This window comes from Streptomyces sp. NPDC058198, from assembly GCF_042882605.1.
Lineage (GTDB): Bacteria > Actinomycetota > Actinomycetes > Streptomycetales > Streptomycetaceae > Streptomyces.
In genome coordinates this window covers 99,650-213,571 of sequence record NZ_JBHVVP010000005.1, presented here as the reverse complement: position 1 = coordinate 213,571, position 113,922 = coordinate 99,650, and the positions used below count along the sequence as shown (strand labels likewise).

The 113,922-nt window shown below is 70.2% G+C and carries 97 protein-coding genes, 1 tRNA gene and 3 pseudogenes (2 of these 101 only partly in view); 49 read left to right on the top strand and 52 right to left on the bottom strand.

The features are described from left to right. On the top strand, positions 1-8 hold the 3' portion of the coding sequence (locus tag ACFVWW_RS19905) for a dihydrodipicolinate synthase family protein (RefSeq protein ID WP_386877597.1). Its footprint begins 1,153 nt before the window's first position; only the last 8 of its 1,161 coding nucleotides appear in the window; the start codon falls outside the window, past its left edge; its stop codon occupies positions 6-8. Between the two features lie 44 nt (positions 9-52). After that, the gene (locus tag ACFVWW_RS19900) at positions 53-844 is read left to right on the top strand and encodes a sugar phosphate isomerase/epimerase family protein (protein ID WP_386877729.1); all 792 of its coding nucleotides are present in this window, start codon (positions 53-55) and stop codon (positions 842-844) included. Positions 845-868: 24 nt separating this feature from the next. On the opposite strand, the pseudogene ACFVWW_RS19895 reads toward ACFVWW_RS19900, so the two are convergent. Beyond that, positions 869-1,084 (bottom strand): annotated as a pseudogene (locus tag ACFVWW_RS19895) (helix-turn-helix domain-containing protein); the annotation flags it as partial. A 47-nt stretch (positions 1,085-1,131) separates the two neighbouring features. Between ACFVWW_RS19895 and ACFVWW_RS19890 the strand changes: the two are divergent. From ACFVWW_RS19890 to ACFVWW_RS19880, 3 genes and pseudogenes are all read left to right on the top strand, one after another. Further along, positions 1,132-1,380 (top strand): annotated as a pseudogene (locus ACFVWW_RS19890) (MFS transporter); the annotation flags it as partial. 280 nt (positions 1,381-1,660) lie between these two features. Further along, the gene (locus tag ACFVWW_RS19885) at positions 1,661-3,868 is read left to right on the top strand and encodes an ATP-dependent RecD-like DNA helicase (protein ID WP_384191842.1); all 2,208 of its coding nucleotides are present in this window, start codon (positions 1,661-1,663) and stop codon (positions 3,866-3,868) included. Between the two features lie 247 nt (positions 3,869-4,115). Beyond that, positions 4,116-5,414: a citrate synthase gene (locus ACFVWW_RS19880; protein WP_384191839.1), complete on the top strand. Its 1,299-nt coding sequence runs from the start codon at positions 4,116-4,118 to the stop codon at positions 5,412-5,414. Between the two features lie 504 nt (positions 5,415-5,918). On the opposite strand, the gene ACFVWW_RS19875 is transcribed toward ACFVWW_RS19880, so the two are convergent. Continuing rightward, a complete protein-coding gene (locus ACFVWW_RS19875) occupies positions 5,919-6,230 on the bottom strand; it encodes a heavy-metal-associated domain-containing protein (RefSeq protein ID WP_386877596.1) in 312 nt (103 codons plus the stop codon). A gap of 148 nt (positions 6,231-6,378) precedes the next feature. Beyond that, positions 6,379-7,107, bottom strand: a complete 729-nt coding sequence (locus ACFVWW_RS19870) for a TetR family transcriptional regulator (RefSeq protein WP_386877595.1) — start codon at positions 7,105-7,107, stop codon at positions 6,379-6,381. 144 nt (positions 7,108-7,251) lie between these two features. Here ACFVWW_RS19870 and ACFVWW_RS19865 point away from each other — a divergent pair, with 144 nt between their 5' ends. Further along, positions 7,252-9,495 carry an MMPL family transporter gene (locus ACFVWW_RS19865; protein ID WP_386877594.1) on the top strand — a complete coding sequence of 748 codons (2,244 nt, stop codon included), beginning with the start codon at positions 7,252-7,254 and terminating at the stop codon, positions 9,493-9,495. Between the two features lie 144 nt (positions 9,496-9,639). On the opposite strand, the gene ACFVWW_RS19860 is transcribed toward ACFVWW_RS19865, so the two are convergent. Together ACFVWW_RS19860 and ACFVWW_RS19855 are read right to left on the bottom strand one after the other, a co-directional pair. Beyond that, the gene (locus ACFVWW_RS19860) at positions 9,640-9,837 is read right to left on the bottom strand and encodes a helix-turn-helix transcriptional regulator (protein ID WP_384191829.1); all 198 of its coding nucleotides are present in this window, start codon (positions 9,835-9,837) and stop codon (positions 9,640-9,642) included. Positions 9,838-10,107: 270 nt separating this feature from the next. Continuing rightward, positions 10,108-11,019, bottom strand: a complete 912-nt coding sequence (locus ACFVWW_RS19855) for a sugar phosphate isomerase/epimerase family protein (RefSeq protein ID WP_384333134.1) — start codon at positions 11,017-11,019, stop codon at positions 10,108-10,110. 128 nt (positions 11,020-11,147) lie between these two features. On the opposite strand from ACFVWW_RS19855, the gene iolC reads away from it, so the two are divergent. The 9 genes from iolC to ACFVWW_RS19810 all read left to right on the top strand — a co-directional run bounded on the left by iolC (position 11,148) and on the right by ACFVWW_RS19810 (position 22,214). Continuing rightward, on the top strand, positions 11,148-12,245 hold the full coding sequence (iolC, locus tag ACFVWW_RS19850; RefSeq protein WP_386877593.1) for a 5-dehydro-2-deoxygluconokinase: 1,098 nt from the start codon (positions 11,148-11,150) through the stop codon (positions 12,243-12,245). Next, positions 12,242-13,123: a deoxyribose-phosphate aldolase gene (locus tag ACFVWW_RS19845; protein ID WP_384191819.1), complete on the top strand. Its 882-nt coding sequence runs from the start codon at positions 12,242-12,244 to the stop codon at positions 13,121-13,123. Before iolC ends, ACFVWW_RS19845 begins: the two co-directional genes overlap by 4 nt. 16 nt (positions 13,124-13,139) lie before the next feature. Further along, the gene (iolB, locus tag ACFVWW_RS19840) at positions 13,140-14,066 is read left to right on the top strand and encodes a 5-deoxy-glucuronate isomerase (RefSeq protein ID WP_384191816.1); all 927 of its coding nucleotides are present in this window, start codon (positions 13,140-13,142) and stop codon (positions 14,064-14,066) included. Further along, a complete protein-coding gene (gene iolD / locus ACFVWW_RS19835) occupies positions 14,063-15,940 on the top strand; it encodes a 3D-(3,5/4)-trihydroxycyclohexane-1,2-dione acylhydrolase (decyclizing) (protein WP_386877592.1) in 1,878 nt (625 codons plus the stop codon). The genes iolB and iolD overlap by 4 nt, the downstream gene beginning before the upstream one ends. Before the next feature lie 11 nt (positions 15,941-15,951). Further along, positions 15,952-17,451, top strand: coding sequence for a CoA-acylating methylmalonate-semialdehyde dehydrogenase (gene mmsA / locus ACFVWW_RS19830; protein WP_384191811.1), 1,500 nt, complete (start codon positions 15,952-15,954; stop codon positions 17,449-17,451). Positions 17,452-17,863: 412 nt separating this feature from the next. Beyond that, entirely contained in the window at positions 17,864-19,705 is a 1,842-nt protein-coding gene (asnB, locus tag ACFVWW_RS19825) for an asparagine synthase (glutamine-hydrolyzing) (RefSeq protein ID WP_386877591.1), read from the top strand. 42 nt (positions 19,706-19,747) lie between these two features. Then, on the top strand, positions 19,748-20,350 hold the full coding sequence (locus tag ACFVWW_RS19820; RefSeq protein WP_386877590.1) for a DUF4291 domain-containing protein: 603 nt from the start codon (positions 19,748-19,750) through the stop codon (positions 20,348-20,350). 922 nt (positions 20,351-21,272) lie between these two features. Continuing rightward, the gene (locus tag ACFVWW_RS19815) at positions 21,273-21,980 is read left to right on the top strand and encodes a hypothetical protein (RefSeq protein ID WP_386877589.1); all 708 of its coding nucleotides are present in this window, start codon (positions 21,273-21,275) and stop codon (positions 21,978-21,980) included. A 42-nt stretch (positions 21,981-22,022) separates the two neighbouring features. After that, complete coding sequence (locus ACFVWW_RS19810; protein WP_386877588.1) at positions 22,023-22,214, top strand: hypothetical protein; 192 nt, start codon at positions 22,023-22,025, stop codon at positions 22,212-22,214. 168 nt (positions 22,215-22,382) lie between these two features. On the opposite strand, the gene ACFVWW_RS19805 is transcribed toward ACFVWW_RS19810, so the two are convergent. Then, on the bottom strand, positions 22,383-23,489 hold the full coding sequence (locus tag ACFVWW_RS19805) for a hypothetical protein (protein ID WP_384333104.1): 1,107 nt from the start codon (positions 23,487-23,489) through the stop codon (positions 22,383-22,385). Between the two features lie 624 nt (positions 23,490-24,113). Beyond that, positions 24,114-24,548, bottom strand: coding sequence for a GNAT family N-acetyltransferase (locus tag ACFVWW_RS19800; protein ID WP_384191794.1), 435 nt, complete (start codon positions 24,546-24,548; stop codon positions 24,114-24,116). Between the two features lie 133 nt (positions 24,549-24,681). Between ACFVWW_RS19800 and ACFVWW_RS19795 the strand changes: the two genes are divergently transcribed. After that, positions 24,682-27,312 (top strand): alpha/beta fold hydrolase, encoded by a 2,631-nt coding sequence (locus ACFVWW_RS19795; protein WP_386877587.1) that lies wholly within the window; start codon positions 24,682-24,684, stop codon positions 27,310-27,312. After that, entirely contained in the window at positions 27,309-28,166 is an 858-nt protein-coding gene (locus ACFVWW_RS19790) for an ABC transporter permease (RefSeq protein WP_384191788.1), read from the top strand. The genes ACFVWW_RS19795 and ACFVWW_RS19790 overlap by 4 nt, the downstream gene beginning before the upstream one ends. 31 nt (positions 28,167-28,197) lie before the next feature. On the opposite strand, the gene ACFVWW_RS19785 is transcribed toward ACFVWW_RS19790, so the two are convergent. After that, positions 28,198-28,980 (bottom strand): DNA-binding response regulator, encoded by a 783-nt coding sequence (locus tag ACFVWW_RS19785; RefSeq protein WP_384191785.1) that lies wholly within the window; start codon positions 28,978-28,980, stop codon positions 28,198-28,200. Positions 28,981-29,195: 215 nt separating this feature from the next. Here ACFVWW_RS19785 and ACFVWW_RS19780 point away from each other — a divergent pair, with 215 nt between their 5' ends. Beyond that, positions 29,196-29,528, top strand: coding sequence for a hypothetical protein (locus ACFVWW_RS19780; RefSeq protein ID WP_384191782.1), 333 nt, complete (start codon positions 29,196-29,198; stop codon positions 29,526-29,528). A 140-nt stretch (positions 29,529-29,668) separates the two neighbouring features. Further along, the gene (locus tag ACFVWW_RS19775) at positions 29,669-30,130 is read left to right on the top strand and encodes a DUF1772 domain-containing protein (protein ID WP_384191778.1); all 462 of its coding nucleotides are present in this window, start codon (positions 29,669-29,671) and stop codon (positions 30,128-30,130) included. A gap of 120 nt (positions 30,131-30,250) precedes the next feature. On the opposite strand, the gene ACFVWW_RS19770 is transcribed toward ACFVWW_RS19775, so the two are convergent. From ACFVWW_RS19770 to ACFVWW_RS19760, 3 genes are all read right to left on the bottom strand, one after another. Then, positions 30,251-31,705, bottom strand: coding sequence for a multicopper oxidase family protein (locus ACFVWW_RS19770; protein WP_386877586.1), 1,455 nt, complete (start codon positions 31,703-31,705; stop codon positions 30,251-30,253). A 436-nt stretch (positions 31,706-32,141) separates the two neighbouring features. Then, positions 32,142-32,804, bottom strand: a complete 663-nt coding sequence (locus ACFVWW_RS19765; protein ID WP_386877585.1) for a DUF6624 domain-containing protein — start codon at positions 32,802-32,804, stop codon at positions 32,142-32,144. 21 nt (positions 32,805-32,825) lie between these two features. Beyond that, a complete protein-coding gene (locus tag ACFVWW_RS19760) occupies positions 32,826-33,338 on the bottom strand; it encodes an ATP-binding protein (protein WP_384191770.1) in 513 nt (170 codons plus the stop codon). 201 nt (positions 33,339-33,539) lie between these two features. On the opposite strand from ACFVWW_RS19760, the gene ACFVWW_RS19755 reads away from it, so the two are divergent. From ACFVWW_RS19755 to ACFVWW_RS19745, 3 genes are all read left to right on the top strand, one after another. Continuing rightward, a complete protein-coding gene (locus ACFVWW_RS19755) occupies positions 33,540-34,400 on the top strand; it encodes a helix-turn-helix domain-containing protein (RefSeq protein WP_384191768.1) in 861 nt (286 codons plus the stop codon). After that, the gene (locus tag ACFVWW_RS19750; RefSeq protein ID WP_384191764.1) at positions 34,400-34,633 is read left to right on the top strand and encodes a DUF397 domain-containing protein; all 234 of its coding nucleotides are present in this window, start codon (positions 34,400-34,402) and stop codon (positions 34,631-34,633) included. Before ACFVWW_RS19755 ends, ACFVWW_RS19750 begins: the two co-directional genes overlap by 1 nt. Positions 34,634-34,779: 146 nt before the next feature. Next, positions 34,780-35,598, top strand: a complete 819-nt coding sequence (locus ACFVWW_RS19745) for an SAM-dependent methyltransferase (protein WP_386877584.1) — start codon at positions 34,780-34,782, stop codon at positions 35,596-35,598. On the opposite strand, the gene ACFVWW_RS19740 is transcribed toward ACFVWW_RS19745, so the two are convergent. The 4 genes from ACFVWW_RS19740 to ACFVWW_RS19725 all read right to left on the bottom strand — a co-directional run bounded on the left by ACFVWW_RS19740 (position 35,571) and on the right by ACFVWW_RS19725 (position 39,168). Continuing rightward, positions 35,571-36,440, bottom strand: a complete 870-nt coding sequence (locus ACFVWW_RS19740; protein ID WP_386877583.1) for an NUDIX hydrolase — start codon at positions 36,438-36,440, stop codon at positions 35,571-35,573. The genes ACFVWW_RS19745 and ACFVWW_RS19740 overlap by 28 nt on opposite strands. Further along, positions 36,437-37,366, bottom strand: coding sequence for a phosphotransferase enzyme family protein (locus ACFVWW_RS19735; protein ID WP_386877582.1), 930 nt, complete (start codon positions 37,364-37,366; stop codon positions 36,437-36,439). The genes ACFVWW_RS19740 and ACFVWW_RS19735 overlap by 4 nt, the downstream gene beginning before the upstream one ends. A 674-nt stretch (positions 37,367-38,040) precedes the next feature. Next, on the bottom strand, positions 38,041-38,211 hold the full coding sequence (locus tag ACFVWW_RS19730) for a hydrophobic protein (RefSeq protein ID WP_384188329.1): 171 nt from the start codon (positions 38,209-38,211) through the stop codon (positions 38,041-38,043). 156 nt (positions 38,212-38,367) lie between these two features. After that, positions 38,368-39,168, bottom strand: coding sequence for an ArsR/SmtB family transcription factor (locus ACFVWW_RS19725; RefSeq protein ID WP_386877728.1), 801 nt, complete (start codon positions 39,166-39,168; stop codon positions 38,368-38,370). A 551-nt stretch (positions 39,169-39,719) separates the two neighbouring features. On the opposite strand from ACFVWW_RS19725, the gene ACFVWW_RS19720 reads away from it, so the two are divergent. Further along, positions 39,720-40,469 (top strand): IPT/TIG domain-containing protein, encoded by a 750-nt coding sequence (locus tag ACFVWW_RS19720; protein WP_384188327.1) that lies wholly within the window; start codon positions 39,720-39,722, stop codon positions 40,467-40,469. Between the two features lie 165 nt (positions 40,470-40,634). Here ACFVWW_RS19720 and ACFVWW_RS19715 read toward each other — a convergent pair whose 3' ends face one another. Both ACFVWW_RS19715 and ACFVWW_RS19710 read right to left on the bottom strand, forming a co-directional pair. Further along, the gene (locus ACFVWW_RS19715) at positions 40,635-42,440 is read right to left on the bottom strand and encodes a TerD family protein (RefSeq protein ID WP_386877581.1); all 1,806 of its coding nucleotides are present in this window, start codon (positions 42,438-42,440) and stop codon (positions 40,635-40,637) included. A gap of 178 nt (positions 42,441-42,618) precedes the next feature. Further along, positions 42,619-42,691 (bottom strand) — tRNA-Arg (locus ACFVWW_RS19710). Between the two features lie 327 nt (positions 42,692-43,018). Here ACFVWW_RS19710 and ACFVWW_RS19705 point away from each other — a divergent pair. The 4 genes from ACFVWW_RS19705 (at position 43,019) to ACFVWW_RS19690 (ending at position 48,959) form a co-directional block, all read left to right on the top strand. After that, positions 43,019-44,608 carry a dynamin family protein gene (locus ACFVWW_RS19705; RefSeq protein WP_384188337.1) on the top strand — a complete coding sequence of 530 codons (1,590 nt, stop codon included), beginning with the start codon at positions 43,019-43,021 and terminating at the stop codon, positions 44,606-44,608. A gap of 182 nt (positions 44,609-44,790) precedes the next feature. Beyond that, entirely contained in the window at positions 44,791-46,674 is a 1,884-nt protein-coding gene (locus ACFVWW_RS19700) for a GTPase (RefSeq protein WP_386877727.1), read from the top strand. Positions 46,675-46,810: 136 nt separating this feature from the next. Further along, entirely contained in the window at positions 46,811-47,293 is a 483-nt protein-coding gene (locus ACFVWW_RS19695; RefSeq protein WP_386877580.1) for a single-stranded DNA-binding protein, read from the top strand. A gap of 250 nt (positions 47,294-47,543) precedes the next feature. Beyond that, positions 47,544-48,959 carry an LAETG motif-containing sortase-dependent surface protein gene (locus ACFVWW_RS19690; protein WP_386877579.1) on the top strand — a complete coding sequence of 472 codons (1,416 nt, stop codon included), beginning with the start codon at positions 47,544-47,546 and terminating at the stop codon, positions 48,957-48,959. Between the two features lie 111 nt (positions 48,960-49,070). Here ACFVWW_RS19690 and ACFVWW_RS19685 read toward each other — a convergent pair whose 3' ends face one another. Then, entirely contained in the window at positions 49,071-49,493 is a 423-nt protein-coding gene (locus ACFVWW_RS19685) for a hypothetical protein (RefSeq protein WP_386877578.1), read from the bottom strand. A 230-nt stretch (positions 49,494-49,723) separates the two neighbouring features. Here ACFVWW_RS19685 and ettA point away from each other — a divergent pair, with 230 nt between their 5' ends. Genes ettA through ACFVWW_RS19670 form a run of 3 tightly spaced genes read left to right on the top strand, consistent with a single transcriptional unit; the run spans position 49,724 to position 52,510 of the window. Next, on the top strand, positions 49,724-51,388 hold the full coding sequence (gene ettA, locus ACFVWW_RS19680; protein WP_384188320.1) for an energy-dependent translational throttle protein EttA: 1,665 nt from the start codon (positions 49,724-49,726) through the stop codon (positions 51,386-51,388). Position 51,389: 1 nt separating this feature from the next. Continuing rightward, positions 51,390-51,818, top strand: a complete 429-nt coding sequence (locus tag ACFVWW_RS19675; RefSeq protein WP_384188319.1) for an acyl-CoA thioesterase — start codon at positions 51,390-51,392, stop codon at positions 51,816-51,818. Beyond that, positions 51,815-52,510, top strand: coding sequence for a hypothetical protein (locus ACFVWW_RS19670; RefSeq protein ID WP_386877577.1), 696 nt, complete (start codon positions 51,815-51,817; stop codon positions 52,508-52,510). Before ACFVWW_RS19675 ends, ACFVWW_RS19670 begins: the two co-directional genes overlap by 4 nt. Positions 52,511-52,566: 56 nt before the next feature. Here the strand turns inward: ACFVWW_RS19670 and ACFVWW_RS19665 are convergent, their stop codons facing one another. Next, the gene (locus ACFVWW_RS19665) at positions 52,567-52,971 is read right to left on the bottom strand and encodes a globin (protein WP_384188315.1); all 405 of its coding nucleotides are present in this window, start codon (positions 52,969-52,971) and stop codon (positions 52,567-52,569) included. A gap of 148 nt (positions 52,972-53,119) precedes the next feature. Between ACFVWW_RS19665 and ACFVWW_RS19660 the strand changes: the two genes are divergently transcribed. After that, positions 53,120-54,142, top strand: a complete 1,023-nt coding sequence (locus ACFVWW_RS19660; RefSeq protein WP_386877576.1) for a methyltransferase domain-containing protein — start codon at positions 53,120-53,122, stop codon at positions 54,140-54,142. On the opposite strand, the gene ACFVWW_RS19655 is transcribed toward ACFVWW_RS19660, so the two are convergent. The 14 genes from ACFVWW_RS19655 to ACFVWW_RS19590 form a co-directional block, all read right to left on the bottom strand. Then, the gene (locus ACFVWW_RS19655; RefSeq protein ID WP_386877575.1) at positions 54,123-55,274 is read right to left on the bottom strand and encodes an FHA domain-containing protein; all 1,152 of its coding nucleotides are present in this window, start codon (positions 55,272-55,274) and stop codon (positions 54,123-54,125) included. The two genes, ACFVWW_RS19660 and ACFVWW_RS19655, sit on opposite strands and share 20 nt — an antisense overlap. Before the next feature lie 49 nt (positions 55,275-55,323). Then, entirely contained in the window at positions 55,324-56,682 is a 1,359-nt protein-coding gene (locus tag ACFVWW_RS19650) for a VWA domain-containing protein (RefSeq protein WP_384188310.1), read from the bottom strand. A 94-nt stretch (positions 56,683-56,776) separates the two neighbouring features. After that, on the bottom strand, positions 56,777-58,255 hold the full coding sequence (locus tag ACFVWW_RS19645; RefSeq protein WP_384333069.1) for a protein phosphatase 2C domain-containing protein: 1,479 nt from the start codon (positions 58,253-58,255) through the stop codon (positions 56,777-56,779). A 3-nt stretch (positions 58,256-58,258) separates the two neighbouring features. After that, positions 58,259-61,006 carry a tetratricopeptide repeat protein gene (locus ACFVWW_RS19640; protein ID WP_386877574.1) on the bottom strand — a complete coding sequence of 916 codons (2,748 nt, stop codon included), beginning with the start codon at positions 61,004-61,006 and terminating at the stop codon, positions 58,259-58,261. A gap of 52 nt (positions 61,007-61,058) precedes the next feature. Further along, a complete protein-coding gene (locus tag ACFVWW_RS19635) occupies positions 61,059-62,390 on the bottom strand; it encodes a hypothetical protein (RefSeq protein ID WP_386877573.1) in 1,332 nt (443 codons plus the stop codon). 114 nt (positions 62,391-62,504) lie between these two features. Then, on the bottom strand, positions 62,505-63,551 hold the full coding sequence (locus tag ACFVWW_RS19630) for a glutamate ABC transporter substrate-binding protein (RefSeq protein WP_384333060.1): 1,047 nt from the start codon (positions 63,549-63,551) through the stop codon (positions 62,505-62,507). A 20-nt stretch (positions 63,552-63,571) separates the two neighbouring features. Continuing rightward, positions 63,572-64,975: a hypothetical protein gene (locus ACFVWW_RS19625; RefSeq protein ID WP_384188302.1), complete on the bottom strand. Its 1,404-nt coding sequence runs from the start codon at positions 64,973-64,975 to the stop codon at positions 63,572-63,574. Positions 64,976-65,272: 297 nt separating this feature from the next. Further along, positions 65,273-66,283, bottom strand: a complete 1,011-nt coding sequence (locus ACFVWW_RS19620; RefSeq protein WP_386877572.1) for an N-acetylglucosamine kinase — start codon at positions 66,281-66,283, stop codon at positions 65,273-65,275. Continuing rightward, positions 66,274-67,539 (bottom strand): 6-phospho-beta-glucosidase, encoded by a 1,266-nt coding sequence (locus ACFVWW_RS19615; RefSeq protein ID WP_384188298.1) that lies wholly within the window; start codon positions 67,537-67,539, stop codon positions 66,274-66,276. Before ACFVWW_RS19615 ends, ACFVWW_RS19620 begins: the two co-directional genes overlap by 10 nt. A 5-nt stretch (positions 67,540-67,544) precedes the next feature. Further along, positions 67,545-68,447, bottom strand: a complete 903-nt coding sequence (locus ACFVWW_RS19610) for a carbohydrate ABC transporter permease (RefSeq protein WP_386877571.1) — start codon at positions 68,445-68,447, stop codon at positions 67,545-67,547. Position 68,448: 1 nt separating this feature from the next. Next, positions 68,449-69,447: a carbohydrate ABC transporter permease gene (locus tag ACFVWW_RS19605; protein WP_386877570.1), complete on the bottom strand. Its 999-nt coding sequence runs from the start codon at positions 69,445-69,447 to the stop codon at positions 68,449-68,451. Positions 69,448-69,458: 11 nt separating this feature from the next. After that, positions 69,459-70,799 carry an ABC transporter substrate-binding protein gene (locus tag ACFVWW_RS19600; protein ID WP_386877569.1) on the bottom strand — a complete coding sequence of 447 codons (1,341 nt, stop codon included), beginning with the start codon at positions 70,797-70,799 and terminating at the stop codon, positions 69,459-69,461. Between the two features lie 147 nt (positions 70,800-70,946). Beyond that, positions 70,947-72,065, bottom strand: coding sequence for an ROK family protein (locus tag ACFVWW_RS19595; RefSeq protein ID WP_386877726.1), 1,119 nt, complete (start codon positions 72,063-72,065; stop codon positions 70,947-70,949). A gap of 285 nt (positions 72,066-72,350) precedes the next feature. Beyond that, positions 72,351-73,415, bottom strand: coding sequence for a mechanosensitive ion channel family protein (locus ACFVWW_RS19590; protein ID WP_386877568.1), 1,065 nt, complete (start codon positions 73,413-73,415; stop codon positions 72,351-72,353). 267 nt (positions 73,416-73,682) lie between these two features. On the opposite strand from ACFVWW_RS19590, the gene ACFVWW_RS19585 reads away from it, so the two are divergent. Continuing rightward, the gene (locus ACFVWW_RS19585) at positions 73,683-74,219 is read left to right on the top strand and encodes an HNH endonuclease (protein WP_384188289.1); all 537 of its coding nucleotides are present in this window, start codon (positions 73,683-73,685) and stop codon (positions 74,217-74,219) included. Positions 74,220-74,325: 106 nt separating this feature from the next. Here the strand turns inward: ACFVWW_RS19585 and ACFVWW_RS19580 are convergent, their stop codons facing one another. Continuing rightward, positions 74,326-77,355 carry a beta-N-acetylglucosaminidase domain-containing protein gene (locus ACFVWW_RS19580; protein WP_386877567.1) on the bottom strand — a complete coding sequence of 1,010 codons (3,030 nt, stop codon included), beginning with the start codon at positions 77,353-77,355 and terminating at the stop codon, positions 74,326-74,328. 279 nt (positions 77,356-77,634) lie between these two features. Here ACFVWW_RS19580 and ACFVWW_RS19575 point away from each other — a divergent pair, with 279 nt between their 5' ends. From ACFVWW_RS19575 to ACFVWW_RS19565, 3 genes are read left to right on the top strand one after another with little or no spacing between them, the layout of a single operon-like run. Next, complete coding sequence (locus ACFVWW_RS19575; protein ID WP_386877566.1) at positions 77,635-77,868, top strand: hypothetical protein; 234 nt, start codon at positions 77,635-77,637, stop codon at positions 77,866-77,868. Then, complete coding sequence (malQ, locus tag ACFVWW_RS19570; protein WP_386877565.1) at positions 77,869-80,073, top strand: 4-alpha-glucanotransferase; 2,205 nt, start codon at positions 77,869-77,871, stop codon at positions 80,071-80,073. It abuts the gene before it with no gap. 20 nt (positions 80,074-80,093) lie between these two features. Beyond that, the gene (locus ACFVWW_RS19565; protein WP_384188283.1) at positions 80,094-80,324 is read left to right on the top strand and encodes a hypothetical protein; all 231 of its coding nucleotides are present in this window, start codon (positions 80,094-80,096) and stop codon (positions 80,322-80,324) included. Positions 80,325-81,157: 833 nt separating this feature from the next. Here ACFVWW_RS19565 and pepN (ACFVWW_RS19560) read toward each other — a convergent pair. After that, a complete protein-coding gene (gene pepN / locus ACFVWW_RS19560) occupies positions 81,158-83,725 on the bottom strand; it encodes an aminopeptidase N (protein ID WP_386877564.1) in 2,568 nt (855 codons plus the stop codon). A 147-nt stretch (positions 83,726-83,872) separates the two neighbouring features. Here pepN (ACFVWW_RS19560) and ACFVWW_RS19555 point away from each other — a divergent pair, with 147 nt between their 5' ends. Beyond that, positions 83,873-84,391 carry a DUF1203 domain-containing protein gene (locus tag ACFVWW_RS19555; protein WP_386877563.1) on the top strand — a complete coding sequence of 173 codons (519 nt, stop codon included), beginning with the start codon at positions 83,873-83,875 and terminating at the stop codon, positions 84,389-84,391. Positions 84,392-84,482: 91 nt separating this feature from the next. On the opposite strand, the gene ACFVWW_RS19550 is transcribed toward ACFVWW_RS19555, so the two are convergent. From ACFVWW_RS19550 to ACFVWW_RS19535, 4 genes are all read right to left on the bottom strand, one after another. Beyond that, positions 84,483-85,511: an aspartate-semialdehyde dehydrogenase gene (locus tag ACFVWW_RS19550; RefSeq protein WP_384333031.1), complete on the bottom strand. Its 1,029-nt coding sequence runs from the start codon at positions 85,509-85,511 to the stop codon at positions 84,483-84,485. A 171-nt stretch (positions 85,512-85,682) separates the two neighbouring features. Further along, positions 85,683-86,039: a hypothetical protein gene (locus ACFVWW_RS19545; RefSeq protein WP_386877562.1), complete on the bottom strand. Its 357-nt coding sequence runs from the start codon at positions 86,037-86,039 to the stop codon at positions 85,683-85,685. 23 nt (positions 86,040-86,062) lie between these two features. Next, complete coding sequence (locus tag ACFVWW_RS19540; protein WP_386877561.1) at positions 86,063-86,641, bottom strand: hypothetical protein; 579 nt, start codon at positions 86,639-86,641, stop codon at positions 86,063-86,065. Then, positions 86,631-87,305 carry a hypothetical protein gene (locus ACFVWW_RS19535; RefSeq protein WP_386877560.1) on the bottom strand — a complete coding sequence of 225 codons (675 nt, stop codon included), beginning with the start codon at positions 87,303-87,305 and terminating at the stop codon, positions 86,631-86,633. Before ACFVWW_RS19535 ends, ACFVWW_RS19540 begins: the two co-directional genes overlap by 11 nt. Here ACFVWW_RS19535 and ACFVWW_RS19530 point away from each other — a divergent pair. Beyond that, positions 87,304-87,474, top strand: a complete 171-nt coding sequence (locus ACFVWW_RS19530; RefSeq protein ID WP_386877559.1) for a hypothetical protein — start codon at positions 87,304-87,306, stop codon at positions 87,472-87,474. The two genes, ACFVWW_RS19535 and ACFVWW_RS19530, sit on opposite strands and share 2 nt — an antisense overlap. A 176-nt stretch (positions 87,475-87,650) precedes the next feature. Here the strand turns inward: ACFVWW_RS19530 and ACFVWW_RS19525 are convergent, their stop codons facing one another. Next, positions 87,651-90,959: a S8 family serine peptidase gene (locus ACFVWW_RS19525; RefSeq protein ID WP_386877558.1), complete on the bottom strand. Its 3,309-nt coding sequence runs from the start codon at positions 90,957-90,959 to the stop codon at positions 87,651-87,653. Positions 90,960-91,064: 105 nt separating this feature from the next. On the opposite strand from ACFVWW_RS19525, the gene ACFVWW_RS19520 reads away from it, so the two are divergent. Both ACFVWW_RS19520 and ACFVWW_RS19515 read left to right on the top strand, forming a co-directional pair. Beyond that, positions 91,065-91,247 carry a hypothetical protein gene (locus ACFVWW_RS19520; protein WP_386877557.1) on the top strand — a complete coding sequence of 61 codons (183 nt, stop codon included), beginning with the start codon at positions 91,065-91,067 and terminating at the stop codon, positions 91,245-91,247. Positions 91,248-91,260: 13 nt separating this feature from the next. Continuing rightward, positions 91,261-92,442, top strand: coding sequence for a serine hydrolase domain-containing protein (locus ACFVWW_RS19515; protein WP_386877556.1), 1,182 nt, complete (start codon positions 91,261-91,263; stop codon positions 92,440-92,442). 7 nt (positions 92,443-92,449) lie between these two features. Here ACFVWW_RS19515 and ACFVWW_RS19510 read toward each other — a convergent pair whose 3' ends face one another. Further along, positions 92,450-93,604 (bottom strand): hypothetical protein, encoded by a 1,155-nt coding sequence (locus tag ACFVWW_RS19510; RefSeq protein WP_384188268.1) that lies wholly within the window; start codon positions 93,602-93,604, stop codon positions 92,450-92,452. A gap of 134 nt (positions 93,605-93,738) precedes the next feature. Further along, complete coding sequence (gene pepN, locus ACFVWW_RS19505) at positions 93,739-96,315, bottom strand: aminopeptidase N (RefSeq protein WP_386877555.1); 2,577 nt, start codon at positions 96,313-96,315, stop codon at positions 93,739-93,741. 160 nt (positions 96,316-96,475) lie between these two features. Here pepN (ACFVWW_RS19505) and ACFVWW_RS19500 point away from each other — a divergent pair, with 160 nt between their 5' ends. Next, the gene (locus ACFVWW_RS19500; protein ID WP_384188264.1) at positions 96,476-97,108 is read left to right on the top strand and encodes a DsbA family protein; all 633 of its coding nucleotides are present in this window, start codon (positions 96,476-96,478) and stop codon (positions 97,106-97,108) included. A gap of 135 nt (positions 97,109-97,243) precedes the next feature. On the opposite strand, the gene ACFVWW_RS19495 is transcribed toward ACFVWW_RS19500, so the two are convergent. Beyond that, positions 97,244-97,885: a superoxide dismutase gene (locus ACFVWW_RS19495; RefSeq protein ID WP_386877554.1), complete on the bottom strand. Its 642-nt coding sequence runs from the start codon at positions 97,883-97,885 to the stop codon at positions 97,244-97,246. Between the two features lie 214 nt (positions 97,886-98,099). On the opposite strand from ACFVWW_RS19495, the gene ACFVWW_RS19490 reads away from it, so the two are divergent. After that, positions 98,100-98,684: a biotin transporter BioY gene (locus ACFVWW_RS19490; protein ID WP_386877553.1), complete on the top strand. Its 585-nt coding sequence runs from the start codon at positions 98,100-98,102 to the stop codon at positions 98,682-98,684. 125 nt (positions 98,685-98,809) lie between these two features. Here ACFVWW_RS19490 and ACFVWW_RS19485 read toward each other — a convergent pair whose 3' ends face one another. Beyond that, the gene (locus ACFVWW_RS19485) at positions 98,810-100,291 is read right to left on the bottom strand and encodes an amino acid permease (RefSeq protein ID WP_384188259.1); all 1,482 of its coding nucleotides are present in this window, start codon (positions 100,289-100,291) and stop codon (positions 98,810-98,812) included. A 172-nt stretch (positions 100,292-100,463) separates the two neighbouring features. Between ACFVWW_RS19485 and ACFVWW_RS19480 the strand changes: the two genes are divergently transcribed. Further along, positions 100,464-100,952, top strand: a complete 489-nt coding sequence (locus ACFVWW_RS19480; RefSeq protein ID WP_384333010.1) for a ribose-5-phosphate isomerase — start codon at positions 100,464-100,466, stop codon at positions 100,950-100,952. 73 nt (positions 100,953-101,025) lie between these two features. Further along, positions 101,026-101,835 (top strand): Fpg/Nei family DNA glycosylase, encoded by an 810-nt coding sequence (locus ACFVWW_RS19475; RefSeq protein WP_384188256.1) that lies wholly within the window; start codon positions 101,026-101,028, stop codon positions 101,833-101,835. Between the two features lie 13 nt (positions 101,836-101,848). Here ACFVWW_RS19475 and ACFVWW_RS19470 read toward each other — a convergent pair whose 3' ends face one another. Continuing rightward, positions 101,849-103,084 (bottom strand): GNAT family N-acetyltransferase, encoded by a 1,236-nt coding sequence (locus tag ACFVWW_RS19470; RefSeq protein WP_386877552.1) that lies wholly within the window; start codon positions 103,082-103,084, stop codon positions 101,849-101,851. 107 nt (positions 103,085-103,191) lie between these two features. On the opposite strand from ACFVWW_RS19470, the gene ACFVWW_RS19465 reads away from it, so the two are divergent. Together ACFVWW_RS19465 and ACFVWW_RS19460 are read left to right on the top strand one after the other, a co-directional pair. Then, positions 103,192-104,337: a PP2C family protein-serine/threonine phosphatase gene (locus ACFVWW_RS19465; RefSeq protein ID WP_384188252.1), complete on the top strand. Its 1,146-nt coding sequence runs from the start codon at positions 103,192-103,194 to the stop codon at positions 104,335-104,337. A gap of 141 nt (positions 104,338-104,478) precedes the next feature. Then, a complete protein-coding gene (locus ACFVWW_RS19460) occupies positions 104,479-105,117 on the top strand; it encodes a DUF6518 family protein (protein WP_384333001.1) in 639 nt (212 codons plus the stop codon). Positions 105,118-105,170: 53 nt separating this feature from the next. Here ACFVWW_RS19460 and ACFVWW_RS19455 read toward each other — a convergent pair whose 3' ends face one another. Then, the gene (locus ACFVWW_RS19455; RefSeq protein WP_386877551.1) at positions 105,171-105,605 is read right to left on the bottom strand and encodes a VOC family protein; all 435 of its coding nucleotides are present in this window, start codon (positions 105,603-105,605) and stop codon (positions 105,171-105,173) included. 421 nt (positions 105,606-106,026) lie between these two features. On the opposite strand from ACFVWW_RS19455, the gene ACFVWW_RS19450 reads away from it, so the two are divergent. After that, positions 106,027-107,202, top strand: a complete 1,176-nt coding sequence (locus tag ACFVWW_RS19450; RefSeq protein WP_386877550.1) for a methyltransferase domain-containing protein — start codon at positions 106,027-106,029, stop codon at positions 107,200-107,202. A 5-nt stretch (positions 107,203-107,207) separates the two neighbouring features. Here ACFVWW_RS19450 and ACFVWW_RS19445 read toward each other — a convergent pair. Both ACFVWW_RS19445 and ACFVWW_RS19440 read right to left on the bottom strand, forming a co-directional pair. After that, a pseudogene (locus ACFVWW_RS19445) lies at positions 107,208-107,405 on the bottom strand (VOC family protein); the annotation flags it as partial. Between the two features lie 75 nt (positions 107,406-107,480). Beyond that, positions 107,481-108,107, bottom strand: coding sequence for a DUF642 domain-containing protein (locus ACFVWW_RS19440; RefSeq protein ID WP_386877549.1), 627 nt, complete (start codon positions 108,105-108,107; stop codon positions 107,481-107,483). 770 nt (positions 108,108-108,877) lie between these two features. Here ACFVWW_RS19440 and ACFVWW_RS19435 point away from each other — a divergent pair. Further along, complete coding sequence (locus tag ACFVWW_RS19435; protein WP_386877725.1) at positions 108,878-109,333, top strand: GNAT family N-acetyltransferase; 456 nt, start codon at positions 108,878-108,880, stop codon at positions 109,331-109,333. Between the two features lie 475 nt (positions 109,334-109,808). Here ACFVWW_RS19435 and ACFVWW_RS19430 read toward each other — a convergent pair whose 3' ends face one another. Together ACFVWW_RS19430 and ACFVWW_RS19425 are read right to left on the bottom strand one after the other, a co-directional pair. Beyond that, a complete protein-coding gene (locus ACFVWW_RS19430; RefSeq protein WP_386877548.1) occupies positions 109,809-110,093 on the bottom strand; it encodes a DUF397 domain-containing protein in 285 nt (94 codons plus the stop codon). Beyond that, a complete protein-coding gene (locus ACFVWW_RS19425) occupies positions 110,053-110,901 on the bottom strand; it encodes a helix-turn-helix domain-containing protein (RefSeq protein ID WP_386877547.1) in 849 nt (282 codons plus the stop codon). Before ACFVWW_RS19425 ends, ACFVWW_RS19430 begins: the two co-directional genes overlap by 41 nt. Positions 110,902-111,053: 152 nt before the next feature. Here ACFVWW_RS19425 and ACFVWW_RS19420 point away from each other — a divergent pair, with 152 nt between their 5' ends. Next, a complete protein-coding gene (locus tag ACFVWW_RS19420; protein WP_384188237.1) occupies positions 111,054-111,446 on the top strand; it encodes an ATP-binding protein in 393 nt (130 codons plus the stop codon). Here ACFVWW_RS19420 and ACFVWW_RS19415 read toward each other — a convergent pair. Next, on the bottom strand, positions 111,432-112,667 hold the full coding sequence (locus ACFVWW_RS19415; RefSeq protein ID WP_386877546.1) for a cation:proton antiporter: 1,236 nt from the start codon (positions 112,665-112,667) through the stop codon (positions 111,432-111,434). The two genes, ACFVWW_RS19420 and ACFVWW_RS19415, sit on opposite strands and share 15 nt — an antisense overlap. 197 nt (positions 112,668-112,864) lie before the next feature. Here ACFVWW_RS19415 and ACFVWW_RS19410 point away from each other — a divergent pair, with 197 nt between their 5' ends. Then, positions 112,865-113,335, top strand: a complete 471-nt coding sequence (locus ACFVWW_RS19410) for an HD domain-containing protein (RefSeq protein ID WP_386877545.1) — start codon at positions 112,865-112,867, stop codon at positions 113,333-113,335. On the opposite strand, the gene ACFVWW_RS19405 is transcribed toward ACFVWW_RS19410, so the two are convergent. Further along, positions 113,262-113,922: the 3' portion of an acyltransferase family protein gene (locus tag ACFVWW_RS19405; RefSeq protein WP_386877544.1), read on the bottom strand. Its footprint extends 647 nt past the window's final position; 661 of the gene's 1,308 nt are visible here — the last part of the coding sequence; the start codon falls outside the window, past its right edge — the gene reads right to left on this strand; its stop codon occupies positions 113,262-113,264. The genes ACFVWW_RS19410 and ACFVWW_RS19405 overlap by 74 nt on opposite strands.

Genomic DNA, 113,922 nt, shown 5'->3' with positions numbered 1-113,922 from the left:
ACCAGTGACCGACCGGCCCGCGACCGACCTGGCGCGCTTCAGCATCAACCAGATGACGGTCAAGCAGCTGACCCTGCCCGAGCTGACCGAGGCCTGCGTACGTCTCGGGGTCCGGGGCGTGGGCCTGTGGCGCGAACCCGTCCAGGCGTACGGAGTCGAGGCCGCGGCCAAGCTCGTACGGGACGCCGGGCTCGCCGTCACGACGCTCTGCCGCGGCGGCTTCCTCACCGCCGTCGACCCCGGCGCGCGGGCCGAGGCACTGGCCGACAACCGCGCGGCGATCGACGAGGCGGCGGCGCTGGGCACGGACACCCTGGTCCTGGTGTCCGGCGGGCTCCCGCCGGGCAGCCGGGATCTGCACGCCGCACGCGAACGCGTCGCCGACGCGCTGGCCGACCTCGCGCCGTACGCGGCGGAGCGGGGCGTACGCCTGGCGATCGAGCCGCTGCACCCGATGTTCGCGGCGGACCGCTGTGTGGTCTCCACCCTCGACCAGGCCCTCGAACTGGCGGAACGCTTCCCCGCCGAGCAGGTCGGGGTGGTCGTCGACACGTACCACATCTGGTGGGACGACCGCGCGCCCGCCGCTGTGGCCCGCGCGGCCGGAAGGATCTTCTCGTTCCAGCTGGCCGACTGGACGACACCCCTGCCGGCCGGGGTACTGAACGGCCGGGGCCAGCTCGGGGACGGTGCGATCGATCTGCGTGCCTGGCGGGAACGGGTGGACGCGGCGGGCTACCCGGGCCCGATCGAGGTGGAGCTGTTCAACGACGAACTGTGGGCGAGGGACGGCGTGGAACTGCTCGCGGAGGTCGCGCAGCGGTATGTGAGGCACGCGCTCTAGGAGGCCGGGGGCCGCTCGTATGACTTACGACTGAGCGGCCCCGGCACTGGTGCCGGGCGCGGACGGGCCGCGGAACGTCCTGCGGTACGCGGTCAGCGTCACCCCCGTGGCCGCCTGAAGGTGGTGCCGCAGCGAAACCGCCGTACCGAAACCCGCGTTGGCCGCCACCCGGTCGACCGGAAGGTCGCTCTCCTCCAACAGCTGGCAGGCGCGCTCGACACGCCGGTGGATCAGCCATTGCGCGGGGGAGAGCCCGACCTCCTCACGGAAGTGGCGCGCTGCTGGACGTGGCGACCGTGCCGCCGGTGATCGCGCTCTGCCGGGAGTTCCACGGCGCGGACGGCGCGATCGTCTTCGGCTGGGTCAACGCCGCCCACCAGCTGGGCGCCGGGCTGATGGCCGGTCTGGGCGGCGCCGTACGGGACATCTTCGGGACGTACGACCCGGTCTGGGTGGCCTCCGGCGCGCTCTGCGCGACGGCCGCGCTGATGGCTCTGGTCGTCCGGGGGCGTCCGGCCGGGGCCGCGAGAAAATAACTCAGCGGAAGCGTGCAACCCTTCCGCGGTGACGCGAGTCGTATACGTCACCAGGGCCTTCGGGGGAACGATCCGGGGGGATTCGGAAGGCTCTGCTGGAGGGGGGAGCGCGCGGGGCCCGGTCCATCGGACCGGGCCCCTATGTCGTTTCCGGCGCACCGCCGACGGCTTTCCGACGGCGTCGGCGGTGGCGTCGGCGAAAACGGCGTCGGGCTCGGCGCGAAGCCGGAGTTGTCCACAGGGCCGCCGTGATGTCCGAGCCCGGCGGTAGCGTCGGGGCATGTCCAATCCAGCAGTGCTCGAAGCCGTTCTCGAGCGGATCACGTACGCCAACGAGGAGAACGGCTACACGGTCGCCCGGGTCGACACCGGCCGCGGCGCCGATCTCCTCACTGTGGTCGGCTCGTTGCTCGGCGCGCAGCCGGGCGAGTCACTGCGTATGGAGGGCCGCTGGGCCTCGCACCCCCAGTACGGCAAACAGTTCACGGTGGAGAACTACACCACGGTCCTGCCGGCCACGATCCAGGGCATCCGCCGCTATCTCGGCTCCGGACTGATCAAGGGCATCGGCCCCAGGATCGCCGACCGGATCGTCGAGCACTTCGGCCTCGACACCCTCGACGTCATTGAGGAGGAGCCCAAGAGACTGGTCGAGGTCCCGGGCCTCGGCCCCAAGCGGACGAAGCTCATCGCCGCCGCCTGGGAGGAGCAGAAGGCCATCAAGGAGGTCATGGTCTTCCTGCAGGGCGTGGGCGTCTCCACCTCCATCGCCGTCCGCATCTACAAGAAGTACGGCGACGCCTCGATCTCGGTCGTCAAGAACGAGCCGTACCGCCTGGCGGCCGACGTCTGGGGCATCGGCTTTCTCACCGCCGACCGCATCGCCCAGGCCGTCGGCATCCCGCACGACAGCCCTGAGCGGGTCAAGGCGGGAATCCAGTACGCCCTGTCCCAGTCCACCGACCAGGGCCACTGCTACCTGCCCGAGGAGCAGCTCATCGCGGACGCCGTGAAGCTGCTCCAGGTCGACACGGGGCTGGTCATCGAGTGCCTCGCCGAGCTGGCCGGGGACGACGAGGGGGTCGTCCGGGAGAAGGTGCCAGGACCGGACGGCGGCGAGCCGGTCACCGCGGTCTATCTGGTCCCCTTCCACCGCGCCGAGCTGTCCCTCTCCGCCCAGCTGCTGCGGCTGCTGCGCACGGGGGAGGACCGGATGCCGGCCTTCCGGGACGTGGCCTGGGACAAGGCGCTCACCTGGCTGGCCGGGCGTACGGGCGCCGAGCTGGCCCCCGAGCAGCAGCAGGCGGTCCGGCTCGCGCTCACCGAGAAGGTCGCCGTCCTGACCGGCGGTCCCGGCTGTGGAAAGTCCTTCACGGTCCGCTCGATCGTGGAGCTGGCGCGGGCCAAGAAGGCCAAGGTGGTGCTGGCGGCCCCCACCGGGCGGGCGGCCAAGCGGCTCGCCGAGCTGACCGGCGCCGAGGCGTCCACCGTGCACCGGCTGCTGGAGCTGAGACCGGGCGGGGACGCGGCGTACGACCGGGACCGGCCGCTGGACGCCGATCTGGTGGTGGTGGACGAGGCGTCGATGCTGGATCTGCTGCTGGCCAACAAGCTGGTGAAGGCGGTCGCGCCGGGCGCGCATCTACTGCTGGTGGGGGATGTGGACCAGCTCCCCTCGGTCGGGGCGGGCGAGGTGCTGCGTGATCTGCTCGCCGAGGGCGGTCCTGTGCCGAGGGTCCGGCTCACCCGGATCTTCCGGCAGGCCCAGCAGTCGGGTGTGGTCACCAACGCCCACCGCATCAACTCCGGGGTGCAGCCCATCACGCAGGGCCTCGCCGACTTCTTCCTCTTCGTCGAGGAGGAGACGGAGGACGCCGGCCGGGTCACGGTCGATGTCGCGGCCCGGCGGATTCCCGCCAGATTCGGTCTGGACCCGCGGCGGGACGTGCAGGTCCTGGCGCCGATGCACCGCGGCCCGGCGGGCGCGGGCGCGCTGAACGGCCTGCTCCAGGAGGCCATCACGCCCGCCAGGCCCGAGCTTCCCGAGAAGCGGCTGGGCGGCCGGGTCTTCCGGGTGGGGGACAAGGTCACCCAGATCCGCAACAACTACGAGAAGGGGGAGAATGGAGTCTTCAACGGCACGGTCGGGGTGGTCACCTCGCTCAACCTGGACGACCAGCGGCTGACGGTGCTGACGGACGAGGACGAAGAAGTGCCGTACGACTTCGACGAGCTGGACGAGCTGGCGCACGCGTACGCCGTGACCATCCACCGCTCCCAGGGCAGTGAGTATCCGGCCGTGGTCATTCCGGTCACCACCGGTGCCTGGATGATGCTCCAGCGGAATCTGCTGTACACGGCCGTCACGCGCGCCAAGAAGCTTGTGGTGCTGGTCGGCTCCCGCAAGGCCATAGGCCAGGCGGTCCGTACGGTTTCCGCCGGCAGACGCTTCACCGCCGTCGACCACCGGCTCACGTCCGGAGGGTGAGGGTGGCGTGCGCGGGCGGCGGATGAGGGCGCGGGGGAGCGCGGTGCTGGGCCCGGGGACGGCCGCGAAACGGCGCCGGGGACTTTCTTAACCGGGGCGAAGGGGGCAGGATGAGCAGGTTGGCGGCACTGAGTGCCGCGAATCGGCCTAATGGCCGACCCCGAGTGCACTCTCCTGAGCCAAATGGGGGATGGTAGAGACAGTCAGGGCACCTCGAAGAAGAGGCACTACGTCGGTGAGGGATGACGTGAGCGAGAAACGCGACAACGCGGTAGTACTGCGGTACGGCGACGGCGAGTACACCTACCCGGTGATCGACAGCACCGTCGGCGATACGGGCTTCGACATCGGGAAGCTCCGTTCTCAGACCGGTCTGGTGACCCTGGACAGTGGCTACGGCAATACCGCCGCCTACAAGTCCGCGATCACCTACCTCGACGGCGAGCAGGGCATCCTGCGCTACCGCGGCTATCCGATCGAACAGCTGGCCGAGCGGTCCAGCTTTGTCGAGGTGGCGTATCTGCTGATCAACGGCGAGCTGCCGACGGTCGACGAACTCGCCTCGTTCAAGAACGAGATCACGCAGCACACGCTGCTGCACGAGGACGTCAAGCGCTTCTATGACGGCTTCCCGCGCGACGCGCACCCGATGGCGATGCTGTCCTCCGTGGTGAGCGCGCTGTCCACGTTCTACCAGGACAGCCACAACCCGTTCGACGAGAAGCAGCGCCATCTCTCCACGATCCGGCTGCTCGCCAAGCTGCCGACGATCGCGGCGTACGCCTACAAGAAGTCGATCGGCCACCCCTTCGTCTACCCGCGCAACGACCTCGGGTACGTCGAGAACTTCCTGCGCATGACCTTCTCGGTGCCTGCGCAGGAGTACGTGCCGGACCCGGTCGTGGTCTCCGCGCTCGACAAGCTGCTGATCCTGCACGCGGACCACGAGCAGAACTGCTCGACCTCCACCGTGCGTCTGGTCGGCTCCTCGCAGGCGAACATGTTCGCCTCGATCTCCGCCGGCATCAGCGCCCTGTGGGGCCCGCTGCACGGGGGCGCCAACCAGTCGGTGCTGGAGATGCTCGAAGGCATCCAGGCCTCCGGCGGCGATGTCGACACCTTCATCCGCAAGGTGAAGAACAAGGAAGACGGCGTGAAGCTCATGGGCTTCGGGCACCGCGTCTACAAGAACTTCGACCCCCGGGCGAAGATCATCAAGGCGGCGGCGCACGACGTCCTCTCGGCGCTCGGCAAGTCCGACGAGCTTCTCGACATCGCGCTCAAGCTCGAAGAGCACGCGCTGGCCGACGACTACTTCGTCGAGCGCAAGCTCTACCCGAACGTGGACTTCTACACCGGTCTGATCTACCGGGCCATGGGCTTCCCGACCGAGATGTTCACCGTGCTGTTCGCCATCGGCCGGCTGCCCGGCTGGATCGCGCAGTGGCACGAGATGATCAAGGAGCCCGGTTCCCGCATCGGCCGTCCGCGCCAGATCTACACCGGCGAGGTCCTGCGCGACTTCGTCCCGGTCGAGTCCCGCTGACCCTTCGCGCACTCCGCGCCCGCAGGACTGCTTGTACGGCTCGCACAACGCCCGTACGGAGCCGAAAAGCGCCCCGCCGCCAATCCCCCCACGGGTTGACGAACGGGGCGCTTTCCATATCCCCGGAGCGGATTCCCCCCACGGGATCCGGGCCGGGCGTCTGGGCGGGCACCTGCCGTTACCAGCAGAAGCTCCTCGCGCGGTCTGACCGGGGTACGTACGGGAGGGCCGCTCAAAGCTCCCCGGTGCACGTGCCCCGGCCAATCGCTTGCCTGAGATGTCCCCCAAGACATCTCATGAACGTCCCCCAAGACGTTCTCTGGCATCGTCCTCTTAGACACGCGAGCTGCCCGGATGGTTACCCCTCAATCTATGTGATCTAGATCTCTTTGTGAAGGACTTGTGGCTCATGTGAAGGACCGCGGGCGCAAAGAATTGGTAACGGCCGCCGGACCGCCTCTGACCTGCCTCGGGATCGCCGCGGACCGCTGCGGATCGGCTCGGTCAGGCCTGGCCGGTCAGTTCGTACCCCGCCTCGTCGACGGCGGCGCGTACGGCGGTCTCGTCCAGCGGGGCCCGGGAGACGACGGTTACCTGTCCGGTGGCGGCCACGGCCTGCACCGAGGTGACGCCCTCGATCGCGGAGATCTCGCCGGAGACGGCGCCCTCGCAGTGCCCGCAGGTCATGCCGGTGACCTGGTAGACGGTGGTGACCTGGCCCACCTGGACGTCGCTCGCGCCGTCGTGGCAGGAGCCGGTGGGTGAGCAGCAGGAACCGGTGGCCTCGGCGGGCTGGGTCTTCGTCTCGGTGGTCATGGCGTTCTCCTCTTCGGGCGCTTCGGCATAAGAATCCACGATGCGCCAGGGGTCGCGAGGACGCCGCGACCGCCTGACAGCTTCAGATTATACCCCTAGGGGGTATGAAAGGAACGTCCCGGGACGCGCGTCCCGGGACGCGCGTCGCTCAGCCGGCCGGACTGTCCGCGCCGGTGCGGTCGGCGCACCGTTCCGTGTCCCCGACGAGGGGCCGCAGATAGCGGTAGATGACGGTCTTCAGCTCGGCGGTGTACGCGGCCTGCTCGGCGCCCTCGCGGCTGAGGATGAGGTCCAGGCCCGCCTTGAACACGGTGAAGACCGTGCTGGCGATCCGGGTGAGATCGGCCTGCGGCGCCGCGGGGAGGTAGCTGCCGAGTATGTCCTCCATGCGGGTGAGCATGGAGGAGTGCAGGGCGTCATGCTCCTGGGTGACCTGGCCGGGGATCTCGGAGCCGTGCATCAGGACGGCGAAGGCCGGATTCTCGCAGTTGAACTCGATCAGCGGGTCGAGGACGGCGTCCAGCAGCTGGTCCAGCGGCAGTTCGAGATGGGCCGGCAGGAACGCCTGGCCGTAGGTGTCGCGCCAGCGCCGCAGGAGCTGGTCGCCCAGCTCGACGGCGATGGCCTCCTTGTTCGGGAAGAACTGGTAGAGCGTGCCGGGAGAGACGCCGGCCTCCTTGGCGATGGAGTTGGTGCTCGCGCCGGTGTAGCCGGTGGTGCAGAAGACATGGGCCGCCGCTTCGAGGAGCTGGGCGATGCGGCGCTCGCCGCGGGCCTGGCGGCGGCGAGGTTTCGGCGCCGCCGGCGCCGGGGCGGGAGCGGAGACCGGGGTGCCGCTCTCCGTGACCTCGCCGCTGTCGCGCTTCGCGTCCGGCATATGAATCCCCCGGCTTTCCTGGATCGGTTGACAAATGCGAGAGGTCGCTCGCATTCTTAAGTTATGCGAGCGATGACTCGCGTTTGCCATTCTATGGCGATGGCCGACCCATGCCACGGGTCTCGGTGAAGGGGACACCGCACCATGTCCGAAGTCAATACTGGACCGCGCGTCGGGGGATGGACCCGGTTCGTCACCGCGCGCCCGAGGCTTTCTCTGCTGGTCGCGCTGGTGATCACGGCGCTCGCCGTGTTCGCCGGGAGCGGTGTCGCCGACCGCATGGGCAGCGGTGGCTGGGAGGATCCGGACGCCGAGTCGACGTATGCGACGAAGGCCATGGAGCGGGAGTTCCCCGCCTCCCAGCCGAATCTGCTGCTGCTCGTCGACAGCGGGCGCCTGAGCGTGGACGACCCGGCCGTGGCCGCCGAGGCCGGGCGGCTCAGCGACCGGCTCATGGCCGAGAAGGGGGTCACGGGCGTCGGGTCGTACTGGCAGACGAAGGACCCCGCGCTGCGCGCCGAGGACGGACGCGAGGCGCTGATCGCGGCGAGGATCGAGGGCGACGAGAAGACCGCCGCCGAGGTCCTGGACCGGATAGCGCCCGAATTCCGCGGAGCCCAGGGGCCGGTGGAGGTCTCGGTCGGCGGGCCCATCGCCGTGCGGCACGAGATGCAGAGCATTATCCAGGAGGATCTGCTGCGGGCCGAGCTGATCGCCCTGCCGGTCACGCTGGTGCTGCTGGTGATGGTGTTCGGCAGCGCGGTCGCCGCCCTGCTGCCCCTGGGCCCAGGGATCGTCGCCATCCTGGGGACCAACGCGGTGCTGCGCGGGATCACCGAGCTCACCGATGTCTCGGTCTTCGCGCAGAACCTCACCACGGCGCTCGGGCTCGGACTGGCCGTCGACTACGCCCTGTTCATCGTGCGCAGATTCCGCGAGGAGCTGGCCGAAGGCGCCGAGGTGCGGGACGCCGTGGGGGTCACGCTGCGCACCGCCGGGCGGACGGTGCTGTTCTCCGCGCTGACCGTGGCGGTGTCGCTGGCCGCGATGCTGGTCTTCCCGCAGTACTTCCTGCGGTCCTTCGCCTATGCCGGGATCGCGGTGGTGCTGCTGGCCGCGGCCGCCGCACTGATTCTGCTGCCGGCCGCGCTGATGCTGCTGGGCCACCGGGTCAACGCGCTGGACCTGCGGCGCCTGCTGCGCCGACGGCGTACGTCCGGTGCGGCGGACCGCTCCACGGCGGCCGGCGCCTCTGCGGAGGAGGGGGCCGGCTGGGGGCGGACGGCGGCGCTGGTGATGCGCCGGGCCCCGCTCTTCGCCTTCGCCACGACGGCCGGGCTCGTGCTGCTCGGGCTGCCGTTCCTGGGGGCCCAGTTCGGTACGGCCGACCACCGCCAGCTGCCGTCGGGCGCCGAGTCCCGCGTGGTCCAGGAGAACATACGGGACGGCTTCCCCGGCAGCCCCAGCGGCGGCCTCGAGGTGTTCGCGGAGACTGCTGCCACGCCCGCCGAGTACGCCGACTACCGCAGCCGGATATCCGGCCTTCCCGGGGTGCTGAGGGTCGACGGCCCTGTCACCTCCGGAGAGCACGCCTACTTCACCGTGCTGGCCAAGGGAGAAGCGGTCGGAGAGGACGCCCAGCGGGTCGTCCGGGAGATCCGCGCGGAACCGGCCGCGTTCGACACGTCGGTGACCGGCTCCGCCGCCGTGCTGGTCGACTCCAAGGACTCCATCGCGGACCGGCTGCCCTGGGCGGCGGCCATCATCGTGGTGGTGACCCTGCTGCTGGTCTTCCTGCTCACCGGGAGCGTGCTGATACCGGTCCAGGCGGTCGTGCTCAACGCGCTGAGTCTCACGGCGATGTTCGGCGCGGTGGTCTGGGTCTTCCAGGACGGCCATCTCTCCGGACTGCTCTCCTTCACGGCCACCGGCGATATCGAGACGACCCTGCCGGTCCTGATGTTCTGTGTCGCCTTCGGGCTCTCCATGGACTACGGCGTCTTTCTGCTCTCCCGGATCAAGGAGGAGTACGACCGCGGCGGTGACCATGAGCAGGCGGTGGCATTCGGCCTGCGGCGCACGGGAGGGCTGATCACCGCCGCCGCCTTGATCCTCGCGGTGGTCATGGTGGGCATCGGCACCTCGCGGGTGACCAACACCAAGATGCTGGGCCTCGGTATCGCGCTTGCCGTGATCATGGACGCGATGGTGGTGCGCAGTCTGCTGGTCCCCGCGGTGATGAAGCTGACGGGGAAGGCGACCTGGTGGGCCCCGGCTCCGCTGCGCCGCTTCCACGAACGGTTCGGGCTGAGCGAGGGCGAGTCGAAGTCGGCCGCCGAGGGGCACGCGGAGCCACCTGCCCGGGACCGGGACACGGTGGGCGTCTGACGGCCGACGGGCACGGCGGGCACGGCGGGCACGGCGGGCCCGGCGGGCCCGGCGAACACGGTAAACACGGCGGGGCCCCGTACCCGGATCGGTACGGAGCCCCGCTCATGGTCCCTTCGTCAACTTCCCTTCATCGCCCGGCGATCAGCCTCTGTTGCCTCTGTTGCCGGGGCGCTTGGCCACCCACGCGCGGACGGTGTCCGCGTACCAGTAGGGCTTGCCGTTCTCCACATGGTCCGGGGGTGGGAGCAGACCGTGCTTGCGGTACGAGCGGACGGTGTCCGGCTGCACCCGGATGTGCGCGGCGATCTCCTTGTACGACCAGAGCCTTTTGTCCGTCATCAGTAGCACCTCCCTGCGCCCGCCGCAGGAGCGGCCGGTGGGCCGTCGAGGGAGCTGCGGCAAAGCGCTGGTGATCACCCAGCCTGTGCCCGTTGGGCGACGGAGAGTGATGGAGAGAGCGGGGTTGTCGCCTCCCCGTGACGGAAGGCCCGCGTAATAAAGACATGTGTGACAGTAGAGGGATCTCTGTGACACAAGCGGCACATGTGACACATGTACATCAAGTCGGGCCGGTTCTCGCCGCTCCCACCCGGTCGAACGGCCCGCGCGTCAGGCTCCGCAGCTCCGCAGGAAACGACGGGTGCGCGTGGCGATCGGGAACGGCTTGTCGGGCGGACACGGGTACATGTCCTGCTCGACGATGGCGAAGAGATCGACGTCCAGCCGCTGCGCCGCCGCCAGGACCGGTTCCAGCGCGGGCACCCCGGCCGGCGGCTCGCACATCACCCCGCGCGCGACGGCCGGTCCGAACGGCACCTCGGCCGCGACGACCTCGGCGAGGATCTCCGGGTCCACCTGCTTGAGATGGAGATAGCCGATCCGTTCGCCGTAGGTCTCGATCAGCTTGACGCTGTCGCCGCCGCAGTAGGCGTAGTGCCCGGTGTCCAGGCAGAGCGAGACCAGCGCCGGGTCGGTGGCGTCGAGGAAGCGGCTGACGTTCTCCTCGCTGTCGATATGCGTGTCGGCGTGCGGGTGCACGACGATCCGCAGTCCGTAACGGTCCCGCACCTCCCGGCCCAGCCGCTCGGTCTGGGCGGTCAGATCGCGCCACTGGGCGGCGGTGAGCGTGCGGTCCTCCAGCACCTCGCCGGTCTTGTCGTCGCGCCAGAAGGACGGGATGACGACCAGATGGTCCGCGCCCATCGCCCGGGTGAGGGCGGCGATGTCCGCGACATGCGCCCAGGTCTTCTCCCAGACGGCGGGTCCGTGGTGCAGCCCGGTGAAGACGGTCCCGGCCGAGACCTTCAGCCCGCGCCGCGCGGTCTCCTCGGCCAGCCGTTCGGGATCGGTCGGGAGGTAGCCGTAGGGGCCGAGTTCGATCCACTCGTAGCCGGCCTCGGTGACCTCGTCGAGGAAGCGCTGCCAAGGGACCTGTCGCGGGTCGTCGGGAAACCACACCCCCCAGGAGTCAGGGGCCGACCCGACCCGGATGCGGTTCAGTGTGGGTACGGAAGAGCTCATACCGGTCAGCTTTCCGGCCGCCGGGAAAGAGTGTCAAGACTTCGTCCGAATGTCAGGACAAAACGTTGACAGGGCTCCAGGAGGAGCATTAAACCTGGGCATGGCCGTCGAACCGAAGGGGGACATGTATGCCTGCGCCGTACGACGTGATCACCATGGGCCGGATCGGAGTGGACCTCTATCCGCTGCGGACCGGGGTTCCGCTGGCACAGGTAGACGCCTTCGGGAAGTTCCTCGGCGGCTCCGCGACCAATGTCGCGGTGGCGGCGGCCAGGCTGGGCCGCCGCGCCGCGGTCATCACCCGTACCGGCCGGGATGCCTTCGGGGACTATCTCCACCAGGCGCTGCGCGAGTTCGAGGTCGACGACCGCTGGGTGACGGCGGTCGAGCAGTATCCGACCCCGGTCACCTTCTGCGAGATCTTCCCGCCGGACGACTTCCCGCTCTACTTCTACCGGCTTCCGAAGGCACCCGACCTGGAGATCCACGGACACGAACTGGACCTGGACGCGATCCGGTCGGCCCGGATCTTCTGGATGACCGGTACGGGCCTCTGCGCGGAGCCCAGCCGCTCGGCGACGCTGACGGCGCTGGAGGCGCGCGGCCGCTCCGGAATCACCGTCTTCGACCTCGACTGGCGGCCGATGTTCTGGCCGACGCCCTACGGCACCGACGCCCCCGCCACCGACGCAGCGTCCGCCGACGCCCCCGCCACCAACGCTCCCTCCGCCGGCTCTCCGTCCGCCGCCGACGACCCGCGCGAGCTGTACGCGCGCGCCCTGCGCCAGGCCACCGTCGCCGTCGGCAATCTCGACGAGTGCGAGGTGGCCGTAGGGGAGCGTGAGCCCGAGGCCGCCGCGCGGGCCCTGCTCGCCGCCGGCGTCGAACTGGCCGTGGTCAAACAAGGCCCCAAGGGCGTGCTCGCCCTCCATCGCGACGGCACCCGGGCCGAAGTGCCGCCCGTGCCCGTCGAGGTCGTCAACGGCCTCGGCGCCGGGGACGCGTTCGGCGGCGCCCTCTGTCACGGACTGCTCGCCGGCTGGGACCTGGAGCGCGTCATGCGGTACGCCAACGCCGCGGGCGCCATCGTCGCGGGACGCCTCGCCTGCTCCTCCGCGATGCCGTACGACACCGAAGTCGGCCAGGTCCTCGCGGGCGGCCCCTTCCCCGCGCAGGACCCCGCCGTCTCGCCCGCTCCTGTGCCGCCCGCCGGGGCCGTCTCGTGATCCCCGTCGATGTGTCCGAGCTGGTCCGACTGCGCGCGCACCACCCCGAGGCCATCGCCGAGGCCGCCGCGCGCCGCGTCCGCAGGCCCCTGCTGAGGTCCACCGGACGACTGATGATCATCGCCGCCGACCATCCGGCCCGCGGCGCCCTCGCCGTCGGGGACCGCCGCCTCGCCATGGCCAACCGCCTCGATCTGCTGAAGCGGCTCTGTCTGGCCCTCTCGCGCCCCGGCGTGGACGGCGTCCTGGCCACCGCCGACATCCTCGACGACCTGCTGCTCCTCGGCGCCCTGGAGGACCGCGTCGTCATGGGCTCGATGAACCGCGGCGGACTGGCGGGCGCCGCCTTCGAACTCGACGACCGCTTCACCGGACTCCGCCCCGAGGACCTCGCCCGCCGCGGCTTCGACGCCGGCAAGCTGCTGCTCCGTATCGACTACGAGGACCCGGGCTCCCTCGACACCCTGTACTCCGCCGCCCGCGCCATCGACGCCATGGCCGAGCACCGGCTCCCGGTCTTCGTCGAGCCATTCATATGCCACCGCGACGAGGGACGGCTCCGTACGGATCTGAGCGCGGAAGCCGTGACCCGCTCGATCGCCATCGCCTCGGGGCTGGCCGGTACCTCGGCGTACACCTGGCTGAAGGTTCCCGTTACCCAGGACCCCGACGATATGGCCAGGGTGATGGAGACCTCGACGCTCCCGGCCGTCCTGCTGGGCGGCGAGATCGGCGGCGACCAGGAGGGCGCGTACGAGAAATGGCGCAACGCGCTGCAACTGCCCACCGTCCAGGGCCTGGTGGTGGGCCGCTCGCTGCTCTATCCGGTCGACGGTGATGTGGCGGGGGCCGTCGATACCGCCGTGGGTCTGCTGTAGAGGGTAGGGACACTTCATGACAATCGATAGTGAGCCGCGTGAGCCCTACGGCCCGGACGAGCCGTACGAGCGTCATGTGCCCGCGGGCAGCAGCGCGGCGGGACCGTACGCCCTCGACATCGACCCCCGGCGGGCCGGCTGGTCCCATTCCGGTCTGCGCGTCCTGGAGCTCCCGCCCGGCGGCTCGCACACGCTGGCCACCGGGGACAGTGAGTGGATCGTGCTCCCGCTCACCGGCGGTTGTACGGTGCACACGCACGGCGAGTTTTTCGAACTGCTGGGCAGGGAAAGCGTGTTCAGCGGGGTCACCGACTTCGCGTACCTACCGCGCGACGCCCATGCACAGATCGCCTCCGGTGCGGGAGGCCGCTTCGCCCTGGCAGGAGCGAAGTGCGAGCGACGACTCCCCGCTCGCTACGGCCCCGCGCCGGAGGTTCCGGTCGAGCTGCGCGGCGCGGGCAACTGCTCCCGCCAGGTCAACAACTTCGCCGCGGCCGGCGTCTTCGAGTGCGACCGGCTCATCGCGGTCGAAGTGCTCACCCCCGGCGGCAACTGGTCGTCGTACCCCCCGCACAAACACGACGAGCACCATCCGGGCGTCGAGTCCGAGCTCGAAGAGATCTACTACTTCGAGATCGACGGCGACGGCCTCGGCTATCACCGGGTCTCGCCCTCCCGCCCCGGCGGTACGGACGTCCTCGCCGAGGTCCGTACCGGCGACACCGTCCTCATCCCCGACGGCTGGCACGGCCCGTCCATCGCCGCACCGGGACGCGACATGTACTACCTCAATGTGATGGCAGGACCCGGTGAGTCCCGGGAGTGGCTGATCCGCGACCACCCCGACCACGGCTGGATCCGGGACACCTGGCCGGCGCTCGCCGTCGACCCCCGACTGCCGCTGTACGGAACCCGATCCGGAACCGAGGAGGGCCCCCGATGACCACGCGCCGACTCACCGTCGCCCAGGCACTGGTCACCTTCCTGTCCCGGCAGTACACCGAGCGGGACGGCCGCAGGCAGCGGCTGATCGACGCCACCTGGGGCATCTTCGGCCATGGCAATGTGGCGGGCATCGGCCAGGCCCTTGTCGAGTCCGGCGGCGAGATGAGGTACTTGCAGGGACGCAACGAACAAGCCATGGTGCATGCCGCCGTCGGCTACGCCCGCCAGAGCAACCGCCTCTCCGCCCACGCTGTGACCAGCTCCATCGGCCCCGGCGCGACCAATCTCGTCACCGGCGCGGCTCTTGCCACCATCAACCGCCTGCCCGTACTGCTGCTGCCCGGGGACACCTTCGCCACCCGTCCCGCCGACCCCGTCCTCCAACAACTCGAAGTCCCCTCCGCGGGCGATGTCTCCGTCAACGACGCCCTGCGGCCCGTCTCGAAGTACTTCGACCGTGTCACCCGCCCCGAGGCGCTGATTCCGGCCGCGCTCGCCGCGATGCGGGTGCTCACCGACCCGGCCGAGACCGGAGCCGTCACCCTCGCGCTGCCGCAGGATGTGCAGGCGGAGGCGTACGACTGGCCGGAGGAGTTCTTCGCCGAGCGCGTCTGGCGTGTCCGCCGTCAGGCGCCGGATCCGGATGAACTCACCGAGGCGGTCCGGCTGGTACGGGAAGCCCGCCGCCCCCTGATCGTGGCGGGCGGCGGCGTCCACCACAGCGCGGCCGAGGAGGCGCTCGCCGCGCTCGCGGACGCCACCGGCATCCCGGTCGCCTCCACGCAGGCCGGCAAGGGCTCGCTGCGGTACGACCACCCCTGCGATGTCGGTGGCATCGGCCACACCGGCACCGCCACCGCCGATGAACTGGCCAGGACCGCCGATCTGGTCATCGGCGTCGGCACCCGCTGGTCGGACTTCTCCACCGCCTCCGCCACGCTCTTCTCGAACCCGGCCGTCCGCTTCCTCAATCTCAATGTCACCGGCTTCGACGCCCACAAGCTCGCGGCCCGCCCGCTGGTGGCGGACGCCCGTACCGCGTTGGAAGGAATCGCCGCGGGGCTCGACGGCTATCGGGTCGAGCCCGCCTACGCGGCTGAGTACGGCGAGGACAAGGAGCACTGGGAGTACCGCGTCGACGCCGCGTTCACGGGTGACGACGACGATCTCGTACGGCCCACCCAGGCACAGGTCCTCGGCGTGCTCGACGCGCTCGTCACCGACGAGGACATCGTCATCAACGCGGCCGGCTCGCTCCCCGGCGATCTGCACAAGCTGTGGCGGGCCCGCTCGCGCCACCAGTACCACGTCGAGTACGGCTACTCCTGCATGGGCTACGAGATCCCCGCCGCCATCGGTGTCATGCTCGCGGCCCCCGGGCAACCCGTCTGGGCGCTCGTCGGCGACGGTACGTATCTGATGAACCCCACCGAGATCGTCACGGCGGTCCAGGAGCGGCTGCCCCTCAAGGTCGTGATCCTCCAGAACCACGGCTATGCCTCCATCGGCGGACTCTCCGAGTCGGTCGGCGCGGAGCGGTTCGGTACGGCCTACCGCTTCCGGGCCGCCGACGGCACGTACACCGGAGCCCCGCTGCCGGTCGACCTCGCCGCCAACGCGGCCTCGCTCGGTATGCGGGTGATCCGCCCCAAGACCATTCGTGACCTGCACGAAGCCCTGGCCGAGGCGCGCGCCGCCGACACCCCCACATGTGTCTACGTGGAGACCGGAACGGCAGACACTGTGTCCGGCGTGCCCCCGGCCCAGGCATGGTGGGATGTGCCCGTGGCGGAGACCGCGACCCGTGCGTCCGCGGTCACGGCACGCGAGGAGTACGACCGCCACGCAGCAGCCCGCCGCCGCCATCTGTGAAGGAGCACGCAATGAAGACCGTCAACCACTGGATCGGTGGCAAGACCGTCGAGGGCGTGTCGGGCAACTGGGGACCGGTCACGGACCCCGCGACCGGCGCCGTCACCACGCAGGTCGCGCTGGCCTCCGCCGAAGAGGTGGACACGGCGGTCGCCGCCGCGAAGGCCGCCTACGCCACGTGGGGCACCTCGTCCCTCGCCCAGCGCACCGGCATCCTCTTCCGCTACCGCGCCCTGCTCGACGCGCGCCGCGACGACATCGCCGCGCTGATCACCGCCGAGCACGGCAAGGTGCACTCGGACGCGCTCGGCGAGGTCGCGCGCGGGCTGGAGATCGTCGAGCTGGCCTGCGGGATCACCACACAGCTCAAGGGCGAGTTGTCCACCCAGGTCTCCCAGCGGGTGGATGTGGCCGCGATCCGCCAGTCGCTGGGGGTCGTCGCGGGCATCACGCCCTTCAACTTCCCGGCGATGGTGCCGATGTGGATGTTCCCGCTGGCGGTGGCCTGCGGCAACACCTTCGTACTCAAGCCCAGCGAGAAGGACCCGTCGGCCGCGAATCTCCTGGCGGAGCTGGCCGCCGAGGCCGGCCTGCCCGACGGCGTGCTGAACGTCGTGCACGGCGACAAGGTCGCGGTGGACGCCCTCCTCGCGCACCCGGACGTGGCGGCGGTCTCCTTCGTCGGCTCCACGCCGATCGCCCGCTACATCCACACGACGGCCTCCGCCAACGGCAAGCGCGTCCAGGCGCTCGGCGGCGCCAAGAACCACATGCTCGTCCTGCCGGACGCCGACCTCGACGCCGCCGCGGACGCGGCGGTCTCAGCGGCGTACGGCTCCGCCGGTGAGCGCTGCATGGCGATCTCGGCGGTCGTGGCGGTGGGCGCGATCGGCGACGAGCTGGTCGCCAAGATCCGCGAGCGCGCCGAGAAGATCAAGATCGGTCCCGGCCAGGACCCGGCCTCCGAGATGGGCCCGCTGATCACCAAGGCCCACCGTGACAAGGTCGCCACGTATGTCACGGGCGCGGCGGCCCAGGGCGCCGAGGTCGTCCTGGACGGCACGGGCTACAGCGTCGACGGCTTCGAGGACGGGCACTGGATCGGCCTGTCCCTCCTCGACAAGGTCTCCACCGACTCCGACGCGTACCGGGACGAGATCTTCGGCCCGGTGCTGTGCGTGCTGCGTACGGAGACGTACGAGGAGGGCGTCGACCTGATCAACGCCTCGCCGTACGGCAACGGCACGGCCATCTTCACCCGCGACGGCGGCGCCGCCCGCCGCTTCCAGCTGGAGATCGAGGCTGGCATGGTCGGGGTGAACGTGCCGATCCCGGTGCCGGTGGGCTACCACTCCTTCGGCGGCTGGAAGGACTCGCTCTTCGGCGACCACCACATCTACGGCAACGACGGCGTGCACTTCTACACGCGCGGCAAGGTGGTCACCACCCGCTGGCCGGACCCGTCGGACGCCCCGGCGGGCGTGGACCTCGGGTTCCCCCGTAACCACTGACCCCTCTCCGGATCCACTGACCCCTCTCCGGCCCCCCGGCCGACCGTGGCCCGTACGGCGTCCTGCGTCCGTACGGGCCACGGCCTGTCCCGGCCCGGTGCGGATTGGGGAAGTCTTTGCCCGTGGCCTGATTGTGACGCCCGGCTGTGTCCACGGGATCACACCGGCCTTGGGGCGCCTGGGACAGGGGGCGGTCGTGGGCGGTCGCCGCGTACGACGGACGGCTGAATTCACCGGGGTCGGGCGACCGGCGGAGCGACGGCAGCGTTGACCGAGCGAGTCGTATGACACACGCTCGTAATATAGGTGCTGGATGCAACTGATCCGGCCCGGCCTGCTGTCCTGCTGTGGACTTTCTGGTCATCTCCACTCTGACCTGCGCACCGGACCGATCGGAAGCAGGAGGGCACACATGTGTGGAATCACCGGCTGGGTCTCCTTCGACCGTGATCTGCGGGACGCGTCCACGACATTGGATGCGATGACGGAGACGATGGCCTGCCGGGGCCCCGACGACCGAGGCACCTGGATCAGCGGCCCCGCGGGCCTCGGACACCGCCGACTGGCGATCATCGACCTGCCCGGCGGGCGGCAGCCGATGACTGTCGAGACACCGCAGGGCCCCCTCGCACTCGTCTACTCGGGCGAGACCTACAACTTCACCGAGCTGCGCCGGGAGCTGACCGGCCGCGGCCACCGGTTCACCACCGAATCCGACACGGAAGTCGTCCTGCGCGGATATCTGGAGTGGGGCGAGGCCGTGGCGGAACGCCTCAACGGGATGTACGCCTTCGCTCTCTGGGACGGCCGGCACCAGAAGCTCGTGATGATCCGCGACCGGATGGGCATCAAGCCCTTCTACTACTACCCGACCCCCGACGGGGTGCTGTTCGGCTCCGAGCCCAAGGCGATCCTCGCCAACCCGCTCGCCCGCGCCCGCGTCGGTCTCGACGGGCTGCGCGAACTGTTCGCCTTCGTCAAAACGCCCGGCCACGCGGTATGGGACGGCATGCACGAGGTCGAGCCCGGCACCGTCGTGACCGTGGACCGGGGCGGTCTACGCCGGCACGTCTACTGGTCCCTGAAGACGCGGCCCCACACCGACGACCAGGCGACCTCCGTGGCGAAGGTGCGCACGCTCCTCGACGACATCGTCCGGCGCCAGCTCATCTCCGACGTGCCGCTCTGCACCCTTCTCTCCGGGGGTCTCGACTCCTCCGCCATGACCGCGCTGGCCGCCCAGCAGCTGGCCGAGTCCGGCGAGAAGGTCCGCAGCTTCGCCGTCGACTTCGTCGGCCAGACGGAGAACTTCGTCGCCGACGAACTCCGCGCCACCCCGGACACCCCCTTCGTGCACGACGTCGCACGCGCCTCGGGCACCGTCCACCAGGACATCGTGCTCGACACCCACGCACTCGCCGACCCCGCGGTACGGGCCCGGGTGATCAGGGCCCGTGACCTGCCCATGGGCCTCGGCGACATGGACGCCTCGCTGTATCTGCTCTTCAAGTCCATCCGGGACCACTCGACCGTCGCGCTCTCGGGCGAGTCGGCCGACGAGGTCTTCGGCGGCTACCTCCAGTTCTTCGACGAGGAGGCCAGGCGGTCCGACATGTTCCCCTGGCTGGTGCAGTTCGCCCGGCACTTCGGCGACGACGCCGATGTGCTGCGGCCCGAGGTGCACACGGCCCTGAACATCCCCGGATTCCTCCAGGACAGCTACGCCACGGCCGTCGCCGGCATCGAACGCCTTCCTGGCGAGAGCGACTTCGAGTACCGGATGCGCAGGATCTGCTACCTGCACCTGACCCGCTTCGTCCGGCTGCTGCTCGACCGCAAGGACCGCACGAGCATGGCGGTCGGCCTGGAGGTCCGGGTGCCCTTCTGCGACCACCGGCTCGTCGAGTACGTCTACAACACCCCCTGGTCCCTGAAGTCCTTCGACGGCAGGGAGAAGAGCCTGCTGAGGGAGGCGACGGCCGACGTGCTCCCGAAGTCGGTCTACGACCGGGTGAAGAGCCCCTACCCCTCCACCCAGGACCCCAAGTACGCCATCGCCCTCCAGGAACAGGCCAAGGACCTGCTCGCCGACCCCTCCCACCGCGTCTTCGACCTGGTCGACCCGGCCACGGTCCGCCGCGCGGCGGGGCACGACACCCCACAGATCACCATGGCCTCGCGCCGCGGCCTGGAACGCACCCTGGACCTCGCGCTCTGGCTCGACCTCTACAACCCGGAGATCACACTCCCCTGATAACCGGTGGCCGGCCGCCACGAGCCACACCACCCTGGTCCCATGCCAGAACCGAAGTACCGCATCCGCGCCCTGCACACGGCGACCACGATCACCGTCTACCAGGCCTACCCCCCACCCATCGGCCTCCCCACAGCCCGCGACGGCCGCTTCCCCTCCACCTGGAAACGCGACCGGATGACCTGGATCAAGCCGTCGTTCCGCTGGATGATGTACCGCTCCGGCTGGGCCGGCAAGGAAGGGCAGGAGACCATCCTGGCCGTGGAGATCACCAGGGACGGCTTCGACTGGGCGCTGCGGAACGCCTGTCTGTCGCACTACGACCGTGCCCTACACCCCGACCAGCCCTCCTGGAAACGCGAGCTGAAACGGGCCCCGACCCGGGTCCAGTGGGATCCGGAGCGAGACCTGCACCTGAGGCCGCTGCCCTACCGCTCACTCCAGCTCGGCCTTTCAGGCGAGGCGGCGCGGCAGTACGCGGACGAGTGGACCGTCTCCGTCACCGACGTAACGCCCCTAGCGCACCGAATCCACGCCCTGGTGCGCGAGGACGACCTGCCCACCGCCACCCAACTACTCCCACAAGAACCCCCCTACCCGCCGGAAGACACCCTGCCCACCCACCTACGACCCGCAAGCCCATAAAACCGACGCATCTCACGAACAATGTCGTCCATCAGGGATCCAGTCTCGGTGGTTCCCTCGTCGTTGACTACGCTGAGCACGGGCATGCCTTGCCGACCCGCGGTGCAACGCGGGTCTACTCGGTGACCATCAATCGATCACTCGGGAAGGTACGCCCTCCGCGTTCCGCGAGGCACCCCTCCCGAGGCCGATCCACAGGTCTTGAGCATTGCTCGCAAGCAGTTACGCGTCTTGCCTTACGCTCTCCCTCATTTTGGGGCGTCTACGCCTCAGCTGGGCAAGGACTCCAGCCAGCGTGATGAACGCTACGAATATGGGGACAATCTCTTGTAGCTTCACCGAAGGAATCCGCCTGCAAAGAGAGCCAGCAACCGAACATAAGCGTGCCTTATGCGCGTCCGCTGCATGCTCAGTTGGCCGAAACTCTCACAGCGCTGTGAGTTCCCGCTGCGACTACGGGTCGGAAGTGCGTGCCCCTGATGTGCGATCGGCGGGCAACTAGCGGGAAACCACGGTGATTGGCGGACAGCGCAGATGAGAACGACCCCCGCCGATTTGCCTGGTCAGGGGCCGCTTACTTGCGCGGCGGTTGTGGGATTGTCATGCAGACGCGACCACGCACCCTCATCCAGCGGTGGCGCAGTGGCCGTCCCGCAACCGGCGAGGTCATGGATGATCTTGTCCAGTTCGGCAACTGGATCGCCATCGGTCGGATGCTCGGACCCAAGATGATGCGGGGAGAGGTCAGCTTCGCCGCCCCATACCAGCTAGTGCTATAGGTCGGCAGGCTGCCGTGCCACGGTCAATGGTGAGTCCGGGGCGACGCCTCCAGGCAGGGCTCCAGTGCCCATTGAACCCGCTCAGAGGCCTGGTTGGGTCGTGGAAGCGCGGTGCTTCCCAAGCTCAGGGCTCTCCTGGTGGGATGGTGGTGATTGATCAATTCTCGGCCAGTTTTCGTACCGGGTTTTATTTTGGTGTTGCGCGCCAGGATCAGTGCATGAGCAACTGGGGAGATCTGGCGAGCCAAGCAGCTAGCGCGCTGGTGGGGACATTGGCCGGCGGGGCCATCACTGTGCACGTGGCGCGCTGGCAAACGACAAGGACGATCGAGGCTCAATCCCAACTTGCTGTCTCACAAGAGGCTGCCAACGTGGCGCTCGCACGTAATCAGTGGACCCGACAGCGCTCCGCCGAGGCTGCTCAACGACTCTTAGAGCGCCTCGCAACGCTTTACGCATGGCTTCCCTCATTGCCGGATGTGGCGTTGGACGAGCCTCGCTTGAGCGTGCAGGCCCGCGAGCGTTGCGCGTCGGCACTCGAGTCGATCCGCCATGGCATGCAAACAGACCTTCTCTCCATAGCGGACGATCGAGTCCGTGCGCGCTTCAGGATTCTGGTGCGACTGTGTTACGACGTCGCGTGGCGGAGCATCGGTCAGCAGAACCGGGAGCGTCAGATTCGGGACGTAAGCGGGTACCTGCGCTACGTCCAACTCAGTCTGGAAGCCGTGATCGATGCCAGCCCCATGCCGGATGGCTGCGAACCTCCTGCACTTGAGCGAAACGACAGCACCGCCTGGCTGCCACCAAATGTGCCCTGGCACTGGCAAGACCCAGCCGACGGCAGCTGATTCCTGTTGACATGGTCGCCAGCAGCCAAGCACGGAGACCAAGTGGTTGCCGCGCTGGACGGTGATCTTCCCAGCGCGGAAGTGATTGGCAAGTGGGCGGTGTTCCATCTTTCAGCAGGCCATGGTCAAGCGCTGGCGACCTACTTCTCAGCATCTGGAAACCTCGCCTGCGTTGCCATCGAGGCCCGTCAGGGCCCCCAGGTCACCTTGAGCGCGCTGCGTCTCGTGGGATAGGTCCCCTCGAAGCTGGCTGACCAGTTCGGCGACTACGTGAGCGCGCGGGGATTGGACGGAGCCATCAGGTGCTCGCAGTACGGTGGCTGACTATGTTCACGAGAATGGACAGCAGATGTTCGCCACTTCGGGAGGCACGAGAGTCTGGCGCTGTTCGATTCCGGACGGCTAGAAGGGGCCGGCAGACCTGTCGTGCGTGAGGTTCTCGAGGATCGTGCGGAGCCACGGGCTGCGCACGGCTGGTAGCCGGACCAGGGTGTGCTGGAACGTTCCCCGGTCGGCCCGGAACAGGTAGTTGGGGCGCGGCGGGAGCGGGTCGTCGCGGAGGACGTCCTGGGGTAGGCCGCCCGACGCGGGAAGCGGCAAGTACGGCGAGGGAGAGACCAGCCACAGCCACACCCCCAGCGGCAGGGGCACCAGGTATGCCGAAGCAGCCGGGCCGGCGGGAGCCCAGGTCTGACCCGTCTGGGGATGGACCGGTACGAGGAGGATGTCGACGCCCGCGTCGGGGGAGGGCCGTCCCGGTCCAGCCAGGACGGCGCGCCGCGTTGGCCTGCCCGCGGGCAGCAGGGCGTCGAGCGCGCGTTGGAACACATCCGCGGTCAGACCGTCGGGGACCTTCACCGGCTGCCCTTTGGAGGCCACCAGCAGGTGGGCGAGCGCCTGGCCCGCTGCCGCCTCCCATTGCGGACTCCACGACCAGTAGTGGCTCGACCCAAACCGTCCTCCCCACGGGGCAATCGGCTCGAACGGGGGCGTGCTCTCCCCCTTCTCTGCCAGCTCCGCCCAGGCGAGCGGCGCAGCGTGGACACCGTCGACGAGGACGCGGCGCACGGCGTCTGAGCTGAGCCGCACTGCCTGCCAGAGCGAGCAGTCGTCGACCCTGGTGGCTACGGGCAGGTCGCACGCTTCGCAGGCCATGTTGGGCCCGTCGGCCCCGTCGAGGCCACAGCAGGCACCGCCTCGCTTCTCGGGGATCAGCCTGGTTCCGCGGATATCACCGGGCGCGATGACGAACGCCCCGGGCGGGCTGTCGGACAGCGCGTAGACCGGCGCGTAGATGCCGCGTGCCTCCGCCTCGCCCGGATCGATCTCGTCCCACATCCGCCACGGCCCTCCCCAGGGGTCCGGGTCCACGGCAAACGTCTCTGACTCCATGAGCACCGGAAGCTGGACCCCGTTCCCGTAACTCTGACGGGCGTGGGCCGGAAGGGAGACCTGGGACAAGGGGACGGTCAGCTCGGCATCGCACCTCGCACAAACGAAAACGAACAAAGGCCCCTCCGCATGGGAAACAGCTGGATCGTCGCAGCTCGGCGACCGTCGGCCAACGTGTTTTCTCGTCCGTGTGGGAACGGGACCTGCCATCGTCGTGGAGCGTCAACGCAGCGCGGGCGAGCGCCAGCCGCCGCCGTCTCTGACGGCGGCAAGCGGTTTACTCAGTGTTCGAATTCTCGGCGTGCTGCGGCGCCTCTCGAAGTGGCGAACATCTGCTGACCATTCTCCTGAACATAGCCAGGTGACCTCGGCACCGATGAGCTCGGCATCGTCCTCCAACAGCAACCTCAGCAGTCGGCAGGGCCTAGCACTGGCCCTCATGAGCTTCCTGGCAGCCTGAATGACCTTCAATGACCGATCTGTGTAGCGCTACGGATCAGAAGGTGGAGAGGGGGGTGGGTGCGGAGCCATTCGGTGTCCCGGGACCACACAGATCCGGGGATCCCTATCCGGCCACCCCCCTTGGCCGCCGCGTTCCCAGCGAGAACGACGAACCGGCTCATACCTGGTCCGGAAGCTAACATCCGCCACTGACAACACCCTCGCGCCAGCCGCTAACGCCCGCCCAAACGTGCCAGATGCGGCCGCTATGGCCACCGCCTCACAACTGAAGTCGGCTCGTTATGCGAGGGCTGGGGTGGCTGGGGTGGTGAAGTTCCAGGTCAGCATGGTGAATTCGCCGTCGTTCAGGGCTCCGGCCGCGCGGTAGGTGGACAGGGCCGGGGCGTTGTCCGTGTCTACGCCGACCCACATGTCGTAGCAGCCGCGCTCGCGTGCGACCGTCGCCAGTGCGTCGGTCAGTGCGCGGCCGATGCCGCGTCGGCGGTGTGGCTCGTGCACCGAGAGCTCGTACAGGCACATCTCGGTTCCCTTGTCGGGGTGGAGCATCTCGATGCCGGAGATCATTCCGGCGGGGGCGCCGTCGAGGTAGGCGATCAGCATCAGGTGGCCGGGAGCGGCGAGAAAGCGCTCCGCCCATTCGGGGCGGGCCGGGCCGTCGTAGAGGTGCTCCGCGGCGGTCAGTTCGGCGACGGTCGTCGCCCGGCGGATCTCCATGGGGGTGCCTCCTGAGCAGGGCGTGCGTACCGCGTCTGGTGTACGGCGACGCTACCCCGTACTACTCGAGGAGGCCCCCGAGTTCCGACCGGTGTCAGCGCTGCCGGGTTCCGGGGCCGTTTAGGGTTCAATCATGGAGACCCGAACCCCCCGCCGGTTGCGGCCGCGCGCGCGATGGCTCGCGGGCGCGGCCGCGGCGCTGGTGCTCGTAGGAGCCGGTACATGGACCGCCGTCGCCTCGGACGGCGCGCCCACCGTGCACCGTGAGGACCAGGTGCTGGAGATGCCGGGCGCCCGGATCGACACCTCGTACTTCACCGCGGGCAGCGGACGCAGGCCCGCCGTGCTGATCGGGCACGGCTTCGGCGGCAGCAAGAACGATGTACGGGCCCAGGCCGAGAAGCTCGCGCGCGACGGATACGCGGTGCTGACCTGGTCGGCGCGCGGCTTCGGGAAGTCCACCGGTGAGATCGGGCTGAACGATCCGGACCACGAGGTCAAGGACGTGTCCCGGATCATCGACTGGCTGGCGAAGCGGCCCGAGGTACGGCTCGACGCGGACGGCGATCCGCGCGTGGGCGTCACCGGCGCCTCGTACGGCGGGGCCGTCTCGCTGCTCGCCGCCGGATACGACAAGCGGGTCGACGCCATCGCCCCGCAGATCACGTACTGGAACCTCGCCGACGCGCTCTTTCCCAATGGAGTCTTCAAGAAGCTCTGGGCCGGGATCTTCTTCTCCACCGGCGGTGGCTGCACGACCTTCGAGAAGCAGCTGTGCGAGATGTACCAGCGGGTCGCCGTCGCCGGGAAACCCGACGCGGCCGCCCGTGAGCTGCTGGAACAGCGCAGTCCCGCCGCCGTCGGCGACCGGATCGATGTGCCGGCGCTGATCGTCCAGGGCCAGTCCGACTCGCTCTTCCCGCTCGGCCAGGCCGACGCCATGGCGAAGGCGATCAGCGGCAACGGCGCACCCGTCGACGTCGACTGGATGGCCGGCGGGCACGACGGCGGAAACCAGGAGACCGGCCGGGTCGAGAGCAGGATCTCGTCCTGGTTCGACCGCTATCTCAAGGACGACAAGGGCGCGGACACCGGGCCGGCGTTCCGCGTCAGCCGGACCGGAGGCGTGGACTCCACCGACGGCCGGCCCCTGCTGCGGGGCGCGAGCAGCGACCGCTACCCGGGGCTGGAGAGCGGCTCCACCACCGTCCCGCTCAGCGGCGGCACGCAGACCTTCGGCAACCCCGCGGGTGCCAGCCCGCCCGGGATCTCCGCCGTACCCGGCCTCGGCGGCGGGCTCTCCCAGCTGTCGACGCTCGGCGTCGGACTCTCCCTCGACTTCCCGGGGCAGAACGCGCGCTTCGACTCCCGGCCGCTCGACCGGTCGCTGCGGATCACCGGTTCGCCGACCGTCCGGGTCACGGTCACGTCCAGCAGCGGTGACGCGGTGCTCTTCGGCAAGGTGTACGACGTCGGCCCCGACGGCCGCCAGCAGGTGCTGCCCTCCCAGCTCGTCGCGCCCGTCCGGGTCGAGGACGCACGGCAGGGCAGGACCGTCGAGCTGACCATGCCCGCCGTGGACCACCAGGTGGAGGCCGGGCACCGGCTCCGGGTCGTCCTCGCCGCCACCGACCTCGCCTACGCTTCGCCGCTCGCCCCGGCCACCTACCGGGTCGCCGTGGACGGCGCGCTGACCGTACCCACCGTGCCCGCGCTCACCGCCGGGACCACCGGGCTGCCCTGGTGGACCTGGGGGCTGCCGGCCGCCGGCGTGCTGATCGCGGCCGCGCTGCTGCTCACCGCCCGGCGCCGCACCGTCGCACCGGCCCCGGACCCCGCGCTCGCCGACGTGCCGTTGCAGATCACCGATCTGTCGAAGCGCTACAGCAAGTCCGCCGACCGCTATGCCGTCCGCGATCTCTCCTTCCGGGTCGAGAAGGGGCAGGTGCTCGGTCTGCTCGGCCCGAACGGCGCCGGCAAGACCACCACCCTGCGCATGCTGATGGGGCTGATCAGCCCCGACGCCGGTGAGATCCGGGTCTTCGGGCACGCGATCCGGCCGGGCGCGCCGGTGCTCTCCCGGGTCGGTTCGTTCGTCGAGGGAGCGGGCTTCCTGCCGCATCTGTCGGGACGGGCCAACCTGGAGCTGTACTGGCAGGCCACCGGCCGACCCGCCGAGGACTCCCATATCGAGGAGGCCTTGGAGATCGCCGGGCTCGGTGACGCGCTCGCGCGGGCCGTACGCACCTACTCGCAGGGCATGCGGCAGCGGCTCGCCATCGCCCAGGCCATGCTCGGTATGCCGGATCTGTTGATCCTCGACGAACCGACGAACGGCCTCGACCCGCCACAGATCCGCGAGATGCGGGACGTGATGATCAGGTACGCGGCAGGCGGCAGGACCGTCATCGTCTCCAGCCATCTCCTCTCCGAGGTCGAGCAGTCCTGTACGCATCTGGTGGTCATGCACCGCGGGCAGCTCGTCCAGGCAGGACCGGTCGCGGAGATCACCGGCTCGGGCGACACCCTGCTCATCACCAGCGCCGAGGAGGTGCCCGAGCCCGTCGTCGAGAAGATCGCCGCGCTGGCGGGGATCAGCTCCGCCGTCCGTACGGACAACGGACTGCTCGTCCAGCTCGACGGCGCGAGCACCAGCACCCTGATCACCGAGTTGGTCCGGCTCGACGTTCCGCTGACGGGTGTCGGACCGCACCGCCGCCTGGAGGACGCGTTCCTCACTCTGATCTCAGGAGGCTCCGCATGAGCGCGCTGATCGATTCGGCGCCCGGCTACCGGGCACGGCACACCCTGCCCCTGCGGGTCGAGGCGATGCGGCAGCTGAAGCGCAGGCGGACGGTGGCGATGGGCGCCGTGCTGGGCATCCTGCCCTTCGTGCTGATCGTGGCCTTCGCGATCGGTGGAACGCCCGGGGGAGAGCCGGACGACCGGCTGAGCCTTATGGACACCGCGACCGCCTCCGGCGCCAACTTCGCCGCCACCTGTCTCTTTGTCTCGGCGGGTTTCCTGCTGGTGGTGCCCGTCGCGCTGTTCTGCGGGGACACGGTGGCCTCCGAGGCGAGCTGGTCCTCGCTGCGCTACCTTCTCGCCGCGCCCGTGCCGCGGGTCAGGCTGCTCTGGAGCAAGCTGGCGGTGGCGCTCGGGATGAGCGCGGCGGCGATGGTGCTGCTGCCGTTGGTCGCGCTGACGGCGGGCACGGCGGCCTATGGCTGGGGACCGCTCGAACTACCGACGGGCGGCTCTCTGGCCGCCGCCGACACCGTGCCGCGGCTCGCGCTGATCGTCGCGTTCATCTTTGTCTCCCAACTGGTCACCGCCGGTCTCGCTTTCTGGTTGTCGACCAAGACGGACGCCCCGCTGGGCGCGGTCGGTGGCGCGGTCGGACTGACGATCATCGGCAATGTGCTGGACGCCGTGACGGCGCTCGGCTCATGGCGGGAGTTTCTGCCCGCGCACTGGCAGTTCGCCTGGGCGGACGCGCTCCAGCCGCAGCTGGAGTGGGGCGGCATGGTGAAGGGCGCGGCGGTCTCGGTGACGTATGCCGTGGTGCTGTTCGCCCTGGCCTTCCGGGGCTTCTCCCGCAAGGACATCGTTTCGTAGAGCGGGCCTGCGAAGATCCGCCGGACAGCCCTCAGACCCACCCCCGTCGAGCCGCTTCCGCACCCGCCCGGAAGCGGCTCGTCGTGCCGAGGGCGGTGAGCAGGTCACCCACCCGGCGGCTGTACGTCCTGCTGGACATGCCCAGTCGCGTCGCCGCCGTCTCGTCGGTGAGCCCGGCCAACAGGGCCTCCAGCACGGGCCGCAGCTGCCCCGGCAGGACTCCGGGGGAGGGGACAGCGGCCGTGGGCAGCTCCTCGCCCGTCTCCCACCACATCTGGTGGGTACGGACCAGGGCCTGGACGGCCACCGGATCACGGATCAGCAGCACCCCGTGGTAGTGGAGTTGGAGATCGAGCGGGACCGCGGCGACCGCGCGGTCCACCAGGATCATCTTGAACGGGATGGAGTCCGTCTGTCTCGCCCGGCCGGGGAGCCGGCGGGGCAGTGGGTACGGAAGCCCGGCCAGCCCGTGCCGGGGCACGATCCTGCGGACGCTGACCACGGGCGGGCGCCCTCGCGCCCTGCCGCCGGCGCCCTCGCCGTCCGGCCCGGCCCGCTCACCCGCCGCGCGCACGCAGGAGCCCGCGAACTCAAGGAACTGCTCCGGAATGCCCTGGCCCAGACAGCTGCCGGGGTCGTCGAAGACGAGCAGCTCACGGCGGGCCGAGCGGACCAGGGCGGTCAGCGTCGCCATCACCTGCCGCACCCCGCGGATCGGCCGGCCGGGCGGATGGAGCGAGTCCACCACGTCCTCCCGCACCACGCCCATCGACAGCGCCGACCTGTTGAGCACAGAACCTGGAACATCCGCCACGGCTGACCACCCCCGCCATCCCCTCGGAGCCGTACGCCACTCCATGTACGCATATGACTGCACACCGTGACAAGTGCCAGTTCGGAGTGTGGCGACTCCATGCCAGTGGCTCAGTAATCGGTCTTTTCTCCCGCACGCTGGTGATCGCTCGGCATGAGACGAGTCGAGGCACCGCGAGACAACGCGAACCAACGCGAGACGAAGGGAAGACCACGATGTCCCAGCGATTGACCGGCAAGCTCCTGGCCGCCGCGGCGGCACTGCCCCTGGTCGTACTGTCCCCCGCCGTGGGATCCGTCCAGGCGGCGGACCGGGCGGGCCCCGCCGCGCTCCTCAACTGCTCGACCAGCACCGACGGCTGGACCGGCAGGGCGGATTGCACCAACTACAGCAGTCAGGTGGTCGCCTTCCGTGCGGTCGTCGTCTGCGGATGGTGGCCGGACGCCTACGGCGCCTGGATCACGCTGCGGCCGGGCGCCTCCGGATGGTCCTCGGCGACCTGCGGCGGCGGCTCCGGCGTCGGCAGTGTGGGATGGCAGGAAGGCTGACCCGCAGGCCCTTCGCGGCAGGGGAGTTGCCCCGTCATGCCGGGTAACTCCCCGGGCGCGTGACCATGAACCGGCGACGTGATCGAAATACGCTCAAGAACGGTGCCACGCTGGCCTTTTCGTGCGCCATGATGGTCGTCATGGCCACTTTGCTGCTCGCTCTCGCCGCGATCTCCACGGGTCTGTACGCGGGGTTCTTCCTGATCTTCCAGACCGGCATCATGCCCGCCCTGGCGCGGCTCACGGACGCGCAGTTCGTCCCGGCCATGCGCCGGATAAATGAGCTCGTGCCGCGCCCGGTCTTCCTGCTGACCTTCTTCGCCATCGTGGGGTTCCCGTCCGCCGCCCTCGCCGTTCCGGTCGACGGCCGCTCGGAGACTCAGCGGCTGCTCCTGGTGGCCGGACTGGTCTGCGCGATCATCAACCATCTGGTCACCATCGGGGGCAATGTCCCGCTCAACAACGCGCTGGCCGCGTCCACGTCTTCTCCCGACAGTGTGGCGCGCGCGGCCTTCGAGTCCCGCTGGAACGCCTGCCACCGGGTCCGCACCCTGTTCTCGGTGGCCGCGTTCGTCCTGGTGGTCAGCGCCACCCTGTCCTGACGGCGTCGGCCCCGGCCGGGGCAGCGGGTCGGAGTCTGTCCTTCCGGCCGGCCCGCAGCCCGACGTGCCCTGACCTTCGTCACGACGCGCGTCACACGCGTCATACCGGGTGCGTCCGGATCACACGATCTTCAGGTTGGCCATCATGCCCATCCCGCCGTGGTCGATCAGATGGCAGTGGTAGGGGAAGACCCCGCGATGGCTGTCGAAGGTGACCTGCAGTTTCACGCTCTGACCGGGCAGGAGCAGCACGGTGTCCTTGCGCCCCGCCTCCGACGCGCTCACCGGCTCCCCGTCGCGTTCGAGGACGCGGAACTGCACCAGGTGCATATGGAAGTTGTGCGGGATGAGGGTGCTGGCGTTGGTGACGGTCCACACCTCGGTGGTGCCCCAGTTGACGGTCGTGTCGATCCGGTTCGGGTCGAAGGACTTCCCGTTGATGTACCCCTGCTCGCCGGTCCCCGGCTCGTCCATGTTCAGCTCGAAGCTCCGCTGGACGGTCGGCGTACGCAGCGTCGCCAGAGTAGTCAGCGTGCCGGGCACCCTGCTCGAGTCGCGCACCCGCTCGCCGACGTCGAACCGTATTATCTGGCCGACCTCCTCGACGGGCCCCGGGCCGAGCAGGTTCTTCAGCACCAGCTGCGTGCCGGGCTTGTACTGCGAGAAGTCGATGACGACATCGGCGCGTTCGCCGGGGGAGAGCGTCAGCGTCGGCGACGGGGCCGGCTTCTCCAGCAGGCCGCCGTCGGAGCCTATCTGCGTCATCTCGCTGCCGTCGGACAGCTGCAGCACGAAGATCCGCAGATTGGATGAATTGACCAGCCGGAAGCGGTACTTGCGCGCCTTGACCTTCAGGTACGGCCACGGCCTGCCGTTCACCAGGATGGTCGTCCGGTTGAAGGCGTCGTCCATCTCGTAGACCATCTGCGCGTTCGCGTCGAACCGCGCGTCCCGCAGGACGAGCGGCACCTCGAACTCACCGGAGGGCAGCCCGAGGGCATCCTCCCTGTCGTCACCCAGCAGATAGAGGTTGGACAGCCCGCGGTACACGTGCTCGGACTCCATGTGGTGCGCGTGGTCGTGCATCCACAGCGTGGCGGCCGGCTGGGCGTTGGCGTAGGTGTACGTCCTGGTGCCGCGCGGCGCGATCGTGTCCATCATGCCGCCGTCGTCGGCGACCGGGTTGGCGCCGCCGTGCAGATGCACCGACGTCGGCATGTCCAGCGCGTTGACCTGCTTGACCACCACGGTCCGCCCCGAACGGGCCCGGATCGTCGGTCCTGGGAAGGAGCCGTTGTACGTCAGCACCTCCGTGCTGGTGCCCGGCAGGATCTCGCGGCGCGACCTGGTCATCACGACCGAGTAGTAGTCCGCGGCCGCCGTTCTGCGCACCGGCGCGAGCACCGGGGGCCGGGTGAGGGGCACACTGAACTTTGTCACGGGCCCGGCGGGCCTGGTGGCAGGACCCGGCTTGTCGCGGGCGCCGAGTGCCTGTGCCGTATAGCCGGTGGCACCGGTGACGCCGAGGGCTCCTGCGGTGAGCCCGAGCTGTATCGCATGACGACGAGAAAGCACTGGGATTCCTTTCCGGGATGCGAGGGAAAAGGGAGTCTGTCCCTGTTCCGATCGCGGGCATGCTATCCACCCGGGGCACACGCAAGAGGAAATTGGATCCGCAGTGTCATCGGTCATGACATTTATGCCGTCTGGCGTCGATTAGGAATCTAGCGTTCCTCAATGGGGCCTCTAGTAATCCCTTTCTGTTTCTTGGTAAAGCTTTTTATGAAACCCGTGCGAAGCGCCGATCCCGGGCAGTTCGACCGCCGCGGCTGCGAGCCCGGCGCGGCGCCCGGCGCGGCGGCCGGGGCGCCGGAACGGGCACCGGAGCCGCCGTCACCGGCCCGCACCCCTGTGTCCTTCCCGGCCCCCCGCAGCCTCCCCCGACCGGGCCCGTTGACCGGCAGACCCCTGTACTGCCGGCCGGAACCCGTCGTCTCTTACGCCGAGGCTCTTACGCCGAGGCGCGGTTCATCCGGCGCAACCGCAGCTCCCGCAGCGCCTGTTGCTCGTCGGCCATGGTGCGCAGGCCGACCGCCCGCCGCCGGTCGTCGACACCCTCGGGGTCGACGACCGGATAGGGACGTCCCAACGGCGTGTAGCGGGTTCCGTACACCTGTGGGCGTCCCATCGACACCGCGCAGCGGTCCGTGACATAGGCGCCGTGGATCGGCGGGCAGTCGCCCAGGGCGACCGCCGCGGCGATCAGGTCCCGGCATGCCAGCTGGAAGCCGAGGTCGTCCGAGTGCAGCAGGATCATCAGAGCGGCCGTCGACGCGTCCTCGCCGACCAGGGCGGCCGTCGGCCAGCCGTGCGCGGTGACGATGCGCCGCAGCGCCTCGGCGTTCTCGGCGTGGCATCTCGTCAGGAGCCGGCGCAGATGACTCGCGGGCAGTCGCTGCGCCGCCGCCGTCAGCCTGCTGTCCTCGGCGATCCGGCACAGCAGGTCCCGCGCCAGATCGCCGCTGTCGCGTTCCTCGGCCTCTTCGGCTTCCTCGGCTTCCGCTGAGGCGTTCCCGGCCAGGGTGTTCCCGGTGCGGGTGTTCTCGGTGGGGGTGTTGTCCGTGAGGGTTTTCTCAGTGGGGGCGTTGTCTGTGGGGGGAAGCGCGGCGCTCACCTCGTACGTCTCGCGTGTCTCTCAAGCGGGGAAGGGGAGCGTCGCCCATACGGTGCGGCCGACGCCGCCCTCGCGGGACACGACACCCCAGGAGTCGGCCAGGCTGTCGACCAGGAGCAGTCCGCGCCCGCTCTCCGCGTCGGAGTCGGGGCATCGGGGGCCGAGCGCCCCGTCCTGGGCGCCCTGGTCGTGCACGTCGAGCCGTACATGGTCGGTCATGACGCGCACCTCACAGCCGACCAGCGCGCCGCCCGTGTGGAGCACGGCGTTGGTGACCAGTTCGGAGATCACCAGGACGGCGACATCGCACAGATCCGCGGGCAGTCTTCGCCGCTGAAGCTCGGCTCGTACCCGGTGCCGCGCCCGGGCGACGGAATCCCGCCTGCCGGGGAGAGTGAAGAAACACTCGTGCCCGTGCGCTTGATGTTTGCGTGCCTCGTGCCCGTACGTACGGGCACGGAGGCCGGAGCCGTTTCCCTCGCCCGCTCTGCGGACCGAGGCGCACCAGACACCCCAGGGGTGCCGGGCGCGCACCTGTAACTCCTTGGCAGCCGACGGGGGTTGCTGGTGTGCACGGTGATCCGTGATATGAGCCACGCGTTCACTATGCGGGCTGGCGCTCTCAGGTCGCAACTGATCGATCTGATAATTTCAGAATGTCCACACATGCTCTCTGGCTGGGTCGTCAACCAGCTGTCAGACTGCGCGGAATGAGTAGGTGTCAGGAGGTACCACGTGAGTGAGGCCCGTACGGGAACCGCACCCACAGTCCTGCGAATAGTCCTCGGCAAGCGGCTCGGCGCACTGCGTGCGAAGGCGCGCGTGTCCCGCGAGGCGGCGGCCAAAGTCCTGGATGTGACTCCGCTGACGATTCGGCGGATGGAGAATTCCGAAGTCAGCCTCAAACTCCCCTATGTCCGGCTTCTTCTTCAGGCATATGGAGTCGCGGGGAGCGAGGCCGACGAATTCGTCCAGCTGGTCAAGGCGGCCAACAAGCCCGGCTGGTGGCACCGTTACCGTGACGCCCTGCCGGGGTGGTTCAGCGCCTATGTCAGCCTTGAGGACGAAGCCGCCCTGATCAGGACGTACGAACCCCATTATGTCCCCGGCCTGTTGCAGACCGAGGACTATGCCCGCGGGGTGCTGCGCGTGGGCGCCCACCGCAACGCGGACGAGCTGGAGCGGCGCGTCGCGCTGCGGATCAAGCGGCAGCAATTGCTCTTGAAGCCGGACGCGCCGATTCTGTGGATCCTCCTGGAGGAGGCGGTTCTGCGCAGACCCGTCGGTGACGCGGACGTCATGCGGGCGCAGATCGACCGGCTGCTCGAAGCCACTGCCATGCCGAACGTGACCTTGCAGATCATGCCGTTCGCGGTCGGCCCGCATCTCGGGGCGTTCGGGCCCTTCCATCTTTTCCGGTTCGACCTCACCGAACTGCCTGACGTCGTCTACACCGAGAACCTCACGGGCGCCGTCTATATGGACCAGCGCCCCGATGTCGCCGCCTACCTGGAAGTCCTGGACAACATGTCCGCCCGGGCGGCGCTTGTTGACGGATCGAGAGCTTTTCTCCGAGAAATACGCAAGGAGCTCTAATGCGGGACATATTCAACGGAATGCCGGCCGACGAGCTGGGAGCCGACGGCTGGGTGAAGCCGTGGAGCGGCCCCAACGGCGGCAGCTGCGTCGAGACCAAGAAGGTGGACGGCGAGCACATCGCGGTCCGTCAGTCCGCGGACCCGTCGGGTCCGGCCCTCATCTGCACCACGGAGGCCATGGCGGGCTTCGTAGAAGGCGCGAAGAACGGCCTCGCCGACTTCCTGCTGTAGCTGGCGGCAAGTGGCTGGCTGCTGTGGCGCCGGGCGCTGTGGTGCCGGCCGCTGTGGTGCCAGCTGTTGTGGTGCCGGGCGCTGTGGCGCTGGCCGCTGTGGTGCCGGCACCCACCCCCCCCACACCCAGAAATGGACGGATCAGTATGACGGACCTCGACCAGCCGTCGATCCACGAGATCGATACCAGCAAGCCCCACCCCGCGCGCATGTACGACTTCTACCTTCAGGGCAAGGACTACTACGAAGTCGACAAGGAGGCCGCGGCCAAGGTCGAGTCGGTCTTCCCGACCGCCAAGACCTGCGCGCGGACCAACCGGTTCTTCATGCACCGGGCGACCCGCTGGCTCGCCGCCGAAGCCGGCGTCCGCCAGTTCCTGGACATCGGTACGGGCATCCCCACACGCCCCAACCTCCACCAGGTCGCCCAGGAGGCCGCCCCGGAGTCCCATGTCGTCTACGTCGACAACGACCCGATCGTCCTGCGCCACGCCGAGGCCCTGATGCGCAGCTCACCCGAGGGCCGTACCGCGTACATACAGGCGGACGTCCGGGAACCGAAGACCATCATCTCGTCGGAGCAACTGCACCGGACGATCGACCTGACCCGCCCGGTCGCGCTGTCGCTCAACGCGCTGCTGCACTTCGTCCCGGACGAGTTCCGCCCGTACGAGACCGTTCAGTACCTCCTCGACGCCCTGCCCTCCGGCAGCTACCTGGTCCTCTCCCACTGCACGCAGGACTTCGCCCCGGAGATGTGGGAGAGGGTCATCGACGTCTACCACCGTGGTGGCATCCCGGCCCAGGTGCGGTCGCGGGACGACGTCCTCCGTTTCTTCGACGGACTGGAGTTCGTCGATCCCGGTCTCGCGGTGCCGCACCGCTGGCGCCCGGACGGCGAACCGCTCGACGGCGCCACCGATGCGGCGGTCTCCATCTACGCGGGGGTCGCCCGCAAGCCGTGACTCCCCGCGATGGGCAGGCGGTGCGCCGGTGGGTGGGCGATGTCGAGACCTGGCCGCCAGGCGGTCAGTACCTGCGCGGAGGGCACGAACAGCGGACTCGGCAGTTCCTCGGTGCGTGCCCAGCGCCAGTGGCTGATCAGCTCCGGCTCCGCCGCCACGGGGTCGCCCTCGTACACGGTGAGGACGGCGGCCATGGTCACGCGCGCGAAACCGGCGATCTCGTCGTGCAGCATCGCGAACACGGTCACGTCCTGCTCGTGGGCGCGAAGGCCGGTCTCCTCGCGGAGTTCGCGTACGGCCGCGGCGGCGACGGACTCGCCCGGTTCGACCTTGCCGCCGGGCAGCTCCCAGGTCCCGCCGTGGTGCAGGCCGAGCAGGACACGTCCTGCCCGGTCCCGCACGATCACGCCGACGCCGAGAGTGGCGTGAGCGGTGGGCGGCGCGGCGGCGCGCGGGCGGCTGGTGACGCGAGGGTACGAGGGGCTCTCGCGTCGCCGGGCCCGGATCAGCCGGCCGGGAGGCGGGTCTTCCGTGTCCCGGCCGCCGAGAGGATCGGTCCCGTCCGCGAGAGGAACGATCTCGTCGACGGTGAAACCCGCCTCCACGAGCAGGTCCTCCCACAGCTCCGGGGTGGGATCCCCCATCCGTACGGTGAGTTCGAGCCGCCCGCCCGGCCGCACCTCCTGAGCGAGGGTGGCCAGCAGGCGGTGCGGGTCGGTGTGGGCGGCGCGGTGGCCGGTCGCGCTCCTGAGGTCCAGGGCGCGGGGCGCAGCGCTGTCGCCGCGCCCCTCGGTGACGTTCGCGGTGTCGCTCTCGGCGGCGTACGTGCACTGCTCGCTCATACGAAGGCCCCCCTCTCCAGCCGGGCCATCGTGCGCAGCCCGCGGTCGGTGACCTCTTCGTCGCCATGGGCCGGGCCGTAGGCCAGACAGCTCGCGGCATCGAGCGCCGCCAGGCACGGCAGCGCGTAACGCTCCGCCTCGGTCAGCGGGCGGCCGTACCCCTGGAAGAACGCGGTGCGCAGCTCGCCGCGGTCCTGCCACGGGCCGCAGGCCAGCCGGACGAAATCCTGCACGGCGGGGGCGTACCGGGACCGCTCGAAGTCGATGACGGCCAGCTGCCCGGACCACAGGGCGTTGCGCTCCTGGGCGTCGCCGTGGATGTGCGCCGGCGTGAGCCGTTCGCTCAGGCCGCGTACGTGGTCGGCCGAGCGACGGACGAGCGTGCGCCAGTCTTCGGTCAGCAGGTCACCGGCGCGGGCGAGGTGTTCCTCGACGTCGGCGGCTGCGCGCTCGGCGGCCGCTTCGGCTTCCCTGCGGCCCTGCGCGGGCATTTTGTCCGTGCCGTGCAGGCGGCGCAGCAACGCGCCGAACTGCCGGTGCGCGGCCCGGTGTTCCGAGGGGGTGAGGGCGAGCTGCGAGAGGGGCGTGCCGGGTACGGCGGTCAGCAGCAGCGCCAGGTGCCTGGCGTCGCTCTCCACGAGCTGCGGGGCGCGTCCGAACCCCAGGGCGGGGACGGCGGACTGGTACCCGAAGGTCTCGCGTTCGTAGGACTTCGGACTCGGCGACTGCTTGAGGAAGAAGCGCCGGCCGTGGCTGCCGGTGACCTCCCATACCCGCGAGTTCTCGCGTGGCTGTGACGCGTCGTGTACGGCGGAGAGGGGCCCGAGGAGGCGCTCGGCCCAGGCCCGCAGCGACGGCGGGAGGATGGTGCCGTGACTGGTCTTGGTGTGACTGGTCTGGGCGTGACTGGTCTTGGTGTGACTCATGCGTCCCACCTCGGTGACGGTCGAGATGACAGGTCGGCGCGGCGGCAGACGGCGTCAACCCGGTGCGCGGCGGGCTGGAGGGGCACCCCACCGTTCTCGAACGCGGGATGTCCGGCGACGACGCCAACGGGAGCGGGAACAGGTCGCATGATTCCTCCGGAGTGCACTGCGGTTGGGGTGGGCGCCCGGACAACGGACCTGATCAAGGGCCTGTAACGGGGCACGCGGGGGGAATCATAGAACAGATGTTCGAGCCTGGAGCGGCGGCCGTGCGGGGTGGGCATGACCGGCCTTCGTGCTCCGTTCGAATCACCCGTGAGGTGGGTGGCCACTCGATCGGGGGATTGCGCGGGGGCGACGAAGGGGGCGGTGAGGCGAGGGTACGGGCTCCTGCCGGCGATACCGGTCCGGCGGCCGGTCTGGCTGGATCTCGGCGAGATTCAGCTCGATATGCATCACGTCGCCGACCGTGCCCGCTGCCCGCCTGCGGTCCGGCCCCGGCGGCCGTGAAAGAATCCCGGGACGGCCATTCCGTAACCCCGCCGTTGTCGTACCGAGATCTATTTCCCTATGGAAACTAACGGGATATCGGGCCGTCGCACACATGGGCGGGGCCCGGACGACATCGTCCGGGCCCCGCCCACATCACTGCTGTTCAGCGCTGTGCTGTGTGTCTACCACCGGTACCAGCGGCCGCGCTTGCCACCACTGGCGGCCGGACGTACCACGAATCCGAGCAGCCAGACGACCAGCACGATAATGGCGATCCACCACAGTGCCTTGAGTGCGAAACCGGCACCGAAGAGGATCAGGGCGAGCAGAAGAACGAGTATCAGGGGAACCATAGTTATCAACCTCCGAGCAGCCGTGTGCCCCCGGTAATTCCGGCTATGCGCGAGAAACACATGTGTTTTTGTTCGTTTCTCCGGCCCTTTTCGGGGCACGTCGAGAGGTTGCCCCGGCGGTTGCCCCGCCGCACTGCTCGGAACCGCCCTGCCGCCCTACGGCTCGGAGACGAACTTTCCGCCCTCCAGCACGGTCTTGAGCGCGGAAAGGATCATGATCCAGCCGCCGCTGGTGCCTTCCATCATCTTGCTGTCCGGGGCGTCGAACTCGTCATGGGTGATGGTCAGCTTGATGCCCAGCATGGGCACCTCGGCGGGCTCGATGTCGAAGGTGACCCTGGAGCGTTCCTCGCAAGCCCTCGCGAACTCCTCGTCCGAATCGAACAGGGCGCGGTGCATGGGCTGCAGCGTGTGCCAGGAGTACGAGAGCCGCTTGCCGGGCTCCGCCTCCAGGACCCGCTGGCCGAGCTCCTCGAACTCCCCGCTCGGGTCCATCTTCCAGCGGACGGGAGCGCCCACCTCCCAGGTCGACTCCGGCCCGGTGCCGCCCATATAGATCTTGATGAACTGCGGTTCGGTCAGGGCTTGATAGAGCTTTTCCGCGGTGGTCTGGATATAGGTGACGTACACGAACTCGGGCTTGCTCATGGGTGGTCCTTCCAGGGTCTGTTTCAGATGGGACAGCGCGGTCAGCCGGCCGCGTTCGTACCGGCCGATCCAGCGGTCCGCGATCTCGTGGATGGGCACGGGATTGAGGTAATGCAGCTTCTCCCGGCCCTGCCGTACGACGGCCACCAGCAGGGCCGACTCCAGTACGGCCAGGTGCTTGCTCACCGCCTGTCTGCTCATGGCCAGCCCCTCGCTCAGCTCCCGCAGGGTCTGCCCGTTGCGCGCGTTGAGCCGGTCGAGCAGCTGTCTGCGGCTCGGATCGGCGAGCGCCTTGAACACCGCGTCCATCGTCATCTCTGGCCTCACGCTCCGACCCAAGATAGGCAACCAAACGGTTGCCTGTCGAGTCCAGTGCGAGTCCGGGTCGAGTCCGGTGCGCCTGGAGCGTGCGGCTTGGTGGGGGCGTGGCGCGGTGGTACGTGCCGTACCGCAATCACTCCCGCGCTCTGCCATTCGAGTGAACCGGCGTCAAGGTCATTGCAGGCTTCTTCACTCCGATGTGTTACTGGCCACATCCAGTCCGGTGGGTGCCCTTCCCCCGGGGGATGAACAGTCGGCCTCTCCGCCGACCCGCCTGGACGCACAGCCGGCCAGGCGGCCGCGCAGCCCCAGTGGGGCTCCTCCGGTAACGACGTGAACGGTCCGCGCTCTTCGGCCCATGTTCGACGTCTGTGCCATTTCCGCAGGGATGGCCGCGGTCCCGGCTACCACGCATACCCAGATGCCAGTGGTGTGTCCGGCCAACAACGCCTCGTCGAGCAGCTTGCCCGGCTGCGCTGACTGCCCTCCGGCATCAGCTCTTCATTCCTCAGCCAACCGCGTTTCATGAAGGAGCAGTCATGCCTCTTTCCCCCAACCAGGGATCGTCCGGCGGCGGGACCACGGTCACCATCACCGGTACCAACCTCAGCGGTACCACCGCGGTGAAGTTCGGCTCCAAGCCGGCCACCGCCGTCACCAACGTCTCGCCGACGCAGGTCACGGCCGTCTCCCCGTCGGGCTCCGGCACGGTCGGCGTGACGGTGACCACCCCGGGCGGAACCAGCAACCCGATCTCGTTCTTCTACGTCGGCGCGCCCTTCAAGTCCAGCCTGAGCCCCACCTCCGGTGTCACCGCGGGCGGTGGCACCGTCACCATCACCGGCACCGGCCTGTCCACCGCCACCGCCGTGAACTTCGGCGCGGTCACCGCGACGCCGACGGTGCTCAGCGACAGTCAACTGACCGTCGTCGTACCGGCGGGCGCGGCGCCAGGACCGGTCAGCGTCAGCGTCACCACCGCGGGTGGCACGAACAACGGCTTCACCTACACCTACGTGGACGGCCCCACCATCGGCACCCTGACCCCCGACTCCGGCCCGCCCACCGGCGGAACCGCGGTGACCATCCCCGGCACCGGCCTCACCACCACCCAGTCGGTCACCTTCGACGGCATCCCCGCGCCGTTCACCGTCATCAACGACACCACCGTCTCCGCCGTCACCCCGCCCACGGGCGACGGCGAGCCGGGCCCCGCGGAGGTGGTCGTGACCACCACCGGCGGCACCGCCGCGGGCGACTTCACCTACGTCAACGGTCCCGGCATCTGATCCCACCGGGGCGCCGGGCACGTCGCCCGGCCCCCTCAACCCTCCGCGCGGCCCCCTAACCGCCGGCCCCGCCCCACAAGGGCCCTCCGAAAGGCGGGCCCTTGTGGGGCGGCTCGCAGAGCCGAGGGATCCCGCGGCGCCGGCAGGTCGTGCTTGCCGCATCGCTCAGTCCGTGATGTTGACGCCGTAGGTACGGGCGAGCGCGGCCAGGCCGTGGTCGTAGCCCTGGCCGACGGCGCGGAAGCGCCAGAGCGGGCCGCGGCGGTAGATCTCGGCGAGGAGCATGGTGCGCTCGGTGGTCGCGGCGTCCACGGTGACCTGCGCCAGTGGCGTCGCACTGCTGCCCGGTGCCGTGGTGATCTGCACCGCGCCGACATCACCGAAGGTGGGCACGCCGTCGATGGCAGCGCAGACGACCACCTTGCGGGCTGCCGGCGGCATCGCGGTGAGGTCGACGGTGATCGTCTGCTCGGTCGGTCCGTCGCTGAGGAGCCGTACGGAGCCGCTGGGGCTTTCCGGGGCGCTGTAGAAGACGAAGTCCTCGTCACAGGAGACCTGTTCGTCCTCGTCGACGATGAAGGCCACGACGTCGATCTCGCAGCTTGTCTGCTGTGCCCAGGAGGCGCTCACGTCCCAGCGGGTCTCCGCGGCCGTACCGGGAAGATCGATCACGCCGCCTCGGGGCAGGACGTGCGGGAACGGTGCGCGCTCGCTCCCGTACGAAGGTGCCGCCGAGGTGGGCGCGGTGAGCCAGTCGGCGTCGTGGGTCGGAAGGCGGAGGGAAGTGATCCGGGGCAGACGCCTGTCGCGCTCGCCGCCGGGGAGGAGCACGACGTCCGTGACGCTCGCGGAGAGGTTGACGGCCGCGGATCCGCCCAGTTCGACGACACGGGTGCGAGCTTCGGCCGCGTCCTGGTGGACACCCCCCACTACGAGGACGCGTCGCCCGGCCAGCGACGTGCCCTCGGCGGCGGGCTCATGCCGGCGCGCGGCCGGGACGGGCACCGTCACGGCAACCGGCTCCGCCAGCTCCGTCGTCGTCGGGTTCTCGTGCGGCGTGCCGGGACTCACGTCGTCCAGCAGCGTGAGGAAGGCTTGTTCGTCGAGGACCGGAACGCCCTCGGCGACAGCCCGACGGGCCTTCGACGACCCCGAGGCGGAGTCGTTGGTGACCAGAGCGCTGGTGTGCCGGCTGACCGAGCTCACCATGTTCAGCCCGGCGGCGGCGGACCGTGCGACCAACTGCGTTCGCACCGTCTCGGTGTCACCTGTGATGGCGATCTTCATACCCTGCGTGAGTGGACCGCCCGGTGCGAGCCTCCCGGGATTGCGGAACGCGCATGGCGTCTTGGGCGGTTTCGGCGCGAACCGCGGGTCCTGCCGCGGCGGACAGGCCACCAGCGGCAGCGGCAGGTCGAGGAGGGCGGCCTCCCTCAGGGTGGCGCGCAGGATCCCGGCCAGGACGCGGGTGTCGTCCAGCGCGTCGTGCGCCTTCGACTGCGCTACGCCGTAGTGGGCGGCCAGCGTCCCCAGACGCAGGTCCGCGGTCGGCGGGTCCACCCGACGGTTCAGCGCCAGGGTGCACAGCCGCCGCGACACCGGCAGACGCAGCCCCGCCCGCGCGAACTCGTGCGTCAGGAAGTCGTAGTCGAACTGGGCGTTGTGGGCCACCAGAACGCGGTCCCGTAGCAGCGCCGCGATCTGCCCCGCGACCTGCTCGAAGGTCGGTGCCCCGCGCAACCGTTCCGGAGTCAGGCCGTGTATGTGCACGGGGCCCGGATCGCAGCCCGGGTTCAGCAGGGTCGAGAACTCCCCGGTCTGCTCCCCGTCCGGGCCGAGAGTCACCACCGCGATCGATAACACCCGGTGCTGACGGGGTATGAGCCCGGAGGTCTCCACGTCGACCAGTGCCCAGTCGAAGGCGTCATCGCGCAGGTCCGACACATCCGGAGCGGTGGAGGCGAGAGTCATGACGGCAAGGATGATCCGACAATCGCCCATCTTCAACCCGAATGCCGATATGTCCTGTGATCGACCGGCGAGAGACCGTACCCGATCCGCCGAGCCTGTGGCGCCGAGCCTGGTGCGATGTCCCTGACCAGCGGAAAAGCCCTCCTTCACGGAGGGCTTCGCACCGCGCGTAGAAGAGTGCCCCCGGCAGGACTCGAACCTGCGGCCAAGTGCTTAGAAGGCACCTGCTCTATCCACTGAGCTACGGGGGCCGGTTGGTGGCCTCGGTGACCTGGAGCCCCGCTTGGGTGGTTCCGCGGCCTTGCCGGGACAAGGATAGGGCTCCGATCGCCTTGACCCGGTTGCTTCACGTGCGTGGCACGATGTGGAGGTTCAGTGAAGCGAACCGATAATCGCAGGCAGGTGCGATTCGTGCATCGCTTTTCACCCCCCGCGCCCCGGGTGTTGTGCACTCGTTATGCCGTTGCCCCACTCGTCCCGTCTGTCCTAAGTCTGCCCTGACTGTTTTATCGGCGCGCAGAGGGGGCTATACGCTTCAAAAAGGCTCCAAAATTGGGCATTCTTCGCATGTGGTGACCTTGGACGTACGGCCCCAGCTGATCGACGCACTTTCCGCACTGCGCGACCGTGTCGCTTCCGTGCGTCTTCCACTGCCTCTTCCCGGGGCGCCGCGCGCCCGGCAGACGAGGGCCGAGCTGCTCGCGCAGCTCGACGACTATCTGCTTCCCAGGCTCCGGGATCCTGAAGCACCGCTGCTCGCGGTCGTCGGCGGGTCCACCGGTGCCGGGAAGTCCACGCTCGTCAACTCCCTTGTGGGGCGGCGGGTCAGTGAGGCGGGGGTGTTGCGGCCCACCACACGGACCCCCGTACTGGTGTGCCATCCCGAGGACCACCACTGGTTCGCCGGGATGCGGGTGCTGCCGCACCTCACCCGCGTGTGGCTGCCGCAGCAGGAGGAGGACGGCAGGACGGGCGCCGGGGCCATGGAGGAGAACGCGCTCCGTATCGACACCGCCGCCTCCCTGCCCCGTGGGCTCGCGCTGCTCGACGCCCCCGACATCGATTCACTCGTGGTGGTCAACCGGCTGCTGGCCGCCGAGTTGATCTGCGCCGCCGATGTGTGGGTGATGGTGACCACCGCCTCCCGTTACGCGGACGCCGTGCCGTGGCATCTGCTGCGTACCGCCAAGCAGTACGACGCCTCGCTGGTGACCGTGCTCGACCGGGTGCCGCATCAGGTGCTCGACGAGGTGTCGCGGCAGTACGGCGCGCTGATGACCAAGGCGGGACTCGGAGACGTACCCCGGTTCACCATCCCCGAACTGCCCGAGTCGGCCGGTGGCGGGAGCGGGCTGCTGCCCACCACCGCCGTCGCGCCGCTGCTCGCCTGGCTCGCGCACCGGGTGCAGGACCCCGCGGCCCGTCAGCAGGCCGTGGTCCGTACCGCGGCGGGCGTCATCAACTCGCTGAATGTGCGGATGCCGGAGCTGGCCGGAGCGGTGGCCACGCAGTACGCCGCCGCCGTACGGCTGACGAGCGCGGTGGAGGACGCCTACGGGGCCGAGGGGGAACGGGTGCGCAGGCAGCTCCAGCGCGGCGCCGTACTCGCCGGGGACGCGCGGACCCGCTGGCGCGGCTATCCGCGGTACAGCTCGGCCCGGGAGCTGCTCGATTCGCTGACGGAGAGCCTCGGCGCGCTGCTCCAGTGCGCCGTGGCCGCCGCCGACGAGCGGGTGCAGGAGGCCTGGCAGCGCGAACCGGCGGCCGGCGCCCTCCCTGTGCCGGGCCCGGACAGGGAAGTGACGGAACGGGTCGGGATGGCCGTACGCCGCTGGCAACGGGTCCTGGAGGAACTGGCCGAGGAAGAGGTGCGGAAGCTGGACCGGAGCGCCGCGCCCGACGCCGAGACGGTGGCGGCGCTGCTCGCCGCGGCCCTGCTCGGCGGGCGGCGGGCCCGGATCGCGGGGGAGCGGCTCGCGGAGCGGATCGGGGCGCAGGGCGCGCTGCGGCTGCGTGACCGGGGCGGCGCGCTCGTGACGACGTACATCGATCGCGTACTGCACGGGGAGCGCGACCGGCGGCTGGCGCCACTCGACGCCCTCGGGGTGACCCCGGAGCCGCAGGCCGAGCTGATCGCCGCGCTGTCCGTACTGCAGAGGGAAAGGTGACCGAGGTGACCGCTGTGACGGATGAATCCGGGGAGTCCGCGAAGGCTGAGAAGCCAGGAGCGGCCGCAGCCGCCGGACAGTCCAGAAGAACCGGCAGGAGAAAGAAGTCAGGAGCGGCGGAGAGGTCAGGAGCGGCGGAGAAGTCAGGAGCGGGCGAGAAGACAGGAACCAGGCGCGACACGGTGGAGAAGGCAGGCGCGGCGGAGAGGACAGGTGCGGCGGAGAGGACAGGCACGTCGCAGGGTTCCGGCGAGTCCGGCGCCGGCTGGGACGACGGGCTGATCGCCCGGCGCGCCGACGAGAGGGGCGCCAGGGCCGACGAGAAGGCCGCCAAGGAGCGTCCTGCCTATCCGGAACGGCCGGACGGGACCGGGACCGGGACCGGCGGGCTCAGCCGGGCGGACGACCTCACCGGCGTCGAGGGCCTCACCGGCGCGCGGGACCGCTCGGCGGCCGCCCAGGACGAGACCGACGCGCACACGCCCATCGGCGGCCCGTTCGGAGGCCCGCTGCGGGTACGTCTCGACGCCCTGGGCGAGCTGGTCGGGCTGTCGCGGGCCCGGCTCGAAGGGTCCATCCTCGCCGAGGCGGGGCGCGTACTGGACGAGGCGTCCGCACGCCAGCGGTTGTCCTCCCGCCACACCGTCGTCGCCATCGCGGGAGCGACGGGCAGCGGCAAGTCGACCCTGTTCAACGCCCTCGCCGGGGTGCCGATCTCGGAGACCGGGCTGCGCAGGCCCACCACCTCCGCCCCCATCGCGTGCATGTGGTCGGACGGCGCGGCGGGGCTGCTCGACCGGCTCGCCATCCCGGGGCGGCTGCGGCGCAGGCCGCTGGCGGGCGGCGACGGCGACGATGAGCTGCACGGCCTCGTCCTCGTCGATCTCCCCGATCACGACTCGGCCGTCATCCGCCACCGCGACCAGGTGGACCGGGTCATCGCACTCGTGGACGCGGTCATCTGGGTCGTAGATCCCGAGAAGTACGCGGACGCCGCGCTCCACGAGCGCTATCTGCGGCCGCTCGCCGGGCACGCGGAGGTCACCTTCGTGGTGCTCAACCAGATCGACCGGCTGCCCGGCGAGGCCGCCCATCAAGTGCTCGACGATCTGCGCCGGCTGCTCGACGAGGACGGCATGGCCTTGGGCGAACACGGCGAGCCGGGCGCCACCGTGCTCGCGCTGTCCGCGCTCAGCGGGCAGGGCGTGGGTGAGTTGCGCGAACTGCTCGGACGGTTCGTACGGGAGCGGAACGCGCCGGCGCGCCGGCTCTCGGCCGATGTCGACGCGGCGGCCCGGCGGCTGCGGTCGGCGTATGTCGCGGAGGGGCGTACGGGACTCGGTGAGCGCTCCCGCGAGCAGTTCGCGGACCGGCTGGCCTGGGCGGTCGGCGCGGTGGCGGCGGGCGAGGCGGCGGAGCGCGAGTGGCGCAGGAACGCCGGGCGGGCCTGCGGGACGCCGTGGCTGCGGCTCTGGCGGTGGTACGAGAGCACCCGGACGCCGGGCGGCGGCACCCCGCAGGCCCCGGCCGTCGTGGAGGAGGAGCTGACGGCCAGACAGCGGGTGGAACAGGCCGTACGTACGGTGGGGGAGGAGGCGTCCGCCGGACTGCCCGCGCCCTGGGCGCACGCCGTACGCGAGGCGGCGGTACGGGGCGCGGAGGGGCTGCCCGAGGCGCTGGACGAGCTGGCGGTGACGGCGGGGACGCCGAGCGGCCGGCCGCCGCGGCCGGCCTGGTGGCCCGCCGCAGTGCTGGCGCAGGCCGCGATGACGCTGCTTCAGATCTACGGGGCGCTCTGGCTGGTGGGCCAGATCATCGGCGTACTGGAACCGGGACTGCTCCCGCCCGTGCTGGTCATGCTCGCCGGGATCATCGGCGGGCCGCTCGTGGAGTGGGCCTGCGGGGCGGCGGCCAAGGGGCCGGCGCGGCGGTACGGGCAGGACGCCGAGCGGCGGCTGCGCGAGGCGGCGGCGGGCTGCGGGCGGGCGAGGGTGCTGGACCCGGTCTCGGCGGAGCTGATGCGGTACCGGGAGGTGCGGGAGCAGTACGTGACTGTCTCGCGGTGACGGAGTAATGGCGGTCACCCGGGCGGGCGGGTGACCCGGTTTTCCACAACTGACAGGTAATCCACAGGCTCCAGCGCATTCTTTCCGTCCGGTCCAGCATGGGATCAGTCAATGCAGCCGGATGGGAGGGGCCGTTATGAACGACACCGTGGTGACGGTGGTGGGGAATGTCGCAACAGGTGTGGAATTCAGGGAGTCGGCCACGGGCGGGGTGGCGCGGTTCAGATTCGCGGTCACCGGGCGCCGCTGGGACCGGCAGAAGGAGGTCTGGGCGGACGGGCCGACGAGTTTCTACACGGTGTGGGCGTGGCGGACGCTGGGAGCGAATCTGGCCGCGTCGGTCTCCGTCGGTGAGCCGCTCGTGGTGCACGGCAGACTGCGGGTGCGGGACGAGGAAGGGGAGGGACAGCGCAGGACGTCCGTGGACATTGACGCGGTGGCGGTGGGACACGATCTGACGCGCGGGACCTCGGCGTTCAGACGCGTGGTCAGGGCGGTTCCATCCCTGACGGAACGTCACGAGAACGCGACGCAGGGCCAGATGCCGCGCCGGGCGCCGGGCCAGGGCACGATTCCGTTCGAGCGTCCGGATCCGGCGCCGGTGGGGACCTCGGTGTGAGCGGCGGCGCCGACGGCGGTGGACCGGCCCTCGACTGTGGAGATTTGTCGATATACCCAGCCGTATTCCGCGGTTGTGTCGGTTACTCGATAACGATTCCGATTCGGAACGGTTATCTGATCCTTGGGCGGGCACCGGGGCTTCCCGTCGTCCATAGGATTCCCCAGTACTCACGGGGCACTTGAGTCTGCCGGCGAGGCATACCCCCCACGCGTTCACACGCGGAAGAACCTCGCCCGAAGGGAATTCTGTGTTTTCTGCGATATCTGCGTCATCCGTACGGAGTCGAGGCGCCGCCCGTCTCGCCGCCGCGGTCCTGGTTTCGGGCCTGGTGGCGATGGGCTCCCTGGCCGGCGCCGGCGCGGCCACCGCCGATGAGGCGCCTCAGCACCAGGGCGGCGCGGCCGCCACCCTGGACGGGCTGAAGACCTACGACGGCGCCGTCCTCCACACGGACGGCAAGGACCAGCAGCTGCCCGCCGGGCTGTTCGAGATGACCGTCGACGGCGGCGGCAAGCTCAAGACGTACTGCATCGACATCCACAACCCGACGCAGGACCAGGCGAAGTACCTGGAGACCCCCTGGGACCAGACCTCGCTGGGTGCCAACGAGAACGCGGGCAAGATCCGCTGGATCCTGGAGCACTCCTACCCGCAGATCGACGACCTCGCCGCGCTGGCGGGCACCGCGGGCACCGGACCGCTCACCGAGAAGACCGCGGCGGCCGGCACCCAGGTCGCGATCTGGCGCTACTCGGACAACGCCGACGTCGACGCGAGTGACCCGCAGGCCGAGAAGCTCGCCGACTGGCTGCAGCAGAACGCGCAGGACGCCGCGGAGCCCAAGGCCTCGCTCACCCTGGAGCCCGGCGCGGTCTCCGGCAAGGCCGGCGAGAAGCTCGGTCCCGTCACCGTCCGTACCGACGCCGCGAGCGTCACGGTGACGCCGCCCGCCGACGCCGCCGCCAGCGGTGTCAAGGTCACCGACAAGGACGGCAAGGCCGTCACCACCGCGGTCAACGGCACGGAGCTGTACTTCGACGTGCCGGCCGGCGCCTCGGACGGCACCGCGTCCCTCGGTGTGCAGGCCACCACCTCCGTGCCGGTCGGCCGCGCCTTCGCCGGTGTGACCAAGAGCCAGACGCAGATCCTGGCCGGCTCCAGCGACTCCACCGTCGCCGCGACGGCCACCGCGAACTGGGCCAAGCAGGGTGCGATCCCGGCGGTCACGGCGGAGAAGAACTGCGCCAAGGGCGGCATCGACGTCACCGCCACCAACAGCGGTGACGAGCCGTTCACCTTCGATCTGAAGGGCACCGAGCACTCGGTCGCCGCCGGTGAGTCCCAGACCATCACCGTCCCGGTCGGCGAGGACGAGGCGTACGACTTCACCATCACCGGGCCCGGCGGGTTCACGCAGACCTTCAAGGGCGTCCTGGACTGCAAGACCACCGGCAGCGAGGGCCCGGCGCCCGAGCAGCCCTCCTCGCAGCCCAGCGCGGCCTCGGCCGGCGGCTCCACCGCGGGCAGCACGGGCGACCTGGCCGAGACCGGCTCCTCCAGCGCCACCCCGATGATCGCGGGCGTCGCCATCGCGCTCGTCGTGCTCGGCGGCGGAGCGGTCTTCTTCCTCCGCAAGAAGAACGCGGCGGCCACCGGAGAGTAAATGACCCCTGGCGCTGAGTGATTCGGCGCCGACCGTGGCCCCCGGTACGCGACAGCGTGCCGGGGGCCACTGGTGTGCGGCGACGGGCCGGACACGGCGCCGTCGGCCCGGTCACCGACCGCAGGAAATCTCAGCCAGCCATTCCGGGGCGTAGCACTCGTCGAACGACCACTTCTGGTCCGAGTAGCGGTCGTCCGTACTGTCGGTGTACACCTCGAGCCCGCCTTGCGGCGTCAAGCGGTAGTACTCGCGAATCGGGTCACCCTCCACGGTGGGCCGGGTCACCTTCAGTTCCGCGCTCTCGCCGCTCTTCAGGGCTCGCTGGAGGCAGCCGATCTCCCGCACCCCCTTCTTCTGCATCTCCTCACCCTGATCCAGGCTCACCGCGCCACACCGTGGAGACTCGGCTCTGGACTCCCAGCGTTCCTTGACCGGATCGTTCAGCCCGCCGCAACCGGCGGCCACCAAGACCGTGGCCACTACCGCGACGAACCGCACGCGGCCCGAAACACGGGCCCTGCTCTGACGTATCACGTCACACCCCTCCCTGGCCGTGGGACGCGACCCCGAACAAACCGGTTCCGCGCGCGCGTGCCGGACCGGGTGACAGATCACTGACGTAAGCGGTCGGCCGACGTCCAGGTCAGGGACCACGGAGCGGTACTGGTTTCCGTCGGGGGATGGACGTCAGGCAAGATGGGGTGTATCTGCCCTCACGCGGCGGAGCCGCACATTGGCCCTTCTCGATTGCCGGACGGTTTCTCTTGGCTGAGTACATCTACACGATGCGCAAGACGCGTAAGGCGCACGGCGACAAGGTCATCCTCGATGATGTGACGCTGAGCTTCCTGCCGGGCGCGAAGATCGGTGTGGTGGGTCCGAACGGCGCCGGTAAGTCCACCGTGCTGAAGATCATGGCCGGCCTGGAGCAGCCCTCCAACGGCGACGCGTTCCTGTCCCCGGGCTACACCGTCGGCATGCTCCTCCAGGAGCCGCCGCTCGACGAGTCCAAGACCGTCCTGCAGAACGTCCAGGACGGCGCGTCCGAGATCATGGGCAAGCTCAACCGCTTCAACGAAGTGGCCGAGCTGATGGCGACGGACTACTCCGACGCGCTGATGGAGGAGATGGGCAAGCTCCAGGAGGACCTCGACCACGCCAACGCGTGGGACCTGGACACCCAGCTCGAACAGGCCATGGACGCGCTCGGCTGCCCGCCCGGCGACTGGCCCGTCACCAACCTCTCCGGTGGCGAGCGCCGTCGCGTCGCGCTCTGCAAGCTGCTGCTCGAAGCCCCCGACCTGCTGCTCCTCGACGAGCCCACCAACCACCTGGACGCCGAGTCCGTGCAGTGGCTGGAGCAGCACCTCGCCAAGTACCCCGGCACCGTCGTCGCCGTCACCCACGACCGGTACTTCCTCGACAATGTCGCCGGCTGGATCCTGGAGCTCGACCGCGGCCGCGCCATCGGCTACGAGGGCAACTACTCCACGTACCTGGAGAGCAAGCAGTCGCGTCTGAAGGTCGAGGGCCAGAAGGACGCCAAGCGCGCCAAGCGGCTCAAGGAAGAGCTCGAGTGGGTCCGCTCCAACGCGAAGGGGCGGCAGGCCAAGTCCAAGGCCCGCCTGGCCCGTTACGAGGAGATGGCCGCCGAGGCCGACAAGATGCGGAAGCTGGACTTCGAGGAGATCCAGATCCCGCCGGGCCCGCGGCTCGGCAGTGTCGTCGTCGAGGTCGAGCACCTCACCAAGGCCTTCGGCGACAAGGTCCTGATCGACGACCTGTCGTTCAGCCTCCCGCGCAACGGCATCGTCGGCGTCATCGGCCCGAACGGTGCCGGCAAGACCACGCTGTTCAAGATGATCCAGGGCTTCGAGGAGCCGGACTCCGGCATCATCAAGGTCGGCGACACCGTCAAGATCAGCTATGTCGACCAGACCCGCGGGAACATCGACCCGAAGAAGACGCTGTGGGCCGTCGTCTCCGACGAGCTGGACTACATCAACGTCGGCCAGGTCGAGGTGCCCTCGCGGGCCTACGTCTCCGCCTTCGGCTTCAAGGGCCCGGACCAGCAGAAGCCGGCCGGGGTGCTCTCCGGTGGTGAGCGCAACCGCCTCAACCTGGCGCTGACCCTCAAGCAGGGCGGCAACCTGCTGCTCCTCGACGAGCCGACCAACGACCTCGACGTCGAGACCCTGTCGTCGCTGGAGAACGCGCTGCTGGAGTTCCCCGGCGCGGCCGTGGTCGTCTCCCACGACCGGTGGTTCCTGGACCGCGTCGCCACGCACATCCTGGCGTACGAGGGCGACTCCAGGTGGTTCTGGTTCGAGGGCAACTTCGACTCGTACGAGAAGAACAAGGTCGAGCGGCTCGGCGCGGACGCCGCCCGCCCGCACCGCGCCACCTACAAGAAGCTCACGCGGGGCTGACATGGGCCGCCACATCTACAGCTGCCCCCTGCGCTGGTCGGACATGGACGCCTTCGGGCACGTCAACAACGCGGTCTTCATCAGCTATCTCGAAGAGGCCCGCATCGACTTCATGTTCCGGCTCGCGCCGGGCGACGGCTCCCCGTCCTTCTCCGGCGGGTCCGTCGTGGCCCGCCACGAGATCGACTACAAGCGGCCGCTGGTCCACCGGCACGAGCCGGTGACCATCGAGTCGTGGGTGACGAAGATCAACGCCGCTTCGCTGACGATCGCGTACGAGATCAAGGACGCGGACCAGGTGTACGTACGGGCCTCGACGGTCGTCGTGCCGTACGACCTGGCGGCCGGGCGGCCGCGACGGATCACCGAGGAGGAGAAGTCCTACCTCCTGAAGTACCTGGACGCGGACGAGGGTGTTCTCGCGGCATGACCACGCCCGTGACGGCACTGGAGTTCGCCGACGCGCGGGAGGCGGCCGATCTCGGTGCCTTCCTCGCCCGGCTGATCCACTACGACCGCGCCGCCGCAGTCCGGCTCCAGGCCGGCGGCGGCGCGCTCGCCGTGTTCGGCCGGCCGGCGTCCTTCGAGGTGCTGGCCATCCGGACCGCCCGGCTGGCCGCACCGTACGAACTGGATGTCACCGTCTCCGCCGGTGAACTCCTCGAATCCATCGACGAGACCGAGGGCGCCGCGGCCGTCCCCGCGGCCGTCACCGGTCCGCCGTGGGCCGGAGTGCTGCCGCCGCGCGGCGGCTGGCAACAGGTGCCAGGACTGCCGGACGAGGACGCGATCCGGGCCGCGCTGACCGCTGCGGTCGCCGAATTCCGCTCCCGGGACGAGCAGTTGACGCCCGACAGCCGGACCCGCGCCGAACGCGACCGGATCGGCCGCGAGATATGGTCCAGGACCCTTGGCGACACCCGTCTCCCGCTGCGGGCCGTGCACGCCGCCCAGTCGCTGGGCTTCCTGCGCCCGGTCCGGGTCATGGCGGCGGCCGGCCCGGCGCCCGAGGAGCCGTTGGCGCTGCTGGCGTCCGGCGGCTGGCTCCGGCTCCGTACGCGGTACGGCTCGATCGCGGTACGCCGCGCGGGACTCGGCAGCCTCACGGTCACCCCGGCCTGAGACACACTCACCCCGGCCTGAGCGCGCGCCCGCGCGCCCGGGTCCGGGGGGCCAGGTCAGCCCGGGGTGTTGACCATCGAGGCGGCGGCATAGGTCAGGTAGTCCCACAGCTGCCGCTCGTGCGCCTCGGACAGTCCCAGCTCGTCGACCGCCACCCGCATGTGCTTCAGCCAGGCGTCGTGCGCGGCCTTGTCGACGGCGAACGGGACATGGCGCATCCGCAGCCGGGGGTGGCCGCGGTTGTCGCTGTAGGTGCGGGGACCGCCCCAGTACTGCATCAGGAAGAGCGTGAAGCGCTCCTCCGCGGGGCCCAGGTCCTCTTCCGGGTACATCGCCCGCAGCAGCGGGTCCTCCGCGACCCCCTGGTAGAAGCGGTGAACCAGGCGCCGGAAGGTTTCCTCGCCGCCGACCTGCTCGTAGAAGGTCTGCTCCTGAAGCGTGCCGTGCGGAATCTCTTTCACCCGTCCATGGTCTCAGACGCACCGGCCGAGGACCTCGGTCCTAGGTCCTGTCCGCCCCAGGACCGGGTGCCCGTGCGCCGGGTCTGTGCATCAGGGCCACCCGCCGGGCCCACTCGCTTCCGGACCGCTCACCCAGGACAGTGGAGGGATGGGCGCACACCGTGACGAGGCGTACGGGCCGGACGACGCGGCCGCGGCGCGGGCGCGCGCCGCGCTGGTGGAGGAGATCGCGGCGTCCGGGGCGCTGGACGATCCGGCCTGGCGGGCCGCGTTCGAGGAGGTGCCGCGCCATGTCTTCGTGCCGTACTACTTCGTCAGCCGTCCCGGCGGCTACGACCGGCTGTGGAGCGGCGACCCCGACGCGGCGCGGCGGCAGCGCTGGCTGAGGGGGGCGTACGCGGACGGGCCGCTCGCGACCCGGGTCCGCGACGGTGAGCTGATCTCGTCCAGCAGCCAGCCCTCCCTGATGGCCCGCATGCTGGTGGAGCTGGACGTACGGGACGGGGACCGCGTCCTGGAGATCGGCGCGGGATCCGGCTACAACGCGGCCCTGCTCGCCCACCGGCTGGGCGACCAGCGCGTCACCACCATCGATCTGGATCCGGAGATCACGGAGTCCGCCCGCACGCATCTCGCGGCGGCCGGCTACCGCCCCGCCGTCTTCACCGGCGACGGAGCGCGCGGCGTCCCGGAGCGCGCGCCGTTCGACCGGATCATCGCGACCTGCACCCTGCCGTCGGTGCCGGCCGGCTGGCTGGCGCAGTGCCGGCCGGGGGCACGGATCCTGGCGCCGCTCGCCACCGGACTGATCGCGCTACGGGTCGGCGACGGCGCACACGGACTCTGCGCGGAGGGACGCTTTCTGCACACCCCCGCGTTCTTCGTACCGCTACGGGGCGTCCCCGGGGGCGGTCCTACGGCGCGGCGGGCCCTCGGCGGACTGCCGAGGCGCACGGCCGAGAACGACCTCTTCCGCTTCCTGCTCGCGCTGACCTCGGGCAGTCTGGATCCGCACGAGGCGCTCTCCCTGTGGGAGCGCGAGCGGCGCCCGGAGCGCGAGCGGTTCGGCGTCACCGTCGCCGGAGACAGCCAGTGGGCCTGGCTGGACGACCCCTCGGGGCCGTACCTCTGGCCACTGGGCCCCGGCGGGTTCAGCCTCGGCGGATCGTGATCGTCGTCCAGGCGCCGACATGCACCCGGTCGCCGTCCTTGAGCGGGACGGGGACATAGGGCTGTATCGGGTCCTCGGCGCCGTTGAGCGTGGTGCCGTTGGTGGAGTTCTGGTCGACCACGGCCCAGCTGCCGTCCGGCTGGTGGACCAGGACCGCGTGCTGGTGCGAGACGCCCGGGTCCTCCGGCGGCACGGACAGGTCGATGTCGGGGGACTCGCCGGTGGAGTGGCGGCGGCGGCCGATGGTGACCTGGTTCCCGCCCAGCGGGAGGCGCTGCTCGGGGGAGTACGCCGGCAGATTCAGCCCGGTGGCCTCGGGGCCGCTGCGCTGCATCATCGCCATGAAGTACTCACGGTCCGGGCCGACGACCGCCGTCCAGCTCGCCGGGGTCTGGGGCTGCGGCGCCGAGGGCTGCGCGGCCTGGTGCTGCGCGGTCTGCGGGGCCGGGAACTGCGGTGTCTGGTGCGAGGAGGGCGGCGGCAGCATCCAGTCGTCGTCGCCGGTCCGCCGGGGCTGCGGCGGGGCCAGCGGGGCGGAGGACTGCTGCGGGAAGGCAGGCGGCGCCGGCGGACCCTGTTGCACGTACGGCGGCGGGGGCGGCGGGCCCTGCTGATGCGGGCCCTGCCGGTGCGCGTCGGGCCGGTGCGGGTCCTGCTGCGAGGGCCGGTCGGGCGTCAGCGGCTCGGCAGGCCGGTTCAGCTGCGAGGGCCGCGAGCTCTGGTACTCGTACGGGTCGTGCGGCCGGGGCGGCTGCTGGGCCTGGAAGCCCGGCGGCAGATTGAGCCCGTGGACGGGACCGCCCATACCGGGACCGCCGCCGGGACCGCCGGGACCGGGCTGCTGCGGAGCCAGCGGGGTGTACGACGTCGCCGTGTTCGTCAGGAAGTTCCAGCGGCACTCCTCGCAGAACGGAGCCATCGGCTCGCGCGGGGTGCGGCACTGCGGGCACAGCTCGGCCTGGGCGGTGGCGTCAGGGCCCTGGCCCTGGGGATAGCCGTAGCCGAGCGCGGGCGGCGGCGGGGGCGGCGGCGGCACGGCGCCCGTGGGAGCGCCAGGACCGGCCATGCGATGGCCGCAGACCTCGCACCAGTCGTCGGAACCCGACTGGTGTCCGTTCGGGCAGGTCGGCATGTCGGCGCTTCCCCCTCTCCTCGTCCGGCCCGCAGGCCGCTGCTCGCTGCTACTTCTTGACGCGTACGGTCTTGGTGGAGCGCGTTTCGAGGGTCATCTCGTCCGCATCGGCGACCTTCGCTTTCAGTCGCACAGTACCTGTCGCCGCGTCGACCACGTCCACCACCTTCGAAAGCAGTTTCGCCGTATCGGCGTTCCCTGACGAGGCGGCGAGCTGCACGGCGCGCCCCAGTTTCGCGGTCGCGCCGTCGAAATCGCCCGACTTACGGGCATCCAGGCCCTGTTGGATGACGTGTGCCAGTTCGGCCTGGCCCGTGTAGTGCGCGACCTGGGGGTTGATGGACGTGGAGGCCGCCATGTCGTCCGTCCACACGGCGCGGACCAGCCCCTGTGACAGCACCTGGGGAGCGCCGCCGCCCGGCGCGGGAAGTATCAGCGAGACCCGCGCGGCCAGCATCTCCTGACCGATGCCGGCCTCCGGGACCTTCACGCATACGTGGTAGTCGCGGGATTCGTCGCCCCAGGAACCGGTCGGATAATCCCCGGCCCGCGGCCCCGCCTCGGTGCGCCGGCCGGTCAGCTCCTCGACCGTGGGCGCCACTTGCTTGACGAAGCCGATCTCCACCCCGACGGGCGTCCAGAGCCGAAGTGCCACATCCGCGACCTCCTTGCCCATCGCGTTCTCCATCATCTGGGTGAAGTCCGCGGCGAGGCCCGCCGGATCGGCGACGATATCGGCGGTCCCGAGCAGCGCGGAGGCGATGCCGGTGACCTCCTTGACCTCCCAGTCCGTACCGACACCCCTGGCGTCACAGGTGAAGCGGCCCGCGCAGGTGTCGAGCGCGGCCTTCAGGTCCTCCGGGGACTCGTGCTCGTTACGGCCGTCGGTGAGCAGGATGCCGTGCCGGATGGGGACATCGGCCGTGGCCAGCAGCCGGTCGGCCAGCCGTAGCCAGGTGCCGATGGCCGTGCCGCCGCCAGCGCTGAGCCGGCGCAGCGCCTCCTTGGCCTGGGCCCTGGTCTGCGTGTCGGCGACGGCGAGCCTCCCGTTGCCCGGGAAGACCTCCTTCGCCACATGCGTACCGCCGACGATCGCGAAGGCGACGCCGTCGCGCAGGGTGTCGACGGCCGCCGCCGTGGCATCGCGCGCGTTGCGCATCTTCGTCGGCGGGTAGTCCATCGAACCCGAACAGTCGACCATGATCACCACGGCCGCGTTCGGGCTGTGGCCGGGCAGCGCCGAGGGGGTTGACGAGGATCCCGCCAGTGGCACTCCGCCGGTGGTGCCGCCCCCGGTGGACGTGACCGTGACGATCGCGTTGACCTCGCGCCCGCCCTCGGGCAGGTATTCGTTCTGGTACACGTCGACGGAGAACTGCGGCACGTTCGACTTGGAGAAGTTCGCCATCTGTATCGGCTCCTTGACGCTCCACACAGCAGAGACAAGTGAAAAAGGGGTCAGCGAAACGGGCATGGGGGGTCGAGGTCGGACAGAGTGGTGCTCACGCCGTGTTGTAGGCGGATCCTGCCCCTTGCGGCGGCACGGCGAACGGCAGTACGGCCACTGTTACGTTGTCGTGGCCCCCGCCGTCCAGCGCGTGCCCGACCAGCACCTGAGCCGCGTGCAGCGGGCGTTCCGCGGCGTCGGCAGGCAGCGCCCTGGCCATCTCGTCCGCACCCTCCGCGTAGTTCCACAGACCGTCCGTGCAGACCACCACCACTCCGGGGCGGTCCGGCTTGAAGGACGCGGTGTGCGGCTCCAGTTCGTACGCGTCGGCGCCGAGCCAGCCCGTGATGGCGTGGGCGCGCTCGTCCGCGTACGCCTCCGCCTCGTTCATCAGGCCGGCCGCGACCATCTGCGCGGCCCAGGAGTCGTCCTCGGTGAGCCGGGCGGGCGGGCCGCCGCGGTCGTCGGGCACCCAGTACGCCCGGCTGTCGCCGATCCAGCCGACGACCAGCAGGCCGCTCGCCACCACCGCGCCGACGATCGTGCACGCGGGGGCGTTCTGATGGGGGTGCGGATCGCGCGCCGTCGCGCCGCCCGGGTGGGTGGCCAGGCAGTTGACCGCCTCGGCGGCCACGACGATCGCCTCGTGCATCGCCTGCTGCGGATGCGTTCCGCGTGGCAGCGCTTCGAGCAGGGACTCGTTCGCCGAGGCGGCCGCCGCGGCCGAGGCCTCGTCGGGGCGGGTCGCCGAGGAAACTCCGTCGCAGACGATCGCGACCACGGCGGGTGAACCGTCCTGGAGGGCGGCGGAGGACACGGCGAACGCGTCCTCGTTGCGGTGGTGCCGCAGTCCGCGGTCGCTGACCGCGGCCACCGCCCCGAGCTCCTGCTCCACATGGTCACGCTCGCGCGGCTGGGCATGGCCGCAGTTCTCGCAGTAGCCGTCCGTGTCGACCCGGCCCGCGCGGCAGGCCACACACAGCTTGCTGCCCGCGTTGGACGCTTGGGCGGGATCCGTGGTGCGTGGATCGGCGCAGGGGCCGGCCGAGGCCGGATCGGACGGGACCGGGCCGGCGGTGTCCCGGGCCGAGGCGTCCCGGACCACGGAACCCGGCGCGTTAACGGCGTTCCCGGGAGCGGACGTCCCCGGAGCGGGTGTCCCAGGGGCGGACGTCTCCGGCGCCGGTGTCCCTGGCACCGGCGTCCCTGGCGCGGGCAGCTCGAAGTCGCCCGACTGCGAAGGCAGTTCCGAGCCGCCCGAGTCCACCCCCGGCAGCTCACCGGGCAGATGCACAGGCGCGTGGGCGTCCGAGCCGTCCGTTCCGGTGGCGGGGGGCCACTCCACACCGGCGACCGGGGCGCCGGGCAGCGTCTGCCCGGCGCCGGTCATGACGATGGTGGGATGGTCGTCCGGTCGTGGAGGTACGGCCGACAGGTCGTACCCGCACGCGCCGCAGAACAGGTCGCCGGACTCCAGCGGCTCCGTGCAGCCGGGGCATGTCGGCCGACCGGCCGACTGGGGCATCTGGGACATCAATCACACCCACGTCCGGGGGCGGAAACGGTTGGCCCGTTCCACCAGTTCGATCCTCTCCTCGCCGCGCTGAGCGAGCCGGGCGAGCACCCGGTACGAGCGTTCCAGTCCGAAACGCAGGCCGCGCTCGTCCAGTTCGCTGCCGAGCAGCACGGCCTGTACGGGACTGGACCCGGGACTACCGGAGAGTACCCAGTCCAGGGCCGTGCCCAGTACCTCTGTCGACAACTGTTCACGCCGTACCGCGTCCAGACCGAACTGCTGCAGCGCGGACACCTGTTGGGCGGCCGCTGTCAGATCATCGATCAGCGGCGGCTGCGCGCCGGAGCCGGGGGCCGGCGCGTGCGGGCCGCGCTGGCGCAGCCGGGCCCGTACGGCCGCGACCCGCGCCGCCGTGTAGTGGATCGACGCCTCGGGAACCGACTCCAGCGTCCGTACGGCACCGACCCGGTCACCGGCGGCCAGCTGCACCCGGGCCAGGCCGAACGCGGCGCTGACATAGCTCGGGTCGGTCGTCCAGACGAGGCGGTAATACTCTGCGGCGTTGTCCAGCTGGCCGAGCACCTCGGCGCAGACGCCCAGGGCCAGCTTCGGGGCCGGCTCGCCGGGGAACGCGTCGTAGATCGCGTCGAAGGAGAGCGCCGCGATCTCGTCGTCGCCCGCGGCGAGTGAGGCGATGCCGCGGTACCAGACGACCCGCCAGTCGTCGGGACGGCGGGCCTCCAGGGCGCTCAGCGCCTCGGCGGCCGTGGCCGGTTCACCCATCTCCAGCCGGGCCCGCAGCTCGCGCAGTCTCCGCTCCACCGAGTCGGTGGGGGCGGCGGCCAGTGCGGAGATCAGTTCGGCGGGTGCCGAGGCCATCAGACCGGCCAGGAACCCGGCGTTCGGATCGTTCGGATCGACGCGCGGTACGGGCAGCGCCAGCGCGGTCGCCCGCGCGTCGAGGGACGCGAGCAGGGGCGCGCCCGTGCCGTTCGCCGGCGCGGCCGTACCCGTGGTGCCTCCGGCGCGGGGAGCGGGGACAAAGGGCTGCGCGTGCGCGTACGGCACCGCTGCCGCGCCCGGGGAAGGGGCCGGGGCCGCCGGGTCGAGGCCGCCGGCCCCCGGAACGCCGGGCCGTGCTCCCGGCGCCGGCAGAGCGCCCGCGCCGATGCCCGGCGGCAGGGCAGGCACCGGAGGAAGGCCGTGGGGGGCCGCGGCCACCGCCTTCGTACGACGGCCGAACCTCCCGCCGCCCGGCGCCGGCTCCACGCGCACGCCCAGCCGCGAGACGTCCTCCGTCAGCTCCGCGAACAGCTCCGTGTCCGTGACCCGCAGCTCGGGGCCGAACAGGGTCGACAGCGCGGGCCGCGGCCGGCCCGTCTGCAGCGCGACGACCTCCCGCAACACGCCCGTCAGCTGCTCAGCCATCTCCTGGGCCGAGGAGAACCGCCGCGCCGGATCCGGGTCCGTCGCCCGCACCAGCAGCCGGTAGAAGGATTCGTACGTCCGGAAGACATCGATGTTGTCGGGGTCCGGGAGCGAGTCCACGAACACATTCGTATAGCCCTGGAAGTCGAAGGTCATCACCGCCAGGGTGCGGGCCACCGTGTACAGATCGGAGGCCACGGAAGGACCGGTCTCCGCGACCTCCGGCGCCTGGTACCCGACGGTGCCGTAGATCGCCGACTCGTCGTCGTCCATCCTGCGGACCGCGCCCATGTCGATGAGCTTGAGCTGATCCTCGGTCTGGATCGCGTTGTCGACCTTGAAGTCGCAGTAGAGCAGATTGCGGCTGTGCAGGTGACCGAGCGCCTCCAGCGCCTCGATGCCGTACGCGCAGGCCTGCTCGACCGGCAGCGGATCACGCTTGCCCGCACCGGTGCGCCGCTCGTTGGCGATCTCCTTCAGCGACTTGCCGCCGACGTACTCCATGACTATGTAGCCGTCCATGGAGCCGGTGCGCTGGTCGAGATGTTCCACGAAGTTGTAGATACGGACGATGTTGGAGTGCTCGATCTCCGCGAGGAAGCGGCGCTCGGAGATCGCCGCCTCCATGGCGTCCTGGTCGCCCGTGTCGAGCAGGCCCTTGAGGACCACCCAGCGGTCCGAGACGGCGCGGTCGATGGCCAGATAGACCCAGCCGAGGCCGCCGTGGGCCAGACAGCCCACGACTTCGTACTGCCCGTGCACGATGTCGCCGTCGTGCAGCTTCGGTACGAAGGAGTACGGGTGCCCGCACTTGGTGCAGAACCCTTCCGTACGGCCGGGCCGGTCGCCGCGGGCGCGGCCCACCGGCGCCCCGCAGTCGGAACGCGAGCAGTACCGCTTGCGCTCGGGCACCTCCGGGTTCGCCATCACCGCGGAGCGCGGGTCGGGACGCGGCACGTCCGGTACGGAGACCAGTCCCGCGCCCAGCCGGTTGCGCCCCGACGCGGCCGTGGAAGAACCGGAGCTGCGCACCGACACCGACCGGGAGGTCAGCCGCCCGGACAGCGCGCGCGACAGCCGGCCGGAGACCGAACGCCGTGAGGTCGACGAGCGCGAGGAGGCCCGGGAGGAAGCCCGGGATGAGGAGCGCGCGGAGTCGCTCCTGCCCGAGCCGCCGCTGCCCCTGCCGCCGCCGGTGATGCCGGTGGGCGGCGACGACAGCACGCCGTTGGGCGAGACGACGGGGGCCAGACCGCAGGTGTCGCAGTACAACTCACCGCCGCCCATGTCTTCGTACGAGCCCTCACAGCCGGGGCGCTGGCATGTGTTCGTCGCGCTCATCGGTCCCCCCGTTCGCCTTCTGTTCTCTTCGCCGCACGTCCCGTCGCCGCTCTCACGCGTCCCCCCTGCGGTCGGTGGGCTCCGGCCGGCGCGGGACCAGGATCTCCGCCGCCGCCTGCTGGTAGCGCAGCACCGCCTGCTCGGCGACGCGCAGATCGCACGGCGCGCTCCACAGCATCCTGCGGGCCGCGTCGTACCGCTCGATCAGCACCGGGTCCTCGGCCATGCCGTGCCGGGCGATCTTCGCCTTGTACGCGTCCAGCCGGCCGCGCAGCTCCGCGCGGACCGCGAGCGGCGCCGTGACCGCCGTCAAGGACTCGCGGGCGCGCAGCAGTTCGTCCTCGGCGTCGCGCTCCAGCGACTCCAGCAGCGGTGAGAGCCGGTGCCACTGGGCATGCCTGCGGTGCTCCGCCGCGGTCGAGAGCCGCTCGTGGAGCACGGTCGGCGGACCGCTGACGGCCGGTACCTCGGACGCCGCGATCTTCGCCAGCACCTCACCGCGGGCCGACCGTGCCTCGGCGAGGGTACGGTCCGCGCGCGACAGCACGTCGCGCAGCCGCATCAGCCGCTCCTCCGAGTCCTGGCGCACCGCGAGGACCGCTTCGATCTCCCGCCGTACGTCCTCCAGGGCGCGGGCCGCCCGGTCGTAGCGCTCGGTGTCGGGACGGCCGCCGCCCGGGGCCGAACTGCCGGGCGCGGGACGCCAGAAGGCCAGCGGATCGGAGACCACTTGGGCGCGCAGGGCGCTCAGCTCATGGGTGATCGACTCCAGGTCGTCGCCGGCCGGGTGCTCCCCGGGCCGTACGCCGACGGAGTGTGCCAGCGAGCGCGTGCGCTGCAGCTCCGCGGAGAGCAGATCGATCCGGGCGGGCAGCGCGGACCACACCGAGTCCGCGGCCACGACCATGTCCAGCGAGCGCGCGTACAGCCCGTTCATCCGGGACACCAGCTCCGCGAGCGTGAAGTGCTCGGAGAGCTTGGCGGGACCGGTGAGGGACGGCGGCTGGTGCTCGGCGGTGCCCGCGATGGTCACACCGCGGCCGCGCAGCGTCTCGGTCAGCTCCACCAGATCGTCGCGGTTCGGCCAGCGCCGCCTGGCGCGCGCCTCACGGGCGCCGCTCAGCGCCGCGGCGTAGTGGTCGAAGTACGTCCACAGCAGGGTGATCGACTGCTCGGCGTCGGCCCAGCGGTCCTTGGTGACCCCGGTGAGCCCGGCCCCTTCGAGGAGTCTGCGGCCCGCGTGGTCCTGCAGGGCGAGCAGCGAGGTCTCGATCGCCTCGTGCTCCGCTTCGAGGCGTGCCAGAGCTCGGTCCACCTCGTCCCGGTCCATCACCGGTCCCGGCGGACTCCCCGTCGAGTCGGGGAAGGAGCCCGTGGCGCCCATCGATCACCTCTCCGCTCTTGTCCGTACGACGCGTACGACTGACTGGAAGCACTGGAAGCTCTGAAAGGTCCAGCAGTACTGGCAGCTCTCGCAGGACCGGAAGGTCCGGCGGAACTAGCTGTTCTCCTTGTACTTGGCGCCCGGCGGTGCGGTTATTCCGGGCAGGCCCGCCTCCAGCCACTTCCGGTACGACGTCATCCAGGGACTGTTCGCCCCGCCTGCGCGATACCCCTCCAGCACCTTGTTCACCCGGCGTATCAGGTCGTCGTTGCCGAGCTTGGCGGCGACGCCGTAGTACTCGACGGTGAACGGCTCTCCTTGCAGCTCGACCGCCGGGTCCTGGGCCGCCTGGCCTGCCGCGAGGGCGTTGTCCGTCACCACCGCGTCCACCTCGCCCAGCTGGAGCCGGACCAGACAGTCGAGCTGGTTGGGCACCGTCAGCCGGTCCTCGTCGGCCGGCTGTCCGTCGTGCTTGTCCTTGAACTCCGCGCCGTACGACTGCTTCTCCAGGGCTTCGTACGCCGTCGAGCCCTCGGCGGAGCAGACCCGCTTCCCGGCGAGGGACCGGTCGTAGCCGGTGACCGTCGAGTCCCTGGGGGCCAGCACCTGCTGACCCGCCTGGAAGTAGGCGGTGGAGAAGGCGACCTGCTTGATCCGGGCGCAGTTGATCGTCATCGTCCTGACGACGAGATCCACCGTGCCGTTCTCCAGCGCCCCGACCCGCTGATTGGTGGGGATGGCGCGGAAGATGATGGCGTCCGGATCGCCGAGTATGTCCTTCGCTATGGCCCGGGCCAGATCGATGTCGAAGCCTTCCAGACTGCCGGTGGCCGGGTCGCGGTAACCCCAGCGGTAGCTGTTCTGGTCGACACCGACGATCAGCTTCCTGTTCGTACGGGCCTTGATCTTCTCTATGGTGGCGCCGTCCTCGCCGGAGGCCGGGAGGCTGGCCTCCGGTTCCGTGCACTCGTCGGCCTTGGCGGGCATGGCCGTGGCGATCCGCTGTCCTGACTCCTCCGGCCCTTCGGCGACCGAGTGCGACAGCGGCAGCAGGGTGAGGGACGCCGTCAGCACACAGGCGGCGGCCATGGCGGAGACACCGCCCCAGCCCCGGAGCCTGTCGAACGGGCGGAGCCCGCGGGACCGGCGGGGCCTGTCCATGGAAGTCATCCCTCCGCCTCTCACCGGTACTCCGAAAGCCTGCGGCCGATGCCCAGGATGGCGCCCACCGCACCGACCAGGGCCAGTACCCCGGCTCCGACCGCCAGTCCGGTCAGCGCGCCCCGGCCGTCCGAGGCGGCCCGGGTGAACTCCCGCTGCTCCTGGACGAGCGCCTTCCGCAGTGCCGTGTCCACCTGGTCGAACGACTGACCGGTGGATTCCTCGCTGCCGATGACCTTCTTCAGCGCGCCCTCGTAGTCACCGGCCTTGTCGGTCTTGCTGGCCGACGTGTGGCGCTCCCGCCACTGGGCGACCGAGGAGATCGCGTCGTCCACCGGCTTGCCGCCCGCGCTGTCGTCGGCGAGCTTCTTCGCCTCGCCGAGCGCGGTGCTGAGCTTGTCCATGCCCGTGTTGTAGTCCGTCTCGTACTTGTCGTTCTTACCGTCCGCCGTGAGGACGGCGCCCCGCGCCACCAGTGTCAGGTTCTCATTGGCACGGGCCTTGAGGGAGTTGATCCGGGCGTCGTTGAGGACCTTCAGTGATTCCTGCCCGTGTACCTGAGCGGTATTCAGCTCGGCCCGCGCGACGGTCTGCCCGACGGCCAGCCACAGCAGCAGGACCGTGGCCGAGGCGGTCGCGGCCAGCAGGCCCTGGTTGAACACCCGGTTCGTCCGGAGGTAGTTGCGCCGCTGGGCCCAGAAGAGGCCGCCGAACGCCAGCACCCCCATCACCAGGGAGACGAACGGCCAGAGCCGCGCGTCGTCGTTGTCCTGAGCGAGCCGGTCCGTCTCCGCCGCGTACAGCTTCTCGGCCGCGGGCAGCAGTTCGTTGGCCATCTGCTGGTTCGCGTACCGCAGATAGGCGCCGCCCAGCGGCAGCCCCTGCCGGTTGTTGGCGCGGGCGCGCTCGATCAGACCGGTGTAGCGGGGGAGCCCCTCGTTGAGCGTGGCGATCTGCCGGGCCGAGTCGCTGGAACTGTCCGTATTGGCCGCGGCCTTGACCAGCAGCCCGGACGCCTTCTCGATGTCGTCCCGATAGCGCTGCTGCACCTTCGGCGGCTCCTGCGCGCCCGCCAGGAAGCCGCTCGCCGCGGCCGTGTCGGCGTCGGCCAGCGAGCGGTAGATGTCCGCCGCGTCCGCGCTCAGCGGCTGACTGTGGCTCACCACGTCGTCGGCGGCGGAGAACCGGTCGGCGGCCTCCCATGCCGTCACCGCCCCGAACGCCACGACCAGCAGCGCCAGTGCGGCTCCGATGATCCTCAGCCGGCCGGGCTCGGTCATCGCCGCCGCGCGCAGCCGCTCCGTGGTCTCGGTCCACGCGCTGTGGCGCGCGGGCGGCGGAGCCGGTGGCTGTACGGGCGGTTGCGCCGGCGCGTGCGTGGGCGCCGATGGTGGCGCGGGGCGCACATTCGGCGGGTAAGTCACGTGACCTCCCCCTCGGTCATTTGACGACGGCGGCCCGCCCCCGGCGGGTGGGGGACGAGTCCCAGGCCAGCAGTATGGCCGCAGGGACCGACAACTGCACAAGGCTTGACTGGATCTTCCTCCTGTCGCGCCCGCCGCGGCCGTCCGCTCTCCCCACCATGAATACGCCACTGACCCGTGATCGGTTCCCGATCACGGGTCTTCGTACGCGTTCGGATGAGCCGTCAGACGGCGGGAGGCACCGAGCTCGGAGGCATCGGGGGTGAACGCACCGGTGTTGAACGCACCGGGGTCGGATCAGGCGTAGGACGCCCCCAGCCGGGCGTGCGCCTCGGCGCTCGCCCGTACCCGGTCCAGCCCCAGCAGAGCCGCGCCCAGCACCGGCGGCGCCGTCACGACCCGGGCGACCGCCTTCGGCGCCTTGGCCGCGAGCAGTTCCCCGATCCGGTCGTCGAGCCGCGGATGACGGGCCGCCAGCACACTGCCCCCCAGCAGCACCGGCGCCTCCTCGTCGAGCAGATCGAGCTTGCCGAGCGCGACCGTCGCCAGCGCGACGACCTCCTCGGCCAGCCGGTCCACCAGCGACCCGGCCACCGCGTCGCCCGCCGCGCTCGTCGCGAACAGCACCGGCGTCAGCTCGTGCCGGCGGAGGAACGGGATGTGCCCCAGATGCAGCGCCTCTATCAGCTCGTACATCGACGCGAGACCGAAGTGCCCCGGCAGGGTCCGCACCAGCTCCGTCGGCTCACCGCGGCCGTCCTCCGCCCGCGCCGCGAACCACAGCGCCTCCTCCGCGAGACCCGAACCGCCGCCCCAGTCACCGGAGATCCGGCCGATCGCGGGGAAGCGGGCGGTACGGCCGTCCGGCAGCATGCCCACACAGTTGATCCCCGCGCCGCAGACGACGGCGACGCCCCGCGGCTCCGCGCCGCTCGGCAGACCGGCCCGCAGGACCGCGAAGGTGTCGTTGCGTACCTCGGTGGTACGGCCCCAGCCGCGCGCCTGCACGGCCTCGGCCAGCTCCCGCTCCTCCACCGGGAGATCGGCGTTGGCGAGACAGGCCGACACATGGTCCGCGAAGTCCCGCTCCGGCAGCCCCGCGGCCGAGACGGCCTCGGCGACCGCCAGCGCCAGCGAGTCGATCGCCGCCTCGATCCCTACGACCGGCGGCTGGAAGCCGCCCCCGCGGGCCGTGCCGAGCACCGAACCGTCGGCGCCGATCACGGCCACATCGGTCTTGCTGTTCCCGGCGTCGACGGCGAGGACGCTCGCGCGCCCCGCCGCCGTACCGGCAGTGCTCACAGCCACGCGAGATGCTCCCGGTTGTGCGCGATCAGCCGGTCGGTGAGCGCGTCCGCGTCCGCGTGCTGGCCGATCAGCGGGTGCGCCAGCAGCGCCTTGAAGACGCGGTCGCGGCCGCCGTGCAGCGCGGCCTCCAGCGCCAGGTCCTCGTACGCCGTGACATGCGCGATCAGGCCCGCGTACAGCGGGTCCAGCGCGTCCACCGCGAGCGGCACCGCACCCTCCGTGCCCACCCGGGCCTGGACCTCGATCACCGCGTCGTCCGCCAGGAACGGCAGGGTGCCGTTGTTGTACGTGTTGACGACCTGGACCGGGCTGCCGCCACCGCGCAGCAGCGACGCCGCCAGATCCACCGCGGCCTCCGAGTAGAAGGCGCCGCCGCGCTTGGACAGCAGCTCCGGCTTCTCGTCCAGCGCCGGGTCGCCGTACATCGCCAGCAGTTGCTTCTCCATCTCGGCCACTTCGGCGGCCCGGGACGGCTTGGTGCCCAGCTCCCGTACGACCTCGTCGTGCGCGTAGAAGTAGCGCAGGTAGTACGAGGGCACGACCCCGAGCCGGTCGAGCACCGAACGCGGCAGACGCAGCTCGTCCGCGAGCGCGTCGCCGTGCTCGGCCAGCAGCTTGGGCAGCACGTCGACGCCGTCGGGACCACCGAGGCGCACCCCGCGCTCCCAGGTCAGGTGGTTCAGCCCCACATGCTCCAAGTACACCTCGGAGGGCGCGACCTCCAGCAGCCTCGCGAACTTGCGCTGGAAGCCGATCGCCACATTGCACAGGCCGACAGCCTTGTGGCCGGCCTGGAGCAGCGCCCGGGTCACGATGCCCACCGGGTTGGTGAAGTCGATGATCCAGGCGTCCGGGTTGGCCCGCCGGACCCGCTCCGCGATGTCGAGGACGACCGGGACCGTACGCAGCGCCTTGGCGAGACCGCCGGCGCCCGTCGTCTCCTGTCCGACGCAGCCGCACTCCAGCGGCCAGGTCTCGTCCTGGTTGCGCGCGGCCTGTCCGCCGACCCGCAGCTGGAGCAGCACCGCCGAGGCGCCCGCGACGCCCGCGTCCACGTCGGAGGTGGTGGTGATACGACCGGGGTGTCCCTGCTTGGCGAAGATCCGCCGGGCCAGCCCGCCGACCAGGTCCAGCCGGTCGGCCGCGGGGTCGATCAGTACGAGTTCCTCGATCGGCAGAGTGTCCCTCAACCGTGCGAATCCGTCGATGAGTTCGGGTGTGTAGGTGGATCCTCCGCCTACGACAGCGAGCTTCATGGTTCTCAGCCCTTTACTCCGGTGAGCGTGACGCCTTCTACGAAGGCCTTTTGTGCGAAGAAGAAGACGATGATGACCGGCGCCATGACCAGCAGCGTCGCGGCCATGGTCAGGTTCCAGTTGACCGCGTGCGCGCTCTTGAAGGATTCCAGGCCGTAGCTCAGGGTCCAGGCGCCGGGGTTCTGCGCGGCGTAGATCTGCGGTCCGAAGTAGTCGTTCCAGCAGTAGAAGAACTGGAAGAGCGCGACGGCGGCGATGCCGGGCTTGGCCATCGGGACGACGATCTTGAGCAGGGTGCGCAGCTCACCGCAGCCGTCGACCTTCGCCGACTCGATGTACTCCGAGGGAATGGTGAGCAGGAACTGCCGCAGCAGGAAGATCGAGTACGCGTCGCCGAACGCCATCGGGATGATCAGCGGCCACAGCGAGCCCGACAGGTGGAACTGCTGGGCCCAGACCAGGTACATCGGGATGATGATGACCTGCGGCGGCAGCATCATCGTCGAGATGACGAGGAGCATCGCCGTCCGGCGGCCGCGGAAGCGGAACTTGGCGAGCGCGTAGGCCACCGGCACCGACGAGCACACCGTGAAGACCGTGCCCAGGAGCGCGTACATCAGCGAGTTGCGCCACCAGGTGAGGAAGCCGGGCGTGTGGAACACCGTCGAGTAGTTCGACCAGTGCCACGAGGAGGGCCACAGCTCGCCGCTCAGCGCCTGCCCGTCACTCATCACCGAGGTGAGGAAGACGAATACGAACGGCAGGACGAAGAAGAGGGCCAGCGCGAGGGCCACGGAGTGGACGGCGATCCAGTTCAGCGCGCGCTTGCGGCGCTGTCTGGCGGCCTCGGGGCCGCTCGGACGGCTCGGCGCCGCGGTGGCCGGCGGATTCAGGGTGGTGGTGGTCATCTCAGTCCTCCGCCGGGATGAGGCCGACGCTCTTGCGCATCAGCAGCAGGGTGACGGCCATGGCGATGGCGAAGAGCACGAGCGAGAGCACGCATGCCGCACCGGTGTTGAAGTTCTGGAAGCCCAGTGAGTAGACGAGCTGCGGGACCGTCAGGGTGGAGTGGTCCGGGTAGCCGGGCTGGATCACCGTGCCGGGGCCGATGGACACGCCGGAGGCGAGCTTTCCCGCGACCAGGGCCTGGGTGTAGTACTGCATCGTCTGTACGACCCCGGTGACGACGGCGAACAGCACGATCGGGGTGATCGTCGGCCAGGTGACGTAGCGGAACTTCGACCAGGCGCCCGCGCCGTCCAGATCGGCGGCCTCGTACTGCTCCTTGGACACGTCCAGCAGCGAGGCCATGAAGATGACCATCAGATCGCCGATGCCCCACAGGGAGAGCAGCACCAGCGAGGGCTTCGACCAGCTCGGGTCGTTGAACCAGTTCGGGCCGTGGATGCCGATCCAGGCCAGCACCTCGTTGACCGGTCCCGTGGACGGGTTGAGGAGGAAGACGAAGGCGACGGTCGCGGCGACCGGCGGTGCCAGATACGGAATGTAGAAGGCGGTACGGAACAGTCCGACGCCCGACTTGATCTTTGTCACCAGCAGGCCGATGCCGAGGCCGAAGACCACGCGCAGCGCGACCATCACGACGACCAGCCACAGGGTGTTCCACAGTGCGGGGCCGAACAGCGGCATCTGTTCCAGCACGTACTTCCAGTTCCGCAGGCCCACGAAGGTGGGCGCCTTGATCTGGTTGTAGTGCATGAACGAGAAGTAGACGGTGGCGAGCAGCGGATAGGCGAAGAAGACCGAGAAGCCGACCAGCCAGGGGGACAGGAAGCCCAGGGTGCGCAGCCGCCGGCGGTTGCGCTTGCGGCGCAGCGGGGTGTTGCCGGGGGCCGGTTCGGCCCCGGCCCTGGCGGTGTCCGCCGAGGTGGAGAGTGACAGTGCCATGGCTCGGCTCCTCAGTTTTCCGACTGGAGGTTGTCGGCGTCGATCTGGTCGTCGAGTTCCTTCAGGGCCTTGTGGAGGTCGCGCGTCCTGCCCGATTCGACGGACTGCGAGAAGTCACCGAACGAGTTGATGTACTGACCGCCGTTGTTGGACGGCGGGACCGCCTGGCTGTAGGGGTTCTGCGCGATCTTGAGGAACTGCCGGAAGGACGGGTCCGAGTCCAGGTCGGGTGACTCGAGCGCGGCGAACGTGGACGGCACGTTGTGGATCGCGTTCGCGAAGCTCACCACCGAGCCGGTGTCGATCGTCAGGAACTTCATCAGCTCCCATGCCGCGTTCTGGTGCTTGCTGCTGTGCGCGATACCGGCGACGGTGCCGGTCAGATAGCCGCGGCCGTACGTGTCGGCCTGGTCGTCGGGGACCGGCAGCGGCGCCACGGCCCAGTTGAATTTCGCCTTGGCGTCGTCGAGCATCAGCCCGCGCCACTCGCCGTCCAGATGCATGGCGAGCTTGCCGGTCAGGAAGCCGTTCTGCGACGACATCTCGTCACCGAAGGTGCCGCGGAGCTTCTCCATGGCGCCGTAGCCGCCCTGCGCGTCGGAGAGGTCCTTCATCGCCGAGAAGAACTGCTCGGTCTTGGGCTCGTCGGCGAGCTGGGCCTTGCCGTCGGCGGTGAAGTACTTCGGGCCCCACTGCGCGAACATCCGGTCCGGGGCGTTCTGGTAGAGCTGGAAGTTCGGCATGAACCCGGCGCGCTTGAGCGAGCCGTCCTTGTTCCGCTCGGTCAGCTTGACCGCGTCGGCCTTCATCTCGGACATGGTGCGCGGCGGCCGGCTGATCCCGGCCGCGTCGAAGGCGTCCTTGTTGTAGTACATGCCGAACGCGTCGGCGAGCAGCGGCATCGCGCACTGGACGCCTTCGTACTGGGTGTAGTCCAGCAGGGTCTTCGGGAAGACCTTCGCCTTCTCGATCCCGCTCTTCTTCAGGAAGGGGTCGAGATCGGCCCACATGCCGGACGAGCAGTACTGGCCGACGTTGTTGGTGGTGAAGGAGGTGACCACATCGGGCGCGCCGCTGCCACCGGCGCGCAGTGCCTGGTTGATCGTCTCGTCGCCGACATTGCCGGTGGAGACGACCTTGATGTTCGGGTGGATTTTCTCGAAGCGGGCGATGTTCGCGTTGATCGCCTTCACCTCGCCGGCCGCCGACCAGCCGTGCCAGAACTTCAGCGTCACCGGCGCGGTCGGGTCGTCGGTGTTGCTGCCGGTGCTGGGATTGGCACAGCCGGCCAACAGCAGCGCGGCTGCGGCGAGCGCCGCGGACACGCAGGTGCGTATACGCCATCGCGCCATGGCGGACTTCCTTTACGGGAGGGGACGGGGGAGGGGGTCGCGAGAGGGGAAGCAAGTGGCATAAAAGGGGCATGAGTGGGTGGGTGGTGGGTCGGGAGCGGGCTTGTGGGCCGGGCGGGGAGTCAGGTGCTGGGTGGGGTGCGGGGGTCAGGTGGTGTCGAAGACCGCGTCACGGGCCTGGGTGAGGGCGGTCCGCAGCGCTCCGGTCAGGATCGGGTCGCCGTCCAGATCGCTGATCCGCAGCAGCGGCCGGGGCAGCGCGAGTCCGGTCAGCTCGGCCTCGACCCGCTCGCGCAGCGCCTCGCCGCCGGCCTCGGCCACCGCTCCCGAGAGCACGACGAGTTCGGGGTCGACCACGGCGACCACGGCGGCGAGGCCGGTGGCCAGCATGCGGGCGACCTGGTCGCGTACGGCCTCGTCGGCGAGGGCCTTGGCCAGCGGCAGGCCGCCGGCCAGATCCCGTACGGCGGGGGAGGAGACCTGGCTCTGGAAACCGCCGCCCGCGTCGGGCCCCGCCCAGTCCCGCGCGCCGCCGCGGGCGAGCGGTGCGCCGGGCAGCGGCATGTAGCCGATCTCCCCGGCGCCGCCGGTGGCGCCCCGCAGCAGGGTGCCGTTCAGCACGATCGCGGCGCCGACACCCTCGTCGAGCCAGGCGAGCACGAAATCGTCGTGGTCCTGCGCGGCGCCCTCGTACTGCTCGGCGATGGCGGCGAGGTTCACATCGTTCTCGATGAAGACCCGGGTGCCGAGCACCTGGGCCAGATCGGCCTGGAGGGTGCGGGAGTGCCAGCCCGGCAGATGCGGCGCGTACCGCAGCTGCCCCGTGTGCGGGTCGATCGCGCCCGGTGTGCCGATCACCGCGCAGTGCAGGTCCTCATGGCCGAGACCGGCCTCCCGCAGGGCGCCGTCCACGGCTTCCGAGACGAGCTGGGCGGTACGGTGGCGCACGTCCTCCGCGACGGCCTCCGCCTCGACCCGGCAGGTCCCGACCACCGTGCCGGTGATGTCGGCGACCACCGCGTCGATGCCGGTGGGCCCCGCGGAGAGCGCCACCACATGGGCGGCGGCCGGGTGCACCTCGTACAGCACGGCGTTGGGTCCTGGACGGCCGCTCTGGCTGCCGGTCGTACGGACCAGTCCCGCGGCCTCCAGCCGGGTCAGCAGCTGGGAGGCGGTGGGCTTGGAAAGGCCGGTCAGCTCGCCGATCCTGGTGCGGGTGAGCGGACCGTGGGCGATGAGCAGATCGAGCGCGGCCCGGTCGTTCATGGCCCGCAGTACCCGCGGTGTCCCCGGCGACGGAGTGGATGATCCGGTCACGGTTCGGACGCCTGCCTTTCGACTGCTCGTTCTCCCGATGACACTGTTAGGAAAGTTTCCTATCGGGTTTCGAGGAAAGTAGGCCCGCCGTCAGGAAGCCGTCAATACCCTCCGACGCACGACACCCCCGAGGCAACCAAAGCGTTACCTGCGGGGGCGTACGGGGCGGTGGAGAGGACCGTGGCTGTTACACGCCGGGTGTGCCGGCGGGTACACGCCGGGGTGCGCCGGCGGTTACTTCGAGAGGTTCTGGGGCGGGGCCAGCGGGGACGCCGCCAGGGACTGCGGAGAGGTGGGGCTCGCCAGGGCCGAGGGGGCCGAGACGCCCGCCGCCGGGTCCACCACGGGCGCCCCGTCCGTCGCGGGCAGGAGGCCGCCGACGATCCGGATGCCCGCCTCGTCGAACGCCTCCTTGATCCGCCAGCGCAGTTCGCGCTCCACGCTCAGCGCCTGACCCGGCATCGTCTTCGCCGAGAGCCGTACGGTCATCGAGTCCAGCAGGACGGAGTCCAGGCCGAGCACCTCGACCGGGCCCCACAGCTTCTCGCTCCAGGGGTCGTCCTTGGCCAGCTTCTCCGTGACCTGCGTGATGACCGCACGGACCTTGTCCAGGTCCTCGGACGGCCGGACCATCACATCCACCCCGGCGGTGGCCCAGCCCTGGCTGAGGTTGCCGATCCGCTTCACCTCGCCGTTGCGCACGTACCAGATCTCGCCGTTGTCACCGCGCAGCTTGGTGACGCGCAGGCCGACCTCGATCACCTCGCCGGAGGCCACCCCCGCGTCGATGGTGTCGCCGACGCCGTACTGGTCCTCCAGGATCATGAAGACACCGGAGAGGAAATCGGTGACGAGATTGCGCGCGCCGAAGCCCAGCGCCACCCCCGCGACCCCCGCGGAGGCCAGCAGCGGGGCCAGGTTGATGTTCAGCGCCCCCAGCATCATCAGCGCCGCCGTGCCCAGGATCAGGAACGACGTGACCGAGCGGAGCACCGAGCCGATGGCCTCGGAGCGCTGGCGGCGCCGCTCGGCGTTCACCAGCAGACCGCCGAGCGCGGTGCCCTCCACCGCCTGGACGCTGCGGTTCATCCGCTCGATCAGCTTGGTCAGGGCACGCCGGATCACATGACGCAGGACCAGCGCGATCACCATGATGAGCACGATGCGCAGGCCGACGCTCAGCCAGGTGGACCAGTTCTGCTCCACCCAGCCCGCGGCGTCGGTCGCCCGGTCCGCCGCCTCGTCGAGGGTGACGGGGTCGGACGGGGGGCCTGCGGCCGGCAGGGCGGACCAGGACACGACGGGAACCTCCGGATAGGGCAGGGCGGACCAACCACACTAACGGGGCAGTGCGCACGCTCCGGCGCTCCGTTCGGGGGAGAGACGATCCTCACGTGGGCCCCAGGCGGCCGCACAGGGCCCTGTACGCGGGGGAGAGCGCTCTGTGGTTGAAAACACTCCGAGCCCGTTACCCGGACGTGGTGGCGTTTCGACCAGGCATAAGGAGAGACTGGAGCAGATCGTCCCGGCGCGAGCCACGCGCCGCCGGCGTACAAGGAGGCATCCGTGCCGCATGTCCTGGTCCTCAACGCGTCGTACGAGCCGCTCGGCGTCGTACCGCTCCGCCGCGCGCTCGTCCTCGTCCTCGAGAACAAGGCCATCTGCCTCGAGGAATCCGGCGCCTTCATGCACAGCGCAACCCGTGTCGTTCCAGCACCCAGCGTCGTACGGCTGAAGCGCTTCGTACGGGTCCCCTACCGGGGGCCCGTTCCGCTGACCCGCCGTGCGCTCTTCGCCCGAGATGGCGGCCGCTGTATGTACTGCGGTGGCGTCGCAACCAGCGTCGACCACGTCATTCCGCGCAGCCGCGGCGGCCAGCACGTGTGGGACAACGTGGTGGCGGCCTGCCGCCGCTGCAACCACGTCAAGGCCGACCGCCATCTGCTGGAGCTGGGGTGGCGGCTCAACCACCAGCCGGCCCCGCCGTCCGGGCTCGCCTGGCGGATCATCGGAACCGGACACCGGGATCCGCGCTGGCTGCCGTATCTGCAGCCGTACGGCGCGGACGACGCGATGGCCCGGATCGACGGCATTTCCGCCTGAGGGGGCGGGGGCGTGCCCACACCCCCGGCCCCGCGTCACTCCGCATCCCGGTTGCCGTGTCACTCCGTACGCCTGGCCCGTGTCACTTCGTACGCCCGGCCCCGCGTCACTCCGCGACCGCGTACGCCTCCACCGAGAACAGCGAGTAGCCGAACCGCGTGCCCCGCGCCTCGCCCTGGATCCGCACGAACCGGGTGTCCTTCGCGTCCATCCCGATCGCCTCGCGCCCGCCCCTGCCGTCCTTGACCGCCGCCGCCGTGCGCCACGTGGTCCCGTCCGAGGAGACCTGGATGCGGTAGCGGCTCGCGTACGCGTCCTGCCAGCGCAGCACCACCTGGCCGACCCGGGCAGGCCGCGCCAGCTCCAGCTGCCACCAGGCGCCGTCCTCGACCGGCGAGGACCACCGGGTGACCGGATCGCCGTCGACCACGGCGGATGCCGGGAAGTCGGGGGTCTCGTCACCGGACGACGACGCGACGCCGGTACGGGCGAGGTCCGGGCCGCCGGTGCGCGGCGAGGCGCGGACCGTCAGCGTCCGCTCCTCCCCGGCGAAGGCGAGCGGCACCTCGTACGTCCCGGCCGGGGTGCCCGCGGGCACACTGACCTCGACGGGAACATTCGTACGAGCGCCGCGCGGCACGGTCGTCTCCTTGGGCACCGTCACCCGGATGCCCGAAGGCGCCTTCGCGGTGAGTGTGCCTCGTACCTCACCGGGCCGCTGGGCCGCCAGCCGCGCCTCGACCTTCTGCGGCTTCCCGCCGATCTGGGCGTCCGCCTCGCCCCGCGCCAGATCGAGCCGGGCCCGCGGTTCGTCGGCGAACCAGGGCACGACATGGCGTACGGACGGCGCCGACCCGCCAGGACCCGCGACCCCCGAGCCGTTGCCGGGCCAGACGATCCGTACCGCGTCGATCCGCAGCCCCCGCGCGTCCGACTGGGTCCAGCCGGACATCGAGAGCGGGCCCAGGGGGCGCCAGCCCGCGCCGGGGACATGGGCCTCGACGGTCGCGCCCGCGCCCGTGCCGGGCTCGGTCATCGTGTTCACCGCCTCGACGGGACGGGCCCGGCCGAGGCCGACGGTGTACGCCTGCGCGTCCTTGGTGACGTCCGCGCCCGCGGCGCGGTCCGCGCCCGTCCAGGTCGCCGATTCCGTGACGGCCCGGTCGAGGAAGGGATCGAGCACCCCCTTGCCGACCGTGACCTGGCTCGCCGCCGCGGCCTCGCGCAGCGGCTCCAGATCCAGTGAGGCCTGCCAGGCCGCCGCCCCGTCACCGCGTTCCTGGGCCCGCAGCATGTCGATGGCCAATTCGCCCGCCCCGCCGTAACGCGCCAGCTGATCGAGCCAGGGCCGCACCTCGTCGTCGAGCCGGCCGTCCGCGGCCCCGGCGAGCCGCCGCGGGGCCTCGCGCATCACCGTGAACGCGGCCCTGAGCCGGTCGGCGGCGGCGCTCCTGACCTTGGCGTCCGTGGTCGTACGGGACCGCCAGAACGCCTCGAACAGCGGTTTCAGATAGGCCGACTCCGACGAATCGAGGATGGAGGACGCGTCATTGCCCGCCAGCGCGGTCAGCGCCTCGCGTGCCGCGGTGTCCTCGCCCGCGAGATCGTTTATGGCGGCCCGCCAGGACTCCTGCGGCTGGTATCCACGCGGATTCCAGGCGTAGTCGGCCGCCGTGAACAGCGGGATACGGGACGCCGACGCCTGCTCCATGGCGTTGGCGAGCAGCGCGACGGAGCCGGTGGCGACGGCCGGCTCCCGGCCGGTGTACGGGCCGAGGAAGATCCGGCCCTGCTCGTAGTCGTTGACCGGGTAGTTGTCCATCGTGACCAGCGGATGCCGGAACGCGGCGCGCGCGCCCGCGAGCTCCCGGCCCGTGATGGTGCGCGGTACGACCCCGACGCCCGTCCACGCCACCTGTACGCGGCCGTCGAGCGCCCCCGCGAGCGCGTCGCGGTAGTCGGTCGAGCCGTCCTGGTAGTACTCGGTCGGCATCACGGTGAGGGGCTCGGCGCCGGCGTGCCGGTCCGCCAGATGGGCCGACACCGCGTTCGCGACCCGGGCCTGTGCCTCGGCCGCCGCCCCGGGTCCTGAACCGAAGGTGTCCGCGTCCGCCGCGCAGTGCCACTCGCTGTAGCTGACGTCCTGGAACTGGAGCTGGAAGGCGCGCACGCCCAGCGCCCACATCGCGTCGATCTTGCGGGTGAGCGCCTTCAGGTCCTTGTCCGAGGTCATGCACATGGCCTGGGCGGGGGCCACGGCCCAGGCGAGCGTCACATGGTTGCGGCGGGCGCGCTCGGCCAGCTCACGGAAGTCCGCGCGCTGCGCGGCGGGATACGGGTCGCGCCAGCGCGCCTGCCGGTACGGGTCGTCGCCGGGCGCGTACAGATAGCGGTTCTGCTTGGTGCGCCCCATGAAGTCGAGCTGCGCGAGCCGCTCCTGATGGTCCCAGGGCTGTCCGTAGAAGCCCTCGGTCGTGCCCCGTACGGCTGTGCCCGGCCAGTCGCGTACGACGACACCGGGGACGGTGGGCCGGTCCTTCGGCGTGACGATCAGCTGGCGCAGGGTCTGCGCGGCATGGAAGAGGCCGTCGGCGCCGATGCCGTCCAGGGCGATGGTGTCACGGCCGGCGACGGCGCCCACGGCGATCCGGTAGCCGCCGGGCGGGAGATCGGCGCGTTGGGGTGCGCCGAGGGCGCGCAGCGCGTTCTGTGCGCCGGTGCCGCCGGCCAGTATGACCGGCCCGGTGGCGGAGGTTGCCGAGGCGGAGGGTGCGGTCCCGGAGGGTGCCGTTCCGGAGGGTGCGGTCCCGGAGGATACGGAGGACTGGTGCACGGTACGGACTCCGGCCGCGCGCAGCAGGGCCGTCAGTTCCTGTACGGCGTACGGGTCGGCGCCCTCGCCCGCGACGACGGTCACCTCGTCCCCCAGGGAGACCGCCCGCCCGGCCGCCCGGATCGTATGCGGCCGGGGCCAGACGGCGGGGACCGCCGTGCCGCCCTCGCGGTCCGGTGTGGTGGCCGCGGGAGAACCGGGCTCATGGGGTGCGGCCAGCGCGGCCGGTGCGGCGCCGAGAAGTCCACCGATCACGGCGACGACGACGGCGGTCGCGGTCCCTCTTCTGCGCCCGAGCTGCACGTCTTGCTCCCCTCGTGCTTCCTGGTCCCGCGGAGTCTCGCCAAGCACTATCGCCAAGTGGGCTCACCGAGCGGCATTGAGCCCACCACTCGCGTGGTGAAGGTGTCAATGCGCGTGGCCTTTGTGTCGCATTTGCCCGTTGTGATAGGCAGGGACCTTCAACTGCCGCACGGGGAACGGATCGTGACTCGACGCACGTTTACAGCACGGACGCGTCTGCGGCCGCGCCCGCTGGGTAGGGCTGTTGTGTCCTGTCCCCCGTCCTTTGGAGGCGCCGTCGTGGCCGCATCCGCGCAGCTTCTGCTTTCCGCACTCTCCAAACAGGCGCAGCTCGCCCCGCTGACGAGCGAACCGCCCTTCGCCGACCTCGGTACGGGCCCCCTGACCAGCGAGCCGCCGCTCGCCGACGCCGCCCCCCTGACCAGTGAGCCCCCGCTCGCCGACGCCGCCCCGCTGACCAGCGAGCCGACCGCCCCCGGCACGGCCGGCGGCACGGAGTCCCCAGGAGTCTGAATGGGCCTGGCCAGGCTCGCCGAGCTGCACGGTGTCGCGACGTCGTACTCACCCGCCCCGGACGTCACCGTCCAGGTGCCGGACGACACGGTCGTCTCGGTGCTGGCCGCGCTGGGTGTCGACGCGTCCACCGCCCCGGCGGTGGACGACGCGCTGAGCCGCGCCGAGTCCGCCGCCGCGAGCCGCCTGCTGCCCCCGACGGTGGTGCTGTGGACCGCCGGGGACGGCGCACCCGAACTGCCGGCCCCGCTGGCCGCGCTCCCGCCCGGCACGACGCTCCGGGTCGAGACCGAACAAGGCGAGTCGTTGGACCTGCCGGCCGCGGGCCCCGCCGCGCAGGACCGGTCCGACCTGCCCGCCGAGCTGTCCGCGCCCGCGGAGCCCACCCCGCTCCCGGGGGCCGCCCCGCCCGGCAGGTACGCCCCGGCGTGGGCGCGGCTGCCCCTCGGCGTGCACCAGTTGGCCGCCCGCGCCCCCGACGGGCGCACCGCCCGGGTCACGTTCGTCGTCGCGCCCGGCCGGCTGCCGCGGCCCCCCGCCCGTACCCACGGCTTTCTCGTACAGCTCTACTCCCTGCTCTCCACCCGCTCCTGGGGCATGGGCGACCTCGGGGACCTCGCCGAGCTGGCCACCTGGTCGGGGCGGTCCCTCGGGGCCGGCTTCGTCCAGATCAACCCGTTGCATGCCGCCGTGCCGGGAACCCCCACCGACCCCTCGCCGTACCGCCCCTCCTCGCGCCGCTTCCCCGACCCGGTGCATCTGCGGATCGAGGCGGTGCCCGAGTACGCGTACGTGACCGGCCCCGACCGGGCGCGGCTGGACGCGCTCGTGGAGAAGGCCGCGGTCCTGCGCGAATCCGTCCTCGGCGAGGGCGCGCTGATCGACCGTGACGCCGTATGGGCGCTCAAGCGCGCGGCCCTGGACATCCTCGACGCGGTTCCGCTCGGCCCCGGCCGCCGCGCCGAGTACTGGGACTTCCTGGCCGAGCAGGGCCGGGCCCTGGAGGACCACGCCACCTGGTACGCCCTGGCCGAGATGTACGGCCCCCGGTGGCGCGACTGGCCGGCCGGGCTGCGCGATCCGCGCTCCGCCGAGACGGCCGCGGCCCGGCGTGAGCTGCTCGACCGCGTCGACTTCCACTCCCGGCTGGCCTGGCTGACGGACGAGCAGCTGGCCGCCGCGTCCCGGGCGGCCGGTGACGCCGGAATGCCCGTCGGGATCGTCCATGACCTCGCCGTCGGCGTGCATCCCGACGGCGCCGACGCCTGGGCGCAGCAGGACGCCTTCGCCGCCGGTATCTCGGTCGGCGCCCCGCCGGACGCCTTCAACGCGCTCGGCCAGGACTGGGGCCTGCCCCCGTGGCGCCCCGATGTCCTGGCGGCGTCCGGCTACGCCCCGTACCGCGGACTGCTCAGGGGGCTGCTGCGGCATGCCGGGGCGCTGCGGATCGACCATGTGATGGGACTGTTCCGGCTCTGGTGGGTACCGGAGGGGCAGCCGCCCACCCGGGGAACGTATGTCCGATACGACGCGGAGGCGATGCTCGCCGTACTCGCCCTGGAGGCGCACCGCACGGACACCGTCGTCATAGGGGAGGACCTGGGCACGGTCGAGCCCGGCGTCCGCGAAACGCTGGAACGGCGCGGGGTGCTCGGCACGTCCGTGCTCTGGTTCGAGCGCGACTGGCGGGGGACGGGGGCGCCGCTGGCGCCCGAGAGCTGGCGCGAGGGCTGCGTGGCCACCGCCACCACCCACGACCTTCCGTCCACCGCGGCCCGGCTGACCGGTGAGCATGTGGAGCTGCGCCACCGGCTCGGACTGCTCACCCGCCCCCTGGAGGAGGAGCAGTCGGAGGAGCACGCGGAGGTCGCCGAGTGGCTCGACTGCCTCGCGCGCCTCGGGCTGCTGCCGGGCGGGGACGGCGACGAGGAGGAGGAGATCCGCGCGGTCTACCGCTTTCTGCTGCGCACCCCGGCGCGGATGGTCGGGGTCTGGCTGCCGGACGCGGTGGGCGACCGCAGGCCGCAGAATCTGCCGGGCACCTGGGATCAGTACCCCAACTGGCGACTGCCCGTCGCGGACGCCGAGGGCCGCCCGATGACGCTGGAGGAACTGGCCGCGTCGCCCCGGCTGCACGGTCTGATGGAGGTGCTGATGGAGCCGCCCGGGCCGCGAACGGCACCCCCGCGCGCGCGGCCGGCCTAGGCGTTCGCTACGTTTGCACCGTGGACAAGAAGAACGCTCTGCGCGCCGGCGCCCTGGCGGCCGGTACGACGCTGATGATGCTGCTCATGACGTCCCCGGCGCTCGCGCTCACCCGCGACGACGGCGACGACCCGGGCCCCGGCCTGAGTGTGGCCGAGACGCTCGGCCTGTACGTGGCGGCGCCGCTGGTGCTCTTCGCGATCATCGCGGGCCTGGTGATGGCGCTCGACAAGTCTGACAAGCGGGTCTGACCCGACCCGAACGAACGCGCTCCAAGGGCGCCGCCCGGCACGACGTGCCGCGGCGGCGCCCTTGTGTGTGCGGGCGGTGTCCCTGCGGGGCTTGTTCCCCACCCCGCCCCTTCCCGTAACTGGGGGCAGGCCCCCAGCCCCCCACGCCCCGCTCCGGCGCCGCGCCGCCGGAGATGCGGAGAATCGGCCCCCCGCCGGGCCCGTGCCCCGTCCGCCACCCGGCGCACCGAGCCGACTTGGCACCCGCGCTGCCGGGGCGGGGGCCGCGCCCGCTGGGGCCGTGTAGCCGGCCCATGCGTCACGGAGCGCGCAGTGCGGCGCCGGAGGTGCGGGGGGCTCGGTCCCGTTGGGGCCCTGTGGCCGACTCGTGCGTCACGGAGCGCGCGGTACGCCGACGGGGGTCGGCCCCGTTGGGGTCGTGTGGCCCGCGCTTGCGCGGGCACGTCACGGGCCGCCCGGCCCTTCGCGCTGCGGAGCGCGCGGTGCGCCGTCGGGGGCGGGGGATCGGCCCCCGCCGGGGCCGTGCCCCGTCCGCCACCCGGCGCACCGAGCCGACTCGGCACCCGCGCTGCCAAGCGCGTGGTGCGCCGTCGGGGTGCGGGGAACCGGTCCCGCTGGGGCCGTGTAGCCAGCCCATGCTTCACGGAGTGCGCGGTGCGCCGACGGGGGTCGACCCCCGTCGGGGTCGTGTGGTCCGCGCTTACGCGGGCCGCCCGGACCCCGCGCCGCGAAGCGCGCGGTGTGCCGGCGGGGGGCCGGGGGCTTGTCCCCGGTTTCGGGAAGGGGCGGGTAGGGGAACAAGCCCCGCAGGGCCCCCACCCGCCCCCGGACCGTTACGCCGACGCGTCCGCCGCCTGGGCCTTCAGGGCGCGTTCGACGCCCGAGCGGGACTCCGAGATCAGGCGGCGCAGTGCCGCGTTCGGGCCCGCCGAGGCCAGCCACGCGTCCGTCGCGTCCAGGGTCGCCTGGGAGACCTGGAGCGCCGGGTAGAGGCCGATCGCGACCTGCTGCGCCATCTCGTGGGAGCGGGACTCCCAGACGTCCGCCACCGCCGCGAAGTACTTCTCCGCGTACGGAGCCAGCAGTTCACGCTGGTCGGTCTGGACGAAGCCGCTGATCACCGCTTCCTGGAGCGCGTTCGGGAGCTTGTCGCCCTCCACCACCGACGCCCACGCCTCCGCCTTGGCCTCCGCCGACGGACGGGCCGAGCGCGCCGCGCCCGCGTGGCGTTCGCCCGCCGCCGTCTTGTCGCGCTCGTACTCCGCCGCGATCTCCTCCTCGTCGTGCAGACCGACCGCGGCCAGCCGCTGGACGAACGCCCAGCGCAGCTCCGTGTCGACGGCGAGGCCCTCGATCGTGTCCGTACCGTCCAGCAGCCCCTGCAACAGGTCGAGCTGTTGCGGCGTACGCGCGGTCATGGCGAAGGCCCGCGCCCACGCCAGCTGGTGGTCGCTGCCCGGCTCGGCCGCCCGCAGATGCGCCAGCGTGGCGTCCGTCCAGCGGGTCAGCCCCGCCTCGCGCCACTCGGGCGCCGCGTACAGGTCGAGCGCCAGCTTCACCTGGCGGTGCAGCGACTGCACCACACCGATGTCCGACTCCTTCGTGATCCCGGACAGCACGAGCGCCAGATAGTCCCGGGTCGCCAGCTCGCCGTCGCGCGTCATGTCCCACGCCGACGCCCAGCACAGCGCGCGCGGCAGCGACTCCGTGAAGTCCCCGAGGTGCTCGGTGACGACCCGCAGCGACTCCCCGTCGAGGCGGACCTTCGCGTACGACAGGTCGTCGTCGTTGAGCAGGATCACGGCCGGCCGCGGCGTGTTCGGCGGGAACGGCACCTCGGTGCTCTCCCCGTCCACGTCCAGCTCGATCCGGTTCGTACGGACCAGCTTGCCGTTCTCGTCCAGGTCGTAGCAGCCGATCGCGATCCGGTGCGGACGCAGGACAGGCGCACCCTTCGCGCCCGCCGGCAGCGCCGGCGCCTCCTGCCGTACGGAGAACGAGGTCACATGACCCGACTCGTCCAGCTCGATCTCCGGACGCAGGATGTTGATGCCGGCCGTCTCCAGCCACGCCTTCGACCAGGTCTTCAGATCGCGCCCGGAGGTCTCCTCCAGCGCGCCCAGCAGGTCCGACAGCCGGGTGTTCCCGTACGCGTGCGCCTTGAAGTACGCCTGCACGCCCCGGAAGAACTCGTCCTGCCCGACATACGCGACCAGCTGCTTCAGCACGGACGCGCCCTTGGCGTACGTGATGCCGTCGAAGTTGACCAGCACATCGTCGAGGTCACGGATCTCGGCCATGATCGGGTGCGTAGACGGAAGCTGGTCCTGGCGGTACGCCCACGTCTTCATGGAGTTGGCGAACGTGGTCCAGGACTGCGGCCACCGGGAGCCCGGCGCGTACGCCAGGCAGGCGACCGAGGTGTACGTGGCGAACGACTCGTTCAGCCACAGGTCGTTCCACCACTCCATGGTGACCAGGTCGCCGAACCACATGTGCGCCAGCTCGTGCAGGATCGTCTCGGCCCGCGTCTCGTACGCCGCGTCCGTCACCTTCGAGCGGAAGACGTACTGGTCGCGGATGGTCACCGCGCCCGCGTTCTCCATCGCGCCCGCGTTGAACTCCGGTACGAACAGCTGGTCGTACTTCGCGAACGGGTAGTCGTAGTCGAACTTCTCCTGGAACCAGTCGAAGCCCTGCCGCGTGACCTCGAAGATCGCGTCCGAGTCGAGGTACTCCGCGAGCGACGGACGGCAGTAGATGCCGAGCGGCACCGACTGCCCGTCCTTCTCGTACGAGCTGTGCACCGAGTGGTACGGGCCGACGATCAGCGCGGTGATGTACGAGGAGATGCGCGGGGTCGGGTCGAAGCTCCAGATGTTGTCCTTGGGCTCCGGCGTCGGCGAGTTGGAGACGACGGTCCAGCCCTCGGGGGCCTTCACGGTGAACTGGAAGGTCGCCTTCAGGTCCGGCTGCTCGAAGGACGCGAAGACGCGCCGCGCGTCCGGCACCTCGAACTGCGTGTACAGATACGCCTGCTGGTCGACCGGGTCGACGAAGCGGTGCAGCCCCTCACCGGTGTTGGTGTACGCGCAGTCCGCGACGACCGTCAGCTCGTTCGGGCCCTCGAGCAGATGCGGCAGCGCGATCCGCGAGTCCCGGAAGACGGCGGCGACATCCAGCGACGTGCCGTTCAGCTCGACCTCGTGCACGGCGGGCGCCACCAGGTCGATAAAGGTCTCCGCCCCGGCCTCCGTGCTCTCGAAGCGCACCGTGGTCACGGACCGGTAGGTGCCGCCCTCCTGCGCGCCGCTGAGATCGAGGTCGATCCCGTACGAGTCAACGGTGAGGAGGCGCGCACGCTGCTGCGCCTCTTCGCGGGTCAGATTAGTGCCAGGCACCCGGGTCATCTCCTCGGTTCGTGACGTTTGGGGCCATCCTTCCACGCGCACCCCGCCCGCTGCCCGTGAGTAACCGGCGACGCCCCGCCCCACCGCGAGGTCCGGAAACCGCCGGTCACGACGGCGGCGCGGCGCGAGCCTTGAGCCATGACCAACCACATCGCACGCCCCATCACCCCCGCCGCGCTCAAGGAGCTGCGCGCCACCGACGACGCCGGCTTCACCCGTAGCCCGTTCACCGAGGCGGAGGGCGGCTCCCCGCTGCGCTGCTGTCTGCGACAGAGCCGGACGGGTGAGCTGCTGCTCCTCGTCTCGTACGCCCCGCTGCGGCGCTGGGCCGCCGAGACCTGGGCCAGGCCGGGCGCGTACGACGAGCAGGGACCGGTCTTCATCCACGCCGAGGAGTGCGAGGGCCCGGCGCCGGACGCGACGGCGGCCGGTTATCCGTACGCGAGGCCGGGCGCGCTGCGCACCGTACGGCGCTACAACGCCGAAGGACACATCCTCGGCGGCCGGCTTCTGGAGCTCCCGGAGCTTCCGGAGGACGTCGACCAGGGCTTCGACGAGGCGTTCGCGGAGGCCTTCGCCGACCCCCGGGTCGCGCTGGTGCATGTACGGGCGGTGGAGTACGGCTGCTTCCAGTTCGAGGTACGCCGCGACTTCTAGGTACGCCGCGACGTCGACGTACGCCGTGACTGACATGGCAGCGGGGCGGGACTCCCGTAAGGAATCCCGCCCCGCCGGTTGAGCGGTCGGCTCAGCCCTTCAGCTCGGCCGCGACCAGCTCCGCGATCTGGACGGCGTTGAGCGCGGCGCCCTTGCGGAGGTTGTCGTTGGAGAGGAACAGCGCGAGGCCGTTCTCCACGGTCTCGTCGTTACGGATCCGGCCCACGTACGAGGCGTCCTTGCCGGCGGCCTGGAGCGGGGTCGGGATCTCGGACAGCTCCACGCCCGGCGCGTCCTTCAGCAGCTCGTACGCGCGCGCCACGCTGATCGGACGCGTGAAACGGGCGTTGACCTGGAGCGAGTGGCCGGAGAAGACCGGCACCCGGACGCAGGTCCCGGAGACCTTGAGCTCCGGGATCTCCAGGATCTTGCGGGACTCGTTGCGGAGCTTCTGCTCCTCGTCGGTCTCGAACGAGCCGTCGTCCACGAGATTGCCCGCGAGCGGCACCACATTGAAGGCGATGGGGCGCTGGTAGACGCCGGGCTCCGGGAAGTCGACGGCTCCGCCGTCGTGGGTGAGCTTGTCGGCCTCGGCGACGACCTTCTGCGTCTGGCCGTGCAGCTCGGCGACGCCGGCGAGGCCCGAGCCCGAGACGGCCTGGTAGGTGGTGGCGACCAGCGCGGTCAGCCCGGCCTCCTCGTGCAGCGGGCGCAGTACGGGCATGGCGGCCATCGTCGTGCAGTTCGGGTTGGCGATGATGCCCTTGGGACGGTTCTTGATCGCGTGCGCGTTGACCTCGGAGACCACCAGCGGGACCTCGGGGTCACGACGCCAGGCGGAGGAGTTGTCGATCACGACGGCGCCCTGCGCGGCGACCTTCTCGGCGAGCGCCTTCGAGGTGGCGCCGCCGGCGGAGAAGAGCGCGATGTCGAGTCCGGAGTAGTCGGCCGTGGACGCGTCCTCCACCGTGACCGGGGTGCCCTGCCACTCGATGGAGGAGCCCGCGGACCGGGCGGAGGCGAAGAGCCGCAGCTCGGTGACGGGGAAGTCCCGCTCGGCCAGGATCCTGAGCATGACTGTGCCGACCTGACCGGTGGCTCCGACGATTCCGACCTTCACGGGACTCCTCCGTACGTACGTGCGGCACGCTTGCCGCTCCATGATGCGTACCAGCATGCCCGCCTTGTCCAATCCGATGTCCGAAGGACGGGACGGTTCGGACGGGACGGTTCGGACGGGACGGTTCGGACGGGATGGTTCGGACGGGACGGCTGTGCTGGGTGACGAGTCTCAGTCGCGCGAGGCCCTGACTCCTCCTATGTTGATATCGCAGGATTTTTCGATGAACTCACCTATGGCGAAGCTTGCTTCGCGGGCGTCTTCTTTGTCCTCGGCGCGGTAGTGCTCGTACCAGTCGAGAAGGGAGGTGAATTCGTCGTGGACACCTTCGGGTGCCAGCTCGCTCAGCTCCTTGAGGATGTGTCCTTTCTTGTCGTTGCTCAGGTCGTGCGAGTTCTGCAGGTCCAGCGGCATGGCCTCTTCGCAGAACTTTGCCTGGTCAGCCTTGTTCTGAAATTCATCCGCTGCTGCCAGCTGGAAGCCCGTGAAGCCGACGACGGCCGCGACGATGATCGTCGCAACGCCCACTCGCACTCTTGTGCGCGTGGACATCACGTGCCTGCCGCAATGGCGCTTATGTCATGCGAATCAAATTTGTAGTACGCGCTTCCGGTGTTACTGCGCATGCAGGAGTTGTTGTCGGTGTCGTTCGACGCGCTCCGATGGCCCAGGTCTCCCGTATGGCCGAATTCATGACAACCTATGACCAGCCAGGTCCAGTTGTCGTAACTGTTGGCCGTGTTGAACTGGATGGTGAGCACGTCGCAGGACGTGAAAAGCGCGTTCCAGTCCTTGCATCTCGTCTGGCCTGCCCAGGTGACGCCCCTGGTCGCGTAGTCGTGCACCTCGATGTCCCCGCCACCCCATGAGGTGGTGATTACGCTGCGTTCAAGCTGGCTCTTTCCCCACTCCATGGCGCTCTTGCCTTTTGCGGTCAGGGAAAATCCCTTGACTGCCTGGTTCCTGTTGTCGGGGTCAAATCCTGAGTCATCGTGACCCGCGTAAGCCGGCGAACACAACGACGACGCAAGCAGGGCGCCAGAAGCGACTGCTACGGCAGCCCACCGTCTTCTTGCCATTATCATCTCCAGTTTGGCGAACGGCTTCGGTCGGAGCGGGTCAGGAGCCATCTTCGGTTCCCAGGTCGGGCTTGGTGGCGGAGGGGAACGGGTCTACGCCCTCGGAGACCCCTGGAATGGGGCTGTCATCGATGCCCGGAACGGGGGTCTCCCCGTACCCCGACGGCGCCGGCACGGGCATGTCGGCCGCGTCCGGCCTGTCCTCCGGCGGGGTGTTCTTGTCGAAGAGGCGATTCAGGTACTGCGTCAGTCCCCAGGCGGAAAAGCTCTCCACGCTGTAGCTCAGTGCCGATCCCTCCTCGGCGGAAGACGTCAGCTCCTCGTTCGGGCCGATGTGCGCCCGCCCTTCCGTATTGATCACGCTCCAGCGATTCGTGCCTATGGGTTGCGCATAATTCAGGAAGAAGATGTACTCCTCACCGACTTCGCTCCAGGTGTAGTTATTGACCTGGTAGCCCTCACCCTCGCTGTCCCATCCCCACTCTTCTACGACAATGGGATTGGGCCACGCGGCCAGCGAACCCGGCTTTTTGAGATCGTCGGTGACCGTCAGTGTCACGTCTCTGGCCTGAGTGGTGGGAGGCTCCTCTCCCGGGTCGGTGGGCTCGTCCGCACCGGTGATGCGGCCGGGACTGACGGAGGTCACCGTGGCGCGAACCACTTTGGCGGCAGTGACGGCCATTTGACCGGCATCTTCGAATGCGACGGTCTCCATGGCATTGGCAATTCCTTCGGGCTGGGTGTCCCTGCCCCTCGGCTCGCTGTCCATCGACAGCGCCGCCCCGCTTGTCAAGGCAATTACGGCGGTCGACGAGACGGCCCAGACGGCCCATTTTCTTCGCGACATTCAGGAACTCTCCTCTGAGGGCGGGCGTGAATGCTGAGCAATTTTGGCATCAAAGGAGTAGACGCAGCAAGAATATAAAGTGAACTAAAAGGCCATCTGATGACATTTCAGTTAGTGGTGTAGGTCATGGCCAAGTAATGTTTGTGTCATTCTTTTTCCAGACAGAGAGATGCCCCGGCCCCCCTCAGTGGGGGACCGGGGCATCACTCTGGTTCAGTTGCTGGTTTTGCTGATCTGGACGCTGCCGGTGCCCGCGGCCGTGCCGCGCGCGTTCAGCAGGCGTACATCGCCGAAGAACTGCCGGCCCTCGGGGGCCGCGCTGTTCACCACGACATCGGCCGAGACCTGCGCCGACGCGCCGCTGGCGAGCTTCACCGACTTCGTGTCGTCGACCTTGATGGAGCCGAGCGACGCCGAGAAGTAGACGTCGCGGTAGTCGAACTCCGTCGTCCCGGCCGGGACCGAGTAGCCGTCCACCGTCACCGTGTACGTACCGGCGGCGGGATTGGTGAGGCTGACCGATTCCTCGGAGTCACCGTCCGCGGACTGCCCCACGGTCACGCCGTCCTTGGCGACCAGGAGGTCGAGGTCGGCGCTGATGTCCGAAGTGTTGCCGATGGCGATGTCCAGGCGCTCGACGCCCGCACCGACAACGATCGTCGAGACGAGCTTCTGCCGGTGGGCGATCGTCTGCCGTTCGATCTTGGCCGAGCCGAGCGAGCCACCGCTGAGCTTGCCGTCGATGGCGGCGGCCTCGTTGGTGACCGTCCAGGTCACCGGGGTGGGCGTACCGATCTTCGCCTCGGGCAGCGTGGTGACCGCCGGGTCGAAGCTCGCGCCGAGCAGCGACACGTCCAGCGTGTACTTGTTGTCGAGCAGCGGCGACGTACGGCGCGACTCGACCTCGATCTCCCAGACGCCGGGGGCCGGGTCCACGTACGAACGCAGGTCCGGGCGGCAGGTGTTGCTCGGGTTCGAGTAGTTCGGGTAGCAGAAGATGGTCGAGCTGTCCTCGACCGGCAGACCGTACGGGTGGATGGAGATGAACCGGGTCTGGCTGTCCTTGGCGAGTCCGCCGAGCGCCACCTCCAGGGTCTTCGCACCCTGCGGCACCGTGAGGAAGTACGACTTCGAGCTGTTGCGCTGCACCGAGTCGGACGCCGTGAAGGCGTACGACGGCTTCGCGAGCTCCTTCGAGACGACCACGGTGGCGAGGATCTGCTTGTCCACACCCTCCGTACGACGGTCGTCCGCTTCCAGGATGGCGCTGTGCACGCCGGCCGTGCGGGGCCTGGCCTGGACCGTGACGGTGACCGGCTGGTTCAGCGGCACCTTGACCTTGTCACTGCCGAGCAGCCGGAACGTGCCGTCGTTGTACTTCCAGTCCAGCCGGTGCTCCACCGCGCCCTTGGGGCCGGTGGTCCGGGTGATGGTGACGTCGTACGTCTTGCTCTTGCCGGCCTGGAGGCCGCCCTCACGGTCGTACAGACCCGTGCCGAAGCCGGGGGTCTTCAGGAACTCCTCGATCGCGGTGTCGACCGGGGCCTTGACCGCGTACTCGTGCGCGGTGGCGCCGTGCTCGATGGCCTTCCACGCGCCCACGACGTCGATCAGACCGGCGCCCTGCTCGTGCGCCTGGAGACCGGGGATCTTGTCGGCGCTGCTGGCGAGCGCCGTCCGCAGATTCGCCGGGGTGAGGTCGATGCGCTTCTGCTTGGCGGCGGAGAGGAGCAGCGCGCTCGCGCCGGTCGCCTGCGGGGAGGCCATCGAGGTGCCCTGGAGCATGGAGTAGCCGGGCGGCAGTGTGTAGCCCGCCTCGGCGACCGGGCCGCCGGGGTACCAGGTCTGGGTGCTGTTGATCGCCGCGCCGGGCGCGGTGATGGTCGGCTGGAAGCCGCCGTCCTCACGCGGGCCGCGGGCCGAGAACGGCAGCAGGCCGTACTTCGTCGTCACACCGGAGCCGTAGTTGGCGGCCCAGGTCTCCTTGGAGATGGAGGCGGCGACAGAGATGACCTTGTCCGCCACGGCGGGGTCGCTGATGGTGTTGGTGCCGGGGCCGTCGTTGCCCGCGGAGATCACCAGCTGGACACCGTAGGTGTCGATGAGCCGGGTGTAGAGCTCGGCGCGCGCGTTGTTGCCGTCGTTCAGCGCGGGCAGACCGCCGATGGACATGTTGACGATGTCGACGCCGCGGTTGGCGACCAGGTCGATCATGCCCTCGGTCAGCGCGATGTTGGTGCAGCCGCCGCTCCAGGTGCAGGCGCGGGAGGAGACCAGCTTGGCGCCGGGGGCGGCGCCGTTCATCTTGCCGCCGAACAGGCCGTTGGCGGCGGTGATGCCGGCGACGTGCGTGCCGTGCTCGCCCTCGATGACGCCGACGCTGACGTAGTCGGACTTCGCACCGGCCGCGTTGTAGACGACGTCCTTGCGGATCTCGACGACGAACGGGATGCGCTCGACGATCTCGGTCGCCGGGTTGTCCGTACCGAAGTAACCGATCTGATAGCCGTCCTTGTACGGCTTCATCGCGGTGTCGTTCGTGAAGTTGCCGTCGCTGTTCAGGTCGATCCGGACGGTGCCGCTCGCCGGGTCGTAGAGCACGCCCCAGGCGTCGGTGGTGTCGCCGTCGCGGTTCAGGTCGCCGGCCATGTCGCCGCCGGCGGTGACCCGTTCGGCGAAGGTGGTGAATTTGAACGCGCCCGCCGGGGCGGTCCAGGTCCGGCCGGCCGCCGTGAACGTCGGGCCGCTCGCGGCGCCGCTCATCTGAAGCCAGGTGCCGTCGCCGTCGGAGACCGGGTCCGTGGCCGTCACCCAGTCGGTGATCTTGCGCTCGCCAGTGGTGGTCTTCTGGAGCGCCGGGTGGCCCAGGTCGACCCCCGAGTCCAGGATGCCGATGGTGACCCCGCGGCCATCGGCCTTCGGGTGCTGCTTGACGAAGTCGACCGCACCGGTCTCGAAGGACGGGTTGTACGGGTTCTTCGCCGGGGTCCTGCTGCTCGGCGCCGGGTACTTCTCGGCGGCCGAGCCCTTCGAACCCTTGGCGTGAGCGACGGTGTCGGCCGCCGGGGTGGGGTCGTCCAGCTTGATCTCCTGCTTGAGATCGATGCCGTGGACGGAAGACAGTTTCTGGGCCGCGTTGATCGCGGCATCCGCCTTGGCGGTGGGGAGCGTGGCCCGTACGTAGCCGACCTTGTCGTACGTCTTGCCGACCGTGGCGCCCTCGATGGCGTCCAGCTGGCCGGCGACCTGCTCGGTCGCACCGGGGGCGGTGGCGACCATCATGGTGATGCTCTTCTCACCCTCGGCCTTGGCCTTGGTGAGCAGGTCGGCATCGGCGGCCCCGAGCTTGTCGGAGGACGCCTTGATGGGGGCGGGGGCGGCCGGGTCGTCTGCGGCAGTCGCGGAGAACGCGGGCACCGCACCGGAGGCGATCAGCGCGGCCACCAGGCCGGCTGCCGCCGCGACCCTGGCCACGCGTCTCGGCCCGGATATGGAGCTCTCGGATTCGGAGGTCATCAGCATCCCTGAGTTGTGAAAGAGACAGTCCGGATTTCGGTACCGGATGACCGCTCAGCTTTGCCTAAGTGGCAGGGGTTTGTGGAGGGTTGTCAGGGTCGGGATTCGGTCATGGCGGACATCCGCCAGCGCGGCTGGTGCGCCACCGAGGACCAATCGGTCGATATCCGCGAAGTCCGGCACGTGCGGGCCTTCTCGGAGCGGCGCGCGGCCGCCCATGCCGTCCGCATCACGTGGTCCGGGAGAGAACTTCGGACGCGTTACGGGCGTCTGTCCGGCGACCGCATTCGCTGACAGGGGAGTTCACATGGCAGTACGTACGACTCGCTCGGCCCGCTCGGCCCTGGTCGCGTGGACGGGAGCGCTCGCGGCGGCGGCCGTCGCGAGCACCGCGCTCGTCAGCCCCGCCCGGGCCGTCCCGGCGGGGGAAGACGGAAGAACCGGCCACCGCGCCACGCAGCGGGCGCTCGACGCCGCCGTCGAGGAGGGGGTGCCCGGGGCGATGGCCCGGGTGCGGGACCGCGACGGCGGCTGGACCGGCGCCGCCGGGGTCGCTGACCTGACCACCGGCCGCGAGCGTCTGCCCCAGGACCGCTACCGCGTCGGCTCCCTCACCAAGACCTTCGTCGCCACGGTGCTCCTCCAGCTGTCGGCCGAGGGCCGTATCGGCCTGGACGACACCGTCGACGCGTGGCTGCCCGGGGTGGTGCGCGGCAACGGCCACGACGGGCGCACGGTCACCGTCCGCCAACTGCTGAACCACACCAGCGGGATCTACAACTACACCGCGGACCAGGAATTCCGGCAGAAGGTCGCCGGCGACGGCTTCTTCGAGCACCGGTACGACACCTGGCGGCCCCAGCGGCTGGTCGCGCTCGCCATGAGCCACCGGCCCGACTTCGCCCCCGGCGCGAGCTGGAACTACTCCAACACCAACTACCTGCTCGCCGGGATGATCGTGGAGAAGGTGACCGGCCGCTCGTACGCCACGGAGATCGAGCGTCGCATCCTGCGCCCGCTGCGCCTGCGGGCCACCAGCGTGCCGGGCACCGATGCCCGGATGCCACGGCCTTCCGGCCGCGCCTACTCCACACTCCTCGACCCGGATCCGGCGGCGGCGCTCCATGACGTCACCGAGATCAATCCGACGGTCGCGGGCGCGTCCGGCGCGATGATCTCCAACTCCGCCGATCTGCAACGCTTCTACGGCGCGCTGCTCACGGGTGAGCTGCTGCCCGAGCGCCAGCTCAAAGAGATGATGACCACGGTCCCGCTGGGCGCGCAGCTGCCCGGCTATGGCTACGGCCTCGGTCTGATGTGGCAGAAACTGCCCTGCGGCACGGAGATCTGGGGCCACAGCGGCAGCATCCGCGGCTCCGCGTCGGTCGCCGCGACGACCGCGGACGGAGCCCACTCGCTCACCTTCACCTTCAACTCCGACGCGGCGGGCGACACCGCGAAGGTCGTCGAAGCCGAGTTCTGCGGCTGACAGCGCCTCATCTGGGCAGGACGGCCACATACGCCGCCGGATCACGGTCGTCCGCCGCCATCAGGGCCGTACGGACCACCGCTGCCTGCTGCTCCATCGACTCCCGCAGTTTCCTGGGCGTCAGGTGGACGACCGTGATGCCCAGCCGCTCCAGGTGCTCCCGCTTGCGGGCGCACTCCGACCACAGCTCGTCGTCCTCGGGCCGGCCGCCCTGCCGGGGCGTCCGGGTGTCCAGCTCGACGGCGACCGCCTGCTCCGGCCAGTAGGCGTCCACACCGCCCAGATGCGGTCCGTCCGGCAGCCGCAGATCGACGTTCCAGAACGGCTCGGCCAGTCCGTACGTCCGCACCATCTCGTACAGCCGTCCCTCGGACAGCGTCCGGCCCTCGGCGAGCAGCGCGTCCACCGCGTCCACCACGAACGGCCGGGTCAGCAGTCTGGCCTGGCTCAGCTCCCGTACCACCGCGGCCGGTTCGCAGTGCCCGCCGCGTACCGCCTCGGTCAGCAGCGCGCGTACGAGCGCCGCGTCCGACAGCTCGGCGACCGCGTCGGCCACCGCACGCGCCGCCGGCGCCACCGGCAGGCCGGTGATCTGCTCGGGCCGCGGCAGGGCGTGGGCGCGGATCAGCCGGGCGCATCCCGTGGACCGCAGCCGGCGGGTGCGCGGCACGAGCACATCGATCTGCTCCAGGGCGGCCAGCGGGGGAGTGGACGAGAATCCGTACAGCGCCAGCGCCGCCAGACCGGTGATCATCACCGCGCCGAACGCGACCGGGGCCGCGACCGGGCCCGCGACCGGGGACGGGGAGGCGGCCGCGACCGGGGAGGCGGCCGGGGGCGTCGGCTGCGCAGGCGGCGCCGGCACGGACCGGGACGTCGCAGGGCCGCTCTGCTCCGGCATTTCCCCGCCGCCCTCCACGCTCGGCCGCCCCGCGTACAGCAGCGCCGCGTGCAGCCGCTCCTCGCTGGTCGGCGGCTCCGCGTGCAACAGAAAGACCCCTGGCAGCAGTTGCTGCCAGGGGCCACCGGTCCGGCACTGGGCGGCCGCCCGGCCGGCCGGTACGCCGTGCTCCCGCAGCTGCGCGAGCGAGAGCACCCGGCGCTGCACATCGTCGGAGAGGTGACTGAGGGGGCGGGGGGACACCGGGGTGTTGTTGTTCATGTCCCGGGGTCTGCCCCTGCCCCGGCCGCTCTCAACCTCTGTTACACGTTCGTCGACAAAAGCGGACAAGCTCGCCCTAAAGTACGGGCGTTCGGCTGCCGATCAGTCAGCCATTCGGCCGTCGCCCGGATGGCTCAGCCGGCCGCCGCCCGGTCGCAGTCCTGCCCGCGCAGCGCCCGCGCCAGATCGTCCCCGGCCTCCAGCACGAGCCTGCGCAGCGCCGGAGCCGCGTCCGGGTGCGTACCGAGCCAGGACTCCGTCGCCTCCAGGGTGGACCGGTCGTCCTGGAGCCCCGGGAACAGGCCCCGCACCACAACCATGCCGATCTGGATCGAACGGTCCGCCCACACCCGCTCGATCACCTCGAAGTAGGTGGCGGCGTACGGCGCGAGCAGCCCCCGCTGACCCGGCTGGACGAAGCCCGAGATCGTCGCCTCGACCAGCGCGTTCGACAGCGCGTCCGACTCGACGACCTGCGCCCAGGCCTGCGCCTTGACCGCGGCGGACGGTCGGGCCGCCAGACAGCGCACCTGGTGGCGCTTGCCCGACGCCGTGTCGTCACGCGCCAGCTCCGCCCCGATCACGGACTCGTCCGCGATGCCGTGCGCGGCCAGCGGCTCCAGGAAGGCCCAGCGCAGCTCCTGGTCGACCTCAAGGCCGTCGATCTTCGCCGTACCGTCCAGCAGCCCGTGCAGCAGCTGGAAGTCGGCGTCCCTCGACGCGACCGCCGCGAAGAAGCGGGCCCACGTCAGCTGGTGCTGGCCGCCGGGCTCGGCGGTCCGCAGCTCACGCAGCGCACCCTCGGCGAGCAGCCGCCCGCCCTCCTCGCGCCACTGCGGCGCCGCGTAGTGGGTGAGGGCCGACCGCGCCCAGGCGTGCAGCATCTGAAGCACACCGATGTCCGTCTCGCGGCCCGCGTGGGTGAGCACCAGAGCGATGAAGTCCCTGGCCGGCATGAGCGCGTCGCGCGTGAGGTTCCACAGCGCCGACCAGCACAGGGCGCGCGCGAGCGGGTCGGTGAGATCACCGAGACGCGCGCGCAGTGTGTCCAGCGAGCCCGTGTCGAAACGGATCTTGCAGTACGTCAGATCGTCATCATTGACGAGTACGAGCTCCGGCCGTTCGGCCCCGGCCAGCTCCGTCACGACCGTACGCGGCCCGGCGACGTCCGTCTCGGCCCGCGCGAACCGCTCCAGCGCGCCGTCGGGCGTGCGCCGGTACAGCCCGATGGCCACCCGGTGCGGGCGCAGTTCCGGGTGGGACTCGGGGGCGTCCTGCACCACGGCCAGCTCGGTGATCCGGTCCTGGGCGTCGTAGAGGACCTGCGGGGTGAGGGAGTTGACCCCGGCGGTCTGCAGCCAGGACCGCGACCAGCCCGTCATGTCCCGCCCGGACGTCTCCTCCAGGACGGAGAGCAGATCGCCCAGCCGGGTGTTCCCGTACGCGTGCCGCTTGAAGTAGCGCCGGGCGCCCTCCAGGAACGCGTCCCTGCCGACGTACGCGACGAGCTGTTTCAGCACCGACGCGCCCTTGGCGTACGTGATGCCGTCGAAGTTCAGCTTGGCGTCCTCCAGGTCACGGATGTCGGCCGTGATCGGATGGGTGGACGGCAGCTGGTCGGCGCGGTAGGCCCAGGCCTTGCGGTTGTTGGCGAAGGTGATCCAGCCGTTGGTGAAGCGGGTGGCCTCCACCATCGAGAAGCACCCCATGAAGTCCGCGAAGGACTCCTTCAGCCACAGGTCGTCCCACCACCGCATGGTGACCAGGTCGCCGAACCACATGTGCGCCATCTCGTGCAGGATGACGTTCGCCCGGCGCTCGTACGACGCCTGCGTCACATTGCCGCGGAAGATGTACTCCTCGCGGAAGGTCACCAGGCCCGGGTTCTCCATCGCGCCCAGGTTGTACTCGGGCACGAACGCCTGGTCGTACTTCCCGAAGGGGTACGGGTAGTCGAAGTGGTCGTGGAAGAAGTCCAGGCCCTGCTTGGTGATCAGGAAGACGTCGTCCGCGTCGAAGTGCCGGGCGAGCCCCTTGCGGCACATCGCGCCGAGCGGGATCTCCAGCACCGTGCCGTCGTCGAACGTACGGCGGTAGGAGTCCGTCACGTAGTGGTACGGCCCCGCCAGGACGGTCGTGATGTACGTCGAGATCGGCTTCGTCTCCGCGAAGTGCCACACCCCGTCGGTCAGCGTGCCCACGCCGTTGCTCCAGGCCTGCCAGCCCTCCGGCGCGGTCACCTGGAAGGTGTACGGGGCCTTGAGGTCCGGCTGCTCGAAGTTGGCGAAGACGCGGCGGGCGTCGGCCGGCTCGTACTGGGTGTAGAGGTAGACCTCGCCGTCCTCCGGGTCGACGAAGCGGTGCATGCCCTCGCCGGTACGGCTGTACGCGCACTGCGCGTCCACGACCAGCACGTTTTCCGCCTGGAGGCCGTCCAGCGCGATCCGCGAGCCGTCGAACACCGCGCTGGGGTCCAGCTCCCGCCCGTTCAGCGTCACCGCGGTCACGCTCGGCGCGATCAGGTCGGCGAAGGTGGCCGCCCCCGGCTCCGTGGCGCGGAACCGGATCGTCGTCAGCGAGCGGAAGGTCCGCGGCCCGTCCGGCGCCTCACCCACGGCCGAGCGCAGGTCGAGGGCGATCTCGTACCTGTCTACGGACAGCAGGCCCGCCCGCTCGCCCGCCTCGTCACGGGACAGATTCTCACCGGGCACGGTCACTCCTTCGGCTTGCCTTGTGGCTCGTTCGAAACCCGAACGATCCTCGCATGTGCCACTGACGTACGGCATCAGGGAATGCCGTCGGCGGTCCGTGACGTTGCTCCGGGCAGGTGCGTCCGCAGCTCGTCGTCCGCAGCCCGTAATGAGGAGAGTCATGTCCGAGAAGACCCCCGTCGACTTCTGGTTCGACCCGCTGTGCCCCTGGGCGTGGATGACGTCCCGCTGGGTCCTCGAAGTGGAGAAGGTCCGCGACATCGAGGTGCGCTGGCATGTGATGAGCCTGGCCGTCCTCAATGAGCCCCGGATCGACGAGCTGCCCGAGGAATACCGCGACATGCTCGCGAACAAGGCCTGGGGCCCGGTCCGGGTGGTCATCGCCGCTCAGCAGAAGTACGGCGACGAGGTCGTCGGCAAGCTGTACACCGCGCTCGGCACCCACTTCCACAACCAGGGCGAGGGCCCGACCCGCGAGGCGATCTCCGCCGCCCTGGACGAGGTCGGACTGCCCGCGGACCTGATCGACTACGTCGACTCCGACGCGTACGACACCGAGCTGCGCGCCTCCCACAAGGAGGGCATCGACAAGGTCGGCCAGGAGGTCGGCACCCCGGTCATCGCCGTCCCGGGCGCGGACGGCGAGCAGATCGCCTTCTTCGGCCCGGTCGTCACCCCGGCGCCCAAGGGCGAAGAGGCGGCGAAGCTCTGGGACGGCACGCTGATGGTCGCGTCGATACCCGGTTTCTACGAGATCAAGCGGACCCGCACCCAGGGCCCCATTTTCGACTGACCGAACTCCGGCAGAAGGACCCCCGCGAGTCATGTCCTCGCGGGGGTCCTTCGTCATTCCGCCCGCACGTGAAGGGTGAGAAGACGATCACGAGCAGGACGTGTGGCGGTCCCTGCGGGCCTTTGTGGTCCCTTCCTACGGAGCGAGCAGCAGATTGTTCGCCCGCTGCTTGGCGGAGGCGTAGCGCTTGGCGACGTCCTGCCAGTTGACGACCTTCCACATCGCGTCGATGAAGTCCACCTTCTGGTTCTTGTACTGGAGATAGAAGGCGTGCTCCCAGGCGTCGAAGACCAGGATCGGGACCGAGCCCTGGCCGACGTTCCCCTGGTGGTCGTAGACCTGCTCGACGATCAGCCGGGCGCTCACCGGCTCGTACGCGAGGACACCCCAGCCCGAGCCCTGGGTGGTCGCGGCGGCCTTGGTCAGCTGCGACTTGAAGCCGGTGAAGGAGCCGAAGGACGCGGCGATGGCGTCCGCCAGCTCGCCCACACCGTCCGCGGCGAGCGGCTCGCCGCCCCCGTCACCGGTCATGTTGTGCCAGTAGATCGAATGCAGGATGTGGCCGGAGAGATGGAACGCGAGGCTCTTCTCCAGGCCGTTGATCGCGCCCCAGGACTCCTTGTCGCGCGCTTCCGCGAGCTGGTCGAGGGTGTCGTTGGCGCCCTTGACGTAGGCCGCGTGGTGCTTGTCGTGGTGCAGCTCGATGATCTGCGGGTTGATAACCGGTTCGAGCGCCGCGTAGTCGTAAGGAAGTTCAGGAAGCGTGTACGTGGCCATGTGTCCGAGCCCTCCGGCCTCTTGTTGCACATCTTATGCAAGTGCACGCTAACAGCAAGAGGGCGGCTGTGCTCCTCATGACACCTCCCGCCCCATGTGTCACCTCCGACAACGCTCTGACCTCCGGTTTGTGGGCGACTGACGGTGATCCGGGCCGGTGTGGTGGGCTAACGTCGGGCTGTCCCGAATTGCCCTCTCTACCCGCGGAGACCCCATGAGTACTGCTGCCGCAGCCCCCCGTACCGGAGCGGTCCTCGCCGATCTGCTGCCCGCCACCCGCACCCGGGACATAGCCCTGGTCGTCGGCGGCGCCGTGCTCACCGGCCTCGCGGCGCAGCTCTCCGTACCCGTCCCCGGCTCCCCGGTGCCGGTCACCGGCCAGACCTTCGCCGCGCTGCTCGTCGGCACCGCGCTCGGCCCTCGCCGCGGCTTCCTCTCCCTCGCCATTTACACCCTGGTCGGCATGGTCGGGATGCCGTGGTTCTCCGCGGGATCCTCAGGACCTGGCGGCGCCTCTTTCGGCTATGTCCTCGGCATGCTGCTCGCCGCCACGGTGGTGGGCGCGCTGGCCCGCCGCGGCGGCGACCGTTCCGTACCGCGCACGGCGGGCACGATGGTGCTGGGCTCCCTGGTCATCTACGCGGTCGGCGTCCCCTACCTGGCGGTGGCCGCCGGAATGTCGCTGAGCGCCGCGGTCACCGCCGGCCTGGTGCCTTTCCTCCTCGGCGACGCCCTCAAGGCCGCCCTCGCGATGGGCGCGCTCCCCGCCGCCTGGAAGCTCGTCGGCCGCCGCGGCTGATGCCGTCGTCCCTGGTGGAAGCGTCCGGACATGCGTGCCGGACATGCGTGAGGCTCCCCGTTTCGCCCGGTGGGGGTCCACCCGGTGCGTACGGAGAGCCTCACGGCGCCACCTGACGGCTTCGGTCAGGTATTGATCTCGTCCCGTGCCACCCCGGCGGGGATCTCGTCGGGGATGCCGCTCGCCGTCCGCCGCTGCCGCGCCTCGCGCACCAGCGCGATGGCGATCACGACCGCCGCCACCAGCAGCGACAGCAGCACCTGCTCCCGCCCGGTGTCATCGGTGAGCATGTAGACCAGGACGAACGAGATCATCGCGATCGTCGCCCAGGTCAGATACGGGAAGAGCCACATCCGTACGACCAGCTTCTCCGGCGCCTCGCGCAGGATGATCCCGCGCATCCGCAGCTGCGTGAAGCAGATGACCAGCCAGACGAACAGCGCCACGGCGCCCGACGAGTTCAGCAGGAACGCGAAGACCGTGTCCGGCCACTTGTAGTTGAAGAAGACGGCGACGAAGCCGAAGAGGACGGACGACAGGATCGCGGCCCGCGGCACGCCCCGCGCGTTCGTCCGTGCGAAGGCCCTGGGCGCGTCCCCGCGCCGGCCGAGCGAGAAGGCCATCCGCGACGCGGTGTAGAGGCCGGAGTTCAGACAGGACAGGACGGCCGTCAGCACGATGACGTTCATGATCTGTCCGGCGTGCGGGATCCCGATTGAGTTCAGGGCCGCGACGTACGAGCCGTCCTTGGCGATCGACGGGTCGTTCCAGGGGAGCAGCGTCAGCACGATGAAGATCGAGCCCAGGTAGAAGACGGCGATCCGCCAGATCACACTGTTGGTGGCCTTGGCGACGGCCCGCTGCGGGTTCGAGGACTCCCCGGCGGCGAGCGTGACGATCTCGCTGCCCATGAAGGAGAAGACGACCATCAGCACACCGGTCAGGATCGCGCCCGGTCCCTTGGGCAGGAATCCGCCGGAGTCGGTGAGATGCGCGAAGCCGGCGCCCGGGTTGTCGGAGCCCGGCAGTACGCCGAAGACGGCGAGCAGGCCGATGACGACGAACGCCGCGATGGCCACCACCTTGATGCCGGCGAACCAGAACTCGAACTCGCCGTACGACGCCACGGACGCGAGGTTCGTCGCGGTCAGGACGACCATCACGATCAGCGCCCACGCCCACTGCGGCACGGCCGGCACCCAGCCCTCCAGGATCACCGCGCCCGCGGTCGCCTCGACCGCGAGGACGACCACCCAGAAGAACCAGTAGAGCCAGCCGATCGAGAATCCGGCCCATCGGCCCAGCGCACGGTCCGCGTAGGCCGAGAAGGACCCGGACGTCGGCTGCGCCGCGGCCATCTCGCCCAGCATCCGCATCACGAGCACGACCATCAGGCCGACCAGTGCGTACGACAGCAGGATGGCGGGGCCCGCGGCGGCGATACCCGATCCGGAACCGACGAACAGCCCGGCGCCGATCACACCACCGATCGCGATCATGGACAGATGGCGGTTCTTGAGCCCGGCCTGAAGGCCGTCGGGGGACTGCGGATTCCCAGGTACGCCGGGGTCTCCGCCTTCCTTAGTGGGGGTAGGAAGGGAGGTCATACAGGAATCCTTACATCCGCGAGGAGCTCGACTGAAGAGCTCCCGCATTTAAGCGCCCAGCCCCCGCCGTCGGAAGGGCCTGCTTCGAATACTGGTGAAACACCGGTGGCCCCGATACGGAGCCCCGACCCGCTGACCGCTACCCGGCGACGCGCGTGCCACACTTCGGTCCATGCGCGTGTATCTCGGTTCCGACCATGCCGGCTTCGAACTCAAGAACCATCTGGTCGAGTGGCTCACGGCCCACGGCTACGAGCCCGTCGACTGCGGGCCCCACATCTATGACGCCCAGGACGACTACCCCCCGTTCTGCCTCCGCGCCGCCGAGCGGACGGCCGCGGACCCCGGCAGCCTCGGCGTCGTGATCGGCGGTTCCGGCAACGGCGAGCAGATCGCCGCGAACAAGGTCAAGGGTGTACGGGCCGTCCTCGCCTGGAGCGAGGAGACGGCGGAGCTCGGCCGCGAGCACAACAACGCGAACGTCATCTCCGTCGGCGGCCGGATGCACACCCGCGAAGAGGCCGTCTCCTTCATCGAGGTCTTCCTGAAGACGCCGTACTCCGGCGCGGAGCGTCACTCACGCCGCATCGAGATGCTCACGGACTACGAGGCGACCCACGAGCTGCCGCCCATTCCGGCGCATCACCCGCAGCAGGACTGACCGACCGGATCGCACCGCACGTCCGTGCCGCCGGGCCCGCCCGGCGGCACAGCTGTGATTTCAGGGAGACACCGTGCCCGAGGGGCATACGATCCACCGCCTCGCCGCGGACCACCACGACCGCTTCGCCGGCCGGCCGGTACGGGTCAGCAGCCCGCAGGGCAAGTTCTCCGGCAGCGCCGCCCTCCTCGACGGACGGGTGCTGGCCGAGACCGAGGCCCACGGCAAGCATCTCCTGCTCGGCTTCGGGGACTCCGGCTGGATCCATATCCACCTCGGCCTCTTCGGCAAGGTCGGCTTCGGCGACGCGCCGGCCCCGCCGCCCACGGACACGGTCCGGCTGCGGCTCGCCTCGGGCACGGCGTACATGGATCTGCGCGGCCCCACCACCTGCGCCCTGATCACCGACCCGGAGAAGCAGGCGATACACGAGCGCCTGGGCCAGGACCCGCTGCGTCCTGAGGACGACGGCGAGCAGGCCTGGGCCAGGATCTCCCGCTCCCGTACGACCATCGCCGCGCTGCTCATGGACCAGAAGGTCATCGCGGGCGTCGGCAATGTCTACCGCGCCGAAGTCCTCTTCCGGCACGGCATCGATCCCTACCGCGCGGGCAAGGACCTCACCCGCCGCGAGTGGGACGCGATCTGGGCGGATCTGGTGGCCCTGATGCGCGAGGGCGTACGGAACAACCGCATCGACACCGTCCGTCCCGAGCACACCCCCGAGGAGATGGGCCGCCCGCCGCGCGTCGACGACCACGGCGGCGAGGTCTATGTCTACCGCCGGGCCGCCATGCCCTGCCATCTGTGCGGCGGCGAGATCCGCACCGCGCCCCTCGCCGCCCGCAACCTGTTCTGGTGCCCCGGCTGCCAACGGCGCTAGCGAGACACGCGGGCTAGAAGCCGTGCGGCAGCCAGGGTGCGACGTCCGACGCGAAGGCAACCGACGCCTCCGCCAGCGCCCCGGGGCGCAGTTCCCGGACCCGGCCCGCGCGCGCGAGCGCGGCCAGGGACACCCCGCCCAGATAGGCGGCGCCCAACTCCCTGACGGAGAGAGCCAGGTCGGGCGTGTCGCGGGTGCGCTCGCAGGACGCGCCCTTGGCGTCGCCGCTGAGCCGCCAACGTCCCTCGTTCCAGGCGCAGAAGGCGTCCTCGACCTCGAACACCACGTCCACCGGCGCCCGGTACGTACGCGCCTCCAGCGCGGCCCCCACCTCCACCGGCCGCAGATGCAGCGAGTCCCGCAGCCGCATCCCGCACCGCCGGACGTCGGAGACCAGATACTGGAACGGATCGTCCGCGGGCCGGTTGCGCGCCCGGACCGTCGAGGTCAGATCGATGTCGAAGAGAAAACGCCAAAGCGCCGCGTACGCCACCGGGTCGGGCGCGTGCACGTCCCGCAGCTCGATCGTGCCCTTGGGGCCCGAGCTGTCCCACTCCGGCCTGTTGCGGAAGAGCGCGAATCCCACGACCTCGCCGTGCCGCTCCGCCAGGACACACTGGAGCGGCGACATGCCGTCCTTCTCCTGGTCGGCGTCGACGACGGGCAGCCGCTCCCAGCCCGGCGGGCGGGCGACCATCCCCGGCCGTCCCGCGACGTCCTTGGCGTACACCGCCTCGCACGCGTCCCGTACAGCCCGGTCATCCGGGGTCACCCGACGTATGCGTACATCGTCGGCACCCTCGGGCACCGTGATCCGCACCCGGCTCGTGTCGATCTCCGCCGAGAGCTGCTGGGTCGCGATGCCGTAACCGAACCGTCCGTAGATCACCGGCTCGGACGCCGTCAGCACGGCGAGCGGTTCGCCCAGGGCCCGGACCTCATCGAGCTGGCGCCGCATCATCGACGTGAGGATCCCGCGCCGCCGGTGCGTGGCCGCCACGCTCACCATCGTCACACCGGCCGTGGGCACCAGCGCGCCACCGGGCACCGACAGCCGGAAGCTGAATGCCCCGGCGGTGCCGACGCACTCGTCCCCGTCCCAGACACCGACCGAGCGCTCGCACTCGGTCAGCTCCCGCCACAGCGCGTGCTCCCCGTCCGACTGCGCCACACCACCGAACGCGAGCTCCAACGCCCCGTACCAACAGTCCCATTCGGACGCGTCCAGCACCCGTAGATCAGTCGTCATGTGCCATGAGTACCAGGGCCGCGTCGAGCAGGCGACCCGATTTCGAACGCATTGTCACGGGGGTCCCCCCTGCACGGTGGGCGGCTGGATCGATAGGGTCCACCACAATGGCCGGTGTCGCGGGAGCGGAGTCGTATTCGGCCCGGATGCGCATGACGCTGCACCGGGTCCGCAACGCCGTGCGCAAATCAGGGGTGGACTACTTCCGGGGCGACGGCTCCGACTGGATCGCGCTCGCCGGCCTGCTGCTCACCATCCCGGCCATCGCCATCGCCACGATGGCGATCCCCGTCTGGTGCGCGCCCTCCGCCCTCGTCCTCCCGATCGTGGCCGGCGGACTGCTGCTGCGGCCCGCGAGCCTGCTCAGCCTGTACGCCGCCGGTGCCGCCGCCCTGATCATCGAGTCCATGGTCCTCGGCCCTTACACGGACGGTCCCGGCCGGGTCACGCCCGGCACGGTGCTGGTGGTGGCGGCCTGCGGACTCTTCGGTCTGCTGATCGCCCAGTTCCGGGCCCGGGTCGGGGTGCCGTGGCGGCGCGGCGGGACGATGCTCTTCGACCTGCGCGAACGCATCCGGGTGCAGAGCGCCCTGCCCCGCCTGCCCCAGGGCTGGCACCGCGAGATGGCGCTGCGCCCGGCCGGAGGCCAGTCCTTCTCCGGCGACTTCGTGGTGGCGGCCAGGACGAACGGCGGCCGCAGCCTCGAAGTCGTCCTCACCGATGTCTCGGGCAAGGGCATGGACGCGGCCTCCCGCGCCCTGCTGCTGTCGGGCGCCTTCGGCGGCCTGCTCGGCTCGCTCCCGCCCCACGGCTTCCTGCCGGCGGCCAACGGCTATCTGCTCCGTCAGGACTGGGAGGAGGGCTTCGCCACTTCCATCCACCTCGTTCTCGACCTCGACTCGGGCGACTACGAGCTGCTCTCGGCGGGCCATCTGCCCGCCCTCCAGCTCCACGCGGGCACCGGCCGCTGGGACGAGATGTCGGGCGAGGGCCCGCTGCTCGGCGTCTACGACGGCGCCCAGTTCGATCCCGTCAAGGGCAATCTGCGCCCCGGGGATGTCCTGATGCTTTTCACGGACGGCCTGGTCGAGGCCCCCGGGCGCGATATCGCGGAAGGCATCGACCGCCTCACCGGAGAAGCCGACCGCTATGTCGGCACGGGCTTCGAGGGCGCCGCCTGGCACCTGATCGAAGCCATCGCCAAGGACGTCAACGACGACCGGGCGCTGCTGCTGATCTGCCGCGAGGCCTGACGCGGCCCGAAGCGGTACGAGACGAACGCCACCCGAGGGCCGTGCTCCCCGGCTGCGGTTCGTCCTTAAGATGCATCTGGAGTTATCGGTACCTAATCACCCAATCAGACCCATTGCACGGAAGCGGCGGCCACGAGCGTCATGACCACCACTGAGATCGCTGTTCCCCCGAAGAGAGCCGGCCGGCCGTACGCGACGGCAGGGGCGCTCGTCGGCGGCCTGGCCTTCGGCGTCCTGACCAACCTGGCCCAGGGTTGGCTGCCCGGTTCCTGGAACCAGATACCCAACTCCGGAGCGGTCTGGTCCGTCGCCGCGTTCGTGGCCGGCGCGCTGCTGGCCGGCCGGGTGTCCCGAGTGGGTCTCGCCGTCGCCGGGCTCGCGGCCGAGCTGGCCCTCGTCGTCGGCTACTACGGCTACGCGGAATTCGGCCGCGACGGCATGGGCGCCCTCTACTGGCCGCTCGTCTGGGTGGCCATGGCCTGTATCGCCGGACCGGTCTTCGGCATCGCGGGCGGCTGGTGGCGACAGGGCGGGACAACGCGCCAACGCGTCCTGGGACTGGCCGCGCTCGCGGGCGTCTTCGGCATGGAAGGCATCCACTACGCCTGGAGCCTGCACTACATGACCCAGGCGTCGGTCTGCCTCGCGGTCCTGGTGCTCGTCCCGCTGCTCATGGCCCGCTCCCACCGGGAGCGCGCGCTGACCCTGCTGACGGCGCTCTCGTTCTCGCTCCTCGCGTATGTGCTGGTCATGGGCTCCCTGGGGTCACTCGGGGGCTGACCCGGCCCACGGACCGCCTGCCCACGGACTGCCTGCCCACAGACCGCCGGCCGTCAGGCGGAGGCCGCGCCGACGCAGAACTCATTGCCTTCGGGGTCGGCCATCACCACGTGGTGCCCCTCGAACTCCCCGAGGACGCTCCCGCCCGCCGTCACCAGCCGCTCGGCCTCCGCCGCGATCCGCGCCCATCGCTCCTCGGGACTGCCGTGGCCCGGCACCCGGACGTCGATATGAAGCCGGTTCTTCGCGGTCTTGGGCTCGGCGACCTTGAGGATGCAGAGCCGGGGGCCGACCCCGTCCGGATCACAGAGCCACGCCCCGTCGTCCACGGAGTCGTCCTCCGGCAGGTCGAAACTCGCGTGCCACTCCTCGCGGGTCGCGAAGGGAGCGGGCGGCGGCTCGTCGACATACCCGAGCGCCGTCTTCCAGAACCCGGCGAGGAGCGGCGCGTTCGTACAGTCAAAGGTCAGATCGATTCTGGCTGCCATGACAGGACCGTACTGCGCGCCTCTGACAATCCGTGTCCGGCGCCCGGCAGGCCTCCAGCGCCAGCCGTGTCTGGCTCCACCCGCGCTGTTCGCGCTCGCGTCGGATGTTGGCCCCGATGCTGCTCCCCATGGGCCAAGTCTGGCCGACAGTTGGCCGACACGTGGCCGCTAGCCGTAGACCGACCTCGGGCGGGAGGGTGTGGAGCGCACCACCCTGCTGTCGGGTGAAAACCGGCTTGGCTGTCCTGCTTGACGGTCGGCAGCCGGGCGAATCGGAAGGAAGAAGAGTGATCAGGATGCACAAGGCCAGTGGCGGCGGAGACCGACTGCCCGGGGAGCCTTACCCGGGACCGCACCAGCCGCCGAGCCCGGATGGTGGGCCAGGTGTTCCCAACCCGCCCAAAGGTGAGGCTCTCACTCAGTGACTTCTGACGCACACCAGGAGCGCCCCGGCCGCACCGAGCTGGGGCGCGTCCTCATGGCCGGGGGCGTGCTCTCCTCGGACTGGGCCCCCTCGTTCGTTGCTGTTCCCCGGTCCTCGTTCCTGCCGGATCTCATCTGGCCGTACGACATGGAGTCGGGGCAGAGCGTCCCCGTTTCGCGTTCGGAAGAACCGGATTCCTGGTACGCCTACGCGGATGCCGACACGCCCGTTGTCACGCAGTGGGATGACGGCAGGCACGACGGCACCGCTCCGGGCGTAGTCGCGACCTCTTCCGCCTCTATGCCCTCCGTCGTGTTCCGTATGCTCCACGACCTGGACGTACGGCCCGGCGACCGTGTCATGGAGATCGGGGCGGGAACCGGCTGGAACGCCGCTCTACTGGCTCACCGGCTGGGGCCGGAGAACGTGGTCACGCTGGAACTGGACTCCGTGGTCGCCGCCGAGGCGCGTACGGTCCTTGAGGCATTCGGGATGAACGTCAGGGTCATCAACCGGGACGGTGCCACGGGATACCCAGAAGGGGGGCCGTACGACCGGATCATCGCCACCTGCGGCTTCCGGTCCATTCCGTTCGCTTGGGTGGAGCAGAGCCGACCGGGCGCGGTGATGGTGGTCCCGTGGGGGACGCATTACGGCAACGGGGACGCCGTGGCACGCATGGTCGTCGCAGACGACCGAGTCAGTGCCACGGGCGCGTTCACGGGTCCGGTGGAGTTCATGAAGGCGCGAGCCCAGCGCCTTTCACCTGTCGTGCACTCCGAGTACGTCAACGGCACCTTGGCCGTCCGCGACAAGTCGTCCACCACGGTCAGCGAGGACGCGTTCATGGGGCAGCGATTCAGTCCCCAGCGGTTCGCCGTGGGGCTGCGGGTCCGCGATTGCGTTCACGTGGTGGCCGAGAAGCGCGAGGGCAGGCGGCCTGTGTGGCTCTACGGACTCACTGACCGGTCATGGGCGTGCGTGCAGTTCCACGACGGCCAGGACGCAGACGTGTGGCAATCCGGCCCCCGCCGGCTCTGGGACGAAGCCGAAGCGGCGTACCAGTGGTGGAACGAGAAGGGAAAGCCGGACTACGACCGCTTCGGACTCTCCGTCACGGCCGACGGGCAACAGGCGTGGCTGGACGACCCAGCGGATTGCTGGCCGGTCTGAGAGGGCGGACTGCCGTGGCCCGGCACCCGGACGTCGATGTGAAGCCGGTTCTTCGCCGTCTTCGGCTCGGCGACCTTGAGGATGCCGAGCCGGGGGCCGACCCCGTCCGGATCACAGAGCCACGCCCCGTCGTCCACGGAGTCGTCCTCCGGCAGGTCGAAACTCGCGTGCCACTCCTCGCGGGTCGCGAAGGGGGCGGGCGGCGCAGATCGATTCTGGCTGCCATGACAGGACCGTACTGCGCGCCTCTGACAATCCGTGTCCGTCAGATGGTGGTGTCAGTGGTGGGGTGGGCAGAGGACGAGCAGGCAGCTCTGGATCTTGACGTCGTCGATGACGGGGCCTCCGTAACCGGGGTTGGTGCTGACGAAGGTCAGGGTGACGGAGGTGTTCAGCAGGGTGGTGAAGACCGCGGTCTGCTGGACGTAGCCCATGCTGCGGCGGCCGTGGCCGGTGATGTCGAAGCTGAAGGTCTTCAGGGGCGAGCTGTTGACTCTGAGTTCGCCCGTTTTGAGGGCGGGGAGCCACTCCGGGTTGCCCGCCAGCTTGAAGCTGACGATGTACGAGGTCAGCGGCAGCGTTGAGATCTTCCGCGAGACGCTGCCGGACGTACTGCCGTTGAGGTCGAGGGACTGGTGTCCCTCGGCGGCGTCCCACAGACGGTCGTTGGTGAGGTCGACGCTGTCGCCGCCGACCGTCCAGGGGCCCATGGGCTGTCCGCCGAGGTAGTCGGTGAACGTGTACGGGGCCGGAACGAGCGGGGTTTCGAAGCCGTCGGCGGACGCGCCGGCGGCCGCCACTCTGTCGGTTGTGCCCTCTGCACGCGGCGCGGCGGTGGCGGGGGTGGCGGACAGCAGGAGAGCTGCGGCGGACAGGGCGGTGACGGACAGGTGCACTGGGCGCATCTGGCCCCTTCGGTCGGTGCGACGCCATACGACGGGGCTCCCGGCTGAGAACCCATTCGGAGTCTGCGGGCCGCCTTGCAACCGGCCAAGGGCCCCGCTGCCGCGCACGGGAGCAGAACGAGCAGGCCGGAGGCGGCCCTCGGGGGCGAGCGGCGCGCGGACAACGTCCGTACGCCCCCTGGCATACGGATGTCCTGACCTCGGGGAATGCCGCGTACCCCGTCCACCGTGGCCCCACTGCCGCAGGGGGCGTCCGCGCCGGGGCGCCCGAACGTCGGCGCGCTCCGACGACCAGGGGGAGCACGGGGTGGGCCGTGCAAGCTGGTGTTGTTGTCTGCGGGTCAGGGCCGAGGGGTATTCGGGGTGGGGCGGGTCGTGTTGAGCACTGTGGGGCCGCCCCTTGCTGTTTGATTGTCGCGGCTCCGGGCCGGGCATCAAGGGCGCTCCTTCGTCGCGTCGGCTACGCCGATTCCGCTGCGCTCCACCCTTGACCCCCGTCCCTCCACCGCAAGTGAAGGCAGTGGGGGGCGGCCGGGGGAGGGTTCCCCGGGAAGCCAGGATCTTGGCGGATGCGCTTTGCCGACCTCGGGCCTGTAGTGGATTGCGCGGCAGTGGAATGGGGCGGCCCGGCACCGGCTCAGCGGCAAACCCTCATCAGTCGTCCGAGGCACAAGCAGGTGTCTGAGCTGGGTGGGCACTGAGATACTCACGCCGTGGATACGAGCACGACAGTGGATGGGATACGGCCGGGCCAGGGTTCAGGCCGTCCCATGCAATGGGCGCTGCGTTCCGCAGGACTGGCGGATGTCGAGGTGATCGCGGAGCTGCGGGCGACGGTGATGCGCCCGGACCTGGAGCGGTTGGGTCGATTCGATGAACATCGGGTCCGGCAACGGCTGCGGGATTCCTTCTCGCCGCAGCACACCTCGGTCATCGTGGCCGAAGGCGCCTTCGCGGGCTGTGTCACCGTCCGACCGGCCGAGGACGGGCAGCAGCTGGAGCATTTCTACCTTGCTCCAGGCATGCAGGGCCGGGGGCTCGGTTCCGCTGTCCTGCGAACACTGCTGGACCGAATCGACGCCGACGGAGTGCTCGTCCGCCTGAATGTCCTGCAAGGCAGCGCCGCCCGCCGACTGTATGAGCGCCACGGCTTCTTCGTAGAGAGCCAGGACCCCATCGACGTCTACATGGTCCGACAGCCGGATATGCGTCTCACAAGCTCCTAGCGCACCCCTTAGCGCAAGACCGACCGACAGGCAGCCCAATCGTCCGGGCAAATGGGTACATATCAGGGCGTCTCGGCCCCTCGTACCCGCTTCTGGGGTGTCATGCGATCACGGAGCTCAGACACCAGCTTGTGCCTCGGCCACAGACGGTGGTTGGTCGCTGAGCCGGTGCCGGGCCGCCCCATTCCACTGCCGCGCAATCCACCCACAGACCGGTGGACGGCAAAGGGCCCCCGCCAAGATCCTGGCTTCCCGGGGAACCCTCCCCCCGGCCGCCCCCCACTGCCTTCACTTGCGGTGGAGGGACGGGGGTCAAGGGTGGAGCGGAGCGGAATCGGCGTAGCCGACGCGACGGAGGAGCGCCCTTGATGCCCGGCCCGGAGCCGCGACAATCAAAGAGAAAGGGGCGGCCCTCCGGTGCTCAACGCGACCTGGTCCGCCCCGACTACCAGCTTCTGAGTCGCAGACGACAGGTTCAGCTTCGGTTGAGGTCGCCGCTTGCGGCGGCGGTGACGAAGGTGGTGAAGGCGTGCGGGGCGACGGCGAAGACCGGGCCGTCGGGGTTCTTCGAGTCGCGGACGGCGACGGCGGCGGTGCAGGTGGCGACCTCGACGCACTGGCCGCCGGTGTCGCCGCTGTAGCTCGACTTGTGCCAGGTTGCGTTGCCGACCGGCGCGCACTCCACGCAGTCGCCGCCGGTGTCGCCGCTGTGGCTCGACTTACGCCAGCGTGCGCCCGTCAGGTTCAGGTTGTTCTCCATAGCGCTCCTCCAGTACCCGGGCGATCAGTTCCGCCGATTCCCCCACGGAGAGCGCGGCGGCCTGCAAATGATCGTAACGGAGCGAACGAGACTTGACTTCTTGTGGATTGGCCGTCGGATGGCCGGTCTCATACCCCTCGGTGTAAGCGATGTCAGGATCGTCGTCGAAGCGCAGGACGTTGAATGAGCCCATCAGCCCAGCGTGCGCACCGGCCCCGAACGGCAGGACCTGGATCTGCACCCACTCCGCATCCCGGTAGGACAACAGGTGGGCGAGTTGGTTCCGCATCACCTCACGGCCGCCGATCTCCTGATAGAGCACCGCCTCGCTCAGCACTACCCAGACCAGCGGAGGGTGCTCCCGCTTAAAGATGCGCTGGCGCTCCATCCGGGCTGCGACCCGCTCATCCAGTTTCTCCACAGTCATGACGCCCAGTACGGCCCGTGCGTACTCCTCCGCTTGGAGAAGCCCGTCGACCAATTGCGTCTGGAAGGAGCTGATGTACGTCGCCCGCGCCTCCATCTCCGCGTACTGCTGGAACCACGGCGGAAGTTGGCTCCGCAGCACCAGTGGTACCAGTCGGCTCAGCGCCCCTCCCGTACCCAGCGCCGCGTCAACCCTCTCCGCGAACGGCCTGGTTGGAACCTTCCTCGCCGTCTCGATCTGGCCGATCAGTGAGCCGGTGCAGTAGATGATCGCGCCCAGCTGCTTCTGGTTGAGATTCGCGGCTTCGCGCAGCCGTCGCAGCTCGGCGCCGAAGTAATCCAGCGGGGACGCGCTGGGGTCCAGCTCACGGATGGTTGACACGACGGCCTCCAACGTTACGGAGCGTTTCTTCTAGTCCGTAGCCGAGCGTAGCCATGTCGTCGCACGGTTGGGGGGTGAATGCGACAACCCAACCCCATCGAGCTGGAGTTAGCGTGCTGCAGAGCGCAGAGTTTCCCCCGAGTTGTTACAGCATGAGCTTCACTGTGGGTGAGCACTCCGCCCGGCACTTGCGACGCATCGTGCATACGTATCTGTGTGCCTGGGACCTGGAAGACCTGTGTGATTCGGCGGAATTGGCCCTCACCGAGCTGCTCGCCAATGTGGTGCGCCATGTGCCGGGCCGTGGCTGTTCGGTGCTCTTCATGTGGCAGCCGGACTCTCTGCGCGTCGAAGTGACGGACAAGGAGCCGCGGCTGCCCACGGTGAAGGAGCTTCAGGACCCCACGGAACTGTCCGAGGACGGCCGGGGCTTGCTTCTCATCGACGCGGTGACCGACCGGTGGGGCGTGACGCCACGCCCCGGCGGTGGCAAGACCGTGTGGTTCGAGTGCGAGGCGAAACGGCAGCAGTCAGCTGACGACTGACTGTGGCTCCCGTGTCGGCTCGCCCTCCCTGGGAGTGCCGCCATGGCCGACACCGCCGTCGCCGTCACCACCGCCGCCCCCGCTCCGGCCACCCGGCAAAATCCGGGCCAGCCAGTGCGACCGGCCGGCGGCCAGCGGGCCGAGGACGGCCAGGACCAGGACGTAGCCCGCGATGAAGGGGGCGAGCCGCGCGTCGAGGCTCGCTCCCGCCGCCATCGTGGCGAGGATCAGGGCGAACTCGCCCCGCGCCAGCAGCGTTGTGGAGATGTTCGCCGCCGGTCCTGCCCCGAAGCCGAAGATCTTGGCTGCGGAGAGTCCCGCGAGGACGTTCATCACCAGCGTCACGGCGACGGCGGCGAGCACCGGCCACAGCACGGTCGGGAGATCGCCCGGGTTGATCGACAGGCCGAAGGCGAAGAAGAAGATCGCGCCGAACGCGTCGCGCAGCGGGTGGACGAGCTTGCGGATCCGGTCGCCCGAGGTCGTACCGCCGAGCATCAGGCCGACCATGAAGGCGCCGATGGCGTCCGCGACACCGAACCACTCGGAGACGCCGGCCACCAGGACGGCGATGCCGAGGAAGGAGATGACGAGCAGTTCGTCGTCCTTGGTGGCGATGAAGCGTCCGACGATCTTCGTCCCGTACCGGGCGGCGAGCGCGAGCAGCAGCAGGAAGCCGAATGCCTTTCCACCGTCCACCACGGCCGCCGAGAGGCTGTCCGCACCGGACAGGATCGGCTGGAGCGCGGCGAGGTAGAGGGCCAGGAAGATGTCCTCGACCACGATGATGCCGAGGATCGGCTTGGTCTCCGGATTGCCGATACGGCCCAGGTCGACCAGGACCTTGGTGACGATCGCGGACGAGGAGATGCCGAGGACCCCCGCGAGCACCAGCGCCTCGGACGTGCCCCAGCCCAGGGCGAAGCCGAAGCCGAGACCGGCGCCGACGTTCAGGGCGAGGTACGCACCGCCGGCGAGGGCCATCTTCCGGCCGCCCGCTTTGAGGTCGTCCAGATGGAATTCCAGGCCGAGGTAGAAGAGCAGCAGGACCAGGCCGAGAGCGGAGAGCATCTCCAGGTCGTGCGGGTCGGAGACCAGCACGATGCCGGGGGTGTGCGGGCCGAGGAGGATCCCGGCCAGGATGAACAGCGGAATGGTGGGCAGCTCGATGCGGCTGCCGAGGCGGGCGAGTACGGCGGCGGCGAGGAAGGCGCCGCCCATGGCTATGAGGGTCTCTGCGTGTCCGATGGGGTCGTTCCTCCGTCGTAAGGTCAAGAGTGCGTCAAGGAACCGTCAGTAATTAGTTTACCAAATGGTTTATCGGGCAACTGTCGCATCCCGGTCAGCCTCGCGGCGGGCGCTCCTGTGGCTCGTACAAGCAGGGCCGCGCACCCGGCCCGTGCCCGTACAGTCGGCCCATGCCGTATCTGACCCTGTCCGAGGTCGAGTCCCTCGCCCGCGCGGCCCATGCCGCCCAGACCGACAAGGCGGGACGTCCCTACGCCGAGCACCTGGCGGCGGTCGCCGAGGGGGTACGGGCGCGGGGCGGCTCCGACGAGCAGATCGCCGCAGCGTGGCTGCATGACGCGGTCGAGGACGACGCGCTGTCCAGGGAATGGCTCGACGCGGCCGCACTGCCGCAGCCGGTGAAAGAGATGGTCCTCGCCGTCACCAAGGTGAAGGGCGAGGACGTCCGTACGTACGCCCGGCGGATACTCGCCACGCCGGGGGCGCTGCTGGTCAAGGAGTCCGACCTCGCGCACAATGCCGATCCCGCGCGGCTCGCCGTGCTCGACGAGCCCACGCGGGACCGTCTTACCGAGAAATACCTGAGGATGCGCCGACTGCTTGACCTGCCGACTGACGGTCAGGCGCAGGCGCAGGCATAGGCGCAGCCTTGGCCGGACCGGCCGTGGTCGCCGTCGTAGCCCGACCCGCCGCCGCGCCCGGCGAACCGTTGCCGCCGTCCCCATCGCGCCCGAACGCCCATCCCATCTCCGGCTCGGTGGCGAAGCGGAACAGCCGGCGCACCGGAGGCGTGCACAGCACCGTTACCGCCGCGGCGGCCAGTACGGACAGCGCGATCTTCCCGGTGGCGCTCGTCAGCCACGGGTAGCTGTCGAAGAGCCCCGCGAACACCGCGCCCTTGACCAGGAATCCGTGCAGCAGATAGCCGCAGATGGTCCCCGTGCCCAGCACCGTGAACCACATCCGGCGACGCGGCACCCAGGCCAGGAATCCGGCCGAGAGCAGCAGCGAGCAGCCGAAGAGCGCGAAGGTCATCACGGGCCCCGACCACCACGGGGCGTCCAACTGCTGGGCGCTGGAGCCGTGGTAGAGCCAGCCGGGCCGCATCCGGGTCGCGGCCCAGTACGCGACGAGCGCCGCGCCCGCGAACAGCGGTACCGCCAGCAGCCGGACCTCGCGCCGCCGCACCAGCTGGAAGTGCTCGGGCTTGAGGCACAGTCCCAGGACG

Bases quoted from the DNA above. Each gene is read 5' to 3' on its own strand.
- ACFVWW_RS19900 (WP_386877729.1), top strand. From the start codon at position 53: ATGACGGTCAAGCAGCTGACCCTGCCCGAGCTGACCGAGGCCTGCGTA.
- ACFVWW_RS19725 (WP_386877728.1), bottom strand. From the start codon at position 39,168: ATGGACGCGGTGTTCAAGGCGCTCGCCGATCCGAGCCGCAGACAGCTG.
- ACFVWW_RS19635 (WP_386877573.1), bottom strand. From the start codon at position 62,390: ATGGGCGCCACGGGCTCCTTCCCCGACTCGACGGGGAGTCCGCCGGGA.
- ACFVWW_RS19535 (WP_386877560.1), bottom strand. From the start codon at position 87,305: ATGGAGACCGTCGCATTCGAAGATGCCGGTCAAATGGCCGTCACTGCC.
- ACFVWW_RS19600 (WP_386877569.1), bottom strand. From the start codon at position 70,799: ATGGCGCGATGGCGTATACGCACCTGCGTGTCCGCGGCGCTCGCCGCA.
- ACFVWW_RS19605 (WP_386877570.1), bottom strand. From the start codon at position 69,447: ATGGCACTGTCACTCTCCACCTCGGCGGACACCGCCAGGGCCGGGGCC.
- asnB (WP_386877591.1), top strand. From the start codon at position 17,864: ATGTGTGGAATCACCGGCTGGGTCTCCTTCGACCGTGATCTGCGGGAC.
- ACFVWW_RS19480 (WP_384333010.1), top strand. From the start codon at position 100,464: ATGCGCGTGTATCTCGGTTCCGACCATGCCGGCTTCGAACTCAAGAAC.
- ACFVWW_RS19675 (WP_384188319.1), top strand. From the start codon at position 51,390: ATGGGCCGCCACATCTACAGCTGCCCCCTGCGCTGGTCGGACATGGAC.
- ACFVWW_RS19630 (WP_384333060.1), bottom strand. From the start codon at position 63,551: ATGGACAGGCCCCGCCGGTCCCGCGGGCTCCGCCCGTTCGACAGGCTC.
- ACFVWW_RS19640 (WP_386877574.1), bottom strand. From the start codon at position 61,006: ATGAGCGCGACGAACACATGCCAGCGCCCCGGCTGTGAGGGCTCGTAC.
- ACFVWW_RS19865 (WP_386877594.1), top strand. From the start codon at position 7,252: ATGTCCGAAGTCAATACTGGACCGCGCGTCGGGGGATGGACCCGGTTC.
- ACFVWW_RS19780 (WP_384191782.1), top strand. From the start codon at position 29,196: ATGTCCCAGCGATTGACCGGCAAGCTCCTGGCCGCCGCGGCGGCACTG.
- ACFVWW_RS19695 (WP_386877580.1), top strand. From the start codon at position 46,811: ATGAACGACACCGTGGTGACGGTGGTGGGGAATGTCGCAACAGGTGTG.
- ACFVWW_RS19415 (WP_386877546.1), bottom strand. From the start codon at position 112,667: ATGGGCGGCGCCTTCCTCGCCGCCGCCGTACTCGCCCGCCTCGGCAGC.
- ACFVWW_RS19435 (WP_386877725.1), top strand. From the start codon at position 108,878: ATGCAATGGGCGCTGCGTTCCGCAGGACTGGCGGATGTCGAGGTGATC.
- ACFVWW_RS19775 (WP_384191778.1), top strand. From the start codon at position 29,669: ATGGCCACTTTGCTGCTCGCTCTCGCCGCGATCTCCACGGGTCTGTAC.
- ACFVWW_RS19510 (WP_384188268.1), bottom strand. From the start codon at position 93,604: ATGAACAACAACACCCCGGTGTCCCCCCGCCCCCTCAGTCACCTCTCC.
- ACFVWW_RS19610 (WP_386877571.1), bottom strand. From the start codon at position 68,447: ATGACCACCACCACCCTGAATCCGCCGGCCACCGCGGCGCCGAGCCGT.
- ACFVWW_RS19745 (WP_386877584.1), top strand. From the start codon at position 34,780: ATGACGGACCTCGACCAGCCGTCGATCCACGAGATCGATACCAGCAAG.
- ACFVWW_RS19750 (WP_384191764.1), top strand. From the start codon at position 34,400: ATGCGGGACATATTCAACGGAATGCCGGCCGACGAGCTGGGAGCCGAC.
- ACFVWW_RS19420 (WP_384188237.1), top strand. From the start codon at position 111,054: ATGAGCTTCACTGTGGGTGAGCACTCCGCCCGGCACTTGCGACGCATC.
- ACFVWW_RS19670 (WP_386877577.1), top strand. From the start codon at position 51,815: ATGACCACGCCCGTGACGGCACTGGAGTTCGCCGACGCGCGGGAGGCG.
- malQ (WP_386877565.1), top strand. From the start codon at position 77,869: ATGGGCCTGGCCAGGCTCGCCGAGCTGCACGGTGTCGCGACGTCGTAC.
- ACFVWW_RS19595 (WP_386877726.1), bottom strand. From the start codon at position 72,065: ATGAACGACCGGGCCGCGCTCGATCTGCTCATCGCCCACGGTCCGCTC.
- ACFVWW_RS19790 (WP_384191788.1), top strand. From the start codon at position 27,309: ATGAGCGCGCTGATCGATTCGGCGCCCGGCTACCGGGCACGGCACACC.
- ACFVWW_RS19500 (WP_384188264.1), top strand. From the start codon at position 96,476: ATGTCCGAGAAGACCCCCGTCGACTTCTGGTTCGACCCGCTGTGCCCC.
- ACFVWW_RS19485 (WP_384188259.1), bottom strand. From the start codon at position 100,291: ATGACCTCCCTTCCTACCCCCACTAAGGAAGGCGGAGACCCCGGCGTA.
- ACFVWW_RS19470 (WP_386877552.1), bottom strand. From the start codon at position 103,084: ATGACGACTGATCTACGGGTGCTGGACGCGTCCGAATGGGACTGTTGG.
- ACFVWW_RS19800 (WP_384191794.1), bottom strand. From the start codon at position 24,548: ATGGAGATCCGCCGGGCGACGACCGTCGCCGAACTGACCGCCGCGGAG.
- ACFVWW_RS19875 (WP_386877596.1), bottom strand. From the start codon at position 6,230: ATGACCACCGAGACGAAGACCCAGCCCGCCGAGGCCACCGGTTCCTGC.
- ACFVWW_RS19515 (WP_386877556.1), top strand. From the start codon at position 91,261: ATGGCAGTACGTACGACTCGCTCGGCCCGCTCGGCCCTGGTCGCGTGG.
- ACFVWW_RS19530 (WP_386877559.1), top strand. From the start codon at position 87,304: ATGGCATTGGCAATTCCTTCGGGCTGGGTGTCCCTGCCCCTCGGCTCG.
- ACFVWW_RS19870 (WP_386877595.1), bottom strand. From the start codon at position 7,107: ATGCCGGACGCGAAGCGCGACAGCGGCGAGGTCACGGAGAGCGGCACC.
- ACFVWW_RS19430 (WP_386877548.1), bottom strand. From the start codon at position 110,093: ATGGAGAACAACCTGAACCTGACGGGCGCACGCTGGCGTAAGTCGAGC.
- ACFVWW_RS19555 (WP_386877563.1), top strand. From the start codon at position 83,873: ATGACCAACCACATCGCACGCCCCATCACCCCCGCCGCGCTCAAGGAG.
- ACFVWW_RS19885 (WP_384191842.1), top strand. From the start codon at position 1,661: ATGTCCAATCCAGCAGTGCTCGAAGCCGTTCTCGAGCGGATCACGTAC.
- ACFVWW_RS19860 (WP_384191829.1), bottom strand. From the start codon at position 9,837: ATGACGGACAAAAGGCTCTGGTCGTACAAGGAGATCGCCGCGCACATC.
- ACFVWW_RS19645 (WP_384333069.1), bottom strand. From the start codon at position 58,255: ATGTCCCAGATGCCCCAGTCGGCCGGTCGGCCGACATGCCCCGGCTGC.
- ACFVWW_RS19815 (WP_386877589.1), top strand. From the start codon at position 21,273: ATGGTGGTGATTGATCAATTCTCGGCCAGTTTTCGTACCGGGTTTTAT.
- ACFVWW_RS19540 (WP_386877561.1), bottom strand. From the start codon at position 86,641: ATGGCTCCTGACCCGCTCCGACCGAAGCCGTTCGCCAAACTGGAGATG.
- ACFVWW_RS19460 (WP_384333001.1), top strand. From the start codon at position 104,479: ATGACCACCACTGAGATCGCTGTTCCCCCGAAGAGAGCCGGCCGGCCG.
- ACFVWW_RS19455 (WP_386877551.1), bottom strand. From the start codon at position 105,605: ATGGCAGCCAGAATCGATCTGACCTTTGACTGTACGAACGCGCCGCTC.
- ACFVWW_RS19720 (WP_384188327.1), top strand. From the start codon at position 39,720: ATGCCTCTTTCCCCCAACCAGGGATCGTCCGGCGGCGGGACCACGGTC.
- ACFVWW_RS19525 (WP_386877558.1), bottom strand. From the start codon at position 90,959: ATGCTGATGACCTCCGAATCCGAGAGCTCCATATCCGGGCCGAGACGC.
- ACFVWW_RS19495 (WP_386877554.1), bottom strand. From the start codon at position 97,885: ATGGCCACGTACACGCTTCCTGAACTTCCTTACGACTACGCGGCGCTC.
- ACFVWW_RS19520 (WP_386877557.1), top strand. From the start codon at position 91,065: ATGGCGGACATCCGCCAGCGCGGCTGGTGCGCCACCGAGGACCAATCG.
- mmsA (WP_384191811.1), top strand. From the start codon at position 15,952: ATGAAGACCGTCAACCACTGGATCGGTGGCAAGACCGTCGAGGGCGTG.
- iolD (WP_386877592.1), top strand. From the start codon at position 14,063: ATGACCACGCGCCGACTCACCGTCGCCCAGGCACTGGTCACCTTCCTG.
- ACFVWW_RS19490 (WP_386877553.1), top strand. From the start codon at position 98,100: ATGAGTACTGCTGCCGCAGCCCCCCGTACCGGAGCGGTCCTCGCCGAT.
- ACFVWW_RS19650 (WP_384188310.1), bottom strand. From the start codon at position 56,682: ATGGCGAACTTCTCCAAGTCGAACGTGCCGCAGTTCTCCGTCGACGTG.
- ACFVWW_RS19465 (WP_384188252.1), top strand. From the start codon at position 103,192: ATGGCCGGTGTCGCGGGAGCGGAGTCGTATTCGGCCCGGATGCGCATG.
- ACFVWW_RS19730 (WP_384188329.1), bottom strand. From the start codon at position 38,211: ATGGTTCCCCTGATACTCGTTCTTCTGCTCGCCCTGATCCTCTTCGGT.
- ACFVWW_RS19660 (WP_386877576.1), top strand. From the start codon at position 53,120: ATGGGCGCACACCGTGACGAGGCGTACGGGCCGGACGACGCGGCCGCG.
- ACFVWW_RS19855 (WP_384333134.1), bottom strand. From the start codon at position 11,019: ATGAGCTCTTCCGTACCCACACTGAACCGCATCCGGGTCGGGTCGGCC.
- ACFVWW_RS19820 (WP_386877590.1), top strand. From the start codon at position 19,748: ATGCCAGAACCGAAGTACCGCATCCGCGCCCTGCACACGGCGACCACG.
- iolB (WP_384191816.1), top strand. From the start codon at position 13,140: ATGACAATCGATAGTGAGCCGCGTGAGCCCTACGGCCCGGACGAGCCG.
- ACFVWW_RS19740 (WP_386877583.1), bottom strand. From the start codon at position 36,440: ATGAGCGAGCAGTGCACGTACGCCGCCGAGAGCGACACCGCGAACGTC.
- iolC (WP_386877593.1), top strand. From the start codon at position 11,148: ATGCCTGCGCCGTACGACGTGATCACCATGGGCCGGATCGGAGTGGAC.
- ACFVWW_RS19735 (WP_386877582.1), bottom strand. From the start codon at position 37,366: ATGAGTCACACCAAGACCAGTCACGCCCAGACCAGTCACACCAAGACC.
- ACFVWW_RS19410 (WP_386877545.1), top strand. From the start codon at position 112,865: ATGCCGTATCTGACCCTGTCCGAGGTCGAGTCCCTCGCCCGCGCGGCC.
- ACFVWW_RS19715 (WP_386877581.1), bottom strand. From the start codon at position 42,440: ATGACTCTCGCCTCCACCGCTCCGGATGTGTCGGACCTGCGCGATGAC.
- ACFVWW_RS19440 (WP_386877549.1), bottom strand. From the start codon at position 108,107: ATGCGCCCAGTGCACCTGTCCGTCACCGCCCTGTCCGCCGCAGCTCTC.
- ACFVWW_RS19615 (WP_384188298.1), bottom strand. From the start codon at position 67,539: ATGAAGCTCGCTGTCGTAGGCGGAGGATCCACCTACACACCCGAACTC.
- ACFVWW_RS19655 (WP_386877575.1), bottom strand. From the start codon at position 55,274: ATGCCGACCTGCCCGAACGGACACCAGTCGGGTTCCGACGACTGGTGC.
- ACFVWW_RS19795 (WP_386877587.1), top strand. From the start codon at position 24,682: ATGGAGACCCGAACCCCCCGCCGGTTGCGGCCGCGCGCGCGATGGCTC.